At 37.6% G+C, this 115,343-nt stretch carries 115 protein-coding genes, 1 pseudogene and 1 riboswitch (1 of these 117 running past the window's edge); of the genes and pseudogenes, 13 read left to right on the forward strand and 103 right to left on the reverse strand.

Features of this window, described 5'->3' with window-relative positions:
- The first annotated feature begins 498 nt into the window (after window positions 1-498).
- Window positions 499-1,089 carry an ATP-dependent Clp endopeptidase proteolytic subunit ClpP gene (gene clpP / locus F1560_RS03780; RefSeq protein WP_149473311.1) on the forward strand — a complete coding sequence of 197 codons (591 nt, stop codon included), beginning with the start codon at window positions 499-501 and terminating at the stop codon, window positions 1,087-1,089.
- Between the two features lie 143 nt (window positions 1,090-1,232).
- Here clpP and F1560_RS03785 read toward each other — a convergent pair whose 3' ends face one another.
- From F1560_RS03785 to F1560_RS04030, 51 genes are all read right to left on the reverse strand, one after another.
- Window positions 1,233-1,487, reverse strand: a complete 255-nt coding sequence (locus F1560_RS03785; RefSeq protein WP_149473312.1) for an HPr family phosphocarrier protein — start codon at window positions 1,485-1,487, stop codon at window positions 1,233-1,235.
- Between the two features lie 218 nt (window positions 1,488-1,705).
- On the reverse strand, window positions 1,706-2,647 hold the full coding sequence (whiA, locus tag F1560_RS03790; protein WP_149473313.1) for a DNA-binding protein WhiA: 942 nt from the start codon (window positions 2,645-2,647) through the stop codon (window positions 1,706-1,708).
- Between the two features lie 85 nt (window positions 2,648-2,732).
- Window positions 2,733-3,686 carry a gluconeogenesis factor YvcK family protein gene (locus tag F1560_RS03795; RefSeq protein ID WP_149473314.1) on the reverse strand — a complete coding sequence of 318 codons (954 nt, stop codon included), beginning with the start codon at window positions 3,684-3,686 and terminating at the stop codon, window positions 2,733-2,735.
- 1 nt (window position 3,687) lies between these two features.
- Complete coding sequence (rapZ, locus tag F1560_RS03800; RefSeq protein ID WP_149473315.1) at window positions 3,688-4,569, reverse strand: RNase adapter RapZ; 882 nt, start codon at window positions 4,567-4,569, stop codon at window positions 3,688-3,690.
- Between the two features lie 465 nt (window positions 4,570-5,034).
- Window positions 5,035-5,988, reverse strand: coding sequence for a thioredoxin-disulfide reductase (trxB, locus tag F1560_RS03805; protein WP_149473316.1), 954 nt, complete (start codon window positions 5,986-5,988; stop codon window positions 5,035-5,037).
- A gap of 106 nt (window positions 5,989-6,094) precedes the next feature.
- Window positions 6,095-7,090 (reverse strand): tetratricopeptide repeat protein, encoded by a 996-nt coding sequence (locus F1560_RS03810; RefSeq protein WP_149473317.1) that lies wholly within the window; start codon window positions 7,088-7,090, stop codon window positions 6,095-6,097.
- Window positions 7,091-7,314: 224 nt separating this feature from the next.
- A complete protein-coding gene (locus F1560_RS03815) occupies window positions 7,315-8,973 on the reverse strand; it encodes a glycerol-3-phosphate dehydrogenase/oxidase (protein ID WP_149473318.1) in 1,659 nt (552 codons plus the stop codon).
- A 218-nt stretch (window positions 8,974-9,191) separates the two neighbouring features.
- Complete coding sequence (gene dhaM, locus F1560_RS03820) at window positions 9,192-9,563, reverse strand: dihydroxyacetone kinase phosphoryl donor subunit DhaM (protein ID WP_149473319.1); 372 nt, start codon at window positions 9,561-9,563, stop codon at window positions 9,192-9,194.
- Between the two features lie 2 nt (window positions 9,564-9,565).
- Window positions 9,566-10,186: a dihydroxyacetone kinase subunit DhaL gene (gene dhaL, locus F1560_RS03825; protein WP_149473320.1), complete on the reverse strand. Its 621-nt coding sequence runs from the start codon at window positions 10,184-10,186 to the stop codon at window positions 9,566-9,568.
- 11 nt (window positions 10,187-10,197) lie between these two features.
- Complete coding sequence (dhaK, locus tag F1560_RS03830; protein WP_149473321.1) at window positions 10,198-11,193, reverse strand: dihydroxyacetone kinase subunit DhaK; 996 nt, start codon at window positions 11,191-11,193, stop codon at window positions 10,198-10,200.
- 84 nt (window positions 11,194-11,277) lie between these two features.
- On the reverse strand, window positions 11,278-12,771 hold the full coding sequence (glpK, locus tag F1560_RS03835) for a glycerol kinase GlpK (RefSeq protein WP_149473322.1): 1,494 nt from the start codon (window positions 12,769-12,771) through the stop codon (window positions 11,278-11,280).
- 10 nt (window positions 12,772-12,781) lie between these two features.
- Window positions 12,782-13,612 (reverse strand): MIP/aquaporin family protein, encoded by an 831-nt coding sequence (locus F1560_RS03840; RefSeq protein ID WP_149473323.1) that lies wholly within the window; start codon window positions 13,610-13,612, stop codon window positions 12,782-12,784.
- A gap of 207 nt (window positions 13,613-13,819) precedes the next feature.
- Entirely contained in the window at window positions 13,820-14,380 is a 561-nt protein-coding gene (locus F1560_RS03845) for a glycerol-3-phosphate responsive antiterminator (protein WP_149473324.1), read from the reverse strand.
- A 14-nt stretch (window positions 14,381-14,394) separates the two neighbouring features.
- On the reverse strand, window positions 14,395-14,910 hold the full coding sequence (locus F1560_RS03850) for an acyltransferase (protein WP_149473325.1): 516 nt from the start codon (window positions 14,908-14,910) through the stop codon (window positions 14,395-14,397).
- Between the two features lie 3 nt (window positions 14,911-14,913).
- The gene (gene ppaX, locus F1560_RS03855) at window positions 14,914-15,549 is read right to left on the reverse strand and encodes a pyrophosphatase PpaX (RefSeq protein ID WP_149473326.1); all 636 of its coding nucleotides are present in this window, start codon (window positions 15,547-15,549) and stop codon (window positions 14,914-14,916) included.
- Window positions 15,524-16,483 (reverse strand): nucleoside recognition domain-containing protein, encoded by a 960-nt coding sequence (locus tag F1560_RS03860; protein WP_149473327.1) that lies wholly within the window; start codon window positions 16,481-16,483, stop codon window positions 15,524-15,526. The genes ppaX and F1560_RS03860 overlap by 26 nt, the downstream gene beginning before the upstream one ends.
- 50 nt (window positions 16,484-16,533) lie before the next feature.
- Window positions 16,534-17,409 (reverse strand): prolipoprotein diacylglyceryl transferase, encoded by an 876-nt coding sequence (gene lgt, locus F1560_RS03865; RefSeq protein WP_149473328.1) that lies wholly within the window; start codon window positions 17,407-17,409, stop codon window positions 16,534-16,536.
- A gap of 12 nt (window positions 17,410-17,421) precedes the next feature.
- Window positions 17,422-18,360, reverse strand: coding sequence for an HPr(Ser) kinase/phosphatase (hprK, locus tag F1560_RS03870; protein WP_149473329.1), 939 nt, complete (start codon window positions 18,358-18,360; stop codon window positions 17,422-17,424).
- Between the two features lie 88 nt (window positions 18,361-18,448).
- Window positions 18,449-18,808: a phage holin family protein gene (locus F1560_RS03875; RefSeq protein ID WP_149473330.1), complete on the reverse strand. Its 360-nt coding sequence runs from the start codon at window positions 18,806-18,808 to the stop codon at window positions 18,449-18,451.
- Window positions 18,808-19,002, reverse strand: a complete 195-nt coding sequence (locus tag F1560_RS03880; RefSeq protein ID WP_149473331.1) for a PspC domain-containing protein — start codon at window positions 19,000-19,002, stop codon at window positions 18,808-18,810. The genes F1560_RS03875 and F1560_RS03880 overlap by 1 nt, the downstream gene beginning before the upstream one ends.
- 255 nt (window positions 19,003-19,257) lie before the next feature.
- Window positions 19,258-19,929 (reverse strand): bacillithiol biosynthesis deacetylase BshB2, encoded by a 672-nt coding sequence (bshB2, locus tag F1560_RS03885; protein ID WP_149473332.1) that lies wholly within the window; start codon window positions 19,927-19,929, stop codon window positions 19,258-19,260.
- A gap of 247 nt (window positions 19,930-20,176) precedes the next feature.
- Window positions 20,177-20,530, reverse strand: coding sequence for a YojF family protein (locus tag F1560_RS03890; RefSeq protein WP_149473333.1), 354 nt, complete (start codon window positions 20,528-20,530; stop codon window positions 20,177-20,179).
- Window positions 20,531-20,657: 127 nt separating this feature from the next.
- Complete coding sequence (gene uvrA / locus F1560_RS03895) at window positions 20,658-23,540, reverse strand: excinuclease ABC subunit UvrA (RefSeq protein ID WP_149473334.1); 2,883 nt, start codon at window positions 23,538-23,540, stop codon at window positions 20,658-20,660.
- 7 nt (window positions 23,541-23,547) lie between these two features.
- Complete coding sequence (gene uvrB, locus F1560_RS03900) at window positions 23,548-25,530, reverse strand: excinuclease ABC subunit UvrB (protein WP_149473335.1); 1,983 nt, start codon at window positions 25,528-25,530, stop codon at window positions 23,548-23,550.
- Window positions 25,531-25,787: 257 nt separating this feature from the next.
- Entirely contained in the window at window positions 25,788-26,984 is a 1,197-nt protein-coding gene (locus F1560_RS03905; protein ID WP_149473336.1) for a PDZ domain-containing protein, read from the reverse strand.
- A gap of 196 nt (window positions 26,985-27,180) precedes the next feature.
- The gene (locus F1560_RS03910) at window positions 27,181-28,650 is read right to left on the reverse strand and encodes a S41 family peptidase (RefSeq protein ID WP_149473337.1); all 1,470 of its coding nucleotides are present in this window, start codon (window positions 28,648-28,650) and stop codon (window positions 27,181-27,183) included.
- 181 nt (window positions 28,651-28,831) lie between these two features.
- Window positions 28,832-30,292: a murein hydrolase activator EnvC family protein gene (locus F1560_RS03915; protein ID WP_149473338.1), complete on the reverse strand. Its 1,461-nt coding sequence runs from the start codon at window positions 30,290-30,292 to the stop codon at window positions 28,832-28,834.
- A 257-nt stretch (window positions 30,293-30,549) separates the two neighbouring features.
- Entirely contained in the window at window positions 30,550-31,443 is an 894-nt protein-coding gene (gene ftsX, locus F1560_RS03920) for a permease-like cell division protein FtsX (protein ID WP_149473339.1), read from the reverse strand.
- On the reverse strand, window positions 31,433-32,119 hold the full coding sequence (gene ftsE, locus F1560_RS03925) for a cell division ATP-binding protein FtsE (protein WP_149473340.1): 687 nt from the start codon (window positions 32,117-32,119) through the stop codon (window positions 31,433-31,435). Before ftsE ends, ftsX begins: the two co-directional genes overlap by 11 nt.
- 482 nt (window positions 32,120-32,601) lie before the next feature.
- Complete coding sequence (cccB, locus tag F1560_RS03930) at window positions 32,602-32,943, reverse strand: cytochrome c551 (protein WP_149473341.1); 342 nt, start codon at window positions 32,941-32,943, stop codon at window positions 32,602-32,604.
- A gap of 225 nt (window positions 32,944-33,168) precedes the next feature.
- Window positions 33,169-34,270 (reverse strand): peptide chain release factor 2 gene (prfB, locus tag F1560_RS03935; protein WP_149473342.1). Its coding sequence is split into 2 segments (ribosomal slippage): window positions 33,169-34,197 and window positions 34,199-34,270, totalling 1,101 coding nucleotides; the frame shifts between segments, so codons are not numbered across the junction.
- A 79-nt stretch (window positions 34,271-34,349) separates the two neighbouring features.
- Window positions 34,350-36,866, reverse strand: coding sequence for a preprotein translocase subunit SecA (gene secA, locus F1560_RS03940; protein WP_149473343.1), 2,517 nt, complete (start codon window positions 36,864-36,866; stop codon window positions 34,350-34,352).
- 187 nt (window positions 36,867-37,053) lie between these two features.
- Window positions 37,054-37,194, reverse strand: a complete 141-nt coding sequence (locus F1560_RS22020; RefSeq protein WP_187773618.1) for a hypothetical protein — start codon at window positions 37,192-37,194, stop codon at window positions 37,054-37,056.
- Window positions 37,195-37,511: 317 nt separating this feature from the next.
- Window positions 37,512-38,066: a ribosome hibernation-promoting factor, HPF/YfiA family gene (gene hpf / locus F1560_RS03945; RefSeq protein WP_149473344.1), complete on the reverse strand. Its 555-nt coding sequence runs from the start codon at window positions 38,064-38,066 to the stop codon at window positions 37,512-37,514.
- Window positions 38,067-38,379: 313 nt separating this feature from the next.
- Window positions 38,380-38,733 (reverse strand): flagellar protein FliT, encoded by a 354-nt coding sequence (gene fliT, locus F1560_RS03950; RefSeq protein ID WP_149473345.1) that lies wholly within the window; start codon window positions 38,731-38,733, stop codon window positions 38,380-38,382.
- Entirely contained in the window at window positions 38,733-39,134 is a 402-nt protein-coding gene (gene fliS / locus F1560_RS03955) for a flagellar export chaperone FliS (protein WP_149473346.1), read from the reverse strand. The genes fliT and fliS overlap by 1 nt, the downstream gene beginning before the upstream one ends.
- A gap of 27 nt (window positions 39,135-39,161) precedes the next feature.
- A complete protein-coding gene (locus tag F1560_RS03960) occupies window positions 39,162-40,691 on the reverse strand; it encodes a flagellar hook-associated protein 2 (RefSeq protein WP_149473347.1) in 1,530 nt (509 codons plus the stop codon).
- On the reverse strand, window positions 40,660-41,070 hold the full coding sequence (gene flaG, locus F1560_RS03965; protein WP_149473348.1) for a flagellar protein FlaG: 411 nt from the start codon (window positions 41,068-41,070) through the stop codon (window positions 40,660-40,662). The genes F1560_RS03960 and flaG overlap by 32 nt, the downstream gene beginning before the upstream one ends.
- Before the next feature lie 79 nt (window positions 41,071-41,149).
- Complete coding sequence (csrA, locus tag F1560_RS03970) at window positions 41,150-41,374, reverse strand: carbon storage regulator CsrA (RefSeq protein ID WP_149473349.1); 225 nt, start codon at window positions 41,372-41,374, stop codon at window positions 41,150-41,152.
- Window positions 41,375-41,378: 4 nt separating this feature from the next.
- Window positions 41,379-41,822 (reverse strand): flagellar assembly protein FliW, encoded by a 444-nt coding sequence (gene fliW / locus F1560_RS03975; protein ID WP_149473350.1) that lies wholly within the window; start codon window positions 41,820-41,822, stop codon window positions 41,379-41,381.
- Between the two features lie 17 nt (window positions 41,823-41,839).
- Window positions 41,840-42,403, reverse strand: a complete 564-nt coding sequence (locus F1560_RS03980) for a DUF6470 family protein (RefSeq protein ID WP_149473351.1) — start codon at window positions 42,401-42,403, stop codon at window positions 41,840-41,842.
- Between the two features lie 99 nt (window positions 42,404-42,502).
- Window positions 42,503-43,393 carry a flagellar hook-associated protein FlgL gene (flgL, locus tag F1560_RS03985; protein ID WP_149473352.1) on the reverse strand — a complete coding sequence of 297 codons (891 nt, stop codon included), beginning with the start codon at window positions 43,391-43,393 and terminating at the stop codon, window positions 42,503-42,505.
- A 9-nt stretch (window positions 43,394-43,402) separates the two neighbouring features.
- Complete coding sequence (flgK, locus tag F1560_RS03990) at window positions 43,403-44,914, reverse strand: flagellar hook-associated protein FlgK (protein WP_149473353.1); 1,512 nt, start codon at window positions 44,912-44,914, stop codon at window positions 43,403-43,405.
- Between the two features lie 120 nt (window positions 44,915-45,034).
- Entirely contained in the window at window positions 45,035-45,523 is a 489-nt protein-coding gene (locus F1560_RS03995) for a flagellar protein FlgN (RefSeq protein WP_149473354.1), read from the reverse strand.
- A gap of 24 nt (window positions 45,524-45,547) precedes the next feature.
- On the reverse strand, window positions 45,548-45,808 hold the full coding sequence (gene flgM / locus F1560_RS04000; protein ID WP_149473355.1) for a flagellar biosynthesis anti-sigma factor FlgM: 261 nt from the start codon (window positions 45,806-45,808) through the stop codon (window positions 45,548-45,550).
- 172 nt (window positions 45,809-45,980) lie between these two features.
- On the reverse strand, window positions 45,981-46,406 hold the full coding sequence (locus F1560_RS04005; RefSeq protein WP_149473356.1) for a TIGR03826 family flagellar region protein: 426 nt from the start codon (window positions 46,404-46,406) through the stop codon (window positions 45,981-45,983).
- Window positions 46,407-46,446: 40 nt separating this feature from the next.
- A complete protein-coding gene (locus F1560_RS04010; RefSeq protein WP_149473357.1) occupies window positions 46,447-47,127 on the reverse strand; it encodes a ComFC family protein in 681 nt (226 codons plus the stop codon).
- Window positions 47,128-47,129: 2 nt separating this feature from the next.
- Window positions 47,130-48,536 (reverse strand): ATP-dependent helicase ComFA, encoded by a 1,407-nt coding sequence (locus tag F1560_RS04015; protein WP_245347801.1) that lies wholly within the window; start codon window positions 48,534-48,536, stop codon window positions 47,130-47,132.
- Between the two features lie 102 nt (window positions 48,537-48,638).
- A complete protein-coding gene (locus F1560_RS04020) occupies window positions 48,639-49,481 on the reverse strand; it encodes a DegV family protein (protein ID WP_149473359.1) in 843 nt (280 codons plus the stop codon).
- 273 nt (window positions 49,482-49,754) lie between these two features.
- Complete coding sequence (locus tag F1560_RS04025) at window positions 49,755-50,447, reverse strand: response regulator (protein ID WP_095311127.1); 693 nt, start codon at window positions 50,445-50,447, stop codon at window positions 49,755-49,757.
- 169 nt (window positions 50,448-50,616) lie between these two features.
- Window positions 50,617-51,747, reverse strand: a complete 1,131-nt coding sequence (locus F1560_RS04030; RefSeq protein WP_149473360.1) for a sensor histidine kinase — start codon at window positions 51,745-51,747, stop codon at window positions 50,617-50,619.
- Between the two features lie 169 nt (window positions 51,748-51,916).
- Between F1560_RS04030 and F1560_RS04035 the strand changes: the two genes are divergently transcribed.
- On the forward strand, window positions 51,917-52,573 hold the full coding sequence (locus F1560_RS04035; protein WP_149473361.1) for a YigZ family protein: 657 nt from the start codon (window positions 51,917-51,919) through the stop codon (window positions 52,571-52,573).
- Between the two features lie 39 nt (window positions 52,574-52,612).
- Here F1560_RS04035 and F1560_RS22025 read toward each other — a convergent pair whose 3' ends face one another.
- Together F1560_RS22025 and F1560_RS04040 are read right to left on the reverse strand one after the other, a co-directional pair.
- Entirely contained in the window at window positions 52,613-52,777 is a 165-nt protein-coding gene (locus F1560_RS22025; protein WP_187773620.1) for a hypothetical protein, read from the reverse strand.
- Between the two features lie 143 nt (window positions 52,778-52,920).
- Window positions 52,921-53,424, reverse strand: a complete 504-nt coding sequence (locus tag F1560_RS04040; protein WP_149473362.1) for a VanZ family protein — start codon at window positions 53,422-53,424, stop codon at window positions 52,921-52,923.
- Window positions 53,425-53,764: 340 nt separating this feature from the next.
- On the opposite strand from F1560_RS04040, the gene F1560_RS04045 reads away from it, so the two are divergent.
- The gene (locus tag F1560_RS04045) at window positions 53,765-54,016 is read left to right on the forward strand and encodes a hypothetical protein (RefSeq protein ID WP_149473363.1); all 252 of its coding nucleotides are present in this window, start codon (window positions 53,765-53,767) and stop codon (window positions 54,014-54,016) included.
- A gap of 117 nt (window positions 54,017-54,133) precedes the next feature.
- Here the strand turns inward: F1560_RS04045 and motS are convergent, their stop codons facing one another.
- From motS to F1560_RS04085, 8 genes are all read right to left on the reverse strand, one after another.
- Window positions 54,134-54,901, reverse strand: a complete 768-nt coding sequence (gene motS / locus F1560_RS04050) for a flagellar motor protein MotS (RefSeq protein WP_149473364.1) — start codon at window positions 54,899-54,901, stop codon at window positions 54,134-54,136.
- 227 nt (window positions 54,902-55,128) lie between these two features.
- Window positions 55,129-55,458, reverse strand: a complete 330-nt coding sequence (locus F1560_RS04055; RefSeq protein ID WP_149473365.1) for a helix-turn-helix domain-containing protein — start codon at window positions 55,456-55,458, stop codon at window positions 55,129-55,131.
- Between the two features lie 72 nt (window positions 55,459-55,530).
- On the reverse strand, window positions 55,531-55,665 hold the full coding sequence (locus tag F1560_RS04060) for an anti-repressor SinI family protein (RefSeq protein WP_246811904.1): 135 nt from the start codon (window positions 55,663-55,665) through the stop codon (window positions 55,531-55,533).
- Window positions 55,666-55,916: 251 nt separating this feature from the next.
- Entirely contained in the window at window positions 55,917-56,564 is a 648-nt protein-coding gene (locus F1560_RS04065) for a TasA family protein (protein WP_149473431.1), read from the reverse strand.
- A gap of 33 nt (window positions 56,565-56,597) precedes the next feature.
- Entirely contained in the window at window positions 56,598-57,170 is a 573-nt protein-coding gene (sipW, locus tag F1560_RS04070; protein WP_149473367.1) for a signal peptidase I SipW, read from the reverse strand.
- Window positions 57,167-58,024, reverse strand: coding sequence for an amyloid fiber anchoring/assembly protein TapA (tapA, locus tag F1560_RS04075; protein WP_187773621.1), 858 nt, complete (start codon window positions 58,022-58,024; stop codon window positions 57,167-57,169). Before tapA ends, sipW begins: the two co-directional genes overlap by 4 nt.
- 155 nt (window positions 58,025-58,179) lie before the next feature.
- On the reverse strand, window positions 58,180-58,746 hold the full coding sequence (locus tag F1560_RS04080) for a TasA family protein (RefSeq protein WP_149473369.1): 567 nt from the start codon (window positions 58,744-58,746) through the stop codon (window positions 58,180-58,182).
- A 102-nt stretch (window positions 58,747-58,848) separates the two neighbouring features.
- Window positions 58,849-59,436, reverse strand: coding sequence for a CalY family protein (locus F1560_RS04085; RefSeq protein ID WP_149473370.1), 588 nt, complete (start codon window positions 59,434-59,436; stop codon window positions 58,849-58,851).
- Between the two features lie 590 nt (window positions 59,437-60,026).
- On the opposite strand from F1560_RS04085, the gene F1560_RS04090 reads away from it, so the two are divergent.
- From F1560_RS04090 to F1560_RS04100, 3 genes are all read left to right on the forward strand, one after another.
- Complete coding sequence (locus F1560_RS04090; RefSeq protein WP_149473371.1) at window positions 60,027-60,629, forward strand: class D sortase; 603 nt, start codon at window positions 60,027-60,029, stop codon at window positions 60,627-60,629.
- Window positions 60,630-60,838: 209 nt separating this feature from the next.
- The gene (locus F1560_RS04095; RefSeq protein WP_149473372.1) at window positions 60,839-61,783 is read left to right on the forward strand and encodes an LCP family glycopolymer transferase; all 945 of its coding nucleotides are present in this window, start codon (window positions 60,839-60,841) and stop codon (window positions 61,781-61,783) included.
- 149 nt (window positions 61,784-61,932) lie between these two features.
- The gene (locus tag F1560_RS04100; RefSeq protein ID WP_149473373.1) at window positions 61,933-63,951 is read left to right on the forward strand and encodes a penicillin-binding transpeptidase domain-containing protein; all 2,019 of its coding nucleotides are present in this window, start codon (window positions 61,933-61,935) and stop codon (window positions 63,949-63,951) included.
- Window positions 63,952-64,460: 509 nt separating this feature from the next.
- Here the strand turns inward: F1560_RS04100 and F1560_RS04105 are convergent.
- From F1560_RS04105 to F1560_RS04115, 3 genes are all read right to left on the reverse strand, one after another.
- The gene (locus F1560_RS04105; protein ID WP_149473374.1) at window positions 64,461-64,907 is read right to left on the reverse strand and encodes an IDEAL domain-containing protein; all 447 of its coding nucleotides are present in this window, start codon (window positions 64,905-64,907) and stop codon (window positions 64,461-64,463) included.
- 231 nt (window positions 64,908-65,138) lie between these two features.
- Complete coding sequence (locus F1560_RS04110; RefSeq protein WP_149473375.1) at window positions 65,139-65,321, reverse strand: cold-shock protein; 183 nt, start codon at window positions 65,319-65,321, stop codon at window positions 65,139-65,141.
- Between the two features lie 79 nt (window positions 65,322-65,400).
- Complete coding sequence (locus F1560_RS04115; RefSeq protein ID WP_149473376.1) at window positions 65,401-66,279, reverse strand: LysR family transcriptional regulator; 879 nt, start codon at window positions 66,277-66,279, stop codon at window positions 65,401-65,403.
- Window positions 66,280-66,446: 167 nt separating this feature from the next.
- On the opposite strand from F1560_RS04115, the gene F1560_RS04120 reads away from it, so the two are divergent.
- Window positions 66,447-67,466: a YeiH family protein gene (locus F1560_RS04120; protein WP_245347800.1), complete on the forward strand. Its 1,020-nt coding sequence runs from the start codon at window positions 66,447-66,449 to the stop codon at window positions 67,464-67,466.
- Window positions 67,467-67,557: 91 nt separating this feature from the next.
- Here F1560_RS04120 and F1560_RS04125 read toward each other — a convergent pair whose 3' ends face one another.
- From F1560_RS04125 to F1560_RS04135, 3 genes are all read right to left on the reverse strand, one after another.
- Window positions 67,558-68,304: a Cof-type HAD-IIB family hydrolase gene (locus tag F1560_RS04125; protein ID WP_149473378.1), complete on the reverse strand. Its 747-nt coding sequence runs from the start codon at window positions 68,302-68,304 to the stop codon at window positions 67,558-67,560.
- A 17-nt stretch (window positions 68,305-68,321) separates the two neighbouring features.
- On the reverse strand, window positions 68,322-69,479 hold the full coding sequence (locus tag F1560_RS04130) for an MDR family MFS transporter (RefSeq protein WP_149473379.1): 1,158 nt from the start codon (window positions 69,477-69,479) through the stop codon (window positions 68,322-68,324).
- Between the two features lie 190 nt (window positions 69,480-69,669).
- Window positions 69,670-69,918: a pyroglutamyl-peptidase I family protein gene (locus F1560_RS04135; RefSeq protein WP_281292624.1), complete on the reverse strand. Its 249-nt coding sequence runs from the start codon at window positions 69,916-69,918 to the stop codon at window positions 69,670-69,672.
- 118 nt (window positions 69,919-70,036) lie between these two features.
- On the opposite strand from F1560_RS04135, the pseudogene F1560_RS22635 reads away from it, so the two are divergent.
- Window positions 70,037-70,245: pseudogene (locus tag F1560_RS22635) on the forward strand (pyroglutamyl-peptidase I family protein); the annotation flags it as partial.
- Here the strand turns inward: F1560_RS22635 and F1560_RS04145 are convergent.
- Window positions 70,223-70,810: an MFS transporter gene (locus F1560_RS04145; protein ID WP_149473381.1), complete on the reverse strand. Its 588-nt coding sequence runs from the start codon at window positions 70,808-70,810 to the stop codon at window positions 70,223-70,225. The pseudogene F1560_RS22635 and the gene F1560_RS04145 overlap by 23 nt on opposite strands.
- A 374-nt stretch (window positions 70,811-71,184) precedes the next feature.
- Here F1560_RS04145 and F1560_RS04150 point away from each other — a divergent pair, with 374 nt between their 5' ends.
- Window positions 71,185-72,456 carry a gluconate:H+ symporter gene (locus F1560_RS04150; RefSeq protein ID WP_149473382.1) on the forward strand — a complete coding sequence of 424 codons (1,272 nt, stop codon included), beginning with the start codon at window positions 71,185-71,187 and terminating at the stop codon, window positions 72,454-72,456.
- 114 nt (window positions 72,457-72,570) lie between these two features.
- On the opposite strand, the gene F1560_RS04155 is transcribed toward F1560_RS04150, so the two are convergent.
- The 10 genes from F1560_RS04155 to F1560_RS04200 all read right to left on the reverse strand — a co-directional run bounded on the left by F1560_RS04155 (window position 72,571) and on the right by F1560_RS04200 (window position 84,489).
- Entirely contained in the window at window positions 72,571-73,038 is a 468-nt protein-coding gene (locus tag F1560_RS04155; protein WP_149473383.1) for a chemotaxis protein CheW, read from the reverse strand.
- Between the two features lie 16 nt (window positions 73,039-73,054).
- Window positions 73,055-75,082: a chemotaxis protein CheA gene (locus F1560_RS04160; protein WP_149473384.1), complete on the reverse strand. Its 2,028-nt coding sequence runs from the start codon at window positions 75,080-75,082 to the stop codon at window positions 73,055-73,057.
- A 221-nt stretch (window positions 75,083-75,303) separates the two neighbouring features.
- Window positions 75,304-75,765 (reverse strand): chemotaxis protein CheX, encoded by a 462-nt coding sequence (locus tag F1560_RS04165; RefSeq protein ID WP_149473385.1) that lies wholly within the window; start codon window positions 75,763-75,765, stop codon window positions 75,304-75,306.
- A gap of 257 nt (window positions 75,766-76,022) precedes the next feature.
- Window positions 76,023-76,805 carry a flagellar motor protein MotB gene (motB, locus tag F1560_RS04170; protein WP_149473386.1) on the reverse strand — a complete coding sequence of 261 codons (783 nt, stop codon included), beginning with the start codon at window positions 76,803-76,805 and terminating at the stop codon, window positions 76,023-76,025.
- A complete protein-coding gene (gene motA / locus F1560_RS04175) occupies window positions 76,798-77,583 on the reverse strand; it encodes a flagellar motor stator protein MotA (RefSeq protein ID WP_149473387.1) in 786 nt (261 codons plus the stop codon). Before motA ends, motB begins: the two co-directional genes overlap by 8 nt.
- A 213-nt stretch (window positions 77,584-77,796) precedes the next feature.
- Window positions 77,797-79,041, reverse strand: coding sequence for a metal-dependent hydrolase family protein (locus tag F1560_RS04180; protein ID WP_149473388.1), 1,245 nt, complete (start codon window positions 79,039-79,041; stop codon window positions 77,797-77,799).
- A gap of 21 nt (window positions 79,042-79,062) precedes the next feature.
- Window positions 79,063-80,226: a hypothetical protein gene (locus tag F1560_RS04185; RefSeq protein ID WP_149473389.1), complete on the reverse strand. Its 1,164-nt coding sequence runs from the start codon at window positions 80,224-80,226 to the stop codon at window positions 79,063-79,065.
- A gap of 301 nt (window positions 80,227-80,527) precedes the next feature.
- Window positions 80,528-82,486 (reverse strand): TRAP transporter permease, encoded by a 1,959-nt coding sequence (locus F1560_RS04190; RefSeq protein ID WP_149473390.1) that lies wholly within the window; start codon window positions 82,484-82,486, stop codon window positions 80,528-80,530.
- A gap of 123 nt (window positions 82,487-82,609) precedes the next feature.
- Window positions 82,610-83,602 carry a TAXI family TRAP transporter solute-binding subunit gene (locus tag F1560_RS04195; protein WP_149473391.1) on the reverse strand — a complete coding sequence of 331 codons (993 nt, stop codon included), beginning with the start codon at window positions 83,600-83,602 and terminating at the stop codon, window positions 82,610-82,612.
- A gap of 260 nt (window positions 83,603-83,862) precedes the next feature.
- Complete coding sequence (locus F1560_RS04200) at window positions 83,863-84,489, reverse strand: metal-dependent hydrolase (protein ID WP_149473392.1); 627 nt, start codon at window positions 84,487-84,489, stop codon at window positions 83,863-83,865.
- A gap of 385 nt (window positions 84,490-84,874) precedes the next feature.
- On the opposite strand from F1560_RS04200, the gene F1560_RS04205 reads away from it, so the two are divergent.
- The gene (locus F1560_RS04205; RefSeq protein ID WP_149473393.1) at window positions 84,875-86,200 is read left to right on the forward strand and encodes a short-chain fatty acid transporter; all 1,326 of its coding nucleotides are present in this window, start codon (window positions 84,875-84,877) and stop codon (window positions 86,198-86,200) included.
- 16 nt (window positions 86,201-86,216) lie between these two features.
- On the opposite strand, the gene F1560_RS04210 is transcribed toward F1560_RS04205, so the two are convergent.
- From F1560_RS04210 to F1560_RS22390, 16 genes are all read right to left on the reverse strand, one after another.
- Window positions 86,217-87,125, reverse strand: a complete 909-nt coding sequence (locus tag F1560_RS04210; protein ID WP_246811905.1) for a DMT family transporter — start codon at window positions 87,123-87,125, stop codon at window positions 86,217-86,219.
- Window positions 87,126-87,267: 142 nt separating this feature from the next.
- Complete coding sequence (locus tag F1560_RS04215) at window positions 87,268-87,522, reverse strand: hypothetical protein (RefSeq protein ID WP_149473395.1); 255 nt, start codon at window positions 87,520-87,522, stop codon at window positions 87,268-87,270.
- A 188-nt stretch (window positions 87,523-87,710) separates the two neighbouring features.
- Window positions 87,711-89,012 carry a globin-coupled sensor protein gene (locus F1560_RS04220; protein ID WP_149473396.1) on the reverse strand — a complete coding sequence of 434 codons (1,302 nt, stop codon included), beginning with the start codon at window positions 89,010-89,012 and terminating at the stop codon, window positions 87,711-87,713.
- Between the two features lie 135 nt (window positions 89,013-89,147).
- A complete protein-coding gene (locus F1560_RS04225; RefSeq protein WP_149473397.1) occupies window positions 89,148-90,104 on the reverse strand; it encodes an agmatinase family protein in 957 nt (318 codons plus the stop codon).
- A 353-nt stretch (window positions 90,105-90,457) separates the two neighbouring features.
- A complete protein-coding gene (locus F1560_RS04230) occupies window positions 90,458-90,916 on the reverse strand; it encodes a flavodoxin domain-containing protein (protein WP_149473398.1) in 459 nt (152 codons plus the stop codon).
- A 189-nt stretch (window positions 90,917-91,105) separates the two neighbouring features.
- Window positions 91,106-92,128, reverse strand: a complete 1,023-nt coding sequence (locus F1560_RS04235) for a LacI family DNA-binding transcriptional regulator (protein WP_149473399.1) — start codon at window positions 92,126-92,128, stop codon at window positions 91,106-91,108.
- A 41-nt stretch (window positions 92,129-92,169) separates the two neighbouring features.
- Window positions 92,170-93,012 carry a sugar ABC transporter permease gene (locus F1560_RS04240; protein ID WP_149473432.1) on the reverse strand — a complete coding sequence of 281 codons (843 nt, stop codon included), beginning with the start codon at window positions 93,010-93,012 and terminating at the stop codon, window positions 92,170-92,172.
- A 5-nt stretch (window positions 93,013-93,017) separates the two neighbouring features.
- A complete protein-coding gene (locus tag F1560_RS04245; RefSeq protein ID WP_149473400.1) occupies window positions 93,018-94,301 on the reverse strand; it encodes a sugar ABC transporter permease in 1,284 nt (427 codons plus the stop codon).
- A gap of 72 nt (window positions 94,302-94,373) precedes the next feature.
- A complete protein-coding gene (locus F1560_RS04250; protein ID WP_149473401.1) occupies window positions 94,374-95,660 on the reverse strand; it encodes a sugar ABC transporter substrate-binding protein in 1,287 nt (428 codons plus the stop codon).
- Window positions 95,661-95,944: 284 nt separating this feature from the next.
- A complete protein-coding gene (locus tag F1560_RS04255) occupies window positions 95,945-97,600 on the reverse strand; it encodes a glycoside hydrolase family 13 protein (RefSeq protein WP_149473402.1) in 1,656 nt (551 codons plus the stop codon).
- A gap of 672 nt (window positions 97,601-98,272) precedes the next feature.
- Complete coding sequence (locus tag F1560_RS04260) at window positions 98,273-99,292, reverse strand: ThiF family adenylyltransferase (RefSeq protein WP_149473403.1); 1,020 nt, start codon at window positions 99,290-99,292, stop codon at window positions 98,273-98,275.
- Complete coding sequence (locus F1560_RS04265) at window positions 99,289-100,062, reverse strand: thiazole synthase (RefSeq protein WP_149473404.1); 774 nt, start codon at window positions 100,060-100,062, stop codon at window positions 99,289-99,291. The genes F1560_RS04260 and F1560_RS04265 overlap by 4 nt, the downstream gene beginning before the upstream one ends.
- Window positions 100,059-100,262: a sulfur carrier protein ThiS gene (thiS, locus tag F1560_RS04270; RefSeq protein ID WP_149473405.1), complete on the reverse strand. Its 204-nt coding sequence runs from the start codon at window positions 100,260-100,262 to the stop codon at window positions 100,059-100,061. The genes F1560_RS04265 and thiS overlap by 4 nt, the downstream gene beginning before the upstream one ends.
- 12 nt (window positions 100,263-100,274) lie before the next feature.
- Entirely contained in the window at window positions 100,275-101,384 is a 1,110-nt protein-coding gene (gene thiO / locus F1560_RS04275) for a glycine oxidase ThiO (RefSeq protein ID WP_149473406.1), read from the reverse strand.
- Window positions 101,381-101,824, reverse strand: a complete 444-nt coding sequence (locus F1560_RS04280; protein WP_342780239.1) for a thiamine phosphate synthase — start codon at window positions 101,822-101,824, stop codon at window positions 101,381-101,383. The genes thiO and F1560_RS04280 overlap by 4 nt, the downstream gene beginning before the upstream one ends.
- Complete coding sequence (locus F1560_RS22390) at window positions 101,811-101,966, reverse strand: beta/alpha barrel domain-containing protein (protein WP_245347799.1); 156 nt, start codon at window positions 101,964-101,966, stop codon at window positions 101,811-101,813. The genes F1560_RS04280 and F1560_RS22390 overlap by 14 nt, the downstream gene beginning before the upstream one ends.
- A gap of 164 nt (window positions 101,967-102,130) precedes the next feature.
- Window positions 102,131-102,241: riboswitch (TPP riboswitch) on the reverse strand.
- A gap of 400 nt (window positions 102,242-102,641) precedes the next feature.
- On the opposite strand from F1560_RS22390, the gene F1560_RS22030 reads away from it, so the two are divergent.
- Window positions 102,642-102,779, forward strand: a complete 138-nt coding sequence (locus F1560_RS22030; protein ID WP_187773622.1) for a hypothetical protein — start codon at window positions 102,642-102,644, stop codon at window positions 102,777-102,779.
- A gap of 72 nt (window positions 102,780-102,851) precedes the next feature.
- Window positions 102,852-103,163 carry a hypothetical protein gene (locus F1560_RS04285; protein WP_149473407.1) on the forward strand — a complete coding sequence of 104 codons (312 nt, stop codon included), beginning with the start codon at window positions 102,852-102,854 and terminating at the stop codon, window positions 103,161-103,163.
- 290 nt (window positions 103,164-103,453) lie between these two features.
- On the opposite strand, the gene F1560_RS04290 is transcribed toward F1560_RS04285, so the two are convergent.
- From F1560_RS04290 to F1560_RS04320, 7 genes are all read right to left on the reverse strand, one after another.
- Window positions 103,454-103,693 carry a ferredoxin family protein gene (locus tag F1560_RS04290; RefSeq protein ID WP_149473408.1) on the reverse strand — a complete coding sequence of 80 codons (240 nt, stop codon included), beginning with the start codon at window positions 103,691-103,693 and terminating at the stop codon, window positions 103,454-103,456.
- Window positions 103,694-103,782: 89 nt separating this feature from the next.
- A complete protein-coding gene (locus F1560_RS04295) occupies window positions 103,783-105,297 on the reverse strand; it encodes an AbgT family transporter (RefSeq protein ID WP_149473409.1) in 1,515 nt (504 codons plus the stop codon).
- Window positions 105,298-105,325: 28 nt separating this feature from the next.
- Window positions 105,326-106,627: a hypothetical protein gene (locus F1560_RS04300; protein ID WP_149473410.1), complete on the reverse strand. Its 1,302-nt coding sequence runs from the start codon at window positions 106,625-106,627 to the stop codon at window positions 105,326-105,328.
- Window positions 106,617-107,816 carry a M20 family metallo-hydrolase gene (locus F1560_RS04305; protein ID WP_149473411.1) on the reverse strand — a complete coding sequence of 400 codons (1,200 nt, stop codon included), beginning with the start codon at window positions 107,814-107,816 and terminating at the stop codon, window positions 106,617-106,619. Before F1560_RS04305 ends, F1560_RS04300 begins: the two co-directional genes overlap by 11 nt.
- Before the next feature lie 51 nt (window positions 107,817-107,867).
- Window positions 107,868-109,163, reverse strand: a complete 1,296-nt coding sequence (locus tag F1560_RS04310) for an amidohydrolase (protein WP_149473412.1) — start codon at window positions 109,161-109,163, stop codon at window positions 107,868-107,870.
- A gap of 4 nt (window positions 109,164-109,167) precedes the next feature.
- A complete protein-coding gene (locus tag F1560_RS04315) occupies window positions 109,168-110,364 on the reverse strand; it encodes a M20 metallopeptidase family protein (RefSeq protein ID WP_149473413.1) in 1,197 nt (398 codons plus the stop codon).
- A gap of 291 nt (window positions 110,365-110,655) precedes the next feature.
- Window positions 110,656-112,827 (reverse strand): DNA topoisomerase III, encoded by a 2,172-nt coding sequence (locus F1560_RS04320; protein ID WP_149473414.1) that lies wholly within the window; start codon window positions 112,825-112,827, stop codon window positions 110,656-110,658.
- A 284-nt stretch (window positions 112,828-113,111) separates the two neighbouring features.
- On the opposite strand from F1560_RS04320, the gene ytaF reads away from it, so the two are divergent.
- The gene (ytaF, locus tag F1560_RS04325) at window positions 113,112-113,735 is read left to right on the forward strand and encodes a sporulation membrane protein YtaF (RefSeq protein ID WP_149473415.1); all 624 of its coding nucleotides are present in this window, start codon (window positions 113,112-113,114) and stop codon (window positions 113,733-113,735) included.
- 86 nt (window positions 113,736-113,821) lie between these two features.
- Here the strand turns inward: ytaF and F1560_RS04330 are convergent, their stop codons facing one another.
- Together F1560_RS04330 and F1560_RS04335 are read right to left on the reverse strand one after the other, a co-directional pair.
- Window positions 113,822-114,613, reverse strand: a complete 792-nt coding sequence (locus F1560_RS04330) for an SDR family oxidoreductase (RefSeq protein ID WP_149473416.1) — start codon at window positions 114,611-114,613, stop codon at window positions 113,822-113,824.
- A 493-nt stretch (window positions 114,614-115,106) separates the two neighbouring features.
- Window positions 115,107-115,343 carry the 3' portion of an AEC family transporter gene (locus tag F1560_RS04335; RefSeq protein ID WP_149473417.1) on the reverse strand. The gene runs 660 nt beyond the window's last position, so the window shows 237 of its 897 coding nt (coding positions 661-897); the start codon falls outside the window, past its right edge — the gene reads right to left on this strand; the stop codon is at window positions 115,107-115,109.

A 115,343-nucleotide genomic window follows, 5' to 3' on the forward strand; every position in this document is an offset into this window, starting at 1 on the left:
AAACTACCAAAGATCATTATCAGCTTAATAAGTGTTCCTTTTTATTTATCGGAAACTGTATATTTTACTTTATCAGTTACAATAACCAAACGATTAAACGAAATCATCACCTTCCATGATCAAATCGAAACACTTTTTAAAGACTTGAAACAGGATTAGATAACAGACGATTCCGTTAAAGAATTAGAGAGTTGATTCATAGAGCATTCAGAAGCTCCTTCGAATTACTTAACTTTAGCAAAAACGTTTATAATGCATAAATAAGGGTATCATGGAGGATAGATTTTTTAATAAAATACGCTCTTTTTGTTTGACCTTTATTGACCATTCAGCTATTATGAAATTATATCCATAAAATGCACATTCAATAAGATGGATGAAAAGGATCGAGGCTGGCAGTTAGTCGAATGTCTACTGTTCTCGATGTTTCATTTTCACCGGACTTTTTGAACAGCTTTAAGTGGGTGTACGAAGTAACAGACTAAAGGAGGATTTACAATGAATTTAGTACCTACAGTTATTGAACAAACCAACCGTGGAGAGCGCGCATATGATATTTACTCACGTTTACTTAAAGACCGCATTATTTTACTAGGAAGTGGAATTGACGACAATGTGGCTAACTCAATCGTAGCCCAGTTGCTTTTCCTTGAAGCTGAAGATCCAGACAAAGATATTTCATTATACATCAACTCACCAGGTGGATCCATTACAGCTGGAATGGCGATTTACGATACGATGAATTTTATCAAGCCTGATGTATCTACAATTTGTATCGGTATGGCAGCATCAATGGGTGCATTCTTACTTACTGCTGGTGAAAAAGGGAAACGCTATGCATTACCGAATAGTGAAATTATGATTCACCAACCTCTGGGCGGAACCCAAGGGCAAGCAACAGATATTGAAATTCATGCGAAACGTATTATTGAAATTAAGCGTAGAATGAATGAAATTATGGCTGAAAAAACTGGTCAACCACTAGAAGTTATCGAGCGTGATACAGAGCGTGATAACTTTATGACAGCAACAGCATCTGTAGAATATGGTTTAATTGACAAAATCTTAGAGCGTAAAGAAGAAAAATAAGCACCAATAACTTGAGCCTACGAGAATAATTTTCTCGTAGGCTCTTTTACATTTTACACATAACAGTTAATCCATATGCTTTATATCGAAAAAATCTGTCTCTTTTAGGTCTATGTACAACCCTTCTTTAGTCAGATCTTTCTTTAAGGTTTTGCAACAAATGAAACGAGATGATCTACAGCCATCTGCTCATCGGCGCCATCACCAATTAATACAATATCTTCGCCCTTTGTAATAGCAAGGCTCATCAGCCCCATAATACTTTTTGCATTTACTTTCTTTCCGTCTTTCTCTAAAAATAAATTTGCAGAATAGCGATTAGCTTCCTGTACAAATTGTGCTGCCGGCCTAGCCTGCAACCCTGTCTCTAATTCAACTTTAACCGACCTTTCTATCAAATCATCCATCCTCCTCATTTTAGAAAACGCTATCATATGCTATCATGACAGAAATTACCTTCGCTGTATTTTATTATTTATGCAGATAGGAAAGTTTTAAACTTTTCTATCTGCTTGTGAAAAAAGTCTGTCTTTTTTTGATTAAACGGTAATCCTTTGAATTATCAGTATTATAACATGAATAGTGAAACAAATGTACTAATTTAATGACGATTTCTTTAAACCGTTTCACCACGTCGTATTTTAGCTGCGAAATCATCAATCTTTTTCAAACGATGGTTCACTCCAGATTTGGAAATCTTCCCACTGGTTACCAACTCTCCTAATTCCTTTAAGGATACATCCTCATGTTGAACACGAAGCTTTGCGATTTCCTGCAATTTTTCAGGCAATTGATCCAAGCCAACTGTTTTCTCGATTAGCTTTATATTTTCAATTTGCCTGAATGCTGCTCCAATTGTTTTATTTAAGTTTGCTGTTTCACAATTAACTAATCGATTGACAGAGTTTCGCATATCTCTTACGATTCGGACATCCTCAAATTTAAAAAGTGCATTATGCGCACCAATGATACTTAAAAACTCCGTAATCTTTTCAGCTTCTTTAATATAGACGATAAATCCATTCTTTCTCTCTAATGTACGAGCACGCAAATCAAAAGCATTTAATAATTCACATAATGCATTATTATGCTCTTGATAGAAATTAGAGATTTCAAGATGATAGGATGAAGTTTCTGGATTGTTAATCGAACCGCCTGCAAGAAATGCACCACGTAAATAGGACCTTCGACAGCATTCGCTTTCCAGATATTTTTTAGAAATTGTGCGAACGACCTTATAAGGTTCATGGATAATATCTAAGTCTTCCAAAAATGGTTCGACATCATCCTTCATCCGTACGATATATACATTATTTTTCTTCAATTTCATCTTTTTACGGACCAGTAGCTCCACTGGTAGTGAATAACTAGACTTAATTAATGTATATATTCTTCTTGCAATAGCTGCATTTTCTGTTTGTACATCAAGTGAATAGCCATATCTGGATAGTGAAACAACTCCATTCATTCGAATCAAAGCTGCAAGCTCTGCAATTTGACAACATTCTTCAACTTCCATTGTTGTTAATTCCTTTTTAATTTCCGAAGCAAAGGACATGCTACCCCCCCTTACCATTCCTCATAAATATGAGTTATTCTTTTTGTAGTGGTTGTTCAAAAAGCCCGTTCCTTCTTTTGAACACTTATAAGATTGAATATAATAACTTTGCAATTTTCGTATTATCATGCCGGACAGTAGCTTGTGAATGATCGATGATATCCCCTTCTATGATTCCAACTCCCATATCAATCAATCGTTCAGTATCATAGATAACTGGTGCCGCATTTTCTTCTGCATAAACAGCCTGAATCGACTTTTCAATTGGCTCATTATGTACGACAATCGCGTCAATACATCCTTCTCCAATATGATCCGTAATTGCTTGCACATGATCAGAAGCAGCATAGCCAGTGGTTTCACCGAATTGAGTCATGACATTACAAACATAAACAACTTTCGCCTTCGTTTCCTTGAGTGATTCTTTTACCTGGGGAATGATTAAATTGGGCATAATACTTGTATATAAGCTCCCTGGTGAGATGACGACTAAGTCCGCCGCCTCAATCGCTCTAACTGCATTCGGAAGTGGCTTAATTGGTTGTGGGCTTAAAAAAACACGCTTAATACGTTTATTCGAAAGTGGAATATTTGATTCTCCAGAAACAATTGTTCCATCCGTCATTTCTGCATGTAAAGACATGTTATCATTGGATATTGGATAAATCTTTCCTTTCACATTCAAAACGCGTGATATTTCCTTTATTCCGGTATTAAAATTACCTGTGACAGAAGTCATTGCAGCAAGTAGAAGATTACCTAAGGAGTGTCCAGATAGACCATTCCCCTCTGCGAATCGATGTTGAAATAATTCAAGCAGCATTGGCTCAGCATCCGATAATGCTGCAATTACATTTCGAATATCTCCAGGTGCTGGTATTGCCATCTCATTTCTTAAGCGACCACTACTGCCTCCATCATCAGCAACCGTTACGAGTGCTGTAAGCTCTATAGGCAAATCTTTAAGTCCTCTTAATAAAACCGGCATGCCTGTTCCACCACCGATAGCGACTACTCTGGGGAGTGTTTGATTATTCATGTTAATGTCCCTTTCTTTTATCAATATCCCGATGGCTGACATGCGTAATATGACCGATAGAGAGCTCTTTTGCAAAAAACTCAGCTAATGCCACAGAACGATGCTGTCCTCCAGTACACCCGATTGCTACAACAAGCTGCGATTTCCCCTCTTTTTTATATTGCGGAAGCATAAATTTTAACAAGTCTAGTACTTTGTCGTTAAATTTCTGCGTATCCGACCATTTAAAAACATAGGAAGCCACATCTTGATTCAGCCCTGTCAATGGTTGCAGGTTAGCGACATAATGGGGATTCGGTAAAAACCGTACATCAAATACCAGGTCCGCATCAATTGGAAGACCATACTTAAATCCAAAGGATAGGAAATGGACGGAAAAAATCTCCTGCTTTTCTTCCGAATAGACTTTTAGGATTTTCTCACGAAGGTCCCTCGGCTTTAGGTTCGTTGTATCAATAATACGCTGTGCCCTACCTCGGAGTTCATCCAGAATTTCACGTTCTTTTGTAATTCCGTTTAAAGGAAGTCCACCTGTCGCAAGTGGGTGTGATCGTCTCGTTTCTTTATAACGTGAAACAAGCGCTTCATCCTTCGCATCTAAAAATAGGATATGCTCATTTAGCCATTCCTCTTGACCAAGAACATCTAAAGCTTCAAATAACGAATCAAAAAATTCACGACCTCTTAAATCCATTACTAATGCTACTTTACGAATGTTGTTCGCGGAATCCTTCATCAGATCTAAAAACTTTGGCAACAGAGCAGGTGGAAGGTTATCTACGCAATAGTACCCCAAGTCTTCAAAACTCTGTATTGCTACTGTTTTTCCAGCTCCAGACATACCAGTAATAATAACCATGTTCGTTTCTTGTTCGATATTCATTTTGCTCTCTCCTTCTTATACATCATAAAAGGATGTTTGGTTCTGCGATTACTGTTCCTTTTGTATTCCATCTATACTAAGATATGCTGAGGTCAATATCTTACATTCATGATTAACTAACTTTTTTATTCAAGCTATCATTTCCATTATACTATGAACGAAAGCTTTCCAACAAGGAAATGAAAAAAGAGCATTTTTGATTAGAAAACTTGGTATTCACCAAGCTTTTCGGTGAATGCCTTAGTTGCACTTATGCAGATAAGTAAGTTTATTCTTCCTTATCTGTCAAAAATGGACAAACCTTGGCTCAAAAAAAAACACAGGTGACATACACCTGTGCAATGAACTAATTTATCTATTAAAAGGGGGTCAATTAGTTATTTATAGTGTACCCCATTTATGTTGCGAATGTATTACAACACCATTAAGAAGCAGTTACTATTGGTAAATTTTTTTACATATTTATTATTTATTTGCTGCTTTTAACGTTTCCGCAAGATCCTCAATATACTTAATTGCGGCTTCTGCTGCAATACTCCCATCACCAGTAGCTGTCACAATTTGTCGAAGTGTTTTTTCACGAATATCGCCCGCAGCAAAAATTCCCGGGAGCTTCGTTTCCATATTTTCATTTGTTGGAATATAACCTTCATCATTTGTAATACCAAGTGATTTAAACGGCTCACTAAGCGGGACCATTCCAATATAGACAAACACACCCTCAGCCGCAAATTCTTTCACTTCACCAGTTTTTTTATTTTCTAAGGTTACACTGCTTACCTTCCCATCAGGACCATTGATTGTATTTACGACAGTATCCCAAATGAAATCAATTTTTTCATTATCAAATGCGCGTTCTTGAATAATTTTCTGTGCGCGGAGTTCATCACGACGGTGAATAATCGTCACTTTATCAGCGAATCGAGTCAAATAGATTCCTTCTTCAACTGCTGAGTCTCCGCCGCCAATAACAACGAGATCTTTTTGTTTAAAGAAAGCTCCATCACACACAGCACAATAGGACACACCGCGTCCTCCGAGCTCTTCTTCGCCTTCAATACCTAATTTCTTGTACTGTGCTCCAGTTGCAATAATAATGGATCGCGTTTGAAACTCTTTGTTACTTGTGATAATTGTTTTATAATCCCCATGATCAATAACTTCTTTAATATCGCCATAAGCATATTCAGCACCAAATTTCTTGGCATGTTCAAACATCTTATTCGATAAATCTGGTCCTAAGATATGATCATAACCCGGATAGTTTTCCACATCTTCGGTATTCGCCATTTGTCCCCCAGGTATACCTCGCTCTAGCATCAATGTATCTAAGTTTGCACGGGATGCATAAACTGCAGCAGTCATTCCTGCTGGCCCCGCTCCCGCGATAATCACATCATACATACGTTCTTCGGACATTAAAATCGCCCCTTCGATTTATATATATTTTTACCATATTCAGTGTATAAAATCCTGCAACTCTCGTCTATCTTTCTGCTCAAGAAAAGTTATTTATCTGTTGTCGCTAACTCCATGGTCCATCTTCTTGCGAGAGTGTCGGATGTTTCTTACAACCTTCTTCCCATAGTGCCAGTGCTTTGCCTGGATCACCAGTTTGATATGCGGACACACTGTACCATTTATAATAGGAAAGATGATTCTTCACTTTTTCTTTTATTAACGAACGAAAACGTGCGAAAGCCTCTTCGTGATTTCCGGTTCTTGAAAAGGTAACCGCTATTCGTAGCTTCTGCTGTTCATGAATTGGATATATGTTATTTAATACATGTATATGTTTTTCATATTTCTGTTTCTCATTCATTTCATAATAAAATAAGGCCAGATTTATGTGACTATACAACGCATTTGGATCATCCTTTAACATATCTAACTCTAGTTGTACAGCTTCCTCTTGTTTTCCAGTGAAAAACAACGCCTGTGTATAATCATGCTGTGCCATTGTATATTCCGGAAAAAGGAGCTTCATTTCTTCAAGAAGGGGCATTGCTTTATCCCATTCCTTATTTTCCATATGATAAAACACTGTCTCCTGTAAAATTAATAGCTCATCTTCATCCTCAAAAAACCAATCTTCATCATCTTCATCGTCTTCGATATCAAGCACTTCGATTAAGCTTTTTGCTTCTTCGCTAAACTCTCCATTTGGTTCTCTTTCCAAATAAGAATTCGCATATTTTTTTGCATCATTTAATAGTCCAAGATGTGCATAATTGTTAGCTATCAAATAATAACAATCAATATAGTCACTTGATTGTAAAACATTGGTTAGTAGTTGATTTGCTGTATGGTACGCACCAGTTTCTGTATATATAATCGACATCTGGCATTTATATAAGGCTTCATCAGGATTTTGCTCAATCGCTTTTTTCAACCATTTTATCGCTACATCGAACTTTCTTTTTTGAAAAGCCTCTACACCTTTCGTAAAATAAAATTCTCCTTCTGGAATAAAAGGGATGATCTTATTCGATTTCATTTCCTTATTTTTCTTCACGTGCATAGGTCTCCCCCTAAATTCGCAACATCCGACAAGATTATACCATAGATCGAGTGCTATTCCTACAAGATTGGAAGAAAACTGGAACTAATTTGTACCATTTTAAAAAGAATGTCGAATAAAGTGGTTATTTTATATGCGTATTGTTTTTTTACGTTTAAAAGTCCAATGCTTCCGAATATAAAAAAAGCCAACTGAGGTTGACTTTTTTTATGCTATTCCTATTATTACATTGCAGTTACAGCCTCATGAAGTATCACATTCAGTTCTTCGGTATAATTCTCTTTCTGCTCCGCATTCCATTTAAAACTTTTTGCCATATAGTCGATCACCGGCTGCTTGTGTAGTTCAACCCAGTCGATATCAAAAAATAAAGCTCCGGTACGTCTTACAAAAAAGTCTACCGGTTTATAGGTCATTTCAAAATCAATTGCATAGTTCAATTCAACCAATACGATTGGATCGATTCCTTCTTGCTCTGCTAGTTTTTTGTTGTTTTGATAAGCTTGGAAAAGAATATCTACATTCGAACCATACCTTGCAATCAGTTTTTTAGCCGCTCCTTCTTCCATCCCTAATTGCAATCCTTCTTCCAACTTATTCTTTTTAAATTCCTGGAATCCACTAGATCCACCGACATCTCCACCGGAAATCGGAAGATGTTTTGTCTCACTAGCAGAATAAAGCAGCCCCTCTTCTTGTTTAAATTGATCTGCAATTAAATCTACTGCTTCTTTAGCCATTTTTCGATAACCTGTCAGCTTGCCGCCTGCCATTGAAATTAATCCTGTTTCAGATATAAATATTTCATCCTTACGTGATATTTCACTTGGACTAGTAGCTCCTTCTTCCGCGATAAGTGGTCTTAGTCCTGCCCAACTTGACTCAATTTGCTCCGCTTTTATTTTCGTCGATGGAAACATATATGCAATGGCATCTAGCAAGTAATCCCGATCTTCTGCGGTTACGAGTGGATGAGCAATTGATCCACTGTATGTCGTATCGGTTGTTCCAACATACGTCTTGTTATCACGTGGAATTGCGAAAATCATTCGACCATCGGGCGTGTCAAAATAAACCGCTTGCTGCAGTGGAAAGACCTCCTGTGAAAATACGAGATGCACGCCTTTTGTTAAATGCAAGGATTTCCCTTGCTTGGAACCATCCATTTCCCGAACTTCATCAACCCAGGGTCCAGTAGCACTAATGATTTTTTTTGCGAATATTTTAGATGTTTTTCCATTTAATTGGTCTTCAACAACAACTCCAACTACTTTTGATTTGTCATAAATAAAATCAGTCACCTTTGCATAGTTAATTGCCTGTACACCATGCTCAACAGCCTTTTTCACGACTTCCATCGTCAGTCTTGCGTCATCTGTTTTATACTCCACATAAAAGCCTGCTCCTTTTAAACCTTCCCTTTTTAAAAGCGGCTCTTTCTGTAATGCCTGCTCTCTGCTTAACATTTTTCGTCGTTCTGTTTTTTTTACACTTGCAAGGAAATCATACACTCTTAATCCGATATTACTTGTAAACGGCCCCAGTGTGCTCCCTTTATGAAATGGGAGCATCATCCATTCTGGTGTTGTGACATGTGGACCATTTTCATAAACAACAGCACGCTCTTTCCCTACATCTGCAACCATTTTTATCTCAAACTGCTGCAAATAACGCAAACCACCATGGACAAGCTTTGTTGACCGGCTGGAAGTCCCAGCAGCAAAATCCTGCATCTCCACTAAACCTGTTTTCATTCCCCTAATAATTGCATCTAGTGCAATTCCAGCACCAGTTATCCCTCCGCCAATCACAAGTACATCTAGGGCTTCACGTTCTAATTTATTCAGCACTTCGTTTCTATTATAGCTTGAAAATAATGTCATTTTATCCTCTCCCTTGAAACTTCTGTTATTCTAGCTAGCTATACCCTTTTAACTGAACGTTCATGTGAGAAAATAAAAAGAACCGCAAACATACTAATGCATCTTTGCACTAGTCGTTTGCGGTTCTCCATTTCTCCGTCCAATACGTATTAACTTAATTACATCATAGCATATTCAAACTGCCATGTACAGTAATTAGCTATCCATCTAAAAAATAGTTAAAACGCTTTCTCTACAGCATCATAAACTTCTTGCAAACTTTTCCCCATGCCAGATTCCACTGCTCCAACATATGCACCTTCCACTAATGGTGCTTCCGATAGCATTACCTCAGCAGGTTCTGCCATTTCAATCGCCATTTCCGCATTCATCTTCGCACTTCCTATATCGTAAAACAGAATTACTCCCTTTCCATAATCAGCACGATGTATGGCCTCCATAATCTTATCGATACTTGTACCAATATCATTTTCTTCCGTGCCACCTGCTGTTATAACTGGAATATTCGTGATTACTTGTGAAATAAGCTCCTTTAAACCTTCTGCAATTTTTGAACTATGAGAAATTAAAACAATACCGACACGATCCATCTTTAGCCTTCCCCCTTGATCACTTCTGACAATGCCTCAAAAATATAAAATGAAGATGCGGCACCAGGGTCAATATGTCCAATCGATTTTTCTTTAAAATAGGACGCTCTCCCTTTCGTAGCCATTATTTCTTTTGTTTGTTCCATCGCTTGTTTAGCGGTTTGAGTAACCTCGTCTGCTTGAACATTAGTTGTTACTTTGAAATAATTCACAACTGGAGACCATACATCGACCATCGTCTTTTCTCCTGTAGTTGCTTTTCCGCGTTGCATAATGCCGGCAAGTGCATCTTCCAAACCCTTTGTAAATGCATCCTGATTAATTGGATCTATTCCTTTTACCCCCATTGAAAACCGAAGAAAAGCAGTACCAAACAATGGTCCAGAAGCACCGCCAACTTTGGACATTAAAATCATTGCTGTATCCTTTAATACATCGGAAACCGTGGTGTAATCCTTTGTTTTGACTTGGTTTACAACTTCGTGAAATCCTCGTGACATATTAATGCCATGGTCACTATCTCCGACTGCTTGGTCTAATGCAGTTAAATAATCTTTATTTAGCTGTATTTTCTCATTTGTTTTTTCAAGCCACTGAATTATATCCTTTACATGAAGTTCCACCGTGTACCTCCTCAATTACGAAATGCTGGTGCTTCTGACGTTGCATCTAGCAAGGTTTTTAATTCATCGTCCAATTTCAACAATGTAACAGAACAACCTGTCATTTCCAATGCTGTCATATATTCACCAACAAACGTTTTATAAATGTGTATACCCTTTTCAGTTAATAGTTGATTAACTTTTTTATTTACAATATACAGTTCCATTTCCGGTGTAGATCCTAACCCATTGACCATAACAGCTACTTCTTCATTGTTATTTAAATCCATATCTGTTAAAATCTTTTCCGTTAATTCCGAGGCGATTTCATCCGCTGTCGTTATTGGCTTCCTTTCGATTCCAGCTTCACCATGAATACCAATTCCGATTTCCATTTCATTTTCTTCAAGATGGAAGCTTGGTTTACCGGCAGCTGGTACAGTGCATGGAGTTAAAGCCATCCCCATAGAGCGCGTTTGATTTACGACTTTTTCAGCAACTGTCTTTACTTCTTCCAGTGTAGCACCTTGTTCTGCAATAGCACCCGCAATTTTGTGAACAAAAACCGTTCCCGCTATTCCCCTTCTTCCTATTGTAAATGAGCTATCCTCCACCGCCACATCATCATTGACGATAACCTTGTCTACTTGTATACCTTCGGCTTCAGCTAACTCCATGGCCATTTCAAAATTAAGTACATCTCCCGTGTAGTTCTTAATAATTAAAAATACACCTTTCCCACCGTCAACAGCTTTTATAGCTTCATAGATCTGATCCGGAGTAGGAGATGTAAATACTTCGCCAACTACAGCGGCATCAAGCATTCCCTTACCTACATAACCAGCATGTGCTGGTTCGTGTCCACTTCCCCCACCACTCACTAAGCCTACTTTACCTGATACGGGAGCTTCGCTTCTCGTAATTGCAGTCGTAGCGGGAATTTGCTTTAATTCATTCGGATAAGCGGCAATCATCCCTGCAAGCATATCTTGAACAACGCGATTCGGATCATTCATAATTTTCTTCATCTCAACCTTGCCTCCTCGTCCATCTATATGTTTTATAAAAAGAGATCAAATTCTGTTATGAAAATTGATCTCTTTTAAGCTTTATTATTTAAATGATCTCGTAGCTTCTACCGCCTTTTTCCATCCTGCGTAAAGTTCATTCCTTCTTTCTTCATCCATGTTATCTTCAAATGTCCGATCATTTAACCATTGCTCTTTGATTTCATCCTTGTCTTGCCAAAAACCAACAGCAAGACCTGCTAGATAAGCCGCTCCTAAAGCTGTTGTTTCCTGTACAACAGGACGTTCTACAGAAACGCCAAGCACATCACTTTGGAATTGCATTAAGAAATCATTTTTGACCGCACCGCCATCAACTCGTAATGTTTTTAAATCAATATCTGAATCTGCAATCATTGCATCAAGCACATCCTTCGTTTGATATGCTAGTGATTCCAATGTTGCTCGAATAAAATGCTCTTTTGTCGTACCGCGTGTAAGACCGAAAACGGCACCTCTTGCATCACTATCCCAATAAGGCGTCCCTAAGCCTACAAACGCAGGAACCATATAAACACCATCTGTAGAATCTACTTGTGTTGCAAATACTTCACTATCTGGGCTCGATTCAATTAGTTTCAATCCATCACGCAGCCATTGAATTGCAGAACCAGCAACAAAGATACTTCCTTCCAACGCATATTCTACTTTCCCATCAACACCCCATGCTAAGGTTGTCAATAACCCATGCTCTGACTTTACTGCTTTTTCTCCAGTATTCATGAGCATAAAACAACCCGTACCATACGTATTTTTCGCCATTCCCTTTTCAAAGCAAGCCTGACCAAAGAGTGCTGCTTGCTGATCACCTGCAATACCTGCAATTGGAATTTCATGACCAAAGAAGTGATAGCCAACCGTTTTTGCATAAACTTCTGATGACTGGCGAACTTCGGGAAGCATCGACTTCGGAACTGTCAAAATCTCTAATAATTCATCATCCCATTTAAGATCATAAATATTAAAAAGCAATGTTCTGGATGCATTGGAATAATCCGTAATATGTGCTGCTCCTCCAGAAAGTTTATACACCAACCAACTATCTATAGTCCCAAATAATAGATTACCAGCTTCTGCTTTTTCCCTTGCACCTTCCACATTATCTAAAATCCATTTCACTTTTGTTCCAGAAAAATAAGGATCAATTAATAAACCTGTTTTATCACGAATTAATTCTTCATGTCCTTGCTCTTTTAATTCTCTGCAAATAGCTTCTGTTTGGCGTGATTGCCAGACGATTGCCTTATAAACAGGCTTTCCTGTCAATTTGTCCCATACGACCGCTGTCTCTCGTTGGTTCGTAATCCCGATACCAGCAACCTGATCCGGATTAATATCGGCTTTACGCAATACATCAGCTATACAGGCAAGTACAGAAGTCCATATTTCATTAGCATCATGCTCCACCCAGCCAGGCTTCGGAAAGAATTGTTCAAATTCTCGTTGAGCAGTTTCCACAATTTCTCCCTTATGATTAAATAAAATTGCCCGCGAACTTGTTGTACCTTGATCCAATGATAAAATGAATTGTTCAGTCATTTTTATCCCCCTATACAATTTTTTTATTTAAATTATTTTGAGCTGAGTTATTTTTTTTCAATTCTTTATTAGCTGCCCCAATTATAAGTATGACAACAAAAGCACTCAATATCCAGAATAGTGCTGAAAAATTACCAAGAAATATCGCATGATAGAATACTGCACCATACACACCGCCAATAATCGGCCCTACGACAGGAACCCATGCATACCCCCAGTCTGAACCACCTTTTCCGGGTATTGGAAGAAGGGCATGGGCAATTCTTGGACCAAGGTCACGAGCTGGATTAATCGCATATCCTGTTGCTCCACCTAAAGACATCCCGATAGCGACAATCAATGCACCAACAATTAAAGGATTTAACCCATTCGTAAATTCATTAGCACCAATAAACATAAGGCCAAGTAATAAAACAAAAGTTCCAATCATCTCACTCAGTAAATTAGAGAAAGGACTTCTCACTGCTGGATCTGTTGCAAATACAGCTAGCTTTGCTCCTTGGTCTTCCGTTTCTCTCCAGTGTGGCAAATAATTTAGGAATACGATTATTCCACCAATGAAGGCACCAATCATTTGGGCGCTTACATACATTGGAACCTTAGCCCAAGGAAACTCACCAACAGCAGCGAAACCAATTGTCACCGCCGGGTTTATGTGTGCACCTGTAAAGTTTCCAACCGCATATACCCCCATTGTAACGGCTAGCCCCCAACCAATGGTAATGAGTACCCATCCAGTTCCTTCAGCTTTTGATTTTTTTAGTACAACTCCCCCGACAACACCTCCACCAAAGATAATTAGGATCATGGTACCAATCAACTCAGCGACAAATTCAGACATACAAACACCCCTTTTTAATGTTAATCTCTTAATCAAGTTAATTCGGCGTACGAAAAAAAACCCACACTTCAATAAACATACTTTTCTTTTAGAAAGGTACGATTGAAATGTAGGTCTCCTAGTCTCCACCACATCATTAACTTGTCTTATCATATTAACCGACACTGTAAGCGTTGTCAATAGGGTTTATTTATTTTGTTAATAATTTTATAGTCTTTTAACGTTAACAGACCATAAGCTTGTTTTTGAAGTTGATACTGCAACTGCTCCCGCATCACAGGCTGCTTGGACTTCCTCTTTTGTTGTAATCAAACCTCCAGCGATAACTGGCAGCTTTGTTTGTTCATATACTTGTTGAATCACACTCGGCATTAGTCCTGGTAATACTTCGATACAATCCGGTTGAAATCGGTTGATAAGCTTTAAGTTTTGGTCTAGAGCTAAACTATCCAATAAAAACATACGCTGAATTGCTAGAAGCTTGTGTTTCTTTGCAAGCTGAATAATATTTCCTCTCGTTGATAAAATACCATCCGGCTTCACTTCACGGATTAAGAACTCCATGCCGTACTCGTCCGATTTTAAGCCTTGTATCAAATCAAAATGAACCAATACCTGTTTATTAGCTCGCTTTGCATAAGCAACAAGGCTCTTTAATTGAGCAAGTCGCGACTCGAGAATAACGATGGAATCTTGGTCCGTTTCTAGCGCTTTATCAAAATCCTTCATTTTTCGTATTGCTGGAAGTATTCCACTTGGTACATCCACGACTGTCACCTACTTTATATTTCATCCATATCCCGCTTTTCCATCTCTTCTTTAGTATAAATTAACCGCATCGGATTTCCACCAACAAAAGCACCCGGCGGAACATCTTTATGTACGAGTGTACCTGCCGAGACAATTGCATGATCACCAATCGTAACCCCAGGAAGAATGGTCGAATTGGCTCCGATCATGACTTCATCGCCAATTATAACGTCACCAATTCGATATTCTTTTATTAAATATTCATGTGCCAGAATCGTTGTGTTATAGCCAATGATACTATTACCTCCCACAGAAATCCTCTCAGGGAACATAATATCCGGCATAACCATTAATGCAAAGGAGGTCTGTTTACCAATTTCCATTTTTAGAAAAGTACGATAAAGCCAATTCTTCATGCTTAAAAATGGCGTATATCTTGCAAGCTGGATAATAATGAAGTTTTTCATTACCTTCCAAAAAGGAACTGTCTTGTAGATTTGCCATAATGAATTTGAGCTTTCCACTTTAAATCGTTCCGTTTTACGCATCGCTTACACTCCTACAATTTTTAGCAAATCGGTCATTTCTTCTAGCATATAGGTTGGTTCATACGTTAAAAGTCTCTCTTTTCCCTTAGCAGACCAGGCTACACCTGCCGTCATAACACCTGCGCTTTTTCCTGCTTCAATATCATGGTGATTATCTCCAACCATCAATGTGGTGCTTGCATTTGCTCCCAGTGCTTCCATCGCTTTAAGCACTGGTTCTGGATGTGGCTTTGGATTTATAACATCGTCGAATGTAATCACCGTTTCAAAAAAGCGATCTAATCCAGTTAATTTTAAGCCCATATGTACTCCTTTGGACATCTTAGTCGACACGACACCAAGCTGGATATTCTGTTTTTGCAATTGCTCCATTGTTTCAAGGACATACGGAAACGCTGTTACATAATTATCGTGCTCAGCTAAATTATGCTTTCTATAGGTTACTATCATATTGTCTGCATTTATCGGATCAATGCTTCGGAACGTTTCAATTAACGGTGGACCGTTAAATTCTAGTATCTCCTCAGGAGTAAACGTTAGATTATATTGCTCAAATGTATGTAAGAAGGATGCATTAATTAACCCATTCGTATCAATTAATGTACCGTCCAAATCAAAGAGTATTGTATGAATGTTCATGTGATGTTTCCTTTCTTTTCTTACGTTCTTTACTATTCCAAATAGAGGCAATGACCATCGTCAGGACAATTGCCGTCGTTAAGCGAATGACAAGCAATGGCCAAACGGGGATGCCTAGCGGGATAAATACAAGTGTGTCCTCTACAACCGCGTGACAGGAAACCAGGAAGATGAGTGCCAAATACATGTCTTTTTTCGATACCCCATCCTCTTTTACTGCTTGAATCATTAGTCCAGCTCCAAAAGCCAATCCAACCGTTAAACCTGCAACCATTGTCATCGATGTGTTTTTGTCCATTCCCAACAGTTTCATAAATGGAGCAAGCATGTTGGACATAGCTGTAAGCAAGCCTTTCTCACGCATTATTTGGATAATCATCATTAATGGAATGACAATTAATGCCAACTGTAGTATAGCTAGTAGAGCTGTTTGCATACCATGCAAGGCAATTTCAACCCAACCATTCAATACGACCTCAGATGATGCCACAAACCCATATTGCGCTAATTCAGATCCACCATTCCATACAAGATTAATAACAAATGCTGAAGTGATGGCAAGACCTACACGCACACCAACAATTAGCCACCAATTGACACCGACTTTGGTTGCAACTGCAGATTCGACGAATAAATTATGCGAAAAGGAAAGCATCATTGCCATAATAAATACTTCTTTTACTGTAAAATCAAATGAAATAATTGCTGCTATTCCTGCATATAAATTCAATGTGTTTCCTAGAACTAAAGGAACTGCAGCTTCCCCTGGAAGGCCAATCAACCCCATTGCCGGTGTTAATAAATTTATAATCCACGGCAATACAGGGGTAAACTGCAGAATTGTAACAATTAATGTAATTGGAAAAATTACCTTACCTAAGGTCAACGTTGTTTTCAAACCTTGTTGTAAACCTCGGTTTAACATTCCGGTCATTCCGTAACCCTCTCCTTCAAAATAGTGGAACCATGTTCAAAAAAACATATTTATTTTTTCTTCTTTTTACGCTTCTTTTTCTTATTATGGGTGTTCTTTTTTTCTGTAATTGGAACATCATTATAGCGTATCGTTGTCGCCCGACGACGATAGAGAATTAAAATAATTGATACGGTTATTATAATGATCGAAATGACCTGAGCCGTACGTAATTCACCGAAAACGTATAAACTATCTGTTCTAAGTCCTTCAATAAAGAATCTACCAATCGAGTAAAGTATCGCATAACTAAGGAATATTTCACCTCGTAATGGATTATATCTTCTCATTAGGATTAGAAGCGTGAACACGACAATATTCCAAAAGGACTCATATAAAAATGTCGGATGATACATAACACCATCAATCGTCATCTGATTCATAATAAAATCAGGTAAATATTGATGAAAGCTTTCATATGTAGATTGCGAAATCGGCCCTCCGTGTGCTTCCTGATTCATAAAGTTTCCCCAACGACCAATTGCTTGACCAAGAATTAAACTTGGCGCAAGAATATCTGCTAATTGCCAGAAAGAAACATTCCTAACTTTTGAGAAAACAATTGCTGTTAACACGCCACCAATAATCGCTCCATGAATAGCAATGCCGCCTTCCCAAATGGCAAATACACTCCACCACGGGCCACCTACATAACGCTCCCATTCAAAGGTAACATAGTATATTCTGGCAAAAATAATGGCGATTGGTACGGCAAAGACAATGAAATCAATTAATAAATCCTTTTGTAATCCTAAACGATTTGCTTCTTTTGTCGCTAAATAAACTCCCAATATTGCTCCAAAAGCGATGATAATCCCATACCAATAAATCGTAAATGGACCCAATTCTAAAAATACCCTGTCTAAGGCAGGTGCTGTTAAGATCAAGTCAAACCACTCCTACTCGCCTAGATTTTTTTCACTTTCAATCATCATCGTTAGCCGTTCCGAAAATTCTTCAGCAGCATTTACTCCCATCCGTTTTAAACGGAAATTCATTGCTGCAACCTCGATAATTACTGCAAGGTTTCTTCCGGGACGTACAGGTACGGTCGCTTTTGGTAAGTGGACATCCATGATTTTCATTGTATCCTCATCGAGTCCGAGACGATCATATTGTTTCTTTTCATCCCAATTTTCTAGATTGATTACCATTGAAATTCTTTTTTTACTCCGAACGGAACCTGCTCCGAATAAGGTCATTACATTAATGATGCCTAATCCGCGAATCTCCAGTAAGTGCTCAATCAATGGAGGTGCATTTCCAACCAAGCTTTCGTAGTCTTCTTGGTGAATCTCTACATTATCATCTGCTACAAGACGATGTCCACGCTTGATAAGTTCCAATGCTGTTTCACTTTTACCTACCCCACTTTGTCCAATAATGAGAACCCCGACACCATAAATGTCGATAAGCACACCATGGATTGCTGTCGAAGGGGCGAATTTTTCTTCTAAATAATTCGTAAGTCTACTGATAACTCGTGTTGTTTTTCGTGGCGAATGTAAAATAGGTACGCCCGCTTTATTAGCTTCTTCAATTAATACTTGTGGAACAGTCATTCCTCTCGTAACAACAATTCCAGGAGTAATATCCGTGCATAGATTTTCTGCCCGGTTTCTTTTTTCTTCATCTGTTAATTCAAGAAAATACGTCATTTCTGTTTTTCCAATCAATTGTAGACGTTCCTTCGGATAGTATCTGAAATAACCTGTCATCTCTATACCAGGTCGAGATATATCACTTGTAATAATCTCCCTATTGATTCCATCCTCACCTGCTACAAGTGTTAGGTTAAAGTTGTCTAATAAATCACTTGTACGAACAATCGCTGCCATAATCTAATGCTCCTCCAATCATTTGGACGCTAACTGATATACATTTTAGCATATGAAACGAAAAAAACGTAGGATGAGACCTACGTTTTTATCTATTTAGTGAATCTTTTACTAAACTATTTAGCAACATATTCAGTAAGGATATAATAATCGCTGCTATCATTGCCGTTCCAAAGCCATCAATTACAAATGAAGGTCCCATCAACACTTGCGTAAGCATTAATGTAATAGCATTAATCACAATCAAGAACAAACCAAATGTAACAATTGTAATCGGCAATGTTAAAATAATCAGAAGCGGCTTTATGAACACATTTAAAATCGATAAAATGAAGCTTGCAATTAATGCTGTTCCAAAGCCATCTAGTTGAAACGATTGAAATAACTGGGCAACAGCAATAAGTGCTACAGCATTAAGTACAAGGGATATAATCCAGCGCTTAAACATCAGTAAATCTCCACGTCTTTCGGTACAATAATCATAGCAATAAGATATGCCACCGCAAATGTCATAAAGCTTGGGATCAGCAATAATATAAATGCTAACCGCAGAATCGTTGCATCAACATTAAAATAGGCACCGATTCCACCAAGAACACCACCAACCATACGATTTGAAGTGGAGCGATATAATTTCTTCATAAACGATCATCCTTCCATATATAATCTTTACCCGTTATGAAATATCGTATAACATATATACGATGTGGAAAGGAAAAAGGTTTCTTTTCTACAGTTCTAATCGCAGTACTTAATGAAAAGAATACCCCACATTTTTTATCCTCATCTCGAAAACACCTTGCTATAATACATATGCAAGGGTGTTTGTCCTAACGTTATTATTTACTTCATTTCATCTCTTTAAACGAACCCAGTATTCACATGAGCTACAAACCTTTAATCAGTATATTTCCAACGATAAAAATGCTCTTTACTAAATCTTTTTTTAATATCGTCCTGTACATCACTTTCTAATTTATCGACATGTTTGAACTGACCAAGAACTCCCGCTGCTTGCGAATCATGAGAAAAGATTGCTTCCATTTTTTTCTCAAAGTAATTCGTAATATCGTTGACTATATCCGGCTTTCCAAGTACATCCATATAATTATTGGAGATCGCCTGTGCCCAAACTTCTGGACGGTTGGCTGTATCCATTAACTGTACAGCTTCAATTGCAGCAGCACCTAATGCGTTATGATCTGGGTGTACCGCATAATCAGGATAATGTGTAATCACAAGTGTTGGCTTTAGCTCATCGAGAATCTGCTTTAAATGTAAAGCTACTTCTCGTATGTCTTCAAATTCTAGCGTTTTATCACGGTACCCAAGCATTTTTAGATCCATGTCGAGTATGTGGCAGGCATTAAGCAGCTCAGCCTTTCGGATTTCGGGTAATGTTTCACGATTCGCAAAGGGGGGATTGCCCATGTTCCTTCCCATTTCTCCTAGTGTTCCACAAAGATAGGTCACTGGAACTCCTTCTTCTCGAAATTTTAAAATCGTTCCTGCTGCTCCAAATGATTCATCATCTGGATGTGGATAAATTACAACAACACGCTTTTCCATGTCTATTCACCTAATTTCAATTATTATTTTTTCATGAATGAATGTAGTTGATTCTTGATCAACAGATATAAACTGCGAACTAACTGCTGAGGTATGTGTAAGCCCGGACTGGTCTGAATAAAGGCTTGGTTCCAGCGTATTTCTCAAAAAAATTAGTGAGCCAGTACTAGCGAAGTGTATTTCCGGAGCGGGTATACGCTCTAACTAGAATTGCACATTATATCACAGTGTCCTTCAACTACTAAGTTTAATAGTTAAAAGGAGTTTCGCTGATTTGTAAAGAAACCATTAATCTACCTTCGCGATCATGCCCGGCAAGCAATAGTTTCGTATCTTCATGCATGGTCCAATCCGTTAAACCCTCTGCATAAATCCAACCCATCTCCATTTTTAACCCAGCGCGATACACACTTCCGTCTCCAACAATCTTTGCTTGCTCAAATGTTACTTGTGCATTACGCATATATACACCAACATTATAAGCTGCTTTATTTATATGGTTTGCATACGCTCCATTCGTTGTCTCCAAATGAACATAAACTTTTTTATTTGTATACTGATTTAGAATATGTTGTACGTTATCGATCTCTATCGGCTTCATTTTACTATCCTCCAATTCTCTATTTCTACTCTACCGAAACCTTGATAACACGTCAAATAGGGAGCTTGCATGCTCCCTATTTATGTATAAAAAGGCAATGAGCTAAGACTCACTGCCTTCTCTTTCATTACTTCGTGCTAATTTTTTCTTTCTCCGCAAGCATGGCTTCCATACGACTTGTATCACGTTCAAGAACTGTCTTCAAATATTTACCTGTATACGATATGTCCGCTTGTTCAGCAATTTCCTCTGGAGTTCCTGTTGCAATAATCTGACCTCCGCGAGCTCCTCCCTCTGGTCCAAGGTCAATAATGTGATCAGCAGTTTTTATGACATCTAGGTTATGCTCGATAATTAAAACAGAATCACCATTTTCTACTAACCGTTGTAAAACTACTAGGAGCCGCTTAATATCATCAACATGTAAACCAGTTGTCGGTTCGTCCAGAATGTACATTGATTTTCCGTTCGAACGCTTATGGAGCTCACTTGCCAATTTGACTCGCTGTGCTTCTCCACCTGATAACGTTGTTGCTGGCTGTCCTAACGTAACATACCCTAAACCAACATCATAAATGGTTTGCAGCTTCCGCTTAATTTTTGGTATTGGTGCAAAGAATTCCAAAGCGTCTTCAATACGCATATTAAGCACATCTGCTATACTTTTCCCTTTATATTTCACTTCTAAGGTTTCACGATTATACCGCTTTCCATGACAAACCTCACATGGAACATAAACATCAGGCAGGAAGTGCATTTCGATTTTAATAATGCCATCTCCTCGACATGCCTCACAACGTCCACCTTTTACATTAAAGCTAAATCGACCTTTTTTATAACCTCGAACTTTTGCCTCATTCGTTTGTGCATAGACATCCCGGATATCATCAAACACACCTGTGTATGTTGCCGGATTAGAACGCGGTGTCCGTCCAATTGGGGATTGATCAATATCAATCACTTTATCAATATGCTCGATTCCTTTCATTTTACGATGTTTTCCAGGCTTATGTTTTGTTGCTTTATAAAGTGATTTGGATAGTGATTTATAGATAATTTCGTTTACAAGTGTACTCTTCCCTGATCCAGAAACCCCTGTAACAACTGTCATTAATCCAATTGGTACACTAGCAGAAACATTCTTTAAGTTATTTTCCGTTGCACCAAGCACTTCAATCATCCGCTTATCGGCTTTACGACGCTCCATTGGCAATGGAATGAAATCCTTTCCAGATAAGTATCTGCCTGTTAAGGAGTCTGGATTCTTCATTACATTTTCTGGTGTATCACTATCAACAATCTCGCCACCATGCTGGCCGGCACCAGGTCCAATATCAATCAACCAATCGGCTGCAAACATTGTATCCTCATCATGCTCAACGACAATTAGCGTATTATCCATATCTCGCATTCTTTTTAGAGTTTCGATTAAGCGATCATTATCTCGTTGATGCAGCCCAATGGATGGCTCATCTAGGACATAAAGCACACCAGTAAGTGCAGAGCCAATCTGTGTCGCAAGTCGAATTCGTTGTGCTTCTCCACCGGAAAGTGTTCCTGCAGTACGTGCAAGTGTTAAATAATCCAATCCGACATTATTTAAAAATTCGAGTCTGTTATCGATCTCTTTTAAGATCATTTTAGCAATTTGCTGTTCCTTTTCCGTAAGGTCTACTTTCTTAAAGAATTCCAACGCTTCTGCAATGGAAAATTTAGTAACTTCACTAACATGTAAACCATTAATCAAAACAGCTAATGCTTCTTGCTTGAGTCGGTGTCCTTTACATTTCGGACAGTTTTTTTGAGCCATATATTTTTCAAGTGATTCACGAATAAAATCAGAAGAAGTTTCTTTATAACGCCGTGCTACATTAGGAATTACACCTTCAAAAAGGATATCATTATCACGTATATTACCAAATTCATTTTCATAATAAAAATGGATTTTTTCTTTTCCACTACCATATAAAATCTTATCCATTTTATCTTCTGGAATATCTTTAACTGGTGTATCCATATCAATCTCATAATGGTTACATACGCTCTTCAAAAGCTGCGGGTAGTATTGTGAACTAATTGGCTCCCAAGGCGCAATCGCGTGTTCATTTAATGTTTTATCCCAATCTGGGATGACCAAATCAAGATCAACCTCTAATTTTGTCCCTAAACCATCACAGCTCGTACAAGCACCAAACGGACTGTTAAAAGAAAACAGTCGGGGCTCTAATTCACCAATGGAAAATCCGCATATCGGGCATGCGTGAAGCTCACTGAAAACAAGCTCCTCCCCATCGATAATATCAACAATGATTCTTCCTTCACCTAATCGAAGTGCAGCTTCGATGGAGTCACTTAATCGTCCAGCTACACCTTCTTTTACAACAACTCGATCAATCACCACTTCGATCGAATGTTTTTTATTTTTTTCCAATTTGATTTCATCCGTTACTTCTCGCATCTCTTTATCGACACGAATACGAACATAACCTTCCTGCTTCAGCTTTTCTAATAATTTAACATGCTCCCCTTTTTTACCCGAAACGACTGGTGCAAGAATTTGTAGCTTCGTTCGTTCTGGGTATTCCAAAATTCGATCAACCATTTGTTGGACGGTTTGGGAGCTAATTTCAATCCCATGCTTTGGACAGGTTGGTCTTCCGATTCTTGCATATAATAAACGCAAATAATCATAAATCTCTGTTACCGTACCTACGGTTGACCTTGGGTTATTGCTAGTTGTTTTCTGATCAATTGAAATTGCAGGTGACAACCCTTCAATGGCATCTACATCTGGTTTATCCATCTGACCAAGGAACTGTCTAGCATATGCGGAAAGTGATTCTACATAGCGTCTTTGTCCTTCTGCATAAATGGTATCAAATGCTAATGAGGATTTCCCCGAACCGGATAAACCCGTTAAGACTACAAGCTTATTTTTAGGTATTTCAATATCAATATTTTTTAAATTATGTGCACGTGCACCCTGAATTTTAATTGTTTTATTAAGCATGAACTGCTCATCCTTCCGCTTTAAGTTCAAAGATCACATCACGAAGCTCTGCCGCTTTTTCGAAATCGAGTGCTTTGGCAGCTTCTCTCATTTCTTTTTCCATTTGTTCTAATACCTTGGTTTTCTCTTTCTTTGTCAATTTCGTCAAGCTCTTTGTAGCTGTTTCATATTTTTCTTGATCTTCTGCAGCTATTGTCGCTTTTATTACATCACGAACTTCTTTACGGATTGTTTTTGGTACGATGTTATGCTTTTTATTGTATTCCATTTGGATACGACGTCGACGAGTTGTTTCATCCATCGCGACCTGCATCGAGTTTGTAATTTTGTCCGCATACATAATAACTTGGCCATTTTCATTACGTGCAGCTCTTCCCATCGTTTGGATCAACGAACGTTCTGACCTCAAGAAGCCTTCTTTATCTGCGTCGAGAATTGCAACAAGTGAAACTTCGGGAATATCCAATCCTTCACGTAATAAATTTATCCCGATGAGCACATCGTATTTCCCTACACGGAGATCACGAATAATTTCAATTCGTTCCAACGTTTTAATCTCTGAATGTAAGTATGCCACTTTTATTCCAATTTCTTTCAAATAATCCGTAAGATCTTCGGACATTTTTTTCGTAAGTGTCGTAACAAGGACACGCTCATTCCGGTCTGTTCGTATGTTAATTTCTTCTATCAAATTATCGATCTGACCTTCAATCGGTCGCACTTCAATTTCAGGGTCAAGTAATCCAGTTGGTCGAATAATTTGTTGGGTCATCACTGGATTATGCTCTAATTCATACGGACCTGGTGTTGCCGATACATAAACGAGTTGTTTTGTTTTCTCTTCAAATTCACCAAATTTCAGCGGACGGTTATCCAATGCTGATGGAAGCCTGAATCCATGATCAACAAGTACTTGTTTTCGTGCTTGGTCCCCATTGTACATTCCTCGTATTTGGGGTAGCGTTACATGTGACTCATCGATGATGACAAGAAAGTCTTTCGGAAAGAAATCAATCAATGTATATGGCGTTGCGCCCGCTTCTCTTAATGTTAAATGGCGCGAGTAATTTTCAATTCCGGAACAGAATCCCATTTCCCGCATCATTTCCAAATCATAATTCGTTCGTTGCTCCAAACGCTGTGCTTCGAGCAGCTTATTGTTATCACGTAGTTCTTTCAACCGATCTTCTAATTCTTTTTCAATATTTTTAATCGCAACTTTCATCTTTTCTTCACCAGTTACGAAGTGGGAAGCCGGAAAAATCGCTACATGTTCTCGATCACCAATAATTTCACCAGTTAGTGCATCTACCTCTCGGATTCGATCAATTTCATCTCCGAAAAATTCTACCCGGATACAATGCTCTTCTCTTGAAGCGGGAATAATCTCCACCGAATCACCACGAACCCTGAACGTCCCACGCTGAAAATCGATATCGTTACGCGCATATTGAATATCTACCAGATTACGGAGGAGCTGATCACGGTCCTTCTCCATCCCCATTCGTAATGAAAGCACCTGGTTACGGTATTCTTCCGGATTACCTAAACCATAAATACAAGACACACTCGCAACAATTAACACATCATTTCTTTCAAAAAGCGCAGAGGTTGCAGAGTGACGTAATTTATCGATTTCATCATTAATGCTCGCATCTTTTTCGATAAACGTGTCTGTCGATGGCACATATGCTTCCGGCTGGTAATAATCATAATAGCTTACAAAATACTCGACAGCGTTATTTGGAAAAAACTCTTTAAATTCACTGTATAATTGTCCAGCTAATGTTTTATTATGTGCAATCACAAGGGTCGGACGATTGATTTCCTTGACAACATTGGACATTGTAAATGTTTTTCCCGTTCCTGTTGCACCAAGTAAAGTCTGATGTCGTTGCCCTGCAAGAACCTTCTCCGTAATCTCCTTGATTGCATTTGGTTGATCTCCAGCTGGTTTATAGTTGGATACAAGTTCAAATTTTTCTTCCACAGCTATTTCCTCCGTTCCGTTCTAAACCTCATTATCATATCTAATTATACATTTTAACACAAAAACGAACAAGTATTCGACTCTTTATCTTTTTCATCTTATAATATACTACCCGTTCATTAATTCAAAAAATCATTGTCTTTTCATAAAATGGAACTTTATTCCAATAATGCGTAATGAAGACAAATCCACTATTTCAAATTACCAAAAAGTGTGAGACGTTCATAAGAACATCTCACACTTTTATTTGTTGAGGATCACGAGCTCTTTCGAGACTTCTTTTGCCTGTATGGAGCGGTCGCGAATAACAAACCAAGCTCGTGGTGGTCTCCTTCATAAAAAGCACCTTGGACAAAGCGGTTTTCACCTTGATCATCCAGTACCTCCAGCTTAAAGAATGCTCCAGTTGATTGTAACGCTTTATAGAATTGATCCTCTGTTGCGATTCTTTGCCCATTCACTTTCACAATGGTCTCACCGATAAAGATTTCTAATCGTGCAGCAGGTGTTGCTGGAATAATCCCAACAATGGTTAAACCATCTTTCAGTTGGCCAAAAAACGGTCGTCTTAATCGATCACCAACACGGTATTTATAGTTCAAAAATTCCTTTCCAATAATCGCAAGGATTACTGCGACAATCGATAAGAATGGAATAAATATACTCCCAGCAGCAATGATTAAAATTCCAATACCTAATAATGCATTGAATTTGGATATTTTTTGGACGGCATGTACTGGAAAATGCCCTTTCGCCAAGTAATCAAAACCAATTAGAAACGGGATAAGAACCATACTATAGGATTCTTCACCAATCGAAAAATATGGCCACCATGGCGCAAATGGTGTAATCAATCCATTTGGTAAAATGGCAAAGAACGGAATCAAACTTAATTTTTTTATATGATGCTGGCCAACCCATGCACCACGATCACTTAATGCAATACTTGGAAATGTTTCATTACGTTTTATTTTTAGAATTAAAATAGATTCGACTATAATCATAATCCCCAAAAGCAATGCAATTGCTGAAAAATTAATAGTTGAAAAAAAATCTATATCCACAATAATCGTTTGATTCTCTAATACTAGTGGTAAAATAAACAGGAGTAAAAATGTTATTCCAATGGTATAGGTCGGTGATAACAATGAAAAGCGCATTGTAAGTGATAATACAATCGTAACAATAGCTAATAACAAAATCATTTCATAGCTAAAAACGATACCTGAACCAATTGTTATAATGGATATAACAAATCCGAAAACAAGTGATGTTCCCAACGTGTTTTTCCACTCTGAAAACACATCAAATATTTTAACTCCGTAATCCAAGCGTTCTTGCTTAATTCGTCTATAGCCTGTGATAAATAACAATAAAATAGTCCAGTATACCAATGGGTTGATAAAAAACCTACCGATTCCTTTTAATAACTCAATCAACCATGCTTCTGCCAAATTTGTTCACCTTCTTCAATATGTATTGCCTTTCTTTATATATTCGATAATTATCGACCAATCTCCTGCTTTTCTTTTTAATTGACAGAACAATACGTACATATCCAGTAAGAGGACTAGCCTGCCAAAATTTTGTCGTTCTTATCATTAATATGAAAATCCACGAGTAAAACCCGTGGACTTTTCATGCACTGTATTAATATAATGCTTTCAACGCTTCTTCCATTTGTTTATCATCGTCACGGTTCCTTATTTTCTCAACAACCTGTGCTTCCAGTAATCCAGCTGTATCCTCATCAACTTCACCAGTAACTGTTAAATCATTGGCAGACTGGAATGCAGAGACCGCTTCTTCCGTTTCTTCACTATAATAACCATCGGTTCGATCTGTATCATAACCTAAACCAGATAACATCACTTGCAGATTCGCAATTGCTTCATCTGTTTGATCGAGCTTCAAGGCTTCTTCTTCTATTTGCACTGGATGAGTGTAATAATATTCAGGTTGTTTCACCTCGATTGTTGGTTCAACCCCTGTTTCATTAATCCACTCTCCACTCGGTGACAGCCATTTGTACGTTGTTAATTTAATCGAACTTCCATCTCCTAATGGTACAGCTTGTTGAACGGTTCCTTTTCCATAACTCGTTTCTCCAACAACATCATAATCTAATTCTTGCAATGCAACAGCTAATATCTCAGAAGCTGATGCACTACCCTCATTTATTAAAACACTAATTGGGTATTCTTTTTTCTCCGTCAATTGTGAATGATAGGCTTCACGCTCTCCATCACCATTTTCAATTTGTATATAAGGAATATCTTTAGGGACAAATAGCGATAGAATGTCTTCTGCTACATCGAGAAGACCACCTGGGTTTCCTCTGACATCAATAATTAGCCCTTCTATTCCTTCCTCTTCCAAAGCTGTTAATTGTTCTTCAAATTCAATAGCTGTTTTCTCCGAAAAATTCGTAATTTCAATAATCCCAGTTTGTTTTCCATCCACTATTTCTGAGCTACTATATACCGTTTCCACTGGAATCTCATCACGAACAATCGTGACCGAAAATGGGTCGGAAACACCAGCACGTTGTATTTCTAATACAACCTCTGATCCCTTTTCCCCGCGAATTTTAGCAACAGCTTCATTCAAGTTTAACCCTTCCAAGTTTTCTCCATCTACGGTTAATACTTGATCATTTGGACGCAAGCCTGCCTTTTCAGCTGGGGAATCCTTAATTGGCGCTACAATGGTAACAAGTCCGTTTACCATACTAACCTCTGCACCAATGCCTTCAAATGATGATTCGATTTGATCGGTAAACTGATTTACTGTTTCAATATCCATATAAGATGTGTGTGGATCTTCTAAGGTGGAAAGCATACCTTCAATCGCACCTTCAATTAACTGCGTATCTTCCACTTCTTCCAGGTAATTTTGTTTGATTAACGAATAGGCCTGGTTAATTTTATTTAAATTAGCCGAAGACTCTGGTGCTTCTGTCCCCTCATTTGTAGAATCATTATTCGTAATTTGATTCGCACCTTGTTCCGTCCCTGCATCTCTAGATTGTGCAAATTCAACACCTGCATAAGCACCTGCGAATCCAAGAAATAAGGCAGCGACGAAAATTAATGCAATTTGAGACTTTTTCAATTTCATTTTTCCACCTCTAATTTAAAATTGATGCCATGTAATAGTATATGGATCTACCGAAAGATTTACGAATAGTATTAGCATAACATTTTATTTTGTGATTGACTATGGATTTAACCTCGGCCTAAATCTACAATCAATCTATAGATAGTAAAAAAGCATACCTAGCTGGTATGCTTTTAAAAAGTTAATTAAGGTAATTCATCGGATTCGCTGGATTTTTGTATCCGCCTGGGTGAACTTCGAAGTGAAGATGTACACCAGTAGATGTACCAGTTGTTCCCATAACACCAATCTGTTGTCCCTGACTAACAGTTTGTCCTGAAGAAACAGCGATGCTACTTAAATGTGCGTATAACGTTGTATATGTTTTACCATTAATAACATGCGTAATCATAACTGTGTTTCCAAATCCGCCCAATGTTCCAGCGGTTGAAACAACACCATCTGCAGCTGCTAAAATCCGAGCATCTGCTGAACTTCTCTGTCCAAAATCAGTTCCATTATGTGGTCTTACCACATTGTGAACCGGATGCATTCGATTTGGGTTATAGGAAGAAGTTACTGGACCACTTGTCGGTCTGATGAATATTGCATTTCCACTAGGAGCTGGTGTTGGTGTGGATGCAACTGTTTCTGAACCGCCAGATGAACTTGAACCACCTGATGAACCTGAACTACTTTGGGAAGCTCTTTCTTTAGCTGCCTTCTCTTCGGCAGCTTTTTGGCGAGCTGCTTCCTCTTTAGCAAGCTGTTCTAAATTTCCCTTTTCTTGCTCATATTGTTGCTTTGCTAGTTTAATAGCTTTTTCCTGATCGTTCAGGACTTTCTGTTCATCTTCAATGCTCATTTTATACTCTTCCAAGTCTTGATGCTCTTCTTCGAGCTGTGCCATCAATGTTTCTTTCTCTTTCATTTGATCCTTTAACTGGCCTTCTAATGCTACAAGCTCTTGTTTTTGATTTTCAAGTGATTTTTTCTGATCTTCAACTGCAACTTTTTTCACTTCTACTTCTTCTTTACTCGCTTCTACTTCTTTTTTATTTTCCTGGAGTACTTTCTTATCAGCAGCTTGTGCTTCCATGATCGTTTTATCTGAATCCATGATTGTATTTACTGCAGATGTTCTACTAATAAAATCTCCAAAACTACTTGCACCGAAAATAACTTCCATATATTTCATATCGCCACCATTTTGCTGAATGGTACGAAGACGTTGTTTCAATAATGCATCACGTTTTTCAATTCGATCTTCTAAAATCTCAATCTCTTCTTTTAACACTGCAATTCTCTCTGTCAATTCATTAATTTTATTCGTTAATGTTTCAATTTCATTATTTGTTTCGGTTATCTCATTTTCTTTTTGATTAATATCATTTTGCGTAGTAGATAACTCTTCATCAATAGAATTAATTTCCTGTTCAACTGAGCTCTGCTCAGATTTATTTTTACTTATTTTATTTTCTGTGTCCTTCTTATTACCTTCTAGATTACTTTTTTCTTCGCTCAATCCAGACTGTTCTTTTTCTAAATCATTTATTTTCTTCTCTAAATCACCAATCGATTCCGCAGATACATGGAGCCCACTAGTTGATACTGTCATTAATGTCAAAACTCCGATAAGTATACTTGAAGCTACTTTTTTCACTCGTATTTCTCCTTCACCTAATATATTGCAAGTTCCTTCTTGCTTCTATGTAAATTCTAGTTGCCTAGGTATCCTGTGGTTTACTAACTAAATCGCTCATCCAACTCGATGATTCAAATCGTATTTAGCTTCTATCAAGCATGCTTTATCCTCTTAATAAAAAACTCGCCCAAGATCGTACTATAGGTTGTGTTATCTGTTATGTAAAAGCTCGCTCCGGTTTTAAGCCGGTTACGAGCTCATATTCAATTTGAAGCTTAGACCTTTAGGAATTTACGTACACTCATGACACTTCCCCATATGCCAATAATTGCACCGATGCCAAGTATCATTAATGATAACTGCCACGCAAATGGGTTAAATGGCAACATTTCTACGAAGCTAAATGTAATCTGGTCATTAAAGTTTGTGTATAAGTAATAGTAGCCACCTAAGATTACTGCCATTGGAACAATGGAGCCTAATACTCCAAGCAGTAGCCCTTCAATAAAGAATGGCCAGCGGATAAATCCATTGGTTGCTCCTACAAGTTTCTGAATGCTAATTTCTGTACTTCGTGCCATAATTGTAATTTTTATCGTGTTCGAAATTAGGAAAATTGCCGTAAATACAAGAGCGATAACTAAAGCAAGTCCTATTGTTCTTGCATACTTGTTAAACTCAAATAATTGTTCAACGACATCTTTACCGTAGTTTACTTGGTCAACATAATTGAACTCAGCAATTTCAGAAGCTATACGCTCTGTATCTTCAGGAACGAGCGCTCTTACGATATAAACATGGTTTAAAGGGTTGTCTTGTTCAAATAAATGCCAAGCTTCGCCTTCTTCACCCATACTTACAATTAACTTTTGAAGTTCATCATCATTTGAAGAAAACGATACGGAATCGATACCTTCAATTTGTTCGATTTTGTCACCTAATTCAATAATGTCATCTTCTGTTGCTGTCAGATCAATCATCGTGTTGATTTGTACATCATCTTCAATACTCTTTGCCATCTCATTTAAGTTAAGAACCAATGCCAGGAAAACTGCCACTAAGATTAATGTTGTTGTAACGGCACCTACAGATGCAATTGTCATCCAGCCATTACGAAAAATATTTTTAAATCCTTCACGTACATGTCGTAAAAAAGTTCTAAATCTCATAGCCATATTCCCCTCTTTGCTCATCTCTAACTATAATACCGCCTTCGATAGCAATAACTCGTTTTTTAATTGTGTTTACAATTTCCTTGCTGTGAGTGGCCATGATAATAGTTGTTCCTCTTGCATTAATTTCTTCAAATGTTTTCATAATTCCCCATGATGTATCTGGATCCAAGTTTCCAGTTGGCTCATCGGCAATTACAATTTTAGGATGATTGACGATAGCACGTGCTATGGAAACACGTTGTTGTTCTCCACCGGATAATTCACTCGGTAAAGAACGTGCTTTATTCTTTAAGCCAACTACTTCCAACACTTCCATTACTTGCTTGCGAATGCTTTTCGGTGATTCCTCAATCACTTCAAGCGCAAACGCAACATTTTCATAAACTGACATTTTCGGTAATAGTTTAAAATCTTGGAATACGACACCAATGTCCCGTCGTAAATAGGGTACTTTTCGTTCTTTAATTTCACTTAAATCTGTATCACCAATAATAATTGAACCTTTCGTTGGTTTCTCTTCACGGTACATTAATTTAATAAATGTCGATTTCCCCGCTCCGCTGGGACCAACAATATATACAAATTCACCTTGCTCTATATCAACGTTGACACCATTTAATGCTGTGACACCATTGCCATAAGTCTTATATATATCTTTCATTAATATCATCTAAATATCACCTTTTTGTTTAGTTGTTGTTCCAAAAGTCCGGTAAAAATGACACATCGAATTTCTTGGTTGGCGATAAAGGAACTTCTACTAAAGAACGCCCACGTACTGTGAGCACCGTAAAAGTAAACTCAACACATCCTGTGCAAGCCCATTCCTCACGTATTGATTACATACCTCTACGGGGAGCTACGCCATCTCAAACTTCTTGGCCCTTTTTATCCTCCTTTTTAAACATGTACTTAATAGTTGTTGTTCCTGGTTGTTAAATCTACTAATCAAATATACGTATCTACTAACGCTTCCGAACATACCTCTTAGATTTCCTACTTATTATAACATCTTTCTACAGCATTTTTAGACATAAAATTATTACAATTATATTTCAATGCGTAAAAAATGTAATGATTTTCTAAAGAAAAACAAAAAGAGCCCTGACAGGTGTATACCTGCATCGGGCTCCTTCCGTTTAAAAATAAATGTTATTGTTTTTCAGATAGCCAGCTTGTCAAAGCATCCAGATCCTCACCAGCTACATTAATTGCTGGCATGCTACCTTTACCATTTGTAACAATGTCTTCAATTTCCGCTTGTGAATATTTAGATCCAACTTCCGCTAAGTCTGGACCTGCGCCACCAGATAGGTCGGCACCATGACATGCAGCACAATTTGCTTTGTACACTTCTTCACCTGCAGCACTTTCTACTGCACCACCATTGGAATCATCCGTACCCGTATCATCTGATGCATTGTCGTCACCAGCTCCACAGGCACCTAGTGCAAGTACTGCTCCAAACAAAACTGCTACTAACCATTTTTTCATTTTAAAAATCCCCTTTACACTTATATAAAAATCACATCCCTATTATAACCCTTTTCGTTTAGATTAAAACCGCTGTTACAACCGTTTACATCGTTAACATCACTAATAACATTGCTAAATCAATGACTTTAGCGGTTTATGGCAAATTTATGAAACAATAGCAATATATTCTGTTCAACATCAAAATGGGTATCATTCTTATTGAATGATACCCATTTTGATGTATTAGTTTATTTGTGATCTTAAATAAGCATCAATGAAAATTCCAAGATCTCCATCCATAACTGCTTGTGTGTTTCCTGTTTCCATACTTGTACGGTGGTCTTTTACCATAGAATACGGATGAAAGACGTAAGAGCGAATTTGACTTCCCCAGCCAATCTCTTTCTGTTCTCCACGAATATCGTCTAGCTCTTGTTGTTGACGTTCAATTTCTAATTGGTAAAGCTTTGATTTTAACATTTTCATTGCTGCTTCACGGTTTTTAATTTGGGAGCGCTCATTTTGACATGTAACAATGGTATTTGTCGGAAGGTGTGTTATACGAACCGCTGAATCAGTTGTATTAACATGCTGCCCTCCAGCTCCACTTGCACGATACGTATCAACCTTAATATCTTCTGATCGGATTTCAATATCTACATCATCTGTCATTTCCGGTGTCACATCACAGGAAACGAATGAAGTATGACGGCGACCAGAAGAATCAAATGGAGAGATACGTACAAGGCGGTGGACACCCTTTTCTGCTTTCAAGTAGCCATAAGCATTATGACCTTTTATCAGAAGGGTTACACTTTTCACACCAGCTTCATCACCGGGCTGATAATCCAATGTCTCAACCTTAAAGTCTTTATCCTCAGCAAAACGTTGATACATTCGCAATAACATACTAGCCCAATCCTGTGACTCTGTTCCACCAGCACCGGGATGTAGCTCAAGAATTGCGTTATTTGCATCGTAGGGTTCACTTAATAGCATTTGCAGCTCAAACTCATTCACATCCGAAATGAATCCTGCTAATTCTTCCTGCAAATCGTCAAATAACTCTTGATCGTTCTCTTCTTTTACAAGCTCATAGGAAACCTCCATGTTTTCCCATCGCTCTTCCATTTCTTCAAAGCTATTCACATAACTCTTGAGACCATTTGCTTCGTTAATCGTCTTTTGTGCACTATCTTGATCATTCCAGAAATTAGGATCAGCCATTCGCATCTCCAGTTCTGCAATCCGAGCTTTCTTAGCCTCTAAGTCAAAGAGACCCCCTAAAGTCTTCAATTCGTGAAGCTATTTTGTCTAACTCGTGCTTAATTTCTACTAATTCCATATTTCCACCTCTTATTCAAATTTCATGTAAAACACTCCCGTATATGGGAGTGTTTTTATTGTAGATAGTAGCAATCTATTTAATTATTTCCGTGACAATTTTTATATTTTTTGCCACTTCCGCACGGACACGGATCATTTCGACCAACAGTTTGTTTTTTCACATATGGTTTACGAACTTTCTTCTTTTCATCCTGCCCACCAGCTACTGCTTGTGTGTTTTTAACTACTTCTTGACGTTGTAGATTCTCACGAATTTGAGCTTTCATAATATACTTAGAAACCTCATCTTCAATACTGGAAACCATTGCTTCAAACATTGCAAAACCTTCCATTTGATATTCTCGCAGTGGATCGTTTTGTCCATATGCACGTAAATGAATACCTTGACGCAACTGATCCATCTGGTCAATATGGTCCATCCATTTCGAATCTACCGCTCGAAGTACAATAACCTTCTCAAATTCACGGAATTGCTCAGGCGTAAGTTCCTCTTCTTTCTGATCATAACGCTTGCGCACCTTTTCCATGATTAATTCAGAGATTTCTTCTGCCTCTTTCCCTTTCAACTCTCCTTCAGAAAGGTCTTCAGCATCCAGTAGGTTCCCATGCACATACTCTACAATTGCTTTTAAGTCCCAATTCTCTTCGTCATCGTCCTGTGTATGTGTGCCAACAACTCGATCAATGGAGGATTGCAGCATGTTCTCAATAATTTCTCTGATATTAGCATCTGCATCAATCACTTCAAATCGTTGTTTATAGATAATTTCACGTTGTTCACGAAGTACATCGTCATAAGATAAGACTGTTTTACGCGCATCAAAGTTATTTCCTTCTACTCGTTTTTGCGCAGATTCAACAGCTTTGGATACCATTTTACTTTCGATTGGTTGCGTATCATCCATACCGAGTCTTTCCATCATGGCTCTTAAGTTATCCGAACCGAAACGACGCATCAACTCGTCTTCCATCGATAAATAAAATTGAGTTACACCCGGATCTCCTTGACGTCCAGAACGACCACGAAGCTGATTATCAATTCGACGTGATTCATGACGCTCCGTACCAACAACCGCAAGCCCTCCTAATTCCTTTACACCCTCACCAAGTTTAATATCTGTTCCACGACCAGCCATGTTCGTCGCAATAGTAACAGAACCCTTTTGTCCAGCGGTCTCAATAATCTCCGCTTCCCGATAATGGTTTTTCGCATTTAATACTTCGTGTCTTACGCCAGCCTTTTTCAATAGCTTGGATATAAGCTCCGACGTTTCCACTGCAACTGTACCAACTAGTACCGGCTGTCCAGCTGCATGTCTTTCCTTTATATTCTCAATAACCGCACGGAATTTACCTTCCATCGATTTATAAATTAAGTCTGCACGGTCATCACGAGCAATTTCCTTATTCGTAGGAATCGCAATAACATCCATATTGTAAATATTTCTAAACTCTTCTTCTTCCGTTTTTGCCGTACCTGTCATCCCTGACAACTTATTGTACATCCGGAAAAAGTTCTGGAATGTGATGGAAGCAAGTGTCATACTTTCGTTTTGAATTTGGAGTCCTTCTTTTGCTTCAATTGCCTGATGAAGACCATCACTATAACGACGACCTTTCATCTTACGTCCTGTAAATTGATCAATAATAACGACTTCTCCATCTTCTACCATATAATCATCATCTCGATGCATGGAAGCATGAGCTTTCAATGCTTGGTTGATATGATGGGTTAAAGAAACATTATTCAAATCAAATAAATTTTCGATGGAGAAATATTTTTCTGCTTTATTAATTCCCTCTTCTGTCAATTGAACACCTTTCGTTTTTTCATCATACGTATAGTCCGTTTCTTTCGAAAGGGTTGCTACAAATCCATCTGCTTGCTGATAAAGTGCAGCTGATTTCTTAGCAGATCCTGAAATTATTAAAGGTGTTCTCGCTTCATCAATTAAAATGGAGTCAACCTCATCAATAATGGCAAAATTTAAAGGGCGCTGCACCATTTGATTTTTATATAAAACCATATTATCTCGGAGATAGTCAAAACCAAATTCATTATTCGTTCCATACGTTATATCACTTGCATAGGCTTCTCTTTTTTCTTCTTTTGATAAACCATTCCCATTTAGGCCAACAGTTAATCCAAGAAAATCATACAGTTTTCCCATTTCAGTTGCATCACGGTCCGCCAAATATTCATTGACTGTAATGATGTGTACACCTTTTTCAGATAACGCATTTAAGTATGCTGGCATCGTGGAAGCGAGCGTTTTCCCCTCACCTGTTTTCATTTCTGCAATATTACCTTCATGCAAGGCAACTGCACCTACGAGCTGCGATGTGAAAGGTCGCATACCGAGCACACGTTTAGAAGCCTCACGAACAACAGCATATGCTTCAACAAGTACATCATCAAGTGTTTCCCCATTTGCAATACGTTCTTTAAATGCTTTCGTTTTATGTTGTAAATCTGTATCAGAGAGTTTCTCTATCTCTGCTTCCATTGCTTCTATCTGATCTACTTTTTTTTGTATTCGATTCAATTGCTTTTGGTTACCATCACCAAAAATTTTCGTTAAAAATCCAGCCATATGTTAAACGCTCCTCAAAGAAATCAATACTATAATCCACTACTTATCATAACACTTTCCGATAATGGATGACAACTGACTAGGTGATATATAGCCCTTTTTCAAAAAAAAGAAAGTAGACTGAGGATAGTCTACTTTCTTTAAGGAAGGAAGTAAATCGGGGAGAGTGTAACCCAGGATTTCTTACTTATTTCTCTTGTCCTGAGAAAAACTCTGTAACTTTTCGGTTAGTAGCTGCAAGAATCTCGAGCAGCTGCGTAATCGTAGCCTCATGTTGTTGTACCTGTGTCACCAAAGCATGAAACCTTCGTTCATCCTCTTCATTCACACAAATACCTCCTAGTTCGTTTGGTTTATTTATATCACAAACATAGGTCTAAAGACTAATTTCCGTTTTTAAATTTTAGAGTTGGATTCGACAAGAATCGATATCAAAAGTGGACTTTTTGCACAATAATAAAACATGTTATTCTATTTTTCAGCAAATATTAGAACTAAAATCCAATAATAGTATTTCGTTCTACATTTTTCGACATTATCCAACGAAGAGTACCCAAGCGCCTAAACTCCAGGAAATTAAGATCCTTCTGTTTCACAAATAAAGACGACCTCATTTATGAAGTCGCCTTTTTGTTAAGTTTTTAATTAAAATACATTCGGTTCAATCAGTCCATATTTACCATCTCTACGACGGTATACGACGTTTGTATCTCCGGATTGATCATTTGTAAAAACAAAGAACTCATGACCAAGCATATCCATTTGTAGAATTGCCTCTTCTGAATCCATTGGTTTTAAATTAAATCGTTTCGTTCTTACAATTTCTATTTCATCGTCTTCATCTTCTACGGAATTTGCGCTCTTTTCCATTGCAGCAAACGCATATTTTGGTGCACCGTTTTGCCTAGTTTTTCGATTGATTTTAGTTTTATATTTACGAATCTGTCTTTCTAGTTTATCTACTACAAGATCCACAGCTGCATATAAATCAATGTGCTGTACCTCACCACGTAATAATAGATTTGTCATCGGAATTGTAACTTCTATTCGTTGTTCATCATTATAGACACTTAAATTCACATGTACATCGGACGTTGGAGCAACATCAAAGTATCTTTCTAACTTGCTGATCTTTTTTTCTACGTATTCTTTAATTGCTCCAGTCACCTCGAGATTTTCACCACGAATGTTAAATTTCATAAAAGTGTCCTCCTTTATTCTTTATAGTTTTATTATACTACGTTACCACTAACTTTTCCTGCTTAAACCTTCCGAAAAATTTGATGTTTTTTGTAAAATCATCTGTAAACCGTGTCATACCAGGGGTTAGGCACTTTACATTTAGTTAATATAATTTACAAAAATATATTAATTAAATGTAACTTATTTCTATTGGTTAAGTTTGAGCAACTCCTACCGTCTAGATTCGCTCTGAACGGGTGTGTACCTTAAACTGGCCTCAGCTCCTCGGAAAATAAAAAAACGACGTGTACTTTGTACACGCCATCACCCATTATTTTTTGCTATCCATAAACATTCCATCCATTGTTTGGATATTTTTATAAGGATTCGTATAGGACTGGTTTGACTTTTTCTGCATTTTAACCTGCTTCATTTCCTTTTTTAAATCCGAAAATAGCGTCTGCATTTTCGATTGAATTTCTTCATTAAATTGCATTAGCTCTTTGCCAAGTTGCTTTTCTGCTTCTGTATAGGGTGGATTTAATGCTTTCATAGCAATTCCGCGTTGTGTAATCAATGCTGTCAATTGATCAATGATCGACTCCCTCGTTTTACCTGTAATTTCCTGATTTAAAAGCTGTTTCATTTGCAACGTTAGCTCATAAACTGGCTCCACTCTGTTCATTATACTGGTTCGCCTTTGGCAAATTGCTGCTGACGGTTTTTCAGAATCACTTGCTTCCATGTATCACGGAACTCCGTTACCAATCCCAATACCTCTTCAAGCTTTGTCACATCATTTTTAATGTTTGCCTCTTTCAACTGAAATTGTATAAATTCATACAATGGCATGATCTGCTTTGAGATTTCTATTTTTGGATCTAAGGTGATCATTAGTTCCTGAATAATATTTTGCGCCTTTTGGATATTTTTATTTTTTGCTTCATATTTGTTATCCTTCATATCTTTCATTGCCTGTTTGATGAATTTCATGCATCCATTGTAAAGCATTAACGTTAACTCTCCACCAGATGCTGTATTTACAGAGTTATTTTGATATGCTTGATAAGCTTTATTCGCTCCCATTTGCCCTTCATTCCTTTCTTACCTGAGCTACATCATTCCTCCGCCAAAAGCATTCATCAGCATGGCGGATTGATTATTCATCCTGGAAATCGCTTGCTCCATCGCACTAAATTGTCTCCAGTATCGGTCTTCAATACTTTTAAGCTTGTCTTCAAATGCACCAATTCGGTTATCCAAATCTTTCATTCGTTTACCTATTGTGTAATTTTCTAATGTATCCGTTCCTTTTCCAGCACTTTGGTTAATACGTTTCATCGTACTTTCAACAGCATCCTCTAAACGATTAACAAGTCCACGGCTTGCACCCTCTTCGCTATTTGAAAACAACTTCTGAACACCAGCAGGATCTTCCTGTAGAGCTGCTCGTAAATCCTCTTCATCGACAATAAGTTTACCACCATCTAAATAATCTTTAGATGTACTAATACCGATTTGGGTTAATGTTGTAAATTGACCACCTGTTTCTACAGAGGAATACCAGCCCTGCCTCATCGAGAAAAGACCGTTCGTAATCACACCTTCGCCTTTTAAAAGACCGCTTTTCGCTTTTTCTTCCCAAAGCTCGATTTCCTTTTCAGACATTTCTTCTCGTTGTGCATCTGTAAGCGGAGGGAAGTCTCGATAACGCGTTTCCTGTTGTGAGCCGTTAAATAGTTCTACAACCTCGTTATACTTATCAACAAATGCCATAATATTGTCAAAAGCAGCATCAACATCATTGTTGATTGTTAAATTAGCATTTTTCCCATCCGTAGTATCGTTAAATTGGAAGCTGATGCCATTTAGTGTGTAATTGTTATCTTTTGAAATGACCTCGTAAGCATCATTATAGGTGAATTTAGCATTGTCGCCACCCTGCTCATTTCCTTGATTCATCTTAAGTAAACCAGTAAAGAAAGAGTCAGAGCCATCTTCAATAGAAATTCCCTCCCCTTCAATAACTACCTTCCCAAAAACAATTTCGCTACCACCAGCAATATCTTCATTTTCATTATAATTACCCGTTCTTGTCGTTTCTAAAATAACCTTTTTCGCATTATTGTCATACGTCATCCGTACATTATTATCTGGGTCATCATTGATTCGCTTCATGACATCCTTTAATGAGTCAGTTTCACTAATATCATACGAATGAACCTGGGCTTCCCCATCTTTATCAAATGTTGTAAATACAATAGGTCCACTTTGGCTTCCTAATGGAGCATCTACATCGAAATCATTACCAAGCTCCTCACCAACATTAATCGCCGCAGAAGCCAACTCTTTAACATTAATCTTATACGTCCCATTCGATGCACCCGCTGTAGCTGTTGCTGTTACAGCCCCTTCCATCGTAGAAACTATACTTTTAGAGTTATAGGTTTTGCTCAGTTTCATATCGAGCATCATATTATCTAATTCTAGTAGCTTTTTATTTAAATCACGAAATGCATCACGTTGCCATTCGAGCTTCGTTTTATCCTGTCCCATTTTATCCAGAGGAATCCGCTCAGCATCCATTAATTGCTTAATGATTGTTTCCGTATCAATTCCACTGGCTAAACCACCTATTCTCATGCTTAACCTCTCCCTTAAATCTTCCTATCAATAAAAATCCCATGAAGTCTGCCATTTCCGCATACATGTCTAGCATTTTTTTCGGCGGGATTTCTTTAATTACTTCATTTGACGTCGAGTCGACCACTGTAACATAATATTTGTCCAATTTATCATGCAGCTCGAATTTAAGATTTCTTCTAACTGGTTCCATAAATTCATTTAGTTTATCAACGACCATTTCAACTTCATTTTTATTTACAACTGTTCCACTACGCTGTTGTTCCAGCTTTCGATTCATGTCTGCCCCTGTTCCCATACTCCCTGTAACTGAAGTTAACGTGTTGTAATCGTTATTTAGCAGAGTTTGAGGTGCTGACATTACTTTATCTAACGTCATTTCGATGCACTCCTAAACCTTTTTCTTTTATATCGGTTATAGTGTTGATTTTCTAAAGCTTCACATAAAAAAATCCCAATTAATCTTTCGTATCTTTTAACATCTCTAATAGATCCATTGATACATTAGCAGCTTCATTATTCTGCTGTTTGATATCTATATAAATTTCTTTACGATAAATATCAACGGATTTCGGTGCAGCTATACCAAGTTTAATTTGATCGCCTTCAATTCCCAGTATCTTAATCTCAATATCTTCACCAATTTGAATTGCTTCATTTTTTTTTCTTGTTAAAACTAACATTTCTTTACCCCTCTCTCTCAACGGACTGAGGTGTAATTGGTGCTTGCGAAGAGTATGCATCTGTATTTAAAATATATTGTTTTCCTTGCCTATGATTTGTATTGATTATAATCGGCGCTTTTAGGTTTAGTGTACTTGTTTGAAATGGCTGCTTCAGTGTTACGATAGACAAAACGGCAACTTCTTTTTCATCCTTAATTTGCAAGCTTTCGATTAAGTTATCATCTAATTGCAGCGAATAGTCTGGGTATATTTGATATGGGTTCGCAACAATAAATGCAATGGACGGTGTTCTAACAGCCTGTAGAATTTGAAAAATTGGTGTATCCGGCAAGTCCATTAATACAAAAGCAGTCTCGTCAGGAAATCCTGGAATTCCAGTTGAAAAATGGATGATTTTACGTTCGTCAATCGCTACCTCACCCAAATATTTTGTTTGTATATTCATTTTGTGAAACGTCCTTCCTATACATATAAATTGGTAAAACTGATTTCTAAGTACTGCCTTTGCTTCAAACTTGTAGTAACATTGCCAGGTTCATAGCTAAATTCCGGACTTTGAGGGGTTGCATGTATAATTGGTTTCTTTGGTTGAACGTCAATATGTACCTCCGCTGGCTGATAACTTGTTTTGACTGAAAAATGAGAAGGTATGAATTTAATTCCAAGTGACTTCATTGGATCTGCGCTATTTTGCATCGCTTGATGAATTATAGCATCTCCTCCATTTTCAATCTTCATTAATTCATCACCTTGTCTAGCACGTCTGGCAATACCTTGCATCAGTGAATTTTTTCCTTCTCTTGCAAAAAGTTCATTTCGCTTTGTAATATGCATTAAATTCAAGTCTGCCCATGCTTCTGATTGGTCAATACGAAGTTTTCCAGGGGTAGTCCGTATTGTTAACTCTGCTTCTGGTTGTTGGATGGTTAGTTCTGCTTGTGGCTGAGCCATTCTTATTTGCGCATCCGTTTTTTGAATTTCGATTTGTGCTCGTTGTGATTGCATCCGAATTTGTGGAATTTGCATCCAAAGCGCACTCCCTTCTAACAGGAACCGTATTTATAGAATTTAATCTCTAAACATAGCATAAACCCTGAACCCTATGATGGGTCAGGGTTTATTTTATTACCTTAGGAAATCAACTAAAGAAGGCTGTATAATTCGTGATCCTGCTGATAATGCTGCACGGTGCAGGCTTTCTTGGGTAATTAGCTCGGTAATTGCCTTTGCATAATCAATGTCTTCGTTTTGTGACATGGTTTTCGTTGCAATAACTTCCTGTTCACTTAAACGATTTTCTACCAGTTCCAAGCGGTTCATCCGTGCTCCAAGCTCCGCACGAGCATTGACGATATTATTGATACCAACGTCTAAATCAGCAATACTTGCATCAATAGCCTCATTATCTAAATCAGTATCACCTGCTCCTTCGAGCTTGTTAATAAAATTATCAATTGTATCAAAAATACTTGGCTCCCCACCGAACACATCATTTCCATCAACATTTGCCTGTAAAGTTGTTCCACTAGAAACCTCAATTAATACAGGCGAGCCATCAAAGTCAATATCGCCATCCTGATTGACCGGAGCTGTATTCGTTTTTGTACCATTAAAGATGTATTTATCATTCACATTCGTGTTTGCAATTTCAATCATATGTTCTTTTAATTGCTTTACTTCTTCACTGATGTTTTTAAGCTCTTCCTTATCGTACGTTCCGTTACTTGCTTGTACAGCAAGATCCCGTATACGTTGCATTGCAGAGGTAGCTTTATCAAGTGCTGCATCCGTATTATCCATCCAATTATGCACTTCATTTGTATTACGAATATATTGTTCCACTCTTACAAGCTCAGTGCGGTAGCCCATTCCTTTCATTGCAATAACAGGGTCATCAGAAGGACGGTTAATCTTTTTACCGGTACTTAGCTGGTGTAAATACGTATCCATTTTTCCGTAACTATTCGTTAAGTTACGAAGCATATTATTTGAAATCATTCCCTGCGTCACACGCATTTAAATCGCCTACCTTCCTACTAAGCCCATACTATTTATAATTCGATCCAGCATTTCATCCATTGCTGTCATGCTTCTTGCAGCAGCACTGTATGCATGTTGAAATTTGATCATGTTCGACATTTCTTCATCTAATGAGACAGAACTTACAGCGAGGCGCTGGTTCTGTACTTGTCCTAACAGCGTGTTTGTATTCTCTGTCATTCGGTTGGCATGCTCAGCTGTTACCCCAAGGTCTCCAATCAGCGACTCATAGAACTTTTTAATGCTGGCACCGTCTAATGTAGAGTTACTCGCATTAAAAATATCAGCTAGATTACGTGCATTATCACCGCTTCCAGAATCACCAGTTGTACTCGTTGCAATTTGACTACCATTTTCAAGCAATACGGAAATCGCTCCAGCTGCACCGATGTAGGCGTCCTCATCTGTCCCGAATTCCGTAAAGAATGCAGCTCCATTTTCATCACCGATTTTACCCGCTTGATGTTGTTCATTAAATGCAGTTGCAAAAGCATAGGCCATTTTATCCAAATTACGAAGCATTTCAGGATAATCCCCAACAACTGCACCAGATTCATCGACATAGCCAAAGGCATCTATTAAACCTTTGAGCGAGCCTTCCGTAGCCATTATGTCAACTTCTGTACCATCAATTGTAAAACTGCTAACAGCAAGTAAACTTTCTTCTGTAGCATAGTTAGGCTCGTCAAAAAACTTAGCAACCCCAGAGACACCATCAATTAACGAAGAATCCGTAATTGCCGTTCCCGCTTCATTTACAAGTTTAATCGTCGCAACACCATCGCCTTGTTTATTCGGTGGAAGATGACTTTTATCGTACGAAACATCAATACTTACGATTTCAGATAGATTGTCAATTAACATATCTCTACGATCGTATAAATCATTTGCACTATAGCCATGTGTTTCTAGATGTTTTATCTGCTTATTTAACTCATTAATTCCATCAATCAATGTGTTCGCATCTTTTACGGTTACATCAATTTGCTTTTGCAAATCTGTACGTATATTTGTCAACGACTCAGACATATAGTTAAACGTATCTGCTAACGCATGCGCACGTTGAAGTACGACAGATCTTGCACCTGAGTTTTCAGGGTTTACTGCAAGGTCTTGTAACGATTGCCAAAACTGATCCATTGTTTTAGATAGACCAGCATCGGATGGTTCATTTAGAAGGGCCTCCATGCGACTTAACGCTTCAGCTCTCGTTGACCAATATCCAGAAGTACTATTTTCACCACGGAATTGATTATCTAAAAACTGATTACGAATACGTTGGACCGATCCTGCTTCTACACCAGTTCCCATTTGTCCTGGAATTTGTGGACGATTACGAGATGCAGCAGGATAAGCTGATAGCGTTTCAAAATTAACCCGTTGCCTTGAATAGCCTTCTGTATTCGCATTCGCTATATTATGACCAGTTGTATATAGTGCTGCTTGCTGTGTGGCTAGGGCTTGCCTTGCCATCTCCAAGCCGTGAAATGTACTCATTTGGTAAACTCCTTTTAACCGTTTAAAAGTCGAGTAAAAAAGACAGTATAAGAGGTTGTTCAAAAATTTTAATGAACTTTCTTGGTCTTTTTTATCCTTCTTTCTTAAAACGTATTCTAATTAGGCCTTCGAATCAAAAACGGATCGATTCGATACCTCTGTTTCTTTTTTAACACCGTAATTCATGCTTTTTAATGTTGGACTCATCAGGTCCAATGACAATTGTACAAACTGCATCGACTGACTGATTAATGCTTGGTTCAACTGTTCTTGCTGTTTTAGCTTTGTAATCAGTTCTGTAAGCTGAGTTGCTATACTTTCGAGTTTCACTTGCTCCGTTTCACTCAAAATGTGCTTTAGAATAGTTGTAATCGTAGCATCTTCATTCGAAATACGATTCGCCTCACACCAGTCACTAACAGATTGCTGTCTCTTCTTCTCTGCTTGTTCTGATAGCCGTAATAGCTTCCGTTCTTTTACTAGAAGCGTCTGCAGATTTTCAATGGATCCTTCCTTTACGATACGCGTTTTTTCTTCAGAAGTAGCCAATAAATCCGTATGAATTTGTACAAGCTCTTTCAACGACTGTCTTATTGTGTCTGCGGACAACCTGACGTCCTCCTTAAAAAAGTATTATTTCGACCAGAATTGCAGCATCTTTTGCGCTACCTTTTCCGGATTCACTTTATATTCTCCAGCATCAACTGCCTGCTTAATCTCCTGAACATAAGCTGCACGTTTTTCGTTCGTCTTTCCACTTTCCTGCAGCTGTTTTGCCTCGCTCGAAATTTCGATACGATCCTTTTGCTTCGTCTCTTTTGTTAATTCGGATTGTTTTTGTATTTGTTGCTTATATGGATTAAAATTTGTTTGATTCGGACCATTAATTTTCATCCTGAGCTTCACCCCTTTTGGTTCAAAACTTGTATGAACGATCATTTTTTCTCTACATTTTTTATCGGCAACTAAGTTAAATTATTTAATACCTTTTTGATGCAGATTTATCTTGTTTGAGACTTTCCCTAAACGTATTCCTTTAAAAAATCACTTAATTGAGTTAACCTATTCACTTTTTATGCTTGGCAATTGCATAATACGTATCGATGTTAGGTGCGGCCAGTTTACGTGCCTCTTCCATTATTTGTTCTGTTTTTTCATATGCGTTTAAATCACTTTTCAATTCTTCGCTACATGAAATGCATAGCTTTCCCGAAGTAATTTCATTCCCACATCTTTCACATGGATAAGCAAGCTTTGGGAAATCAGAAGGAAGAAGGCGTTTCTCCTTAATAAACTTGATAATTAAAGATTCCTCTACTCCGGTAGCGTCGATGATTTCAAGTAATGTTGCTTCTCTATTTTTTCTTTCCCTTAAATAACGATAGACTGTTTGAAATGCGTCCTCTTCTTTCTTGTAACAGTTTTGGCAAACATCACGTAATCCTTTTACAAAAACCGCGTTACATCGGACACAATTAGCTAACTCAGCCATATTTATTCCCTCTTTCCAATAATTATAGCACATCCAAAAGCTATCCTCGAATAAGTGTAAATGCATACACACTCGGGCAACCATGCTGCTTTAATAATTGTGCTGCATGACGTAAAGTTGTACCTGTTGTATATATATCATCGACAAGAACGACTGGTTTGTTAATAGGTTGACGTATAAAAAATGGGTTTTCTGTAGTAATTCGTTCCATACGTGTTTTCTTTGACTGCTTTTCTCCATGAATGCGGGAAAGGATGTTGGCTTGCTCGATTGGTAAAAACTCTCCTAGTTGAAGCGCCTGATTAAATCCACGCTCTAATATCCGTTCTGTGCTTAGGGGAATTGGAATTGCTAGGGAGTCTTTACCTATAAAAGAAAATTTCTGCTTAAAAGCTTCCCTGACATACTCTCGAAATATTTCCCCTAACATGTAATCTCCACGATACTTCCAAGTTGCAACGATATCCTGCATTTTTTCATTGTAGGCAAAAATGGAATAGTTAAATTCAATGGTGTCCATTTCTTTATGTTCTTCCCACGAACGGCAGTCTGAACAAAGCTGTTCTTCTAGCTGGCGACTACATTTTCTACATCGATTCCCTTTTAGCAGCTCTAATTCAGCTGCACATGCTTCGCAGATAGGGCGAGGGACCGACAGCTGAAATAAATTAGCCCAGCCAATCTGAAGAATAATCTCATTTTGACAAACTAAACAATTCACCTTCAAAAACCTCCCCTTTTATTCATTTCTTTTATGGAAGTTATAGCTTCGTTCATCGCTTCTGTTCTTCCTTGATGGAAAAAGATTACTTCTCCTGTTGGATCAGCTGGGCTTCGTCCTGCTCTACCAGCAATTTGTACAAGCGCTGCTTCGTCAAATACATCATGGCCTGCATCCAAAATAACAACATCAACAGAAGGAAAAGTTACCCCTCGCTCTAAAATCGTTGTCGTAATCAAAACAAAAATTTCTCTATCTCTAAAATCTTGAACTTTTTCCCCTCGATTTGGATCTTGCGCATGGACGGATTGTAGTTTTTTACCTGACTGTAGTAAACCAGTTTGCTGTAAGGTCAATCCAAGTGGTCTTTTCAATTTTTCAGCAAGAATAATCGTTGGAACGAAGATAAGTAGTTGTCGATTTGAATTTTCGCGGTTTTTTAGCCAGCTTATAATCGATTTTGGAATGGTAAACTTCTGAAGGTCACGTTTTAGGCTATAGCACATTTTCGCTTGAGGGACTGGTAATGGTTTACCGTGGAAGCGGAGTGGAACGAATATATGTGGTAGTTGTTTCCTGCGGATTAATTTTCGTTGTTCATTTCGTGGTGTTGCTGTTAAGTAAATCGTAGTGCTTTCGGGCTTTCTGGCACGGTTAGCAGCAAACGGCAAGGAAGGGTCTGCATGAAATGGAAAGGCATCGATTTCATCAATGATCATGACATCAAATGCCTCCTTATAACGGAGCAGTTGATGTGTCGTAGCAATGATCAACTGGGCTGTTCCTGCTTTTTCTTTACTACCACCATACAAAGCCTGGACTGGCACAGTACGAAATGCCCGCTTCAGCCTGGGGTACAATTCTTTCACAACATCAGCCCGTGGTGTAGCTAAGCAAATGCGTTTTCCACATCTTAACGCATCTGTAATTCCAGGAAACAGCATCTCAGTTTTACCAGCACCACATACCGCCCAAATAAGCGTTTCCTTTTCATTCATTCGGATAGCAGTCACAATTCGATCAGCAGCTTTTTGTTGAACAGCAGTTAGCTCCCCCTCCCATGTACACGGATTTTCATGCTTCGGCCACTCTGGCTGACCACCTGACCATTGATACAACACTTCACATTCACTAACTCGTCCCATTTCAATACATTTGCGACAGTATGCATGGGTTGATTTACATTGATTACACGGGAATTTTCCAAAAAGAGTAGTTTTTTCATTGCCACATCGATTACAATGCATACGGAAGGATTTTCGAACGATTGGTTTCATTGGAGTAAACTGCTTTGTGGCGAGTAGATGTTGGAATACGGGGTTATCAAGCAAGATTTCGTTTCTTAATAATAATTTCCCATTATATTGCTTGGCGTATTCATCACGTGTAGCGGTTATTTCGTTTGACATTGATTCACTCTCTTTCATATTATTTCGCCATTCCTAGATTTATAGCATGGCTAGGAATGACGATTATTTTTTAGCTTAATCATTACAAAGACAAATTTGCTGCTATTTTACATACCAACCGACACCAATAGCCCCCTCGCCTAAGTGCGTTCCAATAACAGGTCCAAAGTAGCTAATCGTTGCTTCCATGGTAGGATTTTTTTGTAAAAATGCATCACGTAGTTCAATCGCGGATGCTTCATTATTTCCGTGAATGAAAACAACAGAAAGATCTTTTCCTTTATCAGCATCTTCCTCAAGCATTCCAATGATTCGGCTAATCGCCTTTTTACGCGTTCTTATTTTTTCAAATGGTACGATCAATTTTTTAGAGAAATGGAGGATTGGTTTTACTTGCAAAAGACTTCCAACTAACGCCTGGGCGCCTGATAGACGACCACCTCGTTGCAAGTTAGTAAGATCATCTACCATGAAATAAGCTGTCATAGTTTCTTTCATCTCATCTAATCGTTGAATGATCTCCTGAGCTGTCTTCCCCTGCTCAGCCATTTTTGCAGCTTCCAATACATAAAAGCCCTGCACCATACAGCTCATCTCGGAATCATATACATAGACATCAATACCGTCTACCATTTCTCCAGCACTAGCAACCGCTTGATAAGTCCCACTAATCCCACTGGATAAATGGATGGATACAACTGCATCATAATCCTTAGCAAGCTCCTCTAATTTGGTCGTTACATATCCGATGGAAGGTTGTGAGGTTGTAGGTAATTGCTTTGTTTCTCTTACTTTTTGATAGAATTCTTCTGTTGTAATATCTATTTCTTCCTCATAGGATTTATCTTCGAAGACAACACTAAGTGGAACCATGTGAATATTAGTCTTTTCTCTTACGTCAGCAGTTATATATGCTGTGCTATCTGTCATTACAGCAACTTTCATAACCTATCCTTCTCCTCTATTACGATTTGTATCATTTTTATTTTACCTCAACTATTTCTAAAAAGCACTTGTTATTCTGAGTTCTTCTCATGTATGTTATGAGAACGGTAGAAATCCTATCGAGGAGCGCAATTATGATGATTCATGCAAAGAGGTACTGCCTTTAATCGGAAAATTCGCAGATTAGTCGTTCATTCATAACATCACTTTAGATACGCACGGAAAAATACCCTGATGATACAAGATCATCAGGGTATTTTTAGAACAATGCGGCTAGATGACCTCAACCCAACCTTTTCGGATGGCTGAAACAACTGCCTGTGTACGATCGTTTACATTCATTTTTTGTAAAATATTACTCACATGATTTTTTACCGTTTTTTCACTGATGTATAAGGTTTCAGCTACTGCACGGTTACTTTTTCCATCTGCTAATAATTGCAATACCTGACACTCACGCTTTGTAAGCAAGTGTAATGGTTTACGATATTCAATTCCTTTATCAGCGATACTAGAACTATTTTCTCTAGCTAGACGTCGATATTCCTTAACAAGATTATGTGTTATTTTCGGGTGTAAGTATGATCCTCCATCACTAACGACTTTAATCGCTTCAATTAATGAATCTGAATCCATTTCTTTCAATAGATAGCCTTGCGCACCTGTTTTCAATGCGTGTGTCACATAGCTTTCATCATCATGGATGGACAGGATAATTACTTTCGTATTTGGGAAATATCTTACTAAATCAGCAGTCGCCTGAACCCCATTTATTTCAGGCATGTTGATGTCCATTAATACAACATCCGGATTATTCTCTTTAACCAACTTAGACGCCACTGCACCATTATCTCCCTCGGCAACTACTTCAAAAGAAGGCTCAAAATCTAGTATTCTCTTTACACCTTCACGAAATAATTTGTGATCATCTATTAATACAATGCTAATTTTTTTCTCTGTATTCATTGCCTTTATTCCTCCCACATACTAAATACTAGTTCTCTTTTACACCCTAATATGATAGATCATTTTTCTTTTTCTAAATATGAATTCTCTATTAGTATATTAATGATGCATTTTCATTCACTTCATTTGCATCAATAATTCTATATAACCTATTATATACGTAACCTGATTAATAGGGAACCTTTATGATAATTGCTGTCCCCTTACCTAGGGAAGACTGAATATGTAACTCTCCCTCTAACATTTCCACTCTTTCTCTCATACCTATCAAACCGAAAGATTTATCCTTTTTCTTACTGACATCGAAGCCTTTCCCATTGTCTTTAATAACCATCGTTAAGCTGTTTCTGCGTATTTCTAACTTCACTTGAATTTGACTCGCTTCACTATGTTTAATTGCATTTTGAATGGATTCTTGCATTAATCGGAAAAACGCAACCTCATATTTTGAATTAAGCCGCTTCTCTTCACCAATGATTGAAAATTCAGTCGGTATATTATTGTAGTCTGAAATACTGTCCACATATTTTTTCATGGTCGGAACAAGTCCAAGGTCATCTAATGCCATTGGCCTAAGGTCATAAATAATTCTTCTCACCTCATATAAAGAGGAACGTACCATTTTTCGAACGCTTTTTATCTCGGATATCGCCTCGTCCATCGAGCCATTACGAATTGTTCGTTCTACAATCTCGGAACGAAGTAAAATGTTCGCAAGCATCTGTGCTGGTCCATCATGAATTTCTCGAGATATTTTTCGTCGTTCATCTTCTTGCGCTTCAATAATCTTCAGACCGAATTCCTGTTTTTCTTTTGCATTTTCAATCATTTCATTTACTTGTCTAAAATCATCCTGCAAGTAATTTAGAATTACGGAAATCTTTCCAGCTAAACCTTCAGCTCGATTGATTGTATGCGTTAACGTAATTAATCTTCTTTCTAATTCATCTCGTTTGTCTCGTAATGCTTTTTCTTCCTGACGTAAAATAGCCAGATTGGTTTGCATGAGATGTGTATTTTCATACACTTCGCGAATATCTTCCTCAGAATAGCGTTCAAAGTACTTACTAACTTCTGCTAAACGTTTTCTCGAAAAACGCACTCGTTCTTCAAGCTTATCTCCATTTTCAATATGTTGAAGCACTTTCTCCTTCGTTTCTTTTAGCTCCAAAACAAGGTGATCGTGCTCTCTACGTGCTTCTTCACTAATATTAAAAATTTCATCTTTACTATTTTCCACAACTTCGACCATATCATCAATTACATGATCCAAAGCCTTCTCACTTATTTTAACACTCATCATTCCCCACCAACCTGTGTTATAATTATACGTACATCGTTTTATTTTTTAAAGGGTCTTTTCCCTTTTTACATGAATTTTCATCCAAAAATTGATAATTAATTTAAATTTTTTATGCATATAACACTATCTATCTACTATCATGTTCGTTTGAGGTGAGAAAATCAAGATGCTAAAAAGCTATTTAACAGTTAAAAAGAATGGAAATGATGAATTAATTATTCAAAAATCGCGGTTTATTGGCTATGTTCGTAGAGTCGAAACAGAAGAAGCCGCACAAGCGTTTATTCAGGAAATTAAGAAAAAACATGCCGATGCTACACATAACTGTTCAGCCTATATTATTGGAGAGCATGATCAGATTCAAAAGGCAAATGATGACGGGGAACCGAGCGGGACAGCAGGTGTACCGATGTTAGAAGTTCTGAAGAAACAACACCTTAAAGATACTGCTGTTGTTGTTACAAGATACTTCGGTGGCATAAAGTTAGGAGCAGGCGGATTAATTCGGGCATATGGAAGTTCAACCTCTCATGCGATTAAAGCAACCGGGGTCGTAAGAAGAGAATTGATGCAAGGTTTTTCCATTACCATTGATTATACCCTGCTTGGCAAAATAGAAAATGAACTGCGAAATTCTGAATATCTTCTTGAAACGATTAACTATTTAGAAAATGTAGAATTTATCGTGTTTGTGAAACAAGACGAAATAGAAGCATTCCAAAATTGGATGATTGATTTGACAAGTGATCAAGCTAAATTAAAAACAATGGAACAAAAATACATCGAAGTCGATGTTTCATCAACACAAACAGAAAATGAATGAAAAAAAACTGCGTTCTCAAGGATGAGGATGCAGTTTTTATTATTTCGCTATTACATGGGAATGGGTATATTTAGCTAAAGGTTCACTATTCGATAGCTCACTAATTAGTTTTTTTATTAGGTCTTCTGAGTTATGAATTTTTTTCTTTTCTGTTTCATCAATCATTTTACTTAGCATTTCTTTTAATTTTTCTTGCTCTTTCATCAAATTCCCGCCTTTTGCTTATTTTATAGAATGTATTTTTACAATTAATGAGAACTCTAGCATAATTTTACAAAAAAATGTGTCGAAATGTGTCGAAAATAAAATTAAATATATTTAACATTTCGCTATATCCTTCGTAAACCTTAAACATTTCTGTCTGTTCTTTTATTTTTTCGCCAATAAAATATTCCGATAACGAATACTGCTAGCAACGCACCAAAACTATCTAATCCGACATCTCCTATATAAGCCGTTCGATTCGGTGTCATCCCTTGATGAATCTCGTCTGATATTGCATATAAAACCGTCAGTAGAAAAGAGAAAACAAGGCAGCGATAGCGCTTCATATTCGCACATGTTTTCCGAAACGCAATATAAAAAAACAATGTCAATAAAAAGAATGCCGCAACATGTGCACCCTTCCGTATAAAAAATTCGACAAAACCGTTAATGCCAAGCATTTCCACACTAACAACTGATTGATTATAGGTAAAAGATATCCACCCGACTATATTTTCTAAAAAGCGTAAATCTACCATATTACCTAGTAATGGTTTGATGTCCTGTTCCTCATACGGAGTTGCTGATGAAGAAAAAATCATACACATCCAACTAATAGGTAAGGTCCAATATAAATACTTTGCCATCATTAATCTACCAAACTTTCTAAAAAAATACAATCCTCGCCAAAATCATGTGAAGTAATTATACCGCAAAGATACGCTCATCGTATAGCTTTTTCAAAAGAAAACGCGTGGTTCGAAAATCAGATTATTAATGTTAAAAATCAGCTGGAAAATATATCGGGAAACTGCTGCGTTTATTTATAAGAAATATGGTGAGAATAGTAAAGTTGGCATTTTACCTACAAATGGCACATTTGCTTCAAGCATATATGAAAAAATGCTTAGATTTTCAGCCGAAACCATATCACTAATAATCGAGATCATACTTATATTTATCATTAGTAAATTTAGGAGGAAGTAAATGGTGTTAAAATTAAACCAAAACGAAGCGTTTGAATCTTTTATTAAAGACTCCTTCAAGAATGGTACGTACCTTAGAGAGTTAAGGCTATCTGAAAGTGAAGTTGAATATGTAAAAACGACTTTTCCCAATGCTAGCATTAGCGTCATATCTAAAACTGAAACTAATTTATCAGTTAAGAAATGGTATGAAGTTAATCTAAAGAATGCTCATGTGAAGTCTCCTGTAAAGTTACCAGTTAATCAAACTTAAAGGCTATGATAACAATTATCATAGCCTTTAGTAATATCCTTATAAATTTCGTCAGATAGGATAGTTTTTATACTTTTCTACCTGCCAAAAGTACTCCATCATCCAATTGCCTAAGTCCTATTCCCCCTCTGTATTAAGGATAATTATTTCCACTCTTCTATTTTCGCGCATATTCTCCTCTGTATCATTTGGTACTCTCGGCCTCGTGTCGCCATATCCTGCTATCGAAAAGCGAGATTCGTCAATACTAAATTCCTCAATTAGGTAACGAACAACACTACTTGCACGCCCACCGGAAAGCTCCCAGTTTGATGGATAACGAAAATTGCTCATCGGTCGACTGTCTGTATGACCTTCAACTTTAACTTCATTTGGTATCTCCATAAGCAGATTGCCTATTTCTTGTAAAAAGGATTCTCCTTCTTGTAATATATCCACTTCACCAGTCTCAAAAAAAATGCTATCCTGCAAAACTAGCACAACGCCTCGTTCCGTCCGATTAGCGGTAATAACCTCATTTAAATTATGTTCATCCAAATAGAATTCAACATCTTCTAACAAACCATCTAATGGATCTTCTTCATCTTCCTGGTCAATTACATCGTTATTCTGTGATGGCATTTCAAATTCATTGGACATTTCGTCAATTTCTTCATCATTAATTAACTCTGTTGGATTATCCATCGGTACAGCCGATGTAGAAAAGTCAAGTATCATTCTATTTTGAAAGGATTCTGAGATCGCTTTAAATTTATATAAATCAATTTGTGACATGGAGAATAATAAAATGAAGAAAACAAGAATTAGGGTAACCATATCCGAGTATGTAACCATCCATTTTGGTGTTCCTTTATCATTCCGTTTCCTAATTTCTCTACGTTTCATTGGTGCTCTCCTCTGTATAACCATCTAGATTATTCATTTAAATGTTCAACATGCTATAAGAATACAATTTCAATAACTGTTTGAACAACGTATTCTATTTACTATTTATATCGGCATGAATGATACAAAGTTGAACTTCATTTTTTAATCTATAAAGATAACCATATTTTTTACTGCCTCTGCACATCAAAAAACCGCAAAGCACAATGCTAAACGGTTCGGTGACTTTATTTATCTTGTTCTTGTCGCCATTTATTAAACTCAAGATATTCCTTAAATTGTTCTTTAGAAACTCCTGACTCCATTGCCTCTTTTACAATTTTCATCCATTCACTATCTAACTCTGTTTCAACTATCGAATTATTATCATTTATTAAATCGTTCACAGAAACTCCTAATACGTGGCTAATTTTCTCGATAAACTGGATCGATGGGTTTGACTGAAGGTTTCGCTCAATCGAGCTTAAATAGGACTTCGCTACTCCCGCCTTTTCAGCAAGCTCTGAAATCGACATTCTTTTTTCTTTTCGTAATTGTTTGATTTTTTCACCGATCAAGTTCTTCACCTACTTTCTCTGCGAATTATATCATAATTTTGGTGAAGAGTTCTATTAATAGTAAAAATTAAATCAAACATATGACTTTGTACTTGCGCTATTCAGAAACTGCCGAACTTCCTCTAACGATATACCTAGTTTTTTTGCCATTTTTATTAATGTAATCCATTCTTGATCAAACGCAACGATTTCAATTACCTTATCCACAATTCCGCCTCCATCAATAATCCAGATAATTTAGCTATTACCAGTAGGGCTTTAGACTAAAAAACTTCCGCGCCAACCTCCCATAAGATAACCTATAACTACGGATACATAAGCCCATTTTACTATATATTTAACATAAATTGTGTGACTTGTTTTGTCATTTGAACACTAGTTTTGTAGGATAAGGAAATTAAAAATGTTACTCATTTTGTAAGCTATTCGCTCCTATCATTTTACTTGGTAAATAAGCGCTACAACGCTCTTTTTCTGTTGTAAACATAGATAAACGCACCTGCCATTAACAAGATAATCCCTATAAGAAGAAAGTTAAAAATGTCGGTTGCTGTGCTCGGGAGTGGAGAACCATCGGAAGTTGAGCTACCTCCACTACCTCCACTGCTAACAGCACCAGCAACACTTTGCTCATCTGTATCGTCGTCTTCTCCCTCTGCTGTAAATAGCAAATAAAAATTGGCATTCAACCCTTGAAATTCGTTACCCAAATGTTCTGGAAAGCGTACTGTGAATTCCAACGTTTCTTCACTGGAGCTCACTAAATTACGAGCAGGTAATCCATTAAAGTCTTGCAATTTCCCGTTATAGAGAATTTCTTCTGCGTCACTGATTTCCAGTAATAATTCATTATAAAGTTTCTTTGAATCACCGTACGGTCTTACAGAAATGAAATAATCAAAATCCAGGATTCCATTATTTTGTACAACAACAGATCTAGGAGCCCAATCCCCAGGTTTCATATTATCAATGTTAAATAGCACTTCTTCTGGTAATATATCAATGGTTATTTCACCAGAAGCTGAAACTGAAGATGGATTTACTATATACATAGAGAAAGCACTTATTACAAGTAATATTAAAGCAAGCAATTTAATGTGTTTCATGAAGCACCTTCCTCATATCAATGACGTGTATATCTATTTCGCATCGGCAACATTTTCTTTTTCTTCGATTTGTCTTAACGCTCTCCATATCGTGAAGCCAGAATAACCTAACATCAAAATCCCCGGAATGATCATAAATACAATGCTCCCATTTGGTGATTGAGCGAAACTACCAATGTATCCAATGTAAGGAATTGTGAACCCATCATATGCTGCGACAACATTATCTGCCAAAACAGGATTTCGATCTACAGCATTGTTATTATCCCCTTTTGTTGTATAGAGAACACCGTTTCCTGTCTCCGTTACCTCTGCAATTCTATGTGTAACAAGCTTGTTATCTTCTTCCATAAACGTAATGACATCACCTTTTACGAAACTGCTTTTTTCCTCTTCTGCAATGGAGCGTACAGCTATTATTGATCCTGTTTGAATATCAGGTTCCATTGACCCAGAGAGAACTGTTTTCAATTGGTAACCGAATACCTCTGGTTCTCCACCAGTCAATTTAGTTGATAGTACAAGAGCTGCTACTCCAATCAATAAAATCACAAGAACATTTGTAACAATACGATTTGCCCATTTTAAAACTTTCCTTGCTTTCATTCCTTTTCACCTTCCTGTTCGTTTGTTGACTCTTCTATATGATTCTTCGTTTCTTCAAGACTCTGTTCCTTGCTCTTCACTGAATCCTTTGTCTCTTCTTTAACTTCATCAACTTCTGTTTCGGCTTCTTCTTCAATTACCTTTTCTTCTTTATTTTTGTCTTCCTTCTTTTCTTCTGTACTCTCGATTTCCTCGACAGTTGAATCGGATTCAACTTTCTCGTTACCGCTATCTTTCGTTTCATTCGTTTGCGATTTCGATTCTTTCTCTTCTGTAACTTCAGTACTTTCCTCTTGATCTTCCTGCTCTTCATCAACTGTTTTCGAGGAAGGACAGTTTACTTTTATCCATTTACTCCAAATCGTTTTACTACTAGAATCTCCAACAATTTCTTTTGTCGTAAATACATAGACTCCTGGGGAACTTGCTTGGAAAGTAAGTTTGGTTGATTGTCCTTTATCAAGTGGAGAAATAACTCCTTCATCCTTACCCAATTTTAGCTTTTTCCCATGCTTCTCTGGATTTCCATTTTCAATATAATACACATCATAGGTACTACTTTCTTCCATATCACCTGGCCCATCATTTTTTAACTCTGTTGAAATTACAACACCCTCACAAGCCTTTATGTTTTCATTTCCTTTAGACGTAAAGCGTAAAAAACTATCAATATGCGGGTCTTCCCAAGTACCAACTGTTACATCACCTGATGTTTCCTTGTAATTCGTAAAATAGGCTGCTGTATCTGAAGCTAAATAGTTAATAGAAAATAGAAGAACATACCAGATTAGCGAAACTTTTAATAGCAGAAATAACAATCGATTCTTTTGTTTAAATTTATTTAAACGGCTCATTCTCAAACACATCTCCGCCTTTCAAAATATCTACGTTTTATACATATTCATTAGCATGTAACTTTACGTTTTATGCTAATGAATATGTATAAATTTATTTAGAAGGAGAATGAAAATACCACCTCCCTCTAAATGTAGTTCCTTCTGTTTACCTTTTATTCGAAATTAGGTTTTCCATCTCTTTGAACTGCCTCAAACTCCCATTTCAGTTTTAGGGAATCTTGTTGAAAATGATTCTGATCCTTCTCATTGTCTACAAAACTGAATCGAACAGTGAATTTCTTAGGGTTACTATCTACCGTGAAATCTTCTAAAATCTTCTTTGGGTTATCTGTTAAACTCGATAGTTTTTCTTTAAACAATACATTTTCTTTTCCGTTCACATGATATAAATATTCGACAAGTATGTGATCACCTAGATCATCCCCGCCGTTATTCTCACCCTTATCGATAACTTCGTAAGAGGAATTCAAGATAACTTCCTTCATGTCTACTGTACCGTCATTGGTAAGTTCAAAATTTCCATTAATGGTGTCACCAGGGACGATATCCGTAATAGTAATAATTGATTCCTTGTTTATTCCTAAGTCCAATAGTCCCGCTGCAAACGTATTTGCAGTTTCCTCTGTATCTTTAAAGTACGCAAAGGTTCCACCTGTGACTAAACTAATTCCTATTGCAGCAGTAATGAAGCTGACGGTTAAACTCTTTTTTAGGCTCAACTAGATTCCCTCCCAATGTTTTTATTGATCAATTTTCTTATGATTATGGTATTTTTATTTCATGCTTATGTAGGAGGAGAATAATCTCCTCCAATTATTTTATTATTTTGCTTGACCTTCACCTTGCTTCGCATTAAATGTCCATTCTAAATTCAAGCTATCTCCTTGGAATTCATTTTGATCTTCCCCATTATCTACAAACTCGAATTGAACGTAGAAAGTATCACTTGTATTTGGTGCTAAACCTCTTTCTTCCCAAAATACTAACCAGAATTTTTCGTGTACTAATTCAGGACTAGCGTTTTGAAGATCAGCCAAAGTTGTTGACCAAATTGGAGTCGTTAATTTATCTGCATTTGCTAAAAAGTTAACTCGAATATGCTTTCCGAAATCTTCCGAATTATTACTTCCAACATCGTTTACTGTATAACCTGTTGAAAGGTCAACTGTTTTAATATCCAATGTTCCATTATTTGAAAGTGTAAATGGTCGCAACATTGTGTCACCAGGTTTGATATTATCTACGTTAATAATTTCTGTTGGATTTAATGCTAGATCTAACGTCCCTGCTGCAAATGTGTTATTCGAAACCTCTGAATCACTAAAATAAGCAAATACTCCCCCACCGATTAATCCCAATCCTAATACTGCTGTTGCTACACCTGCACCTAACTTTTTCTTTAAACTCATTGTAAAATTCCTCCTTCAATTTTATAAAATGATTTCTTAAACACTTGGCATGCACGAAGCTTCCTAAGTGAATACCTAGTTGCATGTAATAGGGACGTCTTGTTACATTCCCATCTGATTCACAAACAATTGTCGCTGTTCGCTGAATGGCTGATACTTCTTCTGCTCATACGAATGCTATTTAACGAACGAAGCTGGATACAGCAACAACCCTCCTTTCATATGTAACCTCACAAGCCGCTACCGTTCTTTATTACTTCATTATAATTCTTAATAACGAACGATTTAAATGAAGTATAATTTATTTTCCTCAAATAGGAAACACTCAAATTCCACCTTTTATACGTTATAAAGAACGAAATACTTTAAATTACTTAAATTTACTTTGTTTTACTCTAATTTTTAATAATTTTAAATTATTTTACACATTTTATAAAGAACAGAATAAAAATACCTTTCAAAGCAACAAAGCTAGCTATTCAAAAATTATTACTCTCCTTGCTTTTCATCCTAGTTTAAAAGTTTAATCTTTAAAGTCTCATATAAATTGGATATACTGAATGTAAGCCTAATCATAAGGGATGTGTCCTATGAAAAAAATTTCGTTGTTCATTATAGTTATCGGTTTTGCCTTCCTTGCATTCGGGGGATTTCAGTGGTATCAGACGAAAATGGCACAAAAGGAAAGTATGGCCGAAGCACAGGCTCTGCTTGATGAAAAAGAATTCTCCACGAATGATTTAACAGAGGAGCAACAACCAGAAATAGCTAAAGAATTTTCTCCAGATATCGGAGAAACAGTTGGCATCTTACATATTCCAAAGTTGGAGGCAGATTTGCCTATTGTTGAAGGAACTCATGAGGACGAACTCGCTAAAGGTGTCGGGCATTATCGCGGGACTGCCTATCCACTCCAAAACGACCAAATTGTATTATCCGGACATCGCGATACCGTCTTTCGTCGTATGGGGGAACTAGAAATCGGTGATATATTGACAATTCAATTACCGTACGGAGAATTTTCCTATGAAATTACAAACACCAAAATAGTCGATGCTGAAGATCGTACAATCATTGTTCCACATGATGAAGAAGTTTTGACATTAACAACCTGCTATCCTTTTTCATTTATAGGTAGTGCACCGGATCGCTATATTATTACTGCTTTACCAGTTTCAACTGACATAAAGTGAAACATCATGCAGTAGGGGGATTACAGCTCGTTCATGCGTGATAATCGAATAAACTGACAATCACACTATCCTTGTTAAATCTTTATACATTTTTCATAGACTATATTCACTATTTCGTATATAATTTATCCAAGATTTGATATTTTTTTACACCATTCATCGTTAAGAAGTCCTATAATTTTAACATTTTAATACAGAGGAGAATACATGTGGTATCAAGATCTGACAAAAAACATAATAAGAAAAAACGTAAATGGCTACTATGGGTTGGGGGAATCTTCCTTGGGTTATTCTTGCTAATTGGCGGGTATGTCTTTTACTTATGGAATGAAGTTGGTGCAACGATAGAAACCATGCACAATCCATTAGCGAGAGATGATGATCCTGACCGCCAGAAGCAAATTCAGTCGATTTTTTCAGATAATGGCTCGCTCAACGCTTTACTTTTAGGTGTAGATGAACGTTCTGGAGATAAAGGTCGTTCAGATACAATGATTCTAATGTCCATTAATCCAAAAACAAATGAAATCATCATGCTTAGTATTCCAAGGGATACATATGTAAATATCCCGGGACGTGGTATGGACAAAATTAACCACGCGTACGCTTTTGGCGGAACTGATTTATCTGTTCAAACAGTAGAGGAAGCTTTCAATTTACCTGTTCACGTTTATGCAAGAGTGAATATGGAAGGATTCCAACAAGGAATTGACGCTTTAGGTGGAGTTACGATTAACAATAACTTTGCTTTTTCGAGTGGTGGACACACGTTTCCTGAAGGCCAAATTAGTCTGAATGGTGATGAAGCACTCGACTATATTCGTATGCGTTATGAAGACCCGCGTGGTGATATGGGAAGAAATGAACGCCAACGCAATGTCATTGCTGCAGCGATGGATGAAGCAGCTAGTTTTTCCAGCATTACTAAAGTCGGTGATATTTTAACAATTTTAGGCGATAATGTACAAACAGATTTAGATATGAAAAAAATTCAAACGTTATTTACAGACTATGCTGGTGCTAGACGAAGCATTACAACAATGGAAATTAACGGATCTGGTCAAACCATCGGCGGTGTATGGTATTATATCGTTCCTGACGAAGAGTTTAGCCGAATCACATCAGACATTACAGCTCATATGGAAGCAAATTAACGCTCTCCTTTTATCACTGTTTTTTAAGAAGAAAAGTCACCTGTACATCGAGATAAGCAGCGTGGCTTTTCTTCTCTGGACAGATTTCAAAAAAATTTTAACAATATGAAAAGCTTCTTATCGGTAAAATAAGATTTGGAGGAATTGGTATGAAACGAATTATCATTTTATTTGTTTTTCTACTCATTCTTGGTGCATGCTCTGAGCAAGATCAGGTTACACCGAATGATCGCTTTAATGACTATGTGGCACACTGGAACGAACTCGAGTTTGATCAAATGTATGACTTGTTTTCTGCAGATGCAGCTAACACGTATTCCGAGGAACAGTCTGTATTACGCACACAGTCTATTTATGAAGACATAGGTGTTTCTGACTTTCAAGTGAGTTTTGATGAATTAAGTGAAGAACAGCTGGATACAGCTATGGAAGAAAGAACGGCAACTATTCCGTTTACCGTCCAATTAGAAACACTTGCTGGACCGGTTAATTTTGAGCACGAAGCGACCCTTATCCAACAGGATGATGGAACAGAAGAAGAGGATTCACAAAATTGGTATGTTGAATGGGAAACTGGATTTATTTTCCCAGATTTAAAAGAGAACGGTCAAATCCGCATACAAACAACTTCTCCAAAGCGCGGAGAAATTCTGGATCGTAATCAAATGCCATTAGCAATTAATGATACGATTTACGAAATTGGTATTGTTCCAGGTAACCTTGGTGCAAATCCTGACCAATCGGTGCAAAAGGTTGCTGACCTACTCGGAATGAACATAGATACAATCGAAACCGCATTGAACGCAGGCTGGGTTGAAGACAATTTATTTGTTCCACTAAAAAGTGTACTTCCGGAAGATGAACTTCTCTCCGAATTATTAGCCATTGAAGGCGTCCAGTCACAAGAAATTACTGGTCGGGTATATCCTGCAGGAGAAGCGGCAACTCATCTTGTCGGTTATATCCGTAATGTAAATGCTGATGATTTAGAAACACTCGACACGGATCAGTACAGTGCTAACGATAAGACTGGATCTCGTGGGTTGGAACAGCTTTATGAGGAGCAACTAAAAGGAAAAAAAGGTGTACGTATTGTTCTTGCAAATGAGGACGAAGAGGATTTTATTCTTGCTGAGATTCCTGTTGAAGATGGGAAGACAATTACGACTACCATTGACATTAATATACAAGAAAAAATATTCAATACGTTTGAGGATGATGCCGGTACAGCTGCTGCCGTTGATCCAAAAACAGGTGAAGCATTAGCGCTTGTAAGTAGTCCTTCCTTTGATCCGAATGAAGTATTATACGGTACATCAAGTAACTTTTGGGGAAAATTAGAGGAAGACGAACGTAATCCTGTACTGAACAGATTCTCCGCCACCTACGCACCTGGTTCTGTAATTAAACCAATTACAGGTGCAATCGGATTAACTAATGGCTCCATTGTACTTGGTGAAGGAATCGAGATTAACGGTCTGACATGGAGTAATGGTGAAGGCTGGGGAGATTATGAGGTTCGTCGCGTATCCACCTCCAACGGTCCTGTTGATCTAGCTGATGCATTAATCCGATCTGATAATATCTTTTTTGCAAGAAAAGCGGTTGAAATGGGGGCTGGAAGCTATACTGATGGGTTAAAAGACTTTGGGTTTGAAGAGGATTTTCCTTTTGAATATCCAATCACAGCATCAAGCCTTTCATCCAGTGGCACGTTAGATGATGAAGTCCTGTTAGCAAACGCTAGTTATGGTCAAGGTGAGCTGGAAATGAATGTACTTCATCTTGCATTAAGCTACACCCCATTTTTAAATGACGGAAATATGGTGAAGCCAACCTTACTTACCAATGAAGAAACAGGACAAGTCTGGAAGGAAGGATTAGTTACTGCTGAACAAGCAAACGCTATACAGGATGCATTACGAAAAGTTGTTACAGATGGTACCGGTCGGAATGCACAAGATGCAGATTTTCCGATTTCGGGAAAGACCGGTACTGCTGAATTAAAATTAACGAGTGAATCGTCTGGTGACGAGAATGGCTGGTTTGTTGGCTATCCTACAGATGATCAGGATATGATTATTGCAATGATGGTTGAACAGGTTCAAGATAAAGAAAGCGGACTTGCAACAAAAAAAGTTACAGAAGCCTTTCAAGCTATTAAATAATTATAAGCAAACCACGCCTTGCCCTAAGTGGTTATGAATGGACACTTTCTACCTGGAACAAAAGCGCAAGCGCTCGGTTAGCGACGTACGGACTGCGCCCCGAACATTGGGGTGGTTCGACGGGTCGAACATTCCTACGAAGGAGATAAAGGAAACATGCCTCTTTAGGGGTATGCCGATGTTAGGCGTAGCCTGATTTTAATCGGCCATCCTTTACCTAGAGTCGATGTTGACTTTCACCGCAAGGGTATATAAGTGCGACTAAGCCTCTGGTACAGCCAGTCGGCAAGTCTTCTTTATCGTACGGGGGTGAGGGAAGTCTCGCTAGTCGTTGGGCGCTGGAGCTGGACGTGGCTGTTTAGGTAACCAAGTTATCCCCAGCATTCAAATTTTATAGTTTCCTATGCAACAAAAAAATCTACTTCTCTCATATGGAGAAGTAGATTTTTTTATCGCATTACAACTATTTTGGAATCAGAACAAAACAGAAAGCGCTTACTTTTATTTTTTTATAATAGCTTTGTTAATTTATAAAATGCATCTCTATCATTTTTATCCAAAGCGACGTCAATTAGTCTTTTAATGTTCTCCCTTTCCATTTTACGAATAAAAAGAAGGACTGCTTTTTCTTGGTCAGTTTTACTTAAATTCGGTTCATCATTATGGTAATACGATTCTGCGATTGAATGCAGCTGCTGAATGAAATCAGGGATGGAGATGAGCTTGGACATTGTAACGTTTACAACATCTTTTCCGTTTTGAAAAGCAAAAACCGCATCCAGATTCTCCACCTTTTTCGTTTTTCGGTTAATTCGAATCTCATTGGCTTCTACAGGAATAAATTGATAAACTTTGTTATTAATCACGACCGAAAAATATTGATATGCAAGTATGACTCGAACGTATTCCTCTTCCGTTTTAATGTAATACGGCTTTAGCATTTTAACAGTTACCATAGTTTCCACCTCCTAATTTTATAACGCATTATCAATCTAAATTTTCAGTTAATTAATTTTACACGAAATTATTGAAAAACACAAGTAAAATATTTTACCGAACCTAAGAGAGAATTTCATGCGTTATGCAATTGCTTCACACCAACACGTTACGTATTTAAAAGAAAAACCCAATCAATGATGTGACTGGGATTTCCTAAGCTGAAACTATACTTCCTGAGATACTATTTCCTACTTCATTTCCGGTATTACTCGAACTTCCCGATTCATTGCTGAACTACATAATGGACATGTTGGTTCCTCGGCAAAACTGAATGACTCTCTCATCCAACCTTGGCAATCGTCACTCGTACATGACCATACGTTTGTTTCCACCTCTGGAACCGGCTCTCTTGGTCCGCGAGAAAATGACATGATAGCATCCCCTTTCCTTCTACACTTCTTATTATACTCCTTTTTCAGCGTCAATGTAAGAGCATCTAGAACGAATAGACTATGTTGACTGCTTTACGAGGTTTTCAAATACTTCCAATGCTTTTGGTTGGAACTCATGATAATTTTTAATGATTGAAAATTTTCGCTCTATCGGTGTACCCTCAACGAAAAGTTTTTGGATTTTTTTCAGCTTTCTCTCCTTTGTAAATGTAAGGTTGGAAAGCATACTTATACCAAGGCCAGACTCAACACCCTCTTTAATCGTTTGTGTGCTTCCGAATGTCAAAATTCTTTTTGGCTCGAAATTACTTCGTTGAAAAAATTCCTCAAGCATTTTTCTAGTTCCAGAACCTTCTTCGCGAATAATCCATGTTTCATTTTCTAAATCTTTTATAGAAATACACGCTTCCTCTTTAAAGGATTGGCCTACCCCAGCAATTATATACATTTCATCGGTTGCAAATTGTTCGATTGAAACCTGGTGATGTGTAAAATTTCCCTCAATTAATCCAATATCAATTTCATGCTGTACAAGCTTTGCTCCAATATCATCTGTATTACCTATCGATACGGCAGGAATTATGTTTGGATAATTCTCTTGCAACTTCGCTAAAAATCTCGGAAGAACATATTCACCAATTGTGTAGCTAGCACCTATTTTTAATTCACCACTTGGATCATTTTTTAAATCAGAAACAAGAATCTGCATTTGATTATAATTACGTAAAATCTCCTGCGCATACTGATAAACAAGCTCACCAGCCTTGTTCAGTTCAACAAATTTATTACTACGTTCCAAGAGGCGAACACCCAGCTCTTTTTCTAGGGACGCAATATATTGACTTACCGCTGGTTGCGACATATGCAATGCCTCGGCAGCTCGTGAAAAGTTTTTCCGTTCGGCTACTTCCTTAAAAACAATCAAATGCTGATCCAATAGATTGTCCTCCTCTTCTTATTCTATGAATTGATACAATGCTAAAGAACAATTGTTGTAATTCCCTATAATAATCTTTTCTTATTATGACTATTGTAATTATTTATTTCCCTTATTATACTACTGAAATTATAATTGTGTATAGAATAAAGAAAAGAGGAATGAAAATGAGTACATTAACAAACAAATCCGACTATTGGAAAAAGCTTTTGTTAGGTATCGGGTTTACATTTATTTTTGCTTTGCTTGGGTATTTACTTTCTTTAATTCCTGGGTTAAATCGAGTTGGCCCATTAGCTTGTGCGATTCTTTTAGCAATTATCTACCGTCAAGCTTTCGGTTATCCAGAGTTTTTTCGAAAGGGAATTGAGTTTTCATCAAAGTATTTACTACGTTTAGCAATAATTTTATATGGATTAAAATTAAACATTGATGTTATCTTTCAAGATGGACTTGGATTGCTTGTAAAAGGTGCGATAACCATTGTGTTCGCTATTTTAATAACCGTGTACCTTGCAAAACTTTTTAAAGGCAACGCTCAAATTGCATTATTACTTGGTGTTGGAACCGGAATCTGTGGTGCTGCTGCTATTGCGGCGGTTGCACCTATAATGAAGGCAAAGGAAGAGGATACAGCAATCAGCATTGGGATTATTGCATTAGTTGGAACTGTTTTTTCTATTATCTACGCATTATTGTTGCCAATTCTTCCAATCACTGATGTGCAATACGGTATTTGGTCAGGATTGAGCTTACATGAGCTTGCGCATGTTGCACTAGCTGCAGACCCTGCTGGTGAAGAAGCACTTGCTTTTGGCTTATTAGCGAAACTAGGGCGTGTATTCTTATTAGTACCATTATGCTTTGTTATGATTTTTTGGATAAAAAACCGGAAGTCTGCTGATGGGTCGGATAATACAAAAGTCAAATTCCCAATGTTTTTATTAGGTTTTATCGCAATGAGTATTTTGGGAAGCTATGTTCTTGGAAATGCAATTCCGGTAACAGATGGTGTTATGAATGGAATCAGTATCGCTACGACTTTCATTCTAACCTCCGCTATGGTTGGACTTGGTCTAAATGTTAGCTTGAAAGATGTAAAAAGCAAGGCACTCCGTCCGTTCTATGCAATGTTGATCGCATCTGTACTGGTTTCTGTATTGATGTATTGGATTGCGGGAATATAAGTTAGCTATCTAGGAAAAAGATTTTACTATCATACAAGCGGAAAAATAAAAGGGAGCTGCATGAAATGCAAACTCCCTTTCTTTAAGTTCATTATCCTAACACAAATTTCTCAATCGCCTTAGCAACACCATCATTATCATTCGTATCTGTTTCATAATTTGCTACTTTTTTGATTGCTTCTTGAGCATTCCCCATCGCAACTCCTACACCAGCTTCTTGAATCATTTTGATGTCATTTAAACTATCACCTACTGCCATTACTTCATTCATCGTGATGCCGATTTTATCACATAGGAATTGCAATGCTCTCGCTTTACTGACGCCTTTTGGATTTACTTCAAGATTGGTTGGCAATGAGTTCGTTAACTCAAGCTCTTCATACTTGGAAAGCTCGGTAATCATAATATCCAATTTTTGTTGTTCTTCTGATTGGCAACCAAATTTCAACCATTCATAGTCCTTGAAGTTATCCGGTGCTTCTCCCCGAAACACGCCACTTGTAGAAATCATCCACATTTCTACCCCAACCTGCGTACCGAGATTATACAATTTCTCAATTAATGCTGTCTCCAGTAAATGTTGATCCAATAGCTCTTTTTCCACTGTCCATATTTGTCCACCATTGGCAGTTACTAAGTATGATTGCAGCTGCAATTGCTCCGCATATGGATAGCATGTATGGAACCCACGTCCTGTGCTCAGTACAACGTGAATCCCTTGATCCAAAGCCTGCTTTATCGCTTTCTGTGTACGAGCTGATACCTCATGATCACTTGTTAATAATGTCCCATCCATATCTAGTGCAATTAACTGAATAGCTTTCTTTTCTACTGTCATTTACATGCTCCTTTTTTTTACACGGTTTGTCTTTTCCCCTGTCTATCCTTCTCGAAAATTCTCGTCGTAAGGAAAGGAATAAACAGTAATACAATTACAATGATGAATAATAAATGGATATTGTAAAAATCAACAATAAATCCACCAAGAACAGGTCCAATCATCCTGCCCAATGCTGCAATACTATTGACAATCCCTTGATAAAATCCACTACGCCCTTTTGGTGCAAGCTTGTTTGCAAGTGTTGGAATGGCCGGCCACACGAGCACCTCACCAACTGTTAAGATAACCATCGCAATAGCAAACATGGCAATAGCAAAGGAACATATCAGGATAGCAGTACCAATATAAATGTGCTGCTTTGGTGATGTTATTCTATCTGTAAACCATTTTACCAGAGGTTGGGCCAGAACGATAAGAAAACCATTTATTGCCCATAAGGAACTGTATTGCTCAAGCGGAATTCCAATCGTTTGTGTATGTGAAGCAATTGTTGACTGCCATTGACTATACGCAATCCATACAACTAAAAAGCCACTACATAAAATAAGTAAAGCGGTAAACGCTGACCTATTTTGTATTTTAGCGCGCTGCTCGACAATGGACGTATGCATTTGACGATCCTTTGACTGATCCATACCTTTAAAAGTAAAGAGGACGATAAGAAAAAATAAAATGAAAACAAGTGCATTTGCAATAAAAATATAATCAAATGAATAACTTGCCACATAACCACCAAGTGATGCTCCAAGTGCTACACCTAAGTTCTGCGCAACATAAACAGCATTAAATGCTCGACGACCACCGTCTGGCCATAAGGATCCAGCCATCGCAAACATAATTGGCCAGGTCATTCCATTTCCAAATCCAATGATAATTAACAAAATGGAGTATGCAACGATACCATGATTAAATGCTAGAATAACGGAGGCAATCATTGCAACAAATGTACCTGCAAGGATTGATTTATATGCACTGTATTTATCGTAGAGTGCGCCACCAAGTAAATTCCCTACAATGGATGCACCTTGATTGAACATTAAAATGAACCCAGCAAAAGCAAGACTTTTACCAAGTTCATTATGCATATAAATTGTATTTAGAGGCCATAGAAAAGAGCCACCAGTAACGTTGATTGTTGTCGCAATCACTAGCAGCCAAATATACCTAGGCATATTTATCATCTTCCTTCATTCATGATTAACTAGAATAGTTTAATCCATTTCAGGGCGCAACGCAATACTTAATAGCAGTTTATTTCCTGAGAACCGTGATAGAAATAAGGTAGTCAAACGAGCCAACAATCAAAAGGATAGATAATAAATAAAACAATATTTTAATCGTCTTATTCTTCAGCTATTTTTATCATAAACAACCGATTGCGATTTGAATTCCTTTTACTAAATCTGCATTAGACCAACTTGGTATATCTCGATCCACCGCTAATGAATGGGAGGCAGGAATATGAATAAATCCTGATGGCACTTTTTGACCTTGTTCCTCAAAATACTGTAAGCCATGGTACATGACATTATTACAAAGATAAGCTCCTGCTGTGTTTGAGATTTCTCCCGGAAATCCATGCTTTTTTAACGCCTCTACCATCTCATAAATTGGTAGAACCCCACTGCTTTAGCTGTGGGAGTTATCAGGAAGGAGTTGCAGTAATAGGATGAAATTATTATTGACAGGATTTGAACCTTTTCTAAATAACGCGACCAATCCAACAGAAATGATCGTAAATGAATTACATGGTCAAATAATAAAGGTTATCAAATTATCGGTGAAATTTTACCGGTAGAATTTAATAAATCTGGTAAGCAATTCATTGAATTGTTGAAAAAGCATCAGCCTAATGCTGTCATTTCACTTGGTTTAGCAGCTGGGCGTGATCGGATTACGCCGGAACGAATTGCGATTAATTGTAATGATGGTCCAGTTGATAATCTCGGATATAAGCCGAGTGGGGAGAAAATCTTTGAAGAGGGACCAGATGGCTATCCCAAGAATACGCATCCGTCAAATAACCAGCAACAACCCTCCCAACCATACCGCCAAGCGCATTACTAGCAATGTATAATGCTGTTGCAATTCCGACACTCGAGCGATTGATTTCCTCATTTAAATAAGCAAGAGAGGCTGCCGGTAATCCAGCTAATGCAAAGCCTTGAATAAACCGCAAGAGTACAAATAGATAAAATGAATCCAACAGCGGGATCAAGAGAAATGGAATGACTGATCCAATTAAAGAATACTTAATAATGGCCACTCTACCAATTCGGTCCGAAAAAAAACCAAGAATGATTAATCCAATAATCAAACCAACAATTGTCATCGATAAGGTTAGTGTTGCTTCAGATACGGACACATTAAATTCCCTTACAAACAATGGTAAAAGTGGTTGTACAACGTAAATGCTAGCAAACACAAAAAAGGATGCAAATGCTAGACTTAATGATATTTTCCAAAAATGGTAATCCCTTATATGATACTTCTGCTGCTCCATCTTATTCCACTTCCAATGCACTTCATTATGCTAGCGATTACAACAATTACTATAGCATAATTTATGCAAAAATTAAAAATTATAGTTATAATCAATGACATACGATGCACGCTATCTATGTGATATTTCCTAGGAAATAACAACTTAATAAAGTAAAAAATGAATTAATCCCCATTTATTCCCTCAATTCTGAACTATACTTCTTCTTCCTATTTCATTGACTATTAACAGAAACTTTTATACGATAAACCTATTAGTTTGTTCGCTAAACAAATCAATGATAGCGTTGTTATTTTTTTGAAAAATACTACACTACGTTATAGAACAACTAATTGTAAGCGGATTAGTGAAATTCATTTTTAGGAGGAAAAATCATGGATTGGATTATGAATAACATGCCGATTATCTCACTCGTAATTGGTGTTGCTTTACTATTGTTTTTAAATATGAAAGTGAAGCTTAATAGTGTACTAGCTCTTATTATATCAGCAATATTAGTTGGACTTTTAAATGGCATGCAACTTACTGCGATAATTGATACGATTAAAGCTGGTTTAGGAAGTACGCTTGGAAGTTTAGCATTAATTATTGGGTTCGGTGCTGTTCTCGGTAAGTTAATGGTTGATTCGGGTGCTGCACAACGTATTGCTTCCACACTGTTAAACAAATTTGGTGTTAAAAATGTTCAATGGGCACTCATTATCGTCGGTGCTATCTTCGGTATATCGGTTTTCTATGAGGTTGCATTTATTATTCTAGCTCCACTCGTAATTAGTATTGCGATAGAAGCTAAGGTACCATATATGAAACTTGGAATCACAATGGTAGCGGCTACAACTTTATCTCATAGTCTATTTCCACCTCAACCAGGACCGACAGCATTAGTTGAAGCTTATGGTGCGGATATGGGAATGGTCTATATGCTTGGTATTGTCGTCTTTATTCCAGCAGTTATTGCGGCGGGAATTATTCTACCAAGACTTATGAAAGACCTTGATCGTCCCGTTCCACCACTGTTGGAAAAGCCAAAGGAATTTACAGATGATGAAATGCCAGCGTTTGCAACAAGTGTCATCATCCCGCTAATTCCTGCGATTATGATTTCTGCAGCTACGATTATAAATATGTTTATTAATGAAGGTACATTTCTTCATGACCTAATCAACTTCCTAGGCAGTGCGGAAACGAGTTTACTACTTGCTGTACTTATCGCTACTTACGTATTTGGTCTGCGTAGAGGACGTACAATGAACGAAGTAATGGATTCCTTCTCCGGTGCTATTAAAGGCATTGCCATGATTATCTTTATTGTTGGTGCTGGTGGTGCATTTAAGGAAATTATTCTTGATTCAGGTGTTGGCGATTACATTGCTGGCATGATGGAAAATACGGTTGTCTCTCCATTAATTATGGCATGGTTCATTACAGCATTAATTCGTATCGCTACAGGTACTGGTGTTGTATCTGCAATTACTGCGGCTGGTATTGTAGGACCTTTAATTACAACCTTTGATGTAAGCCCTGTCTTAATGGTATTAGCAACTGCAGCCGGAAGTAACACGATTACACATGTGAATGACGCGTCTTTCTGGCTATTTAAAGAGTATTTTAACCTATCCATTAAAGATACGTTCAAAACATGGTGATTATTATTATTCACAACATCCATTGTTGGATTAGGCGTTGTATTACTATTAGATCTATTATTCTTTTAATCAAAAAAGAGGACCGTGTTCAAAATCACAGTCCTCTTTTTTGATTTAGTTTTCCTCCATTACTGCTTCTTGTAGCTCATTGGTTTCACTCAAATTAACAATTTGTTCGAGATCAAGTAAAATGAGCAGGTGATTATCGATTTTAGCAACGCCCTTCAAAAACGTTTCATGAACCCCAGCAATCAGTTTTGGTGCTGCTTGAATTTGATTATCTTCAATATCCTTTACCTCTGTCGCCGCATCAACAATTAATCCAATTTGCATAGCTTGAATTGAAACCACCAAAATACGCGTATTATTTGTTATCTCTGTATCTGCGAGCATTAGTCGTTCTTTTAAGTCAATAACTGGAGTTGTTTCGCCGCGCAGTTCGGTAACTCCTTTTATAAACTCTGAAGTTCGTGGAACCTCTGTTATTTCTTGAAGTCTTTCGATAGAAATAACTTGTTTCACGTCAACACCAAAGGATTGATTGTTTAATTTAAATACAATATACTTTGTTGCTTCAGCCACTTTACATCCCTCCACACTACTTAGGCATTAATTCATTTGGATCTATAATTAAGGCAACTTCTCCATTGCCTAGAATCGTTGCACCAGAGATAGCGAAAACATCCTTTAAATAATTTCCTAGTGATTTTAATACAACTTCTTGTTGTCCGATAAAGGAATCAACAATTAGCCCAGTGAGTTTTTCCCCTTTTTTTACAATAACAATGGAGTGCTCTTTACTTTCTTCTAATTCCTCGGATGGTACTTCAAAAACAGCTGCTAGTGAAACGAGTGGAACTACTTTCCCACGGAAATCCATAACCTTCTTCCCATGTGCGAACATTATTTGTTCTTTATCAAGGATGACTGTTTCTATAATTGAGGAAAGTGGAATTGCATAGATTTCCTTTTGTACATTCACAAGTAGCGTTGATATAATCGATAGCGTAAGTGGCAATTGAATCGAGAACACACTTCCTTTACCAGGCTGTGACTCAATTGCAATTTGACCGCCTAACGATTCAATTTTATTTTTTACCACATCTAAACCAACACCACGACCTGAAATATCAGATACTTTATCAGCTGTACTAAATCCAGACGAAAGTATCAAATTAGCAACTTCATCTTCTGTTAGCAAACCTGCTTCAGCTGGTGTGATTATTCCATTATCAATTGCTTTTTTCTTTACCTTTTCATGATTGATTCCAGCACCATCATCTTCAATTTCAATGAAAACATGGTTACCGCTATGGAACGCTCGCAGTGTCAGTTTCCCTTCTTCTGACTTTCCTGCCTGCTTCCGTACTTCTGGTAGTTCAATGCCATGATCGACCGAATTACGAATTAGATGAACTAAAGGATCACCAATTTCATCAATTACTGTACGATCAAGCTCTGTATCTGCTCCAATAATCTCCAGGTTAATATGCTTCCCTAAATCCTTTGCAAGCCCCCGAATCATCCTCGGGAATCGATTAAATACTTGCTCAATCGGTACCATTCGCATTGCTAAAATAAGACTTTGCATATCGCTTGAAACACGACTAATATGTTCTACTGTATCAGTTAGTTCCTGGTTATCCATATCTTCAGCAATTACTTCCAATCTGCTCCGGTCAATGACAACCTCTTCAAATAAATTCAATAGATTATCAATCTTTTCTAAATTGACACGAATTGTTTTGGAAGTATTATTTGCTACAGTTGGGACACTTTTTTCAGTAGTTGCTGCTGCCTCTTCCTTCGCTATTGGTAAATCTGGCTTTTCTTCTACAATAGATTCACCCTGCTGTTCTTCAGGAACAACTGAAATTAAACTCTCCATCTCAACATGCTTTACTTCTGATACGTTGCTAATAATCTCTTTGACCATCTCTGGATCTACTGTTGAGAGGAAAATCATTGAAAAGCTTTGTCCGAAGTTTCCCTCCTCAATTTCTTCAACGGCTGGACTGGTATGAATAATTTCTCCGCGGCCTTCCAATGATTCAAAAACCATATAGGCACGTGCGCCTTTTAAAATACATTCATCTGTTAATTCAACTGTTATACGGTACGGTGAGAACCCTTGATCTTTGGCTTGTTCAACAATCGTCACTTGGAATTCATCGAGTCCAAGCATTTCTGTTAGAACCGTGTTTACTTCTTCGACGGTGGCGACTTGTTCAATTTGTATATCTGACTTTCCATTTTCAATTTGATCGAGACGATGAACTAATTCAGAAACATCTTTCTTTCCATCATTTCCCTCTTGGATGGATCCTACCATGTCTTCTAAAGCATCAATCGCTAAAAAAATGACATCAATAATAGTCGTCGTCACATTCAATTTATGGTTGCGGATCATGTCTAATACATTTTCCATTTTATGTGTTAGTGAAGCAATATCTTCATATCCCATTGTTGCAGCCATTCCTTTTAACGTATGGGCTGAACGAAAAATCTCATTCACTAAATTCAAATCCTCGGGTTGCTTTTCTAACCGAAGAATATTGTCATTAACTGCCTGTAAATGCTCTCGGCTTTCTTCCAAAAATACTTCTAAATATTGATCCGTATCCATAAGGGCATTTCCTTTCTATTTCCATTTTGTCAATTTAAAGTTGTATAAATTCTACCATGATTTTGAGAATAGTTAATTGCTATACATCAAACAATTGTCGTTTTCTTATATAGGTTAAAGTTCCTATATTTTATATCGACAAAAAACACGATTTATAAAGAAGTATTTTAGGAATCTAGCAATTCTGCCAAGAGGATTAACAGAAAACGAATTTATAGTTTTCAATCTAACAGTAAATAAATATCTAACTTCCCTATTTTTTCAAAGACTACAGACAGTTGCAATGCTTTTTCATAGCCTGATAAAGCAGTGCTCCCTTGCATAATAGTTGGCGCTGTTATATCTGTTTTAATTCCATTTTGTATAATTGTAGTAGAAAGGTTACCTGCTAACATATTCCCTAGCTCACCACTAAAGGAAGCAAGCATCTCTCCTTCCACCGCCATTCCAAACATTGCTTCACCTATTGCACCAAAAACAGACGGGTCACCTGCAAGAATTAGCTTTCCTTTCACATCTCCTGTAAATCCAATTAAAACGCCAAAATGGAGAGATAATGAAGATCCCACTAAAGTTGGCTTTGCTATTTCAGATTGAATTGGAATGATTGATTTCAAAGATGTATTCATTCCATTTAATAAAAATACAACCGAACGATTTCGCTCTTCTTTTGTTAATACCATTGGGCACCACCTAATTATTTAATTTTTCAAAGAGTCCAAATGACTAGTCAAAAAGAACTATTTACTATTAATACTTTATCTATATCGGAAAATATATGAGATATTGTAGCAATCCAGCTCTATTTTTAGGAATAAATTTTTAAAACAAGAAAAAAGGAGCTAAACACTTGTAATTTAGCTCCCATGCTGGGTTTAAAACTTTTATTAAATAGGACAGATTTTTCTCTATCTCATGCTCCTTTTAAAGAATATACCATTTAATTTTCCATATTAATCTCATAGTTAGGTAAAATCAGAACCTCGACCCGTCTGTTTTTTGCTCTGTTTTCTTTACTTGTATTTGGAACAATTGGGTTATATTCTCCAAACCCCTTTGCACTGAAAAGTGTTGGGTCAAGCGCTTCATTTTCTAAAACAAGACGCATGAAGTTAAGTGCACGGGTAACACTTAGCTCCCAATTGGATTCATATTGAGAAGTACCAATTGGCACATCATCCGCATGTCCACTGATTACAATCTGATGCGGAGGCTCCGTGTGAAGCAAATTGGATACTTCTTGTGCAATTGTTATTCCGTCTTGCCTGACTTCAGCACTTCCTGAATCAAAAAAAACATCATTAACGATTGTAATTAATAACCCTTCTTCTGTGAGTTCTGTTCCAAACGCATCGACTAAGTTATTTTCATAAATATAGTTTTGGATTGTCGAATTTAGTTCCTCAAGATGTAGAAGTTCACCCTCCCCATCCGAAATCGTTTCCTCCATTTCTTCTTCCGGATCTTCTTGATTCTCTTTTTCAAGTTCTCCAGAATCAACTGGTGTCTTGACTGGAACCTCATGATTCTCAAGAATCCCGCTGCCTCCTCCAGAAAACTGATCACGAAATACACCTGAAAGCTGTTCGTACTTTTGTACGTTTATATCACTCATTGCGAACAATACAATAAATAGAGCAACTAGAAGCGTTAATAAATCAGAGTAAGGGAGAAGCCACGATTCATCAATATGTGCTTGCTTCTTTTTCCTCCTTCTACTCATCTGAATTCACCTGTTTCATCGCCGCTAATTCTTTGGAAGAAAGCAGTGAACCAAGCTTCTCTCGTACAATCAGCTGGGAATCGCCAGTAGTTATAGAAAGAATTCCTTCTACCATAATTTCCTTTTGTAGTACTTCTTTTTTTGATTTCTCTCTTAACTTATTTGCGAATGGGTGCCATAATACATATCCAGTAAAAATTCCTAATAATGTCGCAATAAAAGCCGCAGAAATAGCAGCACCCAACGCTTCTATATTCGACATATCACCAAGGGCCGCAATTAAACCAATAACCGCACCTAGTACTCCAAGAGTTGGGGCATAGGTTCCAGCCTGCGAGAAAACGGCAGCCCCTTCTTCGTGTCGCTGTTCCATCGCACTAATCTTCTCCAGCATAATATCTTTGATGAAATCTGGTGACTGTCCATCAATTGCCAGTTGCAACCCAGATGCAAGGAATGGATCTTCCACTTCATTTACCTGCTGTTCCAACGATAAGATACCTTCTCTACGTGTTTGATCTGCCCAGCTGCTGAACATTTCAACTAATTGCCTCGTATCTGTTTTATTCGTTTCCGTAAATAAAATTTTAAATAAAGTAGGTACATTTTTAAGCGTGCTCGTTGGAAATGCTATTGTGACAGCAGCAACTGTCCCTAGTAAAATGATTAATAGAGCAGCAGGATTTATCAGCGCTGTAACGCCTACCCCTTTTAGCACCATTCCAACTCCAACTGCAATTAATCCTAATATTAATCCAATAATTGATGTTTTATCCATAGTTGACCTCCTGATAAATCTATGATCTTATCACAATATTGTTAGATTCATATAAACTTCTATATTTAATTATCGGCAAATTTATAGAGTAATGAAGGAGTTTGTTGAATGTAAAATATTTAATTTATGGAGAGAGATTTAAATGGAGATAACCTTTTGAATAAGCAATAAATTAAAAGTAGCTTCCCCAATTTATAAGGGAAGCTACTTTTATTAGTTGAGTAGGTTCTTCTCTACTTTTCCATCTTTCATTACAATCTGAACTGTATCATTGTTAGCAAGTGAGGAAATATCGTCTAGCGGGTTACCTTTTACGATAATAATATCGGCTAGTTTTCCAGCTTCAATTGTTCCAACTTTGTCTTCCCATCCGAGACATTCTGCAGCTGTTTTTGTAGAAGCCACAATGGATTCCATTGGTGACATTCCGATTTCTGTCATTAGACCCAGCTCGCGAAGATTGATTCCGTGCTTCACAACACCTGCATCTGTTCCCATTGCAATTTTCACCCCAGCTTGATAAGCTTTTGCAATACTTGCTTTATGAATTTCAATAACTTCTTTTGATTTTTGTACAGCGGTATCAGGCATACCTACTTCCTCTGCTGTTTCTAAAACACCAACCGGAGCAAGTAACGTTGGTACGAGATATGTACCTTTTTCAAGCATCAATTCAATTGCCTCATCATCCAGAAAGATTCCATGCTCAATCGAATGTACTCCAGCTCTTACTGCATTTTTGATTCCTTCTGCACCTTGCGCGTGTGCCATTACCTTTATACCTTTTCTAAATTTCCCTTCCTCCACAATTGCTTCTAATTCCGCTTGAGAAAATTGCGTGAATTCGGGGTGGTCTGTTGCACTTGTTACACCACCAGTTGCATGCACTTTAATTACTTCTGCTCCCGCACGCAGCATTTCACGTGCTTTCTTACGGACCTCTTCCACGCCATCACATTTTCCATTTGGCATCCCTGGATAACCAGAAGGTAAAAGATCCATATCTCTACCAGAAACAGTATATCCATCGCCATGACCGCCGGTAATCGTTAGTGCATTAATACTTAACTGTAATCTAGGTCCTGCGATAAGACCTTCATCAATTGCTTTTTTTACTCCTAAATCTGTTCCAAGTGCATCACGAACAGAGGTGATACCTGCCTGCAATGTTTTTTCCAAGTATTTTGCCGCCTGGTAGTACATAAATGAAAAAGGAGTTGCAAGCCTATCAGCAGCCGAAGAGAACTCCAGCATCATATGAACATGCGTATCAATTAAACCTGGCATTATCGTTCCGCCTTGTGCATCCACAATCGTTTCGTTACCTACTACAGTATATTCATTTTCAGGGCCAACGTATTGAATACGATTATCTTCAACAACAACAATTGCCTCCTGTTGGGCTTCTCCACCATTCCCATCTATCAACAATCCATTTTTAATTATTGTTTTTCCCATTCTATTTCCCTCCGACGATTTCTATAATGTTTGAACTAATATTCCTGCGATGACAACTGATGCAATGGTAACGGTCGTGAACCCACCAATTAACATCGGTGTCAGTATTTCATTAAAAATGGTTTCTTCTTCCTCTTTATTCCGTGCGATACTTCTGCTTACTTCTTCACAAAGAATATAGTCAGCCGGAAATCCAAATAATGCTGTTAAAGCAACAGGCATTCCTTTATATGGATGCCACTTCAGCAGCTTCGAAACAATAAATCCTCCTAATGAAATTCCAAATGTACCAAGCAAAAGCAAAACAATGATGCTCGGCAAGTTGTTTATTACATCCTGTGGACTAACATCAGCCATTGTTCCAATAACAACAAAGATAATTGCAATCATCGTTAAATTAAATGAATTTGCTTTTTCCAATGTTTTATGTTCAAAGATACCAAGCTTCAACCCTGTTACACCAAAGGCAAGACACCAAAGACTGTAATGGATTGGTGTTACTTCACCTAGTGCCATACCGATTGCCGCTCCAACAAATACGAAGAATAATTTCAAGGTCATACTTGATTTTATTGGACTCTTCTTCGCTGTTTCCTTTGCAGTTGTTTGCTTCGTCTCTTCCATTGGCTTAAATGTTCCATTATCTATCTGCTCCTGAATCGTAAACGCATATTTTCGTAAAAAGTATTGCGCGAGTGGCATTCCCAATAATCCTTGAAATGCAACAATCAACGCCGGAATAACGACTAAGCTCGTCAGTCCAATCTCTGTTAACTTTTCAGAAGTGATAATAAGTGCTACTACTCCTCCGCTGAGCGGACCAATTCCAGCTACCGCTGTTGGATAGTCAAAGAGAAATGTGACAATAATCAATACAAGTACACCAGAAACTGTAATTCCTCCTAGTGAAATTAATACAGCTTTATACTGGGTTTTTAAAACGGAAAAAGGAATCATTGTTCCCATGTGTAAAATCGCAGGACCAACTAACATCGCCCCTAAGGCTGCAAATTGTGATGTTGCAAGTATATCTTTAGGGAATATTCCTGTCCAAATACAGATCAGATACCCTACCATTGCTGTAAGCAGCATTGGAATTCTTGCTTTGGAGACGATCGAAAGCCATTCCCCCAATGCAATTAATGCAAAGATAAGTGTCGTGGCTATTAGTGGATTACTTAGCATAAAAAAGACCTCCTGTGTCTAAGATGAATAGTAGTATTATTGTGAAAATTCACTCTGTGGTAGTAGGTCCTCAATTTGCTAACAACCAACGTTTAGAGCAATTTAGGTTATTATAAACTTATTACCTCTCAAAAATCAATACAATATCTGAAACTTTTGTCGAATTTCGTCATGTGTGCGCTATCATTATTTAAACTCAACTCGAAATTCTCTTCTACTACTAAAATAGTAGCGTAACATAAAAATGGAGAGTTAAAATTAACTCTCCACCCTCCATTTGAGCTCTATAAGACTCAATAATTTACACAGTTACACGTGCTTTCATTTCTCCAGAGTCATTCTTGCGCTGTTTCTGAATATACCAAACCCCGAGAAGGAGTAATAATCCAATTAAACTAATAATCAAATCAGGTACAATGAGCATAACACCTGCAATAAACAAAATCAGACGCTCCCATGAATAGGATTTTCTTATAAAAAATCCAATGACAGCGCTACTGACCGCAGTCATTCCGATAATCGCTGTCATTAAAGAGATAATGAGACTTACTGGTGTAATATCCTGTAACAAAAGAATTGGATTGTAGATGAATATATATGGGATAATGAATGCTGCTATGGCTAGTTTCACAGCTGTTACGCCCGATTTAAATGGATTTGCTCGAGCGATTCCAGCACCAGCATATGCGGCCAAACAAACAGGTGGAGTAATGTCTGCAACAATTCCAAAGTAAAAGACAAACATATGAGCTGCAATCGGTAAAACACCAAAATCATTAATTAGAACAGGCGCTGCAATGGTTGCTGTCACGACATAGTTAGCGGTTGTTGGAAGACCCATTCCTAAAATAATACAAGCTACCATAGTAAATATTAATGAGAAAAATAGTATGCCACCTGATAACGCAATGATACTTGCAGCAAATTTTGCTCCCAAGCCTGTAATACTTACAACTCCAGCAATAATCCCTGCCGTACCAACTGCCGCAATTACTGGTAACGCTACTCTAGCACCCTCCTCTAGAACACGGATAACTTTTTTAAAATTCATTCGTGTATCTTTTCGGACTAAGCTAACTAGAAATGCGGTAAGAATCCCCATTAAAGCTGCTCGTTGCGGGGTAAAGCCAACCATGATCGTCCCAATAATAACAATTAATGGTAATAGCATGTAACCATTACGTAACATTAACTCTTTAAAAATAGGCAGTTGTGCTTTCGGTAACCCGATAACCCCTATTTTCTTTGCCTCAAAATGGGTCCCTATAAAAATTCCTGTAAAGTATAATACAGCTGGAACAATAGCCGCCACCATAATGGTTCCATAAGATACTCCTAAATACTCCATCATAATAAATGCTGCCGCTCCCATTATTGGTGGCATGATCTGCCCACCTGTAGACGCTGATGCCTCTGTTGCTGCAGCAAATTCTGGCTTAAAACCAGATTTTTTCATCATTGGAATTGTAAATGAGCCAGAGGCAACTGTATTTCCGACCGAACTTCCTGAAACCATTCCTTGAAGCGCACTTGCTACAACAGCTGTCTTAGCGGTACCACCTGTGAACCTCCCTGTTAAAGCAAGTGCAATATCATTAAAAAACTGCCCTATCTTCGTATGCACCAAAATAACGCCAAAGAAGAGAAATAGGAAAATGAATTTCGCTGATATCTGAATTGGTGTACCGAAGACACCACTTTCCTTATACCATAAATCTGTCGTGATTCGATCCACGGAAAATCCCGGATGTGATAACATTTGTGTTGGCATAAAATCTCCAAAAATTGCATATAGAATCGCTATACTAGCTACAATAACAATTGGTAACCCTACTGTTCGACGAGTAGCTTCCAATAACAATAGAATTCCAAGAATAGAAATAGTTATATCGCTTGTACCATATCCAGAAATACGACTTTGAAGTATCGAATCAAAGAATATTATTTTATGATACGTTACGTAAACTGCAGTAAATGCTAAAACTACATCATACCACGGAACGGATCTTTGCTTTTTTTGTAATCCTTTTTTTGCAGGAAACAGTAAAAACATAAGACCAAGTGCGGTTCCTAAATGGATTGCTCCTTGCTGTTGAGATGGAAGTGTTCCAAAGTACCCTGTATATAAATGAAATAGAGTAAGTGCTACGCCTAAAAAAGTAACGACCCAAGTCCATTTTCCAATATTCACACGGAAATTACTCTCTCGATCATATTTTTCTAAAATTTGTTTAGCATCTAGTTGGGAGTTTTCCTTCATTCGATCACACCCCTTTATATAATAGTAAGAAAAGGGTCTTGGTTTTATCTTAAGACCCTCTTCTATTTATATCTTTATATGTGTAGCATGTGAAAAAAAGATAGAGAAAGGCCATTTTACAGCTTACTTTAATTCATCTAAGCTAGTGATACCAGTGTTTTCTCGTGTAACAATTTGAACAACTTCAGGGTAAATATGTCCGATAAAAGCTGCATTTGCTACTTCATTTCCTTCAAAATCGCCTTCACTATTTACTGCATCCAGTGCCGGAACATGAACAGTCATTCCAAGGTCCATATTCCCATCACGAATACTGGCTAAGTTTTCGATAGAGGCACCTGTTTCTGTATTCGTAACATTTAATCCTTCAATATTCTTATTCCAAATTGTCGCTATTTCTCCACCGAGTGGATAATAGGTTCCCCCCTGACTACCCGTTCCCAAAATTAAATCATTCTTGCGTTCCATTGCACCTAGTTCTGCAACATCGTTATCTACTGTCAACCCTTGTTCTTCATAATAACGCTTGGCACCAGGATGAATTGGTAGGCCTTCCGCTCCTTGCAGTGCATTCTCCAACGTCATATGCACAGACTGTGCATGTGTATTTTCACTTGCATTTTCTACCATACTTTTCGCAAGTTCATATCCGAGCTCTTCATCAATTGAATCTGTATTTGCTACTAATACAGCAAATGCAGTTACAGTCTCAATGTCTTCATCCATAAAATCATACGTATCCTGTGGAATGGTGTAGCGCATATAGCCACTCTTTTCTTCTATATAGGTAATCGCATCGTCTGAAAGACCAATCATTTTTACGTCACCAGCCGACGCTTGCAAACTTTCAATATTACCAGCGGGCAAACCTAAAATACCAATGGAAACATCAATGTTTCCATCTTGTACGCCATCTGCCGCATCTCCAAATCCTTCTTGATAGGCACTATAGTCACTATCTTCAATTCCGTAGGCTTCCAATATTAATTTGGATACGGCATTTGTTTCACTCGCAGGCGGACCAATTGCAATATTCGTCCCTCCACCACCACAGGCTACAAGTAGAAATGCACAAAAAACTAATGTAAGCGGTAACAAAATTGCTCTTTTTAACATTCCGTTCAACCCCTCATCTTGTTTTATTTGTTCGAATCTTCATAAACACTGTGTTTATTTCCAATGTTAGCCAAATCTTACACCAATTATATATTATTTCAGAAAAATTTCAATATTTATTCAACATATACTACTTGTTTAAAAGTTAATCTCTAACTATACTAGCAGCCAGATGCATATAGATTCGACTGCTAGTTGTAGATAGATATGATATAAACTTTATTCACTGCTGGACTGATTTTACAACTTTACTTCCCATTCTAAAAATCTTTTGAGGAAAAAGGAAGAAACAATTTTATTCCTCGCTTATTGACCGGAAGAAACTTACTATCGGCAACTAGATGACTGATATAACCAGCAAGACAAGCATAGAAGACGCCTTCGATTCCAAGCGAATCCTGCAGATTAGAAGCAATAAATCCAAAGAATACAGCTCCTATAATGGAATGTGTATAGCTCCGATGGGAAACGAAAGACGCTATTAAAATGTAAATCCCAAGCAACATTAGCCACTTCTCTTGTAACGTAATACTGCCTGCAAGAATACCAATCCCTGTAATGATTAACATATGTCTTTGCTTAATCAATGCTGATAATAGCATCATGGCTAAGCCAATACCAATGCCCAAATACCGATCTGCCGCCGTTCCCTCATAAAGACTATACATAATCATTAATGCACCGATTAACTGAGCAGCGGATTGAATTACTTGATGAGAGAACGTTATTTTGCTTCGGAGTTTCCCATCGATATCCAAATCAGGCATTAATCCCGAAACGCCTCCAAGTCCTACGAAAAGTAATGTCGTCGCTGGAGATGATGCAAATTGGTTTGCAACGACAAAGCCTGCTCCAGCTCCAATTGCAACATGTGCTGTTCCATTCATGTGATATACCACCTCTATTCCTAATTTATGTGGTATTTTTTAGAAAACTTGGCATTCGTTAAAGGAATTCTTAGAACGCGTTCTTTGCTTTGGAGTGCAAGCCTTTTGACGAATGCCTTAGTTGCACTTATGCAGATAGTTAAGCTTTTATGGTTTCTATCTGCCAAAACACCAAGCTCTATTTTACACAAAAATAACTAAATGTGTGTGTTATGCAAACAAAATCGACAAATTTAATCAAATTGTTAAATCTAATTCCAATCTTTTTTCCACCCTTATTTTTTAATCATACTATTTCCCTAAAGACGAGCATATATTTTACCATGCCAACATTTGTTTTTATGATACTATTATTAAAAAACGTCTGCTTAAGGGAGGAATTCTATTGAAAGTTTTAACATCATTTTTTGACAGATTAGTACAACGTTATTTACCAGATGCATTTTTATTTGCTATTATTTTAACAATCTTTGTTTTTTTGTTAGGGGTATTCTTTACGAATAGTGGTCCAATGGAGATGGTAACGCACTGGGGAAATGGATTTTGGGATCTCCTCGCATTTGGAATGCAAATGTCCCTCGTTGTTGTGACTGGATACATTCTAGCAAGTACCCCAGTTGTGAAACGCTTTTTAGTAAAGCTTAGTAGCTTGGCAAAAACGCCAGGGCAAGCGGTTATGCTTGTTACCTTTGTGGCTTTGGTTGCTTGTTTAATAAACTATGGTTTTGGACTAGTTGTAGGGGCATTATTTGCTGTACACGTTGCAAAAAGAGTGCCAACAGTCGTTTATCGAATTCTAGTTGCCAGTGCTTATAGCGGGATGCTTATCTGGCATGGTGGTTTCTCTGGATCGGTACCACTTCTCATTGCTACTCCAGGACACTTTTTAGAAGATACAATGGGATTAATTCCTGTCGTGGATACATTGTTTAGTCCCTTTAATATTTTTATCGTGGTTACGCTATTAATTACATTACCGATTTTCAATCGTTATTTATTAAAAGGTGCCGATCCACTTCGTACAACAAATGCTTCACTATGGAAAGATGAATCGAAAGAAGCCGAGAATGCAACGGTTGTTCAACCAACAACACCTGCTGAACGATTGGAAAATAGCCAAGTTCTTTCAGTCCTAATCGGTTTGATGGGATTGATATTTGTAGGCTACCATTTTGTTACAAATGGATTTGACTTGAACATAAATATTGTTAATTTTATTTTCCTTTTCTTAGGGATTATTCTACACAGAACACCTCGTCGCTTTCTTGATACTGTAAGTGATGGTGTTAAGAATGCTGGGGGCATTATCGTCCAATTTCCATTTTATGCGGGAATCATGGGAATGATGGCCTCATCTGGTTTATCTGAACAAATTTCATTATGGTTTGTAGACTTTTCTACAGAATATACATTGCCACTCTTCACGTTTATCAGCGCAGGAATTGTAAATATTTTTGTACCATCTGGTGGTGGACAATGGGCAGTTCAAGGACCAATCATGATCCAGGCAGCACTTGAAATTGGCGCTGATACCGCAAAGACAGCGATGGCAGTTGCTTGGGGAGACGCATGGACAAATATGATCCAACCCTTCTGGGCCCTACCAGTTCTTGCTATTGCAGGACTAAAAATTAGAGATATTATGGGATTTTGTGTAATGATTTTAATGTTCAGCTTTATTCCAATTGCACTTGGCTTTTTACTATTTTAATAACAGCCCCGACACGCTACACACGTCGGGGCTGCTTTAGTTGTGCTACGGTAATTCCAGTAATAATTAACATAAAACCGATCATCATACTAAAGCTCATCGTTTCATTTAATAAGAAACTACTAAACAATAGCCCAAATAACGGGACAAGCAAGGTTGAAAGTGTTGCTGTTACCATATCCACAACACTAATAATAACAAACCAAACGAAAAAACAAAGTGCAGATGCCAGTATCCCTGTGAATAGGATATAATATACACTGTCTGCATTTAATTGAATGGGTTCTCCCCATTCCATAAAAAGCGTAACAAAGAAAATGACGATTGTTCCAAACAACATCTGAAATGCTGTTGCTTGTAGTTTCGATAGGTGTTGCACATGTATACGATAATACACATTCGATATCCCCCATGATATGGCAGCGATAATGATTAGTAGTTCTCCAAATATGACATGGACATCCTGCCCCATCCAGATATCTCCACCAAGAATCGCCAAAAGTCCAAGCATCCCAATTAGCAAACCAGCTAGCTTGGCTGGAGTAATCTTTTCATGCAAAAATTTAACTGCCAGGATACTGCTCCAAATAGGCATAGAATAAAGCAATACAGATGTTTTTCCAGCGTCGACAAATTTTAACGCGAACATAACAAGAAGAAACACTATCGCCGTCTGTAATAAACCAACTACAATGAGATGTTTCCATGATTCTCTTGGAGGAAATCCGACTTTCAGAAAGAACACCATTAATAGTAGTGTCACCGCTCCTATACCAAAACGAAAAGAAGAAAACGCAAACGGTCCCATATAATGGAGAGATTCCTTCATTAATACCCATGCATATCCCCAAATAATCGTTATCGTTAGTATCAAAATCCACAAAACATATTTATTTTCCTGTAGCTTTTCTAAAAGTTTTTCCACCATTGTCCCCCTTGCTCCCCATTTCAAATAATCCTTACAGTTTATGCTAGCAGAGACAACAGTAAGAACCAAGAAAAACGTCTACGATCGATGTTAACCACTATCAAAATTCAAAAAAAATAAGCCTGCATCCGCACGCTTTTTAGCTAATTGCTTTATAGTTTGTTGTGTTGTCTCTCGCCTTGCTCATCATACATTGAAGCACTTGAGCAAGTCTTTCATCCAGATTCTGCGCATTTTGTTCTAAGCCAAGGATTGTTATCTCAACATCATTTATTTCAGATTCTAATTGATTAAATAATTGATCCATATGATAGCTATTTGCTTGTATATCTTTAAGATCCTCTAATAACAATGTGATGGCCACCAACAACTCGTTAATCATTTCCTGGGTCAACACATCCCCTCCTATATTGCTATTTTAAGCCATTCGTGCACCATTTCACAAGTGTAATTAGTATGAATTTAAGATATTTAAATAGGTATTATTATCTGTACAAATTTGAGACAATGGAGCTAACATGAAATGTACAGTCGAAATGAAAAGAATTAGGATTCCTAATGTTTGTAGGAACCCCATTTTTTCTAAACTAAACACTCTTCCATCATTTGATTTAAATTTTCTGCGGACACGGAAATTGTAACTGCTGATTGCTCAATTCCTTCGATTCCTTGTTCAAATACTTCAAGGTCGCCTTGAATTGTTTCATTGCTTGACTTCGATTTATCCATGGTATCATCAATTTTTTGGAACGCAGCTTCTGTACTTGCCATCTGCTCCTTCACATTCGTTAAAAATTGTTGTACTTCTTGTAAGGAGGAAGCGCTATTAAAAATTTGCTCATTTGTTAACGTAACGAGATCTGTTACGTTAGTCACAGAATTTCCAGTTTGCTCGGCAAGCTTTCTTACTTCTTCAGCTACTACTGCAAATCCACGCCCGTGCTCTCCCGCTCTCGCTGCCTCAATGGATGCATTTAATGCTAAGAGATTTGTTTGGTCTGCAATCGACTTCACCATTTCAATAATGTCTTTTATCTGGGTTGATGTATTTTCTAAATTTGCCATATCTTCGTTTACCTTAGTTGTACTTTTTTGCATATTTTCCAAGGATTGATTCATGACAGTCAAACGAGACTTTCCTTCTGCGGCAGCTTCCTTCGCTTCCTCTGCAAATTCTGTACCTGCTTTTGAACTCATTGTAATGATATTTACTTGAGCAATCATTTCTTCAATCGAAGCTGTCGTTTCTTCAGCCAATGTAGCAAGCTCCGTTGAGTTTTCCTCTAATGTTTGAACCATGTTCATTTTTGCTTGTACATCTTGATCCTTGATTCGCATTACTTCTTCATCATATGCCTCTAACACAATTTGCTGTTCCAAGTTTAGCAGCTTATTTATGACCTTAATCGCAAGAATTTGATCTGCCGTATTTTCGAAATTTTTCTGTACGATATTTACCAGCCCATCAAAGAGCTTTTGAAAAGATGCAATATACCATTTCTGTGTAAGTCCAATTTTCACATGGATATGTGCGATTATCTTTCTTCTCTTGATAAAAGAATCATTCATCTCGCCAGAAAACATTTCAACAATATGGGTACGTAATGTCTTTTTCAGCCTTTCGATTGAACTGTTCTTTTCAATGATTTCAATCAACCCTGGATTGTATTCTAAATTTTTATAAAATCCGTCAACAACTAACTGATTATCAGCCTCAATATAAGGCCTTAGCACCTGTGCAATCGCAAAATCTTCCCTTGAAAAATCGAGCATTTTTAACTGTTTTTCCAAATCAGATCCTGTTTCTATTTGTAGTTTCGGATCCATTTGGTTACTCATTTCAACTAAAACAGCATTATTTTTTTGTTTCTTTCTTACAAACATGTTGAGCCCCCTACTTTCTACCCATGCTTTTAAACTTAACCTTTATATCGGCTATGAAACGAGTTATGTTTAGACTAAAAGTTGGAAATAAAAATCGCCTCTCCATCGTGAGAAGCGATTTTTACTATCGGATTATTATTTGTTTTGATCGCCTAGAATTTTCCCTGCTAGCGCATAAAGTACGGCATATGTTACGAAGTGGGAGGAGTTATCATTTGGATCCTGCTGTGGGTAAACCTCTACATAATCCATCCCTCTAATACCAAGTTTTGCAAATTCATGAACGAGCTCTAATAGTTCATAAGAGGTAAGTCCATTCCCATCAACAGGGCCACCCGGGTTAAAGGCAAAGTCAAGAACATCACTGCAAATACTTAAATAAACCGCGTCTGTCTCGTTACTTGCAATGGCATATGCCTGTTTTGCTAATTCGGTTAATTGATTTCCTGCCTGACGAATTTCCCTCACAGAAATCGTTGTTGCACCGACTTCCTTTGCATATTTACCTGTCTCCGGTTGATTCCGAGGGCCGTGAATCCCCATATGAACAATACTTTCATTCCGTACACTTTCACTTTCGTAAATACGATGAAACGGTGTACTGCGTGCATATAAATCACCGTCATAATCTGGATAATTATCATAATGAGCATCAAGATGGATGATTCCAACCTTGCCATCCACTTCCTCACTAAGTGCCTTCACAATCGGATACGTAATCCCATGATCTCCACCAAATGCAACTGGAAATTTCTCCGTACTCCAAACCTTTTTCGCGAAGTCTTCAATTCGATTCATCGTTTCTACCGTATCTGCAGGGACGACATCAACATCACCTAAATCACCAAACTTATAGTGACTCAATACATCGATATGATTCAACTCAGGCAAGTACCCTGAATAGCGTGCTGAATTTATTCGTATCGCTTTTGGGCCAAGCTCACACCCGGTGTAATCTCCCCATGTAACCGCTCCTTCCCATGGTACACCGTAAACAAGAACATCTTTGTCTTTAAAACTAGTATCCTTTAAACTTACTTTTTCTCCCCCTAAATAACAAGGAGTATTTCCATAGATTTTTTCATTCCCCATTCTATCTCTCCTAACCTGTTTTACACCTGTGACTTTGTCGTATTGGTCTTAAACCATTACCATAACTCTTACCTAAATAACTGCAAATGAAACATGAAATTTAAGGAAAATGAAATTTCTTATCATATTAGGGTTATGTGGAAAATCGATAAATTATGAAGTTTATTTATCACTTTTGATTGGTTAGATATCACGTAGGGTTAATAAGTAGGGACGAAGTCGGTCATCTTTTCAAATCGTATACGCTGGCCACGAAGCGCCGTATAGTTTTTCATTCGTGACCAGAATTTACGGTTAAAAACTTTATATCGTTTTTGAAAAAGATTCCTCTTGATCTTAAAGGTTGGATTTTATCAATGCACCTCTTGAATCATCGCACACGCCTTTTCAGCAAATGCTTCACAACGGATTATATCGTCATCATCTGGCTCGAGCTCGACCTTTAGCCGCTCAGGGACAAGCTTTGCCCCAAGATGCTCCAGGTGATCTCCCATGAGTTCAATCGATTCACAAAACACATCATAAAAGGACTCTCCCGAACCAAAGACGCCCATTAATCGGTCCGTCAAATCGACTTCACTCAATTCATCATAGAAATCCTCTGCTTCATATGGAATCTGGCCGTCATCTGCGGAATGCGTTCCAATTAGAACCAAATCATAATCAAGTAACTCTTCAACCTCAATCAAATCAAATTCAAATGACTTGAATACGACTTGGTTGTTTTGTTTCTGTATATAATCAACGATTGCTTTAGCCATCATTTCTGTATTCCCAGTACAACTCGAACAAAGCACAAGAATTTTATTCATGGTACTACCTCCATCTAATTCCTCTCATTTTATCCTTATTATAAACGATAATGATAATCATTTTCAATTAAAGGAATAAAATACTCATCCAATGTTCATATTTACTACATTTACACATTTTTTTCAAATAAATAGAGATAATCAGCCCATCAAGACTGATTATCTCTATTTAAAATGGATAACTACTTTTTATTTCAATCGTTTACTCACCGAATCACGATAAACGATCTGATGCTGGATACTGATTCGTTTTACTGGTTCTGATTTGTTGACGGTTTTTTCAATCAGCGCCTTTGCCGATTGCGCACCAAGCTCATGAATCTGGATATCCACTGTGGTTAGTGCTGGGCGAATGATTTCAGATAAGTAAACATTATTAAAACTAACTAATGAAATATCCTGTGGGACACGGACTCCTGATTCTTCTAATAAACTAAGTACACCAACGCTCATCAAATCATCTGTTATGACAATTCCTGTTGGTGGTATGTCTAGCGATAATAAGGTTTCCACAGCTTCTCGCCCACCAGATTTGAGGAATTCCGTATGAATTTTATAACTGTCACTCACTTCTAAGCCAGCTTCTTGCAATGCCGCTTCATAACCTGCTTCACGATCAATCGTTACAAATAGTTCCTTTGATCCTCCAATAAATGCTACCTTCTCATGACCATTTTCAATTAAATGCCGTGTGATTTCTTTTCCGGCAACAAAGTTATCATTATCCACATGTGTGATTTCATTCATATTTTCATACGGCTTTCCAACAATGACAAAAGGAAATTTCATCTCACGCAGAAAGCTCGTTACCCGATCCTCCAATCGAGAATATAGTAAAATCACACCGTCCACATAGCTACCATGAACCAATCGTTGAACTTCTTCAAATATTTCCGCTTCTGTTTGTCCACTGGAAAGTGTAATCGAATATTGCATGCTATGTGTTATGGAACCTATCCCTCGTAAAATTTCTGGAAAGAACGGATTTTGCAACGCTTTATCAGCAGAGGATGGCATAATTACCGCAATCGCTTTTGTCGATTTCGCTACTAAATTCCGAGCATTAATATTCGGGTGGTATCCTAAATCCTTCATCGCTTTACGAACTTTCTTCTTTGTTTCTGCACTTATCCTCGGATTATCTGCAATTACTCTTGATACAGTAGAGGGTGCTACTCCAGTTGCTTTTGCTACATCTTTTATCGTTACCATTATCTCTCACCCTCTCTTCGTTGATTGAATTTATCTCATTATTAACCTTTTGTTGCACCTGATGTCAAGCCAGATATTAAATAACGTTGCAATAGTAAAAATACAAGGGCAATTGGAACTGCAATTAAAATGGAGCCAGCTGCAAATCGGGTAAAGTTTGTTGAAAATTGGTCATTAATAAAGTTGTACAACCCAAGTGCCAATGTGAAATTACTTGGACTTGTTAACACAATTCGCGGTAACAAAAAGTCCATAAATGGTGCCATAAAATTAAACAATGCGACAACTGCAAGTATCGGCTTTGCCAGCGGCAACATAATTGTCCAGAAATTTTTCAAGTGCCCTGCACCATCAATCTTTGCTGCTTCATCCAGCTCTTTCGGAATGGTGTCAAAATACCCTTTCACTAACCACGCATTAAATGGAATCTGTCCTCCTAAATAAATCAGCATTAATCCATAGAGTGAATCTGTTAAACCAATTGTATTTAATAGAATATAGAGAGCTACCATCCCCATTAATGCCGGGAACATCTGCAACAGCAAGAACATATATAATCCATACTTGCGACCAATAAATTTATAGCGTGAAAATGCATATGCAATTAACGATGTTATAATTACCGACCCGACAGAATTTACAACCGCTATATACAAACTATTTTTATACCAAAGTAAGTAGTTACTATTTGGGCTTGTAAATAACCATTTATAATGTTCCAATGTTGGATTACTTGGGAATAATTCTGTTACAAGCATATTCGACCCAGGATTCACACTCATCATAAGTGCCCAAAATAATGGATAGCCAATAATAATAAACATTACTAGAATAAATAGATAGATGAACGCTACCTCAATTTTTGATTTTTTCTTGCTAGACATAGCCATTAGTAACGTCCCTCCTCTTTAAAGGATGCTGTTTTTCTAAATTGGAAAAAGGCAAATACCGATATAATTAACCCCATGATAATCGTGATCGCAGCAGCCATATTATAATTGTTCGTTACAAATGTAAGCTTATAAACCCATGAAATTAAAATATCCGTTCCCCCAGCATTTTGACCTCGAACTGCTGGATCTCCTTCATTAAATAAGTAAATGATGTTGAAATTATTGAAGTTACCTGCGTATTGCATGATTAGAAGTGGGGCCGTCGCAAATAATAGATGTGGCCATGTGATATGTCGAAACTTTTGCATTCTCGTTCCCCCATCTACATCGGCGGCTTCATACATATCCTGTGGCACACTTTGTAAAACACCGGTAAACAAGGCAAATACAAACGGAAACCCAAGCCAAGTTTGAATCATAATTAACGCAACCTTTGCCCAAAATGGATCAGACAACCATGGAATCATGATTTCAAATTGACTTAATAGATCCCGATTAATCGCCCCGAATGTCGGATTGAACAATGCAGAGAAGATTAAAATGGATACAAATGCAGGAACTGCCCATGGTAAAATAAGTACTGTACGAATGGTTCGTTTAAATTTAACCCGTTTATCATTAACTAACAGCGCTAAAAATAATCCAAGAACAATTTGTAATGTTGTAGCAACAACGGTCCAAACAATTGTCCAAGTGAATACACTTAAAAATGTGTCCTTCCACATATTCACACTTGCTAATGCTGCAAAATTATCAAACCCTACCCAATTTAGTAGATTTCGAGGTGGAGAATTGTATTGATTATAATCCGTAAATGCCAATCCAACCATAAATAATAATGGTAAAACAACCACAAATAAAAGCATCAATAATCCTGGTAAAATCATAAAGTATGGAAATCCATTATTATAAAAGCTGGAAATCCCTTTTAATAAGGTTGGATTTGGATTTCCATTTTCACGAGAAATGGCATCTTTTCTTGCATCCATGATGTTATAAACATAGATTCCAATACCGAATAAAAGTACGATTAATGCTATCAATCCTTGGATTAATAACTGGATGGAGTGATGTTCCCGAGGAATAGTCCCTAATGTGAACAATCCCCAAATTCCAATATCAATATAGTCCCATGTTGTGACTAAAAACGAGATCGTTACAATTAATAATAGTATCCCTTTTAGAAAGCGGCGGTTATAGACTTGACCTAATCCTGGGATAACAATCGATAACAATGTAGCTATATTTCTACTTGTTTTTTTTGATTGATTATTTGCCATTTGTCTTCCCCCTCATGCAAAAGCGCAAATAAATATATGGGAAGTAAATCTCCCCATATATTTATTTCAATATTAGTTAGCTCCAGAAACTGCAATTTGATCCTGAATCGTTTGTACTGCTTCTTCTAACACTTCATCAACAGGCTCACCTTTAGAGATAAAGTTGAGTGCATTATTAATTGGATCCCATACTTGTTGCATTGCTGGCACACTTGGCATCGGTTCTCCATATGTTGTTTGCTCAGCAAATGCGGAGAAAATTGGATCGTCTGCAATGATCGGGTCTTCCATGGCGTCGTCACGAGCAGGAATTTCTCCAGCAACATCATAATACGTCATAGAGTTTTCAAAGTTTGTAATGTAAGCCATCAAATCCTCAGCCCACTCTTTGTTCTCAGAGTAGTAGGATAGCATATAAGATTTTACACCAACAAATGATTTCGGATTCTCCCCATTATCCAGTATTGGTAGTGGCGCTGCTGCTAAGTCCTCACCTAAAGCCTCTGTATAATCACGAACCATCCACGGTCCATTAATAACAGCGGATACTTTTCCTTCTTGGAATAGTCCATTCATAATATCAGGCGTTAAATCTTGTGGAATATAGCTATTATCAAACCAAGATTGCACTAAGTTACCGCCTTCAATTGATCCTTCATTAGCTAGTCCAATATCAGTGATATCATAATTCCCCTCATCGTTTGCAAATACATATGCACCATTCCCAGAGAAGAATGGATATACAAAATAGAAGTTTGCTGCTTCCATTAAGAAACCAAATTCATCATTACTTGCGTTTGTATCACGCTCAGCTATTGCCATCAAATCTTCCATCGTTTCAATTTCTTCATCAACCAATGATTTATTATAATACATTCCATACGTCTCAATTACTGCGGGATATCCCCAATATTCTCCATCATATTGAACAGCATCTAATGCAGTTTGCGTATACTCAGCTTCCTTATCTCCTAGATTTGTTGGATCAACTAACCCTCTTAATACGAGATCTCCAATTCTGTCATGTGGTTGGAAAATTATATCTGGTCCGTTCCCAGCAGGGCCTTCCACATCCAGTTTTTCTACTTGTTCGAGCATATCGACAGGAATCATATTAACTGCAATGCCTGTCTCTTCTGTGTATTTATCTGTTATTTCTTTTACAGCTTCCTCTTGTTTTTCCTCTGCATTTACCCACAGTGTAAGCGCTTCTGGTTTTTCCGGCATTTCACCTTCAGCAGTCGCATCCGTATTCGTACCACCATCAGTATTTGATGGTTCCGCATCATCTGGACCACAAGCTGCTAAAATCCCCAAAGCAAGTAAAAATATAACACAAAAGCTCAACCACTTTTTCATCTAATTATCCTCCCCAGATTATATTTTGCAACATTTTCCTATCAAATAAAGAAAACGTTTGCACAACTCTATGTTTTTATTATACATCGTTTCCTGATAATATCAATATCTAAAAATAAATAAATATTAATCTTGTTAGCGATTACAAAAAGATAAAGTAACTAGATTGTATATAGCTATACTTTGTTTTCACTTTAAATTTTATGTTAAATTGTGCAAACGTTTCTCATTTGGTTTAATCAAAAGAGGACAAATACGTAGAATTTGCCCTCTTCTGGTAGGAGCTACTTCATTAATCGATAAACCCTTGCCTCATAAGGCTTCATTACATTTCCTTCCAATACATCATAATTAGACAGCAACAATTCTTTTTCCATCAATTCCAATTTTGCTGGTAGTTCTATTTCTACCTCTTTCGGAAATAAGTTTGTCATAATAAGAACAACCTCATCATCTAAGGTTCTCGTGTAAGCATAAACATAATCATCATTTTCTAAAATAAGATCATAACTTCCATAGATAAAAACGTTATGTGCTTTTCTCAGCTTAATTAGTTTTTTATAATAATGATAGATGGAGTTCGGATTTTTTAATTCTTTTTCTACGTTTATTTCTGTATAGTTCGGATTCACTTTCATCCATGGATTTCCATCTGTAAATCCTGCATGCTTTGCATTCGTCCATTGCATTGGAGTCCTTGAATTATCACGACCAGTTTTCCAAATTACCTCCATAATCTTTTCAACTGGTGTTCCCTTACTTAGCTCTTCATGATAATAATTTCTCATCCCTACATCATCATAATCATTAATGGATGGAAACTGAACATTCGTCATCCCAATTTCCTGCCCTTGATAAATAAATGGCGTTCCCTGCATGAGAAAATACATTGTTGCTAAACTCTTGGCCGACTCGACACGATATGCCTCACTGTTTCCCCAAGTTGAAATCGAACGAGGCTGATCATGATTTTCTAAGAATAATGCATTCCAGCCAATATCTTCTAATCCTTTTTGCCATTTGGTTAACGTCTTCTTTAAAGCGTGTATATCCAAGCCTGTATTAGTATGTTTCCCCCATAAATCCAGATGTTCAAATTGGAAAATCATATCGAATTTCCCTTTTTCTTCTCCAACCCACTCTTCCGCTTCATCCATACTTACACCGTTGGCCTCACCAACAGTCATAATGTCATAGTTAGCGAATGTTTTCTCTTTTAATTCCTCTAAAAATGCTTGAATACCAGGTCGGTTCATATGACCTTTATAGGAAGGAACATATTTGTTTTTTTTCGGATTTGGCATATCTGGAAACCCGTCAACCTTCTTAATGTGAGAGATTGCATCAACTCGAAATCCATCAATTCCCTTATCAAGCCACCAGTTTACCATCGTGTACAGATCGTTTCGGACAATTGAGTTTTCCCAATTTAAGTCTGGCTGTTTTTTTGAGAACACATGTAAATAATATTCCTTTGTTGTTTCGTCGTATTCCCATGCTGATCCACCAAAGATAGATTCCCAGTTATTCGGCTCCTGACCATTCTTACCTGGATGCCAAATATAATAATCACGATACGGATTATCTTTCGAAGAACGTGCCTCAATAAACCAAGGATGCTCATCGGATGTATGGTTAATGACCAAATCCATAATCAGCTTCATTCCACGACGATGGGCAGCTTCGAGGAGTTCGTCAAAGTCTTCCATCGTGCCGAATTCATCCATGATTGCTTGATAATCACTAATATCATAGCCGTTATCATCATTTGGCGATTGGTAGATTGGACTTATCCAAATAACATCAATTCCGAGCTCCTGTAAGTAATCAAGCTTGGAAATAACCCCTTGGATATCCCCAATACCATCACCGTTTGAGTCCATAAAACTCCGCGGATATACTTGGTAAGCGATTGCTTCCTTCCACCATATTTTCTTCATATAACCCCTCCTTTTTCTGTTGCTATCTGGGTTGATTTTTTAACTTTACATAACGTGGAAAATGCAATCGTAGACCAAGCGCTAATAAGGTTGGTGACACGAATTACTAAAATGATAAACTTTTATTAGGCATAGCGATACCCCCACTATCTTTACAGCCTTAATTCTCATGAAAATACCCAGAATAAAACCTGAACCGTTTACCACAACCTCTAATAATTATTTTTATTTCTCAATGCCACCTCACGGATTCAAGCGCTTTCAATTTCATCGCTAAATAAATAATAGTTTTATCTTGTAAATATAGTGAAAACGTTTGCCCTAATTGATTATAATAGTAGCATGATAAATAAAAAAGAGCAATTGTTTTATAACTAAAAGTCAAATTTGCTTTTGCCTTTCATTATGCTCAACTAAACAAATTTATTTACTTAATAAGGGATTTTTATAATTATATTTATGAAAACTTATTTCCTTTCTTATATATCCATATTACAAAAACGTTTGCACAAACATGATTTATCTAATCGGCAATACATTTTAGGGACAAATCAAGAATAGGTGAAATATTGGAGGCTAGCACAAGCTTTGTGAACGTTAAAATGACTTACATTAAATAGCCCTAAACTTTAAACTTACAGTTAAAGTTTAGGGCTATAAGAAATGCTTGCTTTACTCTAAATAATACTGTAAAAACCGAGTATAAATAGAACGGGCTACCTTCGTATCATTCGTTCCGTGAACAATCGCACGTCCATCTCGGAAGAAAACGATCCGATATTCGTCAAAACCACAGGAAAGTAAGAAAGGATTGATTATCAGATTTGTGACATTTCCATTTAACCTTTCTGTAAAGACTTTTAATTCAAATACCTTAGTTTTAGGCGGTCTAATCTGAACTGCGTCTCTTCCGCATAACACATCGGACTTTGTTTGATTTTCAAATTTTAAGTAAGGATATGTTGGGTGCTCACCACATGTTGGACAATGGTTATTTTTTAAACGTTTCACATCTATTTCTGCCTTTTCATCTTTCCAAATATCAATCGACTTGAGTATTGGTGATACAGAAACTCCTGCAAGAATTTTTAAAGCATAGGTCACTTGTGTTGCGGTAACGATTTGAACAATCGGGCTGATTACTCCAACCGTTTCACAAGTCATACCATCTACTGGTAAATGATTTAGTAGACAATGTAAACAAGGTGTTTCATTTGGAATAATAGGAAAGGTGGAGCCATAACTTGCCACACAAGCCCCCATAATGAATGGGATGCCATGTTTGACAGCAGCATCATTCACAATTAATCGTGTTTCAAAATTATCCGTAGCATCGAGAATGACATCATGTCCCTTTATCATTTCTTCAATATTTAAACCGTGAACGTCCTCAATAAGGCTATCAATCGTAATCTCACTATTAATTTGCTGGAGTCTCTTCTTTGCCGCAAATGCTTTAGGAAGCTTATTCTTGACATCTTCTTCACCATATAATTGCTGTCGTTGTAAATTACTCCATTCGACATAATCCCTATCAACGATCGTCAGTTTACCGACACCTGCTCGTGCAAGCATTTCGGCACTACTAGATCCTAATGCACCTGCTCCAATAATAATGACACTTCCAGATTCTACTTTCTTTTGTGATTCCTTTCCTAAAAATAATTCTTGGCGTGAGTAACGCGTTTTCACGATCCTACCATCCCTGTTGTCGGGCTGCTTGCCACTGCATAGTCTTTTTCTTCCATTCGTCCTGCTTCATAGCCCAATCTACCAGCTTCCAACGCATACTTTACAGCTTGTGCCATTTTTATAGGATCCTTCGCACCAGAAACGGCAGTATTAAGAAGTACTCCATCTGCTCCAAGTTCCATAGCATATGCTACATCCTTTGGAGAACCAATTCCCGCATCAACAATCACCGGAACCTTCGACTGTTCAATAATAAACGATAAGTTTAAAGGATTAATAATTCCTTTTCCTGAACCAATTGGGCTTGCACCTGGCATAACCGCATGGACTCCTAAGTCTTCCAAACGTTTCGCCAAAACGACATCATCTGATGTATACGGAAGAACGATAAATCCTTCCTCAAGGAGCATTTCGGATGCTTTTAATGTTTCTACCGGATCTGGCAAAAGCGTTCTCTGATCACCGATCACCTCTACCTTAATCATGTCACATAAACCAGACGCTTTCGCTAATTTTGCTATTCGGACAGCCTCCTCAGCTGTTTTTGCTCCAGCTGTGTTCGGAAGTAATGTGTATTTATTTAAATCCAATTGTTCTAAAAAATTAGGTTGACTTTCTTCAAAAATATTCATTCTTCTAACAGCAAAAGTTAAAATTTCTGTTTCTGATTGTGTTACTGCTTCTTTTTGAATTTCAAATGATGGATATTTCCCTGTCCCTAGTAATAGTCGTGATTGAAAAGTACGATTAGCAATTGTTAACATAATCATCCGCCTCCTACAAAATGAATAATTTCTACTACATCACCATTGGAAAGTTTTTTAGTTTCATATTCTTCCTTCCTTACAATTTCCTTATTTACTTCTACAACAGCAATTCGGGATTGTAAATGGTAATGTGTCAACAGTTTTTCCACTGAATCTACTACTTCTGGAAGTTCCACCTGCTTTCCGTTTAGCTGAAAATTCAATCTTATCACCTCCTAAATCACCATGCTCTGGCGTCGATCCACACGAAATGCCTCCACCCATTCTCGATTCATTTTTTTCCCAAGTATAAAATCACAAATCATTTTACCAGTAGCTGGAGCAAGTAAAATTCCATTCCGGTAATGACCACAAGCAACTAATATTTTTTCTTTCTCCGGATGACTCCCGATAAATGGATTCCCATCAAACGTGCTTGGCCGTAATCCCGCCTTAACGTGATCTATTTTCCATTCGATTGCAGATGGAAGCATAGATTTTGCCTTTTCAATTAAAACCTTTATTCCATCGAGACTTACGGAATCACCCCAATCGTTTTCAATCATTGTTGCACCGATAACAAGCTTTCCATTGGTTCTTGGGACGATATAACAGCTTTCGTGAAATAATGTGTGCTTTAAAGCATGCTTTTCATTGTGAACAATTAAACTCTCACCTTTAACAGGTACAAGCTCTTCATCTAATCCAATTTGCTTAAATAGTCCGTTACCATATACACCTGTGGCAAAAACAACATAACTTGCCTCTACATCGCCTTTCGTTGTTCTAACGAGATAGTTATCCCCCTTTTCCTCCACCTTATAAACATCATTATTTTCAAAAATAGATGCACCAAGTATACGTGCACTATTAGCAAAACTTTCACAAGTTTGAACTGGCATCACACTCATATCATCCATTATATAAGCTGCCCCTAATACATTTGGAGAAATCATTGGCTCCATTTTCTTTACTTCCTCTTTATCCAGCCATTTTACAGTTGGCTGCTTCAGAAGCGAAGTAAGACGATACTTATCTGCATCTGAAAACACAAGTTTTAATATCCCACCTTCTCTATATCCAATATCAATGCCACTTAAAGTATATAGCTCATCTTTCAACTCGTTATATGCTTGTTGACTAGATCTAGCAAATGAAAATATCGTATCTTCCCCATTGCTTTCTGAGTGAGCTCCAAGCATACCAGCAGCGGCACTTGTTGTTTTCGTACCAATTCTATCTCTTTCAAACAACCCAACATCGACCTTTTCTTTAGCTAAGTAGTAGGCAATCGAACAACCAATAATACCACCGCCAATTACGACTACTTCATAATGCTGTTTCACTTTGAAATCGCCTCCCTATACTTTTTTGTCACCGCGATTGGTGCATCCGTATAGAAAATACCGGACATTATTGCAACTCCATCTGCTTTTGCCTGTTTCATTAAAGGCACCTTGTCTAACGTAATACCACCAATGCCATAAACAGGGATCCTAAGTTCTTTTTTCATTTGTGAGATCGGAACAATTCCATTGGGCGTTATTCCTCGTTTACTATTCGTTTCAAAACAATGGCCATAGATCACATAATCCGCTCCAGCTTCTTCAGCATCTTTTGCTTTTTCAAATGAATGAACACTACAACCAACCCTTAAATGTGGATATTGTTGCTTTACTATTTTTACTGGTAAACCATACTCTGGTAAGTGTAAATTAGGAATGTCTTGAAGCAGGACAATATCTAACCGATCATTTACGATAACTTTTTCCTTACTTACACCAATAGTCGAGTAATAACATCAGTTCGCGAGCTGACTTTGATTTTTCACGAATTTGCACAAAATCAACTTCATTGATGATGGCAGTTATTGTTTCGACGAGCTTTTCTACTGGCATACTGTCCGTCGTTACAGCAATTAGCTTCATTCAATTCCTCCCCTATTATCGATTAAAAAATCAAGAATATTAGCAACTTTTATTGGGTAGAATACTAGAAAACCCATCCAAAATAACACTTCTCAAGCCACAAAAAAACCACTCCTCTACATAGAAAAGTGGTTTTGTATTTGTTTTAATATACCATAAAATACAAGTAGCTCTTACCACATTCCTACGCAGGTGCTAACCTGTTCAGGTTTTGAGGGTTTCAAAGTAAGCTACTTTTTTCTCAGCCCTTATCAAGGGTTCCCCTAGTGAATAATAATCATTATTTTACTTTATAGCTACTCTACCATAAATAGAAATATTTGCAAAGGGGGAATCTTATAAAAAATAAGTTTTTAATGTTTATAACATCGCTCCACATTAAAATAGACTGTAAGATACCATCACACTAAACTGTTTTTGGGTGAAAAGAATCTACCAAAACAATAAAGCAGCTAAGAATATATTAGAAATTATTCTTATTGAAACTTTGTTCATTTTAAACCTTAACTATACAACACTAACATTTCATTACTGCACCTTTTATTATGAAACAACCTCTCTTTGTCAATAGTGCTCAAACAATAATAATAGTTATTACTTTTTTCATTTACCAACCAAAGAAGTACCATTTTCATGTATACTAAGAACTAGAAAAAATAGAAAGAGGTCTTTCAAATGATCAAAGTAAAAATGAATGTCCAAACTGCGTACCATGGAGAATTACTACGTGCTGGTAAGGTGTATGAAATTGACGAAACAACAGCAAAACGTTGGATTGCTAGTAAATTAGCAGAAGAAGTAAAAAACGATTAAGGGAACATGGAACTTTTTGTCTACCCTTATCTTTAACAGTCGGATATACTATTTAGAGAAGGAGGTGAGAACGTGAGTCAAGAACAATTAGATCGTATGGAGAACATGTTAACAACTTTAATTAAGACTGTTGGAACAGTCTTAGAAGAACAAACTTCTATGAAAAACGACATCACTTCGATTAAAGAAGAACAAGTTTCTATGAAAGAAGAACAGATTTCTATGAAGAATGATATCAGATCGATGAAAGAAGAAAATAATGCTAGACATAATGAGGTTATGGAAGCACTAAGCATAGTTAGAGCCGACAATGATCTTCTCTGGGAAAAGACTAATAAGCATGAACGAGATATCGGTATCCTAAGAAAGCTATATGAGAATTAATCTTCTGAGAAACGTATTTTAAATATTGTATAATACCTCGCACGTAACTACACAATTTTTTCATAAAACGGCCCCCCGCTAGAACACATCCATAGAATTACATCTGTGAACAGCAGGGATAACTAATTCCTATTTCATGAATTTATCGTTCTAATTATCTTAATCTAGATTTTTGCCATTTCTAACTACTTCTCTTTCCAAAAAATAAGACTACCTTCATTGATTTGCCTCCCAACATCTAATTTTCACTCTTGAGGCTTTACAGTACAATAAAGGTAGTCTTATTCAATCTATCTATTTGCGAAGAATTCTTCCGCCTTCTCCAGAAATACTTCTTGAGCAGGTGTCAGATCGTATTCTTCCTCAATTGCTGAAACAGGACAAACTGCTTTACATGCACCACAATCGATGCAAATATCAGGATCAATATAGAATTGATCTGGTCCTTCTTCTATACAATCAACCGGGCAAACACTCACACATTCGGCAGCCTTTTCCGGTCCACATGGATCTAGTATTACGAAAGCCATTTATGGATACCTCCTTACACGCTTCTCTCTCTTAAATGATAATGCTTAAACGATATGAAGTAAACCATTTGACTCGAAATTTCGACAAATTATACGTAAACACTTACTCCTGGACCAAATGGAATTCCAAAGAAGAAGAAAATTAACAAAAGAATCGTAAAGGTAATCAGGAAGAAAATACTGTATGGCAGCATTAATGCGATCAATGTACCAATTCCTGCTTTCTTATCATATTCTTTCATAAATCCTAGAACGATAATTAGATAAGGATTCATCGGTGTAATTACATTCGTTGACGAATCTGCAATCCGATAAGCTGCTTGAACAAAAGCTGGACTATATCCTAAAAAGTAGAACATTGGTATGAAGATAGGTGCCTCTAGCGCCCACTGGGCTGACCCACTAAATATAAACAAGTTTAATAATGTTGTTAAGAGAACAAAACCTAAAATAACAGTAATTCCAGTTAAACCAAGTGACTCTAACATGTTCGCTCCACTAATGGCAATCCAAGCTCCCATATTTGTCCATTCAAAATAGGAAATAAATTGAGCCGCTGCAAATACGAGTACGATAAACCCAGACATATCTTTCATGGCATTTCCCATATAAGATGCGATATCCTTCGAGCTTTTAATCTTCTTAACGGTAACACCATAAATCGTCCCAACAAGGATAAACAGGAATAAAATTAACGGTACAATTCCAGATAAAAATGGAGAAGGGATAATCCCACCATCTTCATTCGTAAGTGGAGAATTCGGAATTAGAATTACAGTAACAATAAGTGCAAAATAAGCAAGACCAGCAATGACAGCATTTCGTAGTCCCTTCATTTCTAAAGAAGTCGTACCTTTCACTTCCTTAGCTGCTCCACCTTCGTATTTTCCTAAGCGTGGTTCTACTATCTTTTCCGTCACAAATCCGCCGACAAAGGTAAGAATAAATACACAGGCAACCATAAAATACCAATTATCCACTGGTGTTACGTACAAATCCGGATTTACGGTACGAATTGCTTCGGTCGAAATCCCCGATAGCAATGCATCGGTCCCGGTAACCATTAAATTAGCAGTAAAGCCTGAGCCAACACCTGCAAATCCAGCTGCAAGTCCTGCAAGCGGGTGTCGTCCAATATTATAAAAGACCATTGCTGCCAGCGGTGGTATGATAACAAACGCAGCATCCGATGCGATATTCCCTAAAATACCTGTAAATACAACCGCATAGGTAACCAATGATTTAGGTGCTTTTAAAATTGTACTTTTAATCCCAGTTTCTAGAAGCCCTACTTTATCAGCAAGACCGATTCCTAACATCATCGCTAATACAATCCCTAGAGGTGTAAAGCCTACGAAGTTGTCTAGCATCGATGTCAAAATATATTGTAGCCCTTCCGCTGAAATTAAGCTTTTAATTGCAAGAACCTCATCTTCACCAGGAAGTGTAAAGGTAACATTAAAAAGAGAAATTACCCATGATAATACAATAACAACTCCTGCAAGAATTACGAACAACATGAATGGGTCGGGTAGTTTATTTCCCACTCGTTCGATTCCGTTTAAAACACTTTGCATTCCTAGTTTTCTTTGCTTTCCTGCCATAAAATCTATCCCTTCTGTTCCATTTATTCTATTCTTTAAAACGAAACACCTTTCTTGGTCTTCCGCGCACACCGGATTGGAGCTCTCCACATTGCACTGTGATGCCAGCCTTCTCCAATAGATTAGCAATCCTTCTGCCGTTTCTCTCCGTACTTTTTAGCCATCTAGATACATCACTAGAGGTAAATTCATAACGGTTGTATTGTCTCGTGTAAGATCTTAATTTCGAAACCACACCAGGGCTAACACCACTATGCTGGATTTTCGCTTTCCATTCCGCACCCATCTCTATTGTTTTATAAGCTATCGTTTCATTATTTGAATTCTTTTTCGTCATATTTTGATCTTCATCGACAATTATAATCGATGTTGTTTCTTCTTTTTCAAGGTTATGAAACCCTTTTCTAACATGCTGTTCTGCCTGTGATACTGTTTCACCAAAGCCTATCGAGATAGTCAACTGGATATTTTCTTGAATTTTAACATCTTCAATCAGTTCAAAAATAGCTGCTTCGAATCGATGATCAATTTCACCTCGGGTTGTAAAAATAAAAAATAACCCATCTCCTAGCTGCATTAATGAACCATTTACTTTTTCTGTTAAATGTAGTAATGACTGTCGTAATTCAAGTTCCTTATGTTTCATTTTAAACGAATAATACAATGCTTCTTCACTCGTATTAAATTCTACTTTACATCCAATTACAGCCATCTGAGCATTTTTATATCGAGTGGATAGTGCCCGTTCAATTAAGAGCCTAAATGATTGTTCGATGGATAAGTAGGATGGAGTAACCCGATAGACAGGAATGCCCTTCTCTTTTAAGGCGATATAAGTAGCTCGAAGAAAAGTGATAGCAAGCTCCATCTCTCCTTGTTCATAAAGATTTTGATGAAAAGCTATCTGTTTTTCATTATGTTCATATCCTTGGAAAGGCATATTATTATAAGTTATAGCATCTAGCTTATAATAGGCTAATATTTTCTCAATTTCTTCACGCTTAATCGTATCTATGCTTATCTTTTTATAGACCGTATTTCCTTCCAATTGCGCCTCTAGCAAAGTCCCAAAAAATGTAGAACCATTCATATTTGGATAAATTGCTTTATCAATAGGTAGGAGCGCATGATCCATTGCATAGGAAAAGTTCATAATTCCTGAAAAAAACCATTGATCAAATTGATCTTTATTCCTTTCTAAAATCCGGTCTATTTCTTCGAGCGATTCATACGTAAATGGAACAATAGATGTATCGCTGAATTCCTTTGCGACAGACATAATTTGTTGCACGGAATCAGTTGGACCGATTACACCAATCCTAACTTTCATGTGCGTTACCTGCTTCCTGCTCTATATATTTCATGATGACATTTGTTCCTTTTTCAAGGCTTTCTAGCGATGCAAATTCAGTAGGGTGATGACTAACCCCATCCTTACTTGGAATAAATATTAACCCAGCTGGCCAGTTCACCGCCATATTCATCACATCGTGACCTGCACCACTATTCATTGACAACGTTTCATAACCTAAAGCTTCACTTACTTGCTTTAACCTAGCATGCATCTTGCCGTCCAGCATAATAGAATCATGATCCACAAGCGTCTTTATCTCTATTGTCACTTGATTTTTCGCTTCAAGCTCCGAAACAAAAGAACGAATACGTTCGACAAAATTACGCTTTAATTTATCATCAACACTACGTATGTCAATTCCCAATTCAACTTCTCCAGGTATAACATTCATTGCGTTTGGATGTAAACGGATGGTGCTTACAGTAGCTACGAGCGGGAATTCACTGCTCTCATTTACTTTTAGCGCTTCCTCTTGGACATAATTTATGAGTGGAGCAATTGCTACCAGTGCATCCTTCCTTCGATTCATAAGCGTAGTCCCTGTATGGTTTGCCATTCCTTTTGTATTAATTGTGAGTCTCACAGGACAAGCGATTCCTTTCACAATGCCAATTTCAGCACCTGTTTCTTGCAATTCCATCCCCTGCTCAATATGAAGTTCAATAAAGCTTTCCAGTGAATCGATTGGGAGTGCAGCCTCTTCTATCGATTCCCAATCAAGTCCATAGTCTGTCATTGCTTGTTTTATCGTAATTCCGTTACGATCTTTAATTGTTTCAATTTCCCGTCGATTTAGTTGAGCCGTAATGGCTTTACTGCCAATCGTCGAAACGCCAAATCGTGCGGATTCCTCAGAAACAAAGCAAATGACAGCGATATTTTTTTCCGGCTGAAACTTCATATCCTGTAATCCTTTTATAGCAGCCAATGCTGTTAGGACACCTGCTGCCCCATCATAACCACCACCACAATTTACTGTGTCTAAATGAGATCCCATTGCAATAGTGGGTGCAGTTTGATCCACTTCCCAAATAGCCCAGTAGTTTCCAGCTGCATCTTGCCGTGTTTTCAGACCTATTTCAGCTGCGATATTTTCAAATTGGAGATGCGCTGCTTTTTCTTCTTTTGTAAAACTAAGCCTTGTAAAGCCGTCTGGACGAACCATTGTGTCAGTCACATTAAGAGCTAGTATTTTTCTTCAAGCCAACGATTCAAATTACTCATTCTGTGAACCTCCTTCAATGATTTTTATAAATGTATCCAAAGCAACAGCTAGAACGTTTTCTTGGAAATCGAAAGAAGGATGATGATGGGGGTATTTCAATTCGGTTCCAAATAACATATAAGTTGCTTTACCACCATGCTGTTGTACACGATTCATCATAAAACTTGCATCCTCTGAGCCAGATACCTTTGCTATAGGAAGAACTTCTTTTACATAGTCACTCGATTGGCAAGCTTTTGTTATTTTCGGTATTAGTGTTTCACTACACACCATTTCTTCCGTAATCCCAACAGGAGTAATTTCATAGGACACATCATACATGTCCGCTGATGCTTTTATGATTCGGGTTGCTTCCGCTAGCATATAATCATTAACCTGCCTAGTTTCTCCTCTCGTCTCGATTTCAAGATAAGCGTCACTAGGAATAATATTTCTACCGCTGCCAGCAACCATTTTCCCGACATTAATCCGAGTAATACCGTCACTATGCCTTGGAATCGCATAAAGATTTGTCGCTGTTACAGCCGCAGCAAGTAAGGCATTCCTCCCTAATTCCGGATGCATTCCTGCATGTGAAGACACACCTGTAAATGTGACATTGAGCTTCGATGATGCGAGGAACCCTTCTGTCGTTGCAGCGACTGTCCCAATAGGCAAGGATTGAATACCAATATGCCCACTATAAAAATAATCGACATCATCTAACCATCCTTTCTCGGTCATCGCTTTAGCACCTCGTCCACCTTCTTCGGCGGGTTGAAACAATAAAGTGAACTTTCCCTTTAAGCTCGATTGATGCGTTGCAATAAACGTCGCAACTCCTAAACCAATTGTCATATGCCCATCATGACCACAAGCATGCATCGTTTGTTCGGTTGTAGAAAGAAAGCCTTCTTTTGCGGGGATATGATTCGTATCTTTTGTTTCCGTAATCGGTAATGCATCGATATCGAACCTGAATGCTACATGATCTCCAGGTCTTCCAGTATCCCACGTTGCTACAAGCCCTGTAAGTCCTCCGCTCATTTTTGCAAGCCAAGACGCTTCCACACCTTCTGCTTTTGCTAACAATTCGTGTTCATTCAAATCTGCTTCATTTGGAATTCCAAGTCTTGCATCATGGTCTAGGGCCTCTTCTCCAAGATGGATGGTAAATCCAAGCTTCTCCAGCTCTTTTCCGAGTCGGTAAGTTGTTATATACTCCATAAAGCCAAGTTCAGGATACTGATGAAACAGCCGACGCCAAGTAATCAGCTCAGCTTCAATACTTTTTATGAAATCAGACATACACTCACTCCTCATTCAATTTTTGTAATGCATCGATCGCTAGTTGGGCAAGTAGTTTTGTTCCATTCGGTAATGCACGTTCATTCAATTTAAAATTCGCGTCATGCAGGGGTGCCTGATTGTCTTTATCCTCTATCTGAGTTCCGAGCCAAATGAATGCTCCAGGATATTTTTGTAGAAACCTTCCGAAATCTTCGCCTGCTAAAGCCGGCTGCTGAGCAGGGGTTGCTTCTTCTCCTAGAACCTTTTGTACGGAGTTCCTGGCAAGCTGCGCCCATTTCGGTGTATTAATTGTTGCTGGATAACCTTCCACATATTCAATCTGTGCTTTAACACCAAAAGCTGCTGCAATTTGATTCGTAATTTGGAAGAAACGCTCTTTCAACTTCTCCCTGATTTCAGCATCATATGTACGAATCGACCCTTGTATAGTTACTTCACGCGGAATAATATTCGGTACACTGCCAGCTTCTAGCATACTAATCGTAACGACGGAAGCTTCCATTGGATCTAGATTTCTACTGACAATCGTCTGCAAGGCTGTAATCAAATGCCCCGTTGCTATAACAGCATCATTTGTTTGGTGTGGCATACTGGCATGACCGCCTTTACCTTCTAACACGACCTTAAAACGATCCGATGCTCCCATTACTTCCCGATCATGGACTCCGACAGTACCTGCTGGCATGGATGGCCATACATGCTGACCGAAAATAACATCCGGCGTGTATGTATCAAACACACCGTCATCCATCATGACTTGAGCTCCACCTACAGGTGATGCTTCTTCAGCTGGTTGAAAAACAAGTAATATCGTCCCGTGAAGTTCTTCTTGCATTTGTTGCAAAATACATCCTGCACCAAGTAGCATAGCTGTATGGGCATCATGACCACAGGCATGCATCACATTCGGGTGCGTAGATGCGAAATCATGATTATTTAATTCCTGAATTGGCAATGCATCAATGTCTGCACGTAATGCAACAGTTTTACCCGGCTTTTTACCTTTTATAATCCCTAATACTCCATGCGTTGCATAACCAGTTTCAAAAGATATCCCATATTCTGTTAATTTTTCTTGAATATAATGGGAAGTCTCTTTTTCCTGATTACTAAGCTCTGGATATTGGTGCAGATGCCGTCTATTAGCAATTACTTCCTCTTCTATTTGATTCATTATTGCTTCTATTTTGTGTTGCATATAAAAACCTCCAAAATACTGCTCCATTTACGGAAAAATACCTTAAATAGTCCGATAAAAGGATTATACAGATTTTTTTCTTTCTTGTATATATTTTTTTGTAAGTTAACAATTTATTTTGTGAATACCGTATTTTCCATAACTTATAATTAAGAGCGATGTAGCAATGATTATCGCTGCGAATACCGGTTTCTCAAATTGCTCGCTCCATTTACTAATACAGTTTTTTCGACTTGCTCAATCACCATAAAAAAAGACTCTCTGCCATCCCTGGCCAGAAAGTCTTCCCTATTATTTCTTCAGCTTCGCCAATGCATCAGCGAGTGCATTATTTTTAAATCCCTCATCCTGCTTCTTCAAATATTTGTTCACGTCTTTTTTCGATACGTTACGCTTCTTCTCTTCCTGTTTTCGCTTATTAAATGTGGAGAGTTTTTCTCTGTGACCACATTTGCACATAAACATTTGCCCTTCTCCTTCACCACGGAGCTCCAGTCGTTTATGGCAATTTGGACAGCGGGCATTCGTTTGTTTGGCAATATTTTTCTTATGCCCACAAGAGCGATCTTGACAGACGAGCTTGCGTCCATGCTTATTCTTTATTTCCAGCATGAGCTTTCCACAACTTGGACATTTCGTTCCCGTCATATTATCATGCTTGAATGTATCTCCACTGTTCTTAATCTCCTGAACCGCTTCTCTTGTATAGGTTTTAATTTCGGAAATAAATTTCCCTTTCGCAAGCTTACCTTCTGCAATTAAAGCAAGCTTCTGTTCCCATTCTGCAGTTAAGGCCGGAGAGCGTAAATCCTCTGGTACAAGATCAAGTAACTGACGACCTGTTGGAGTTAAATAAATATATTTCCCTTTTAGTTCCATATACATATTGTTAAATAACTTTTCAATAATATCTGCTCGTGTCGCTACCGTCCCAATACCACCTGTTTGATTGATTGTTTTTGCCAAATGCTTTTCATCGGAACTCATGTAACGCACAGGATTTTCCATCGCCTGTAACAATGCCCCTTCTGTAAAACGTTCTGGTGGCTTTGTTTCTCCCTCTGTACGTGAAATACGAATATTCGTTAGGTTATCTCCTTTTTGAATAACCGGTAAGCGTTGATCATCTTGATGATCATCGTCATCCCTGCGATTATTGTAAATTTCCTTCCAGCCTAGTTTTTTAATTACTTTTCCTTTAGCGATGAAGCGCTCTGCACCAATTTCAGCCATAACTGTTGTTTGCTCAAATTCATAGGCATCTGAAAGCACGGCAAGAAAACGTTTCACCACAAGGTCATAAATTTTAAGTTCCTTATCATCTAAATCCGCTAACAGAACCGGCTGTTCCGTTGGAATAATCGCATGGTGATCCGATACCTTCGCATTATCGACAACTGCCTTGGATAGTTTCAAATCCTTCTTTAAAATTTTCGCAGCTGATTTTGCATATTCATCGACTCCACATGCTTTTACTCGATCCTTTAATGTAGGAACAATATCTGTAGAGATAACACGTGAATCCGTTCGTGGATAGGTCAAAACCTTATGCTGTTCATAAAGCTTTTGCATAATCGACAATGTCTGTTTTCCAGAAAAATTGAAGATTCGGTTTGCATCTCGCTGTAATTCCGTTAAGTCATAAAGCTGTGGTGCAAACTTCTTTTTATGCTGTTTATCAACTTGAACAACAGTTGCATGCTTATTTTTCAATTGACTTAGCAAATGGTCAGCTTTATCTTCGGAAAAAATACGCGAATTATTTTTTTCATCCTGCCAGATCAGCTTAAATCCTTTATCTGTTTTTGCTTCGATACCGTAAAATTTCCTAGGCTTAAATTCCTTGATTTCCTGCTCTCTTGCAGCGATCATCGCAAGTGTTGGTGTTTGCACACGACCACTGGACAACTGCGCATTATGCTTTGTTGTTAATGCGCGTGTTGCATTCAGACCGACATACCAGTCGGCTTCTGACCTAGCAACCGCCGATTCATACAAATGCATGTACTTTGCGCCAGGTTTTAGGTTCTTAAAACCATCACGGATCGCTTTATCGGTAACAGAAGAAATCCATAAACGTTTCACTGGTTTTTTTATCCGTGCTTTTTCCAAGATCCAGCGAGCAACCAGCTCCCCTTCACGACCAGCATCAGTTGCAATCACAACTTCACTAACATCCTTACGATTCAGCTGGGTTTTCACCGCTTGAAATTGTTTACCAGTCTTTTTAATAACGACAAGCCGTAAATCTGGCGGGAGCATTGGCAAATCTTCCATTCGCCATGTTTTATATTTATCATTATAGGTTTCTGGATCGGCTAACGTAACAAGATGGCCGAGCGCCCACGTTACAATATATTTAGAACCTTCCAGATAGCCATTTCCCTTTTTCGAGCACCCAAGCACCCTTGCAATGTCACGACCAACAGACGGCTTTTCTGCTAATACAACTATTTTACTCATCAAAAAAATCCTCTCTATAATCCGCTTCCTAAAACTAACCTTTCCAAAGACACTAAACGGATGGTTAGGACGTACTTATGCAAATACGTAACCTACACCGTTTCCTATCCAGGAAGTGGTATTCACTTTATCCTTATATCCTCCATCTTCTTAATGATAATGAAGGGAAACATCTACTGCTACTTTATCATAAATTAGGTGTTTCGTGCAGGCTAACTACCGCAAGCACAACGTAACCATCCTTTCCATACTATAATCTAGAACCTTGTAAAGGATATGGTTAGATGCTTTATTATACTGGATTACTCTTATTAGTTACAGCAGTTAGTTTAGATGGGTTCGGAGTTGGAATCACTTATGGACTGCGAAAAATTAAAGTACCTGTTATTGCATTAGGCATCATCATGCTCTGTTCAGGTATTATTGTTTATACATCTATGTTGGTCGGTGATTTGCTAAGCTTTTTTATCTCGAAGGAAATAGCTAAAGTACTCGGAGGAATCATTTTAATTGCGATCGGTTTATTTTCATTTGTTAATGTTATCCGGGCCAAATTAGTAAATGCTCCTTCTACTAGTAAGGCTTACACAACAAAAATAGAAGATATTAAAACCGTAATGACGACACCCGATAAAGCAGATTTAGATCATTCTGGTTCGATTTCAGCTGGTGAGGCTTTTCTACTCGGATTAGCATTAGCACTTGATGCATTCGGTGCTGGAATTGGTGCTTCGATGCTTGGTTATTCGCCTTTACTGACTGCCGTTCTTACAGCTTGTATGAGTGGATTCTTTTTATTTTTCGGTATGAAGCTAGGAATATTATTAGCGCAGCAAGAGAAATTGCAGCGCCTAACTTTTCTGCCACCAATGATTTTAATCGCAATTGGGATTTTTAATATCTTTTAGCTTACCGTAGTTGTTTAAAAGGTTTGGTGAACGTAAGGTTAAAAACAGGATCAGGCTATTATCGCCTGGTCCTGTTTGAATTTTCTTTATAACGCCTTTACCTGACCACCATCAATGATTAGAGATTGTCCAGTGATGTATGTATTTGAACCAGACGCTAAGAATACTACTGCCTTCGCAAACTCCTCTGGCTGACCGAATCGTTTCATTGGAATCTGCTTTTCTGTTTCCTCTATAATATTTTCAACCGTAACCTGTCTTTTCTCTGCTTTCACCTTGTATAACTCATTAAGTCGATCCGTTTCAATTGTTCCAGGACCAACTGTATTGACTAAAATATTATCAGCACTCAATTCCTGTGCCAATGTTTTAGCAAGTCCAACGATACCAGGACGCATCGTATTCGAGAGCACCAATTGATCCAAGCTTTGTTTAATCGAGGATGATGCAAGATTTACAATATGACCTCGGTTCTGTTTTTGCATGAATGGAACAACCGCTCTTATCGTACGGACAAAGCTAAGCAGATTTAATTCAAATGCGTGATACCAATCATCATCCGACATATCCATAAACGAACCTGCCGGGGGGCCTCCTGCGTTATTAATGAGTACATCAATTGTACCATTCCAGGCCAATGCTTTTTCAACGAGCCGATCAATCGCTTCAGGATTCTTCATATCACAAATAGCATAATCAACCTGTGTATTTCCAGTTTCCTGTTTGATTTCTTGGACTGCAAGATCCAATGCTTCTTCATCCCTGCTACTCAATAAAACATGAGCACCTTCCTTTGCAAACTCCTTTGCAATTGCCTTTCCAAGCCCTTTGCTTGCTGCTGTTACGATAACTGATTTGCCTTTTAGCTCCAACTCCATCACGAATGCCTCCTTTTATTCTTTTTTCAATTATAGCAAAAATCAAATGAAACCCTCTATAAACTTAACCTTTTCTAACGTATTCAACATAAAAAGAGGCCGGGACACAAGTGTTTTTATAAATATAAAACCGAACATGATTATTGCAAATAACTCGCTCCGGAAATATACTTCGCGCATCCTAAGGCGGCTGGTGAGCCCCTTGTGCTATCGCACTACGGTGTCTCACGTATGCCTTTCCTCCCGCAGGAGTCTACGTATATTTCCTACGCTAAGTTTGTGCATCGTTCGTCTTTAACATTAAACACTTTCGTTATGTCCCAGCCTCTTGTCTCGTATTATTATTCCTATTAAAGTAATGAAATAATAAACCCGATTACTACTATTGCTCCGATTATCATTAGTATTGTTCTAATCATGTTATTCTCCTTTTTCTGGAATGTTTGAGTTTAATAACAAGCTTCCCCATATAACTCCAGACAAAACATAAAGATTAAACAATAATATTTAACAAAATACTAAGCGTAACAATACTAACTAATGTTGCAATAAATGTAATACTTGAAACAAGTTCTGGCTCCGTATCAAACTCTATGGCATACATGGTTGTTGTAGCAGCCGTTGGCATTGCTGAAATGATAATAATAACAGAAGCAATTACTGGATCTACATCAAGAATAGAAACAAAAATTATCCCAATGATTGGTGCAGCAATCATTTTCAATGTTAC

This window comes from Oceanobacillus polygoni (assembly GCF_008304605.1).
Taxonomy (GTDB): Bacteria; Bacillota; Bacilli; order Bacillales; family Amphibacillaceae; genus Oceanobacillus; species Oceanobacillus polygoni.

What these genes read in the sequence shown, in the direction of transcription:
- F1560_RS03810 (WP_149473317.1), bottom strand. Translation starts at nt 7,090, where the DNA reads ATGCACGTGAAGAAAAATAAGGAAATGAAATCGAATAAGATCATCCCT.
- F1560_RS03875 (WP_149473330.1), bottom strand. Translation starts at nt 18,808, where the DNA reads ATGTTTAAGCGCTGGATTATATCCCTTGTACTTAATGCTGTAGCACTT.
- F1560_RS03960 (WP_149473347.1), bottom strand. Translation starts at nt 40,691, where the DNA reads ATGAGAATAGGTGGTTTAGCCAGTGGAATTGATACGGAAACAATCATT.
- ppaX (WP_149473326.1), bottom strand. Translation starts at nt 15,549, where the DNA reads ATGAACATTCATACAATACTCTTTGATTTGGACGGTACATTAATTGAT.
- F1560_RS04185 (WP_149473389.1), bottom strand. Translation starts at nt 80,226, where the DNA reads ATGCTAAGTAATCCACTAATAGCCACGACACTTATCTTTGCATTAATT.
- F1560_RS04100 (WP_149473373.1), top strand. Translation starts at nt 61,933, where the DNA reads ATGAAACGAATTATCATTTTATTTGTTTTTCTACTCATTCTTGGTGCA.
- F1560_RS04255 (WP_149473402.1), bottom strand. Translation starts at nt 97,600, where the DNA reads ATGAAGAAAATATGGTGGAAGGAAGCAATCGCTTACCAAGTATATCCG.
- F1560_RS04195 (WP_149473391.1), bottom strand. Translation starts at nt 83,602, where the DNA reads ATGTTAAAAAGAGCAATTTTGTTACCGCTTACATTAGTTTTTTGTGCA.
- motB (WP_149473386.1), bottom strand. Translation starts at nt 76,805, where the DNA reads ATGAGTAGAAGGAGGAAAAAGAAGCAAGCACATATTGATGAATCGTGG.
- glpK (WP_149473322.1), bottom strand. Translation starts at nt 12,771, where the DNA reads ATGACTGAACAATTCATTTTATCATTGGATCAAGGTACAACAAGTTCG.
- F1560_RS04145 (WP_149473381.1), bottom strand. Translation starts at nt 70,810, where the DNA reads ATGGAGCAGCAGAAGTATCATATAAGGGATTACCATTTTTGGAAAATA.
- F1560_RS04035 (WP_149473361.1), top strand. Translation starts at nt 51,917, where the DNA reads ATGCTAAAAAGCTATTTAACAGTTAAAAAGAATGGAAATGATGAATTA.
- F1560_RS04110 (WP_149473375.1), bottom strand. Translation starts at nt 65,321, where the DNA reads ATGTCATTTTCTCGCGGACCAAGAGAGCCGGTTCCAGAGGTGGAAACA.
- F1560_RS04105 (WP_149473374.1), bottom strand. Translation starts at nt 64,907, where the DNA reads ATGGTAACTGTTAAAATGCTAAAGCCGTATTACATTAAAACGGAAGAG.
- F1560_RS04305 (WP_149473411.1), bottom strand. Translation starts at nt 107,816, where the DNA reads ATGGTTCGTCCAGACGGCTTTACAAGGCTTAGTTTTACAAAAGAAGAA.
- F1560_RS04310 (WP_149473412.1), bottom strand. Translation starts at nt 109,163, where the DNA reads ATGTCTGATTTCATAAAAAGTATTGAAGCTGAGCTGATTACTTGGCGT.
- F1560_RS04090 (WP_149473371.1), top strand. Translation starts at nt 60,027, where the DNA reads ATGAAAAAAATTTCGTTGTTCATTATAGTTATCGGTTTTGCCTTCCTT.
- F1560_RS04245 (WP_149473400.1), bottom strand. Translation starts at nt 94,301, where the DNA reads ATGGCAAATAATCAATCAAAAAAAACAAGTAGAAATATAGCTACATTG.
- ytaF (WP_149473415.1), top strand. Translation starts at nt 113,112, where the DNA reads ATGCTTTATTATACTGGATTACTCTTATTAGTTACAGCAGTTAGTTTA.
- flgK (WP_149473353.1), bottom strand. Translation starts at nt 44,914, where the DNA reads ATGAGTACATTTCACGGCTTGGAGATGGCAAGGCAAGCCCTAGCCACA.
- bshB2 (WP_149473332.1), bottom strand. Translation starts at nt 19,929, where the DNA reads ATGGAAAAGCGTGTTGTTGTAATTTATCCACATCCAGATGATGAATCA.
- F1560_RS04125 (WP_149473378.1), bottom strand. Translation starts at nt 68,304, where the DNA reads ATGACAGTAGAAAAGAAAGCTATTCAGTTAATTGCACTAGATATGGAT.
- flgM (WP_149473355.1), bottom strand. Translation starts at nt 45,808, where the DNA reads ATGAAAATTAATGGTCCGAATCAAACAAATTTTAATCCATATAAGCAA.
- flgL (WP_149473352.1), bottom strand. Translation starts at nt 43,393, where the DNA reads ATGCGTGTGACGCAGGGAATGATTTCAAATAATATGCTTCGTAACTTA.
- F1560_RS04160 (WP_149473384.1), bottom strand. Translation starts at nt 75,082, where the DNA reads ATGGATACGGATCAATATTTAGAAGTATTTTTGGAAGAAAGCCGAGAG.
- fliS (WP_149473346.1), bottom strand. Translation starts at nt 39,134, where the DNA reads ATGGGAGCGAATAAAGCTTATCAAGCATATCAAAATAACTCTGTAAAT.
- fliW (WP_149473350.1), bottom strand. Translation starts at nt 41,822, where the DNA reads ATGAATATACAAACAAAATATTTGGGTGAGGTAGCGATTGACGAACGT.
- F1560_RS03910 (WP_149473337.1), bottom strand. Translation starts at nt 28,650, where the DNA reads ATGAAATTGAAAAAGTCTCAAATTGCATTAATTTTCGTCGCTGCCTTA.
- rapZ (WP_149473315.1), bottom strand. Translation starts at nt 4,569, where the DNA reads ATGAATATCGAACAAGAAACGAACATGGTTATTATTACTGGTATGTCT.
- motA (WP_149473387.1), bottom strand. Translation starts at nt 77,583, where the DNA reads ATGGATAAAACATCAATTATTGGATTAATATTAGGATTAATTGCAGTT.
- cccB (WP_149473341.1), bottom strand. Translation starts at nt 32,943, where the DNA reads ATGAAAAAATGGTTAGTAGCAGTTTTGTTTGGAGCAGTACTTGCACTA.
- ftsX (WP_149473339.1), bottom strand. Translation starts at nt 31,443, where the DNA reads ATGAGATTTAGAACTTTTTTACGACATGTACGTGAAGGATTTAAAAAT.
- F1560_RS04320 (WP_149473414.1), bottom strand. Translation starts at nt 112,827, where the DNA reads ATGAGTAAAATAGTTGTATTAGCAGAAAAGCCGTCTGTTGGTCGTGAC.
- F1560_RS04065 (WP_149473431.1), bottom strand. Translation starts at nt 56,564, where the DNA reads ATGAAACACATTAAATTGCTTGCTTTAATATTACTTGTAATAAGTGCT.
- F1560_RS03980 (WP_149473351.1), bottom strand. Translation starts at nt 42,403, where the DNA reads ATGCAAATTCCACAAATTCGGATGCAATCACAACGAGCACAAATCGAA.
- ftsE (WP_149473340.1), bottom strand. Translation starts at nt 32,119, where the DNA reads ATGATATTAATGAAAGATATATATAAGACTTATGGCAATGGTGTCACA.
- fliT (WP_149473345.1), bottom strand. Translation starts at nt 38,733, where the DNA reads ATGAACAGAGTGGAGCCAGTTTATGAGCTAACGTTGCAAATGAAACAG.
- F1560_RS04030 (WP_149473360.1), bottom strand. Translation starts at nt 51,747, where the DNA reads ATGAGTGTTAAAATAAGTGAGAAGGCTTTGGATCATGTAATTGATGAT.
- F1560_RS03880 (WP_149473331.1), bottom strand. Translation starts at nt 19,002, where the DNA reads ATGAAGAAATTATATCGCTCCACTTCAAATCGTATGGTTGGTGGTGTT.
- F1560_RS03860 (WP_149473327.1), bottom strand. Translation starts at nt 16,483, where the DNA reads ATGACCGGAATGTTAAACCGAGGTTTACAACAAGGTTTGAAAACAACG.
- F1560_RS04150 (WP_149473382.1), top strand. Translation starts at nt 71,185, where the DNA reads ATGGATTGGATTATGAATAACATGCCGATTATCTCACTCGTAATTGGT.
- sipW (WP_149473367.1), bottom strand. Translation starts at nt 57,170, where the DNA reads ATGAAAGCAAGGAAAGTTTTAAAATGGGCAAATCGTATTGTTACAAAT.
- F1560_RS04295 (WP_149473409.1), bottom strand. Translation starts at nt 105,297, where the DNA reads ATGGCAGGAAAGCAAAGAAAACTAGGAATGCAAAGTGTTTTAAACGGA.
- F1560_RS04235 (WP_149473399.1), bottom strand. Translation starts at nt 92,128, where the DNA reads ATGGTAACGATAAAAGATGTAGCAAAAGCAACTGGAGTAGCACCCTCT.
- dhaM (WP_149473319.1), bottom strand. Translation starts at nt 9,563, where the DNA reads ATGGATCGTGTCGGTATTGTTTTAATTTCTCATAGTTCAAAAATTGCA.
- F1560_RS04290 (WP_149473408.1), bottom strand. Translation starts at nt 103,693, where the DNA reads ATGGCTTTCGTAATACTAGATCCATGTGGACCGGAAAAGGCTGCCGAA.
- F1560_RS04330 (WP_149473416.1), bottom strand. Translation starts at nt 114,613, where the DNA reads ATGGAGTTGGAGCTAAAAGGCAAATCAGTTATCGTAACAGCAGCAAGC.
- F1560_RS04220 (WP_149473396.1), bottom strand. Translation starts at nt 89,012, where the DNA reads ATGTTTGTAAGAAAGAAACAAAAAAATAATGCTGTTTTAGTTGAAATG.
- whiA (WP_149473313.1), bottom strand. Translation starts at nt 2,647, where the DNA reads ATGTCCTTTGCTTCGGAAATTAAAAAGGAATTAACAACAATGGAAGTT.
- F1560_RS03850 (WP_149473325.1), bottom strand. Translation starts at nt 14,910, where the DNA reads ATGCGTAAAACGGAACGATTTAAAGTGGAAAGCTCAAATTCATTATGG.
- F1560_RS04225 (WP_149473397.1), bottom strand. Translation starts at nt 90,104, where the DNA reads ATGGGGAATGAAAAAATCTATGGAAATACTCCTTGTTATTTAGGGGGA.
- F1560_RS04300 (WP_149473410.1), bottom strand. Translation starts at nt 106,627, where the DNA reads ATGAAAGTTAGGATTGGTGTAATCGGTCCAACTGATTCCGTGCAACAA.
- F1560_RS22030 (WP_187773622.1), top strand. Translation starts at nt 102,642, where the DNA reads ATGATCAAAGTAAAAATGAATGTCCAAACTGCGTACCATGGAGAATTA.
- clpP (WP_149473311.1), top strand. Translation starts at nt 499, where the DNA reads ATGAATTTAGTACCTACAGTTATTGAACAAACCAACCGTGGAGAGCGC.
- motS (WP_149473364.1), bottom strand. Translation starts at nt 54,901, where the DNA reads ATGAAACGTAGAGAAATTAGGAAACGGAATGATAAAGGAACACCAAAA.
- F1560_RS04005 (WP_149473356.1), bottom strand. Translation starts at nt 46,406, where the DNA reads ATGGCTGAGTTAGCTAATTGTGTCCGATGTAACGCGGTTTTTGTAAAA.
- F1560_RS04130 (WP_149473379.1), bottom strand. Translation starts at nt 69,479, where the DNA reads ATGCCTAGGTATATTTGGCTGCTAGTGATTGCGACAACAATCAACGTT.
- F1560_RS22025 (WP_187773620.1), bottom strand. Translation starts at nt 52,777, where the DNA reads ATGAAAGAGCAAGAAAAATTAAAAGAAATGCTAAGTAAAATGATTGAT.
- trxB (WP_149473316.1), bottom strand. Translation starts at nt 5,988, where the DNA reads ATGTCCGAAGAACGTATGTATGATGTGATTATCGCGGGAGCGGGGCCA.
- uvrA (WP_149473334.1), bottom strand. Translation starts at nt 23,540, where the DNA reads ATGCTTAATAAAACAATTAAAATTCAGGGTGCACGTGCACATAATTTA.
- csrA (WP_149473349.1), bottom strand. Translation starts at nt 41,374, where the DNA reads ATGTTAGTTTTAACAAGAAAAAAAAATGAAGCAATTCAAATTGGTGAA.
- F1560_RS04230 (WP_149473398.1), bottom strand. Translation starts at nt 90,916, where the DNA reads ATGAATAAAATTCTTGTGCTTTGTTCGAGTTGTACTGGGAATACAGAA.
- F1560_RS04315 (WP_149473413.1), bottom strand. Translation starts at nt 110,364, where the DNA reads ATGCAACACAAAATAGAAGCAATAATGAATCAAATAGAAGAGGAAGTA.
- hpf (WP_149473344.1), bottom strand. Translation starts at nt 38,066, where the DNA reads ATGAAATTTAACATTCGTGGTGAAAATCTCGAGGTGACTGGAGCAATT.
- F1560_RS04040 (WP_149473362.1), bottom strand. Translation starts at nt 53,424, where the DNA reads ATGGCAAAGTATTTATATTGGACCTTACCTATTAGTTGGATGTGTATG.
- F1560_RS04020 (WP_149473359.1), bottom strand. Translation starts at nt 49,481, where the DNA reads ATGAAAGTTGCTGTAATGACAGATAGCACAGCATATATAACTGCTGAC.
- F1560_RS04190 (WP_149473390.1), bottom strand. Translation starts at nt 82,486, where the DNA reads ATGAAGGAAAACTCCCAACTAGATGCTAAACAAATTTTAGAAAAATAT.
- dhaK (WP_149473321.1), bottom strand. Translation starts at nt 11,193, where the DNA reads ATGAAGAAAATTATGAATGATCCGAATCGCGTTGTTCAAGATATGCTT.
- F1560_RS04200 (WP_149473392.1), bottom strand. Translation starts at nt 84,489, where the DNA reads ATGAATGGAACAGCACATGTTGCAATTGGAGCTGGAGCAGGCTTTGTC.
- secA (WP_149473343.1), bottom strand. Translation starts at nt 36,866, where the DNA reads ATGGCTGGATTTTTAACGAAAATTTTTGGTGATGGTAACCAAAAGCAA.
- F1560_RS04085 (WP_149473370.1), bottom strand. Translation starts at nt 59,436, where the DNA reads ATGAGTTTAAAGAAAAAGTTAGGTGCAGGTGTAGCAACAGCAGTATTA.
- F1560_RS22390 (WP_245347799.1), bottom strand. Translation starts at nt 101,966, where the DNA reads ATGAAGCTAATTGCTGTAACGACGGACAGTATGCCAGTAGAAAAGCTC.
- F1560_RS03890 (WP_149473333.1), bottom strand. Translation starts at nt 20,530, where the DNA reads ATGAAGCCGATAGAGATCGATAACGTACAACATATTCTAAATCAGTAT.
- F1560_RS04025 (WP_095311127.1), bottom strand. Translation starts at nt 50,447, where the DNA reads ATGAATACAGAGAAAAAAATTAGCATTGTATTAATAGATGATCACAAA.
- tapA (WP_187773621.1), bottom strand. Translation starts at nt 58,024, where the DNA reads ATGAGCCGTTTAAATAAATTTAAACAAAAGAATCGATTGTTATTTCTG.
- F1560_RS04120 (WP_245347800.1), top strand. Translation starts at nt 66,447, where the DNA reads ATGAGTACATTAACAAACAAATCCGACTATTGGAAAAAGCTTTTGTTA.
- F1560_RS04240 (WP_149473432.1), bottom strand. Translation starts at nt 93,012, where the DNA reads ATGTCTAGCAAGAAAAAATCAAAAATTGAGGTAGCGTTCATCTATCTA.
- F1560_RS04180 (WP_149473388.1), bottom strand. Translation starts at nt 79,041, where the DNA reads ATGGGAAAAACAATAATTAAAAATGGATTGTTGATAGATGGGAATGGT.
- F1560_RS04045 (WP_149473363.1), top strand. Translation starts at nt 53,765, where the DNA reads ATGGTGTTAAAATTAAACCAAAACGAAGCGTTTGAATCTTTTATTAAA.
- flaG (WP_149473348.1), bottom strand. Translation starts at nt 41,070, where the DNA reads ATGACGTTAGATAAAGTAATGTCAGCACCTCAAACTCTGCTAAATAAC.
- F1560_RS04015 (WP_245347801.1), bottom strand. Translation starts at nt 48,536, where the DNA reads ATGTCAAACGAAATAACCGCTACACGTGATGAATACGCCAAGCAATAT.
- F1560_RS03840 (WP_149473323.1), bottom strand. Translation starts at nt 13,612, where the DNA reads ATGTCTGAATTTGTCGCTGAGTTGATTGGTACCATGATCCTAATTATC.
- F1560_RS04165 (WP_149473385.1), bottom strand. Translation starts at nt 75,765, where the DNA reads ATGGTATTAACAAAAGAAGAGCGAAATCGTTCGGTTGTATTTTTATTA.
- F1560_RS03795 (WP_149473314.1), bottom strand. Translation starts at nt 3,686, where the DNA reads ATGAATAATCAAACACTCCCCAGAGTAGTCGCTATCGGTGGTGGAACA.
- hprK (WP_149473329.1), bottom strand. Translation starts at nt 18,360, where the DNA reads ATGGCAGCGATTGTTCGTACAAGTGATTTATTAGACAACTTTAACCTA.
- F1560_RS04265 (WP_149473404.1), bottom strand. Translation starts at nt 100,062, where the DNA reads ATGATTATGTTAACAATTGCTAATCGTACTTTTCAATCACGACTATTA.
- F1560_RS04250 (WP_149473401.1), bottom strand. Translation starts at nt 95,660, where the DNA reads ATGAAAAAGTGGTTGAGCTTTTGTGTTATATTTTTACTTGCTTTGGGG.
- F1560_RS03815 (WP_149473318.1), bottom strand. Translation starts at nt 8,973, where the DNA reads ATGACATTATTTTCAAGCTATAATAGAAACGAAGTGCTGAATAAATTA.